Below are 91,875 nucleotides of genomic sequence, written 5' to 3'. Positions count from 1 at the left end.
TGCCGGGCTGAAGGCGGTGGGGGAGTCGGTTCAGAAGCCTCATGCCTACTACGACAACAATGTGGCTGGCACGCTGGTGCTGCTGGAGGTGATGGCGGCGCGTGGGGTCAAGCGCATGGTCTTCAGCTCATCGGCGACGGTGTATGGTGACCCGGCCAGTGTGCCGATCCGCGAGGACTTCCCGACGGGGCCGACCAATCCCTACGGGCGGACCAAATGGATGCTCGAGTTTATCCTGCAGGACGTGGCTGCCGCCGACGCCGATTGGCAAATGGCCTTGCTGCGCTACTTCAATCCGGTGGGCGCGCATCCCTCGGGGCTGATCGGCGAGGACCCCAACGGGATTCCGAATAATCTCATGCCCTATGTCAGTCAGGTCGCGGTGGGCAAACTGGCCGAACTGAGCGTGTTTGGCGATGACTACGCGACAGCTGACGGCACGGGCGTGCGCGACTATATCCATGTGGTCGATCTCGCGATCGGTCATGTCCGCGCGGTTGAGCGACTGATGGCCGGCGCCGGGGTGCTGACGCTGAACCTCGGCACGGGGCGTGGTTACAGCGTGCTCGAGGTGGTCAAAGCCTTCGAGCGCGCCTCGGGTCGCCCCGTGCCCTACCGGATTGCGCCGCGGCGCCCCGGTGACATCGCGCAATGTTACGCGGACCCCGCCCTGGCGTTGGCCGAGCTGGGCTGGCGCGCCGAGCACGATCTGGCCGACATGTGCGCTGACGCCTGGCGCTGGCAGTCCGGCAATCCGGATGGCTACGGCGCCTGAGGCGGTCCTTGGTCGTGATGCTGGACGTGGCATGACGGCCCGCCTATGATGCGGTTTGTTTTTGCACAAAAGTAAATTATGACCGGGCCTGTCTCCGATAACGCCACACACGAAGCCTTGCGCCTTTTTCGCGCGATCTACGCCGAAGTGCGCCACCATCTGCAGAATATCGAGCGGCGTTGCGGGGCCAGCGGTGCGCAAGTATGGGCGCTGGCCCTGGTGTCGCGCCAACCCGGCGTCCGGGTGACCGAACTGGCCGATGCGATGGCAATTCACCCCTCGACCGCCAGCAATCTGCTGGCCAAGGCCGAGAAGGGCGGTTTGCTGCGGCGTGAGCGCTCGCAGGCGGATCAGCGCGTGGTCAAGCTGTATCTGACCGAGTTGGGCGCTGACACCCTGGCCAAAGCGCCCGAGCCGGTCGCCGGCCTGCTACCCGATGCGCTCGCCCGATTGCCGCATGATGTGCTGCTCCGTCTCAGCGCCGACCTGCAATTGCTGGCGACCCGCATGTCCGTGCAGGAAGACGCCGCCGGTCGGCCCTTCTCTGAACTCTGAACGACCCATCGAGCGACACCAACGATGAACTGGCCGTTTCTGCCCCCGTGGCCGCCTGATATCAATGGCTTCATTCTGTTCGGTCTGCTCATGCTGGCCGGACTGCTCGGTGGCGAACTCGCGCACCGCAGTGGTTTCGTGCCGCGCATCACCGGCTTCATCGCCATTGGCTTTGTTCTCGGGCCGAGTCTGACGGGGGTGCTCACGCCGGAAATGCTCGATGGCGCACAGGTGTTTGTCGATGTGGCGCTGGGGTTGATCCTGTTCCAGTTGGGGCGACTCCTTGATCTGTCGCTCGCCCGGCGGGAGCGATCGCTGTTTGCGGCCGCCATTGCCGAGGCCGGACTCGCCTTTGCGGGCGTGTTCGCGGTGCTGACGCTGTTTGACATCGCCCCGATGCAGGCCGCGGTGGCCGCTGCGATCGGCATTTCGTCCTCCCCCGCGGTGGTGCTGCTGGTGGTCAAGGAACTCGGCGCCGAGGGCCCGCTCACCGATCGCAGCCTGATGCTGGTGGCGATGAACAACATCCTTTCCTTCCTGGCCTATACCGCGCTGCTGCCCTTTATTCACTACGCGCACAACTCGGGCTGGGAGATCGCCGTTCTTGAGCCGCTGTATGTGCTTTGCGTGTCGCTGGGGATCGCCGGGGTGTTTGCGTGGCTGCTGCTGCGGCTCGCGCGTCTGCTGCCCAAAGACGAAACCACGCAGTTCGCGCTGCTGATCGGCATGGTGGTGGGCACGGTTGGCGTGGCCCAACTGGCCAATGGCTCGATGCTGCTGAGCCTGCTCGCGCTCGGCGTCATGACGCGCAACCTCGATCGTCATTCGCATGTCTTGCCGGTCGACTTTGGCAGCGGTGGTGAAATCTTCTTTGTGATCCTGTTCGTTGTGGCCGGGGCGCGCTTGCATCTGGCAGACCTTAGCTCCGCCGGCTTCGCGGCGGTGGCCTTTGTCCTGGCGCGCTTTGTCGGCAAGAGTGCTGGCGTGATGCTGCTGACCCGCGCGGGACTGGATTTTCGCCAGTCAGCCCTGACCGGGCTGACGCTGGTGCCCATGGCAGGCATGGCGATCGGCCTGACGCAGATGACCGCCGCGCGCTATCCCGAGTTTGCGGCAACCTTGTCGGCGATTGTGCTCGGCGCCATCGTGATTCTCGAAACCATCGGGCCGGTGCTGACCGAGTATGCGCTCAAGCAAAGTGGTGAGGTGCCAGGCATCCTGGCCGGCGGCGCCCGGGCATCGTCGGTGAATGAACACCAGCCACCGAGCGACGAGCCCGACGGCTCGGCAGTCATGGAGAGCAAAGATGCGTAACGTGCTTCTAGCGGTGTCGGTGGTCTTGGCGGCGGTGTTCGCGCTGCAGAACTTTCACTCGGTGGAGCTGAGCTTTGTCATCTGGCGCTTCGAGACCACACTCTCGGTCGCGCTGCTGCTGGCCTTGGTGCTTGGCGTGTTGATCGGGGCGCTGGCGATGCTGCCCTGGACCTTGCGCACGCGCAAAGAGGTTCGCCAGGTCCGTCACCAGCTGGCCGATGCCGCAGCACACCCGGCACCGGCGCGGCCGCCGTCCGTACCCCCCAAATCGCCGATCCAGGATCAGCCTCGATAAGCGCGCACCAGGCTACCAGTTGCGACGAATCCGGTTGCGGTGTTGCACATCGCTGGGCAGATGCTTCTGCATGGCTTCGAGGCGTTGCTCCAGCAGTTTGGCGGCTTGCTCAAACGTGCTTCGATTCAGCTGCGGCAACTCGCTTTGCCGTGCGATCAGCCGCGCGAACAGTTCAATGTGATGCTTGCGTTGCTGGCTGTCGGACGACAGAAAAACGCCCAGGCCGGCCTGATCAAGCGTTTCGAGCACCTTGAGACGGCGCTCGACGCGGCGCAGATAGCGGCTTTGCGGATCCTGGGCGGTGCTGGGTGTCGGGTCCGGCATGGCGACCTCCTTGGCGGCAATGGGGTGTGCTGGCAGGGCCTGCCAGCACACCCCAAATTAGCACAAGCCTACCGTCGTCGCGGCGCTCAGGCGCTACCCGGCCGATAGCGGGCGCTGACCGGATCGCGCAGGCTCAAGCGTGATGGATCACGGTGCCCAGCAGCGCAATGAATTGCGCAATCCATTGCGGGTGCGCCGGCCAGGCGGGGGCGGAGACCAGGTTGCCGTCGGTCATGGCCGCATCCACCGCAATGCTCTCGAAGTGACCGCCGGCCGCGCGCACATCGGGGCCGCAGGCCGGGTAGGCGGTGCAGTGCTTGCCACGCAGCACGTCGGCGGCGGCCAGCACCTGCAAACCGTGGCAGACCGCGGCGATTGGCTTGTTGGCCTGATCGAAGTGCCGCACGATCTCGAGCACGCGCGGGTTGAGGCGGATGTACTCCGGTGCTCGCCCGCCGGGAATGCACAGCCCGTCGTAGTCCGCCGGGTCGATCGCGTCAAAGCTCGCGTTGAGCGTGAAGTTGTGCCCACGCTTCTCGGTGTAGGTCTGGTCGCCTTCGAAATCGTGAATGGCGGTGGCGATCTGGTCGCCGGCCTGTTTGTCCGGGCACACGGCGTGTACGGTGTAGCCGATGGCCAGCAAGGCTTGGAACGGCACCATCAGTTCATAGTCTTCGACGAAGTCGCCGGCCAGCAGCAGAATTTTTCGACTCATGATTGTCTCCTTCAGGGGGTGGGCTTCGCGCAGGAATGACATCGCTGCGAAGGCAACTACACTGTAGGGAGCCGGCCAGCGGTCGGGGTAGTAGCGAGGTGCTACAAGGAGGCGTGATGTGTAATCTGTATTCGGGTCAGGATCCGGCCAATTACGAGACGGTGAAGCGCTCGGTGCGCTTGAATGGCCATGTCACCAGCGTGGCGCTGGAGCGTCAGTTCTGGGATATTCTCGAACGCCTCGCGGCGACCGAGGGCTTCAGCCTGCCGCAGTTTCTGGCGCGTTTGTACGATGAATTGCTGCAGAAGCAGGGCGATGTCGGCAATTTCTCATCGCTGCTGCGCGTGGCCTGCACGATTTATCTGAGCCGGGGCGAGCAGCCGTCGGATGAGGCCTCGGCGGCCGCGGCCGCCTGAGCGGCGGTCAGGCCGCGCGAGCGGGGCGCGGATTGCCCGGTGCCTCGGCCGACGGTCGGCCAATGAGGTAGCCCTGCGCGTATTCGATCCCGATTTCTTCGAGCAAGGCGAGGATCTCGGTGCTCTCCACGAATTCGGCGATGACCTCGATATCCAACTCCCGCGCCAGCGCCGTGATGCTGCGTACGAAGACCTGATCGTGATCGTTGTTGAGCATGTTGGCGACGAAATCGCCCTCGATCTTGAGGAAGTCGAAGGTGAAGTTGCGCAAATAGTGGAAAGACGAAAAACCGGAGCCGAAGTCGTCGATCGCCAGCTTGAAACCTTCGGCGCGCAACTCAGCGAGGAAGCGCTGCATCAGCGCCAGGTTCTTGACGGTGTCGCGTTCGGTGATTTCGAACACGATGCGTGCCGGCGGGAAACCGGATGCGGCCACTATGTTGCGCAAGGTGGTGGTGAATTCCGACAGCACCAGCGCGCGCGGCGAGAGGTTGAAGAACAGGTAGCCGTCATAGTCGGTCTCCGTCACCTTGGCCAGCGCCGCTTCGATCACGATGGCGTCGAGCCGGTGGATGACGCCGACCTTCTCGGCGATCTCAATGAACTGGTCGGCACGAATGACCTCGCCATTGATCTCTATGCGCGAGAGCACCTCTACCGCCGAGACTTGCTTGCTGGCCACGCCCATGATCGGCTGGAAGTATGGGGTGACGCGCTTTTCCTCAACCGCTGCCAGTACCGCCACGCCCATCTCGGACAGGTCGCGGAATACCGCCATCACGTCGGCGTTGGTGGGTAGGCGTACCCGCTCTTTACCCTCGGCCTTGGCGCGATACATCATGGTGTCGGCAAACAGGAACAAGTCCTTGGCGTCCGCCGCGTGATCGGGGAAGACAGCCACGCCGATGGATGCCGAGGCGTGGGCCGTGTCGCCGCTTTTGACTTTAATCGAGACGTTGCGCGCTACTTCGAGCACACGCTGGGCCACGGTGTAGCCCTGCTCCATGTCGGCCTCCGGCAGCACCATCACGAATTCGTCACCGCCGTAGCGCGCGAAGATGTCGCCTGGTCGCAGGGCCGCGCTCACGCTGCTGGCGAACTGCTGCAAGAATTGGTCGCCGCTGGCGTGGCCGTAGTGATCGTTGATCAGCTTGAAGTTGTCGAGGTCGAGCAGCAGCAGGGTAAAAGGCACCGAATGGCGCTGGCTGCGGCCGATTTCGTAACCGAGCAGCTCCCAGAACACCCGCTGGTTGTAGAGGCTGGTGAGCGGGTCGCGGGTGGCGTAGTACTCCAGATCGCGGGTGTATTTGTGGATCGCCTTGATCGAGCCGACCACATTGAGCAGCGTCGACAGAATGCTCTCCAGCACCAGCATGTGGGTCTGGTCGGAAAGGGTTTCGGTATGCACGCCGATGCCGACGATGCCGCCAATCTTGGGTTGCGCCACAAACAAGGACTTCACCTTGAGCGCCAGCTCGGCGGTGTCGACATCGTCGGTGAGCGGCTGCGTGCTGTCGTGGTGATGGCGCAGGGTCACCTCCGCAGGGCCCGACAGGCGAGGGTGCGTCTCGACCGCGGCCGAAATTTGCGCCTCAACTTTTGCGCGCAGATGCTCGCTGGGCTGACCATGCCAGAACACTTCGACATCAAAGGCTTCATCGTCAATCTGGAACACCGAAAACAGCACATGCACTTCGATCATCGCGTTGATGTCGCGTAGCAGCTGGGTGACATATTCACGCCAGTCGCGGATCACCTCCGAGGTGATGACGAATTTCTCAAGCAAGCCGATTTCGAACAGCAGGATGTCCTTGTCCACCGCAATCGAGCGCAGGCGCAGGGCCAGGGTGCCCAGGGCGTGCTGGATGCGTTCGATTTCCTCAAAGCCTTGATGTGGACGGGGGTTGCCCAGCTGCTTGAGGTCGGCGACGGTGTTGATGGCGTTGACCTGCGCCTCGACGCTCTCAACGCTGCGGCCGATTCGACGGCCGACCCACCAGACGGCGCCGGTGGCGATGCCGATGCCCAGCAGCAAACTGGGCATCGCGCTGAAAAAGAAGGCCCACAAGGCTTCGGACACCACCTGGGTGATCGGGGTGCGCACCTCGATGGCGCCCAGCACCTCACCTTCTTGAATCTGCTCGTGACAACTCAGGCAGCGCGCTTCGGCCTTGAGCGGGAAAACCGTGCGCAGCACGCCCTTGGTGCTCTGTTCCTGGGGGTGTCCGGTGCTGAGGGTCGTTTGCACCATGGCGTCGCTCGTGCGGCCAGTATCGGGCGCCGGTGTCGCACTGTAGATGCGAATGGATTGGTCCGGATTGCTGGCGTGCAGCGCGGCTTCGAAGGCGCGTGCCTGCTCCGCGTTCCAGCCTGTGCTCATCACTTCGTAGAGTGCAGCCTGGGTCAGTCGGGCGTTTTCGGTGGCTTGCGTTCGCGCATGCCGGGTCAGCGTGTCTTCGAATCCGCTGGTCACCGCAAACCAGCTGCCGCCAACAAAGATCAAACCAACAATGGCGGATGTCAGCAGGATGAAGAGGCGGATGCTCATGGGCGTGGCCGTGACGATGCAGAGTAGCCAGACGCTACGCTGCTTACGGTCGACGTCGTTTGCTTTGAATCAATTTTTGCGAGGCAAAATCTGGCCGAAGATCACCGCCTGGTGCGGTTTCTACTCAATACGCGTAAGTATGGGTGCGAGGTATTTGCCGGTATGGCTGCCGCGCGTCACAGCGATGGTTTCGGGCGTGCCGGCGGCCAGAATGGTGCCGCCGCCGTTACCGCCCTCGGGGCCAAGGTCGATCAGCCAGTCGGCGGTTTTGATTACATCCAGGTTGTGCTCGATCACCACCACCGTGTTGCCGTGGTCGCGCAGACGGTGCAGCACCGCCAGCAGCATCTCGATGTCCTGGAAGTGCAGGCCGGTGGTCGGCTCGTCGAGGATGTACAGGGTGCGGCCGGTGTCGCGCTTGGATAGCTCCAGCGCCAGCTTGACACGTTGCGCCTCGCCGCCCGACAGCGTGGTTGCGCTCTGGCCGAGGCCGATGTAGCCGAGGCCGACGTCGTCAAGGGTTTGCAGCTTGCGCGCCACGGTGGGCACCGGCGCAAAAAACTCCAGCGCCTGCGAGACGGTCATGGACAGCACGTCGTGAATGGTTCTGCCCTTGTAGCGCACATCCAGCGTCTCGCGGTTATAGCGCTTGCCGTGGCAGACATCGCAGGGCACGTACATGTCGGGCAAAAAGTGCATCTCGACCTTGATCAGGCCGTCGCCCTGGCAGGCTTCGCAGCGCCCGCCCTTGACGTTGAAAGAGAAGCGCCCCGGCCCGTAGCCGCGGGTGCGCGCCTCGGGTACGCCGGCGAACAGCTCGCGGATCGGGGTCAGCAGGCCGGTGTAGGTGGCCGGGTTGGAGCGTGGCGTGCGGCCGATGGGCGACTGGTCGACATTGATGACCTTGTCGAAAAAGGCCAGCCCTTCCACATGCTCGTAGGGTGCCGGTTCGGCGTTCGAGCCATACAGATGGCGCGCCGCCACGGCATACAGGGTGTCGTTGATCAGCGTGGACTTGCCCGAGCCGGACACCCCGGTCACGCAGGTGAACAGCCCGACGGGCAGATGCAGATCGGCCCCTTTGAGGTTGTTGCCGGTGCAGCCGCGCAGCACCAGCTCGCGGTCTTCGCGCGGGGCCACGCGCTGGGCCGGGATGGCGATGGCGCGCCGACCCGACAGGTAGGCGCCGGTGAGCGAATCGGGGTGGTGAATGATGTCTTCGGGTAGGCCCTCGGCCACCACTTCGCCGCCGTGCACGCCAGCGCCGGGGCCCATGTCGACCACGTGGTCGGCGGCGCGGATGGCGTCTTCGTCATGCTCGACCACGATCACCGTGTTGCCCATGTCGCGCAGGCGCTTGAGCGTGCCGAGCAGGCGGTCGTTGTCGCGCTGGTGCAGACCGATGGAGGGCTCGTCGAGCACATACATCACCCCGGTCAGGCCCGAGCCGATCTGGCTGGCCAGGCGGATGCGCTGCGCTTCGCCGCCGGACAGCGTGTCGGCGGAGCGTTGCAGGGTGAGGTAGTCGAGACCGACATTGATCAGGAAGTGCAGGCGGTTGGTGACCTCGCGCACGATCTTGTCGGCAATCTGGGCGCGGTGGCCGGTGAGTTGCAGGTTCTCGAAATAATGGGCGCAGTCGGCCAGCGGCAGATGGCTCAGTTCGGGCAGGGTGCGGGTGCCGATGCGCACATGGCGGGCCTCGGCGCGCAGGCGGGCGCCGGCGCACACCGGGCAGGCCTGGGTGCCGCGTAGCTTGGCCAGTTCTTCACGCACCGCCATCGAGTCGGTCTCGCGATAGCGACGCTCCAGGTTGGGGATGATGCCTTCGAAGGGGTGCTCCTTGAGCACCGAACGACCGCTGTCCGAGAGGTAACGGAAGGCGATCGCGGTTTTGCCGCTGCCGTGCAGCACCACCTCGCGCACTTCGTCGGTCAGCTCCTCGAAGGGCGCCTCGATGTCGAATTTGTAGTGCTTGGCCAGCGAGGTGAGCATCTGATAGTAAAACTGGTTGCGCCGGTCCCAGCCGCGGATCGCGCCGCCGGCCAGCGACAGCTCGCGATGCGCCACTACACGCTGCGCATCGAAAAACTCCATCGCCCCCAGACCGTCGCACTTGGGGCAGGCGCCGGCCGGGTTGTTGAAGGAAAACAGGCGGGGCTCAAGCTCGGCCAACGCAAAGTTGCACACCGGGCAGGCGAAGCGCGAGGAAAACAGGTGCTCGGCGCCGCTGTCCATTTCGAGCGCGACGGCGCGGCCCTCGGCATGGGTGAGCGCGGTCTCGAAGGATTCGGCCAGGCGCTGGCGGGCGTCGGTACGCACCTTGAGCCGGTCGACCACCACATCAATGCTGTGGCGCTTGTTCTTGTCCAGCTTGGGCGCAGCGTCGAGGTCGACGACCTCGCCGTCGATACGCACCCGCACAAAGCCCTGTGCGCGCAGCTCGGAGAGCAGGTCGAGCTGTTCGCCCTTGCGGCTGGCCACCACCGGCGCGAGGATCATCAGCCGGGTGTCTTCGGGCAGCGCCAGCACATGGTCGACCATCTGGCTCACGCTCTGCGCTTCGAGCGGGTTGTCTGGGTGGTCGGGGCAGTAGGGCGTGCCGGCGCGGGCAAACAGCAGGCGCAGGTAATCGTGAATCTCGGTCACCGTGCCTACCGTCGAACGCGGGTTGTGGCTGGTGGCCTTCTGCTCGATGGAGATCGCCGGGCTGAGGCCCTCGATCAGGTCCACATCGGGCTTTTCCATCAACTGCAAAAACTGCCGCGCATAGGCCGACAACGACTCCACATAGCGGCGCTGCCCCTCGGCGTAGAGCGTGTCGAAAGCCAGCGACGACTTGCCCGAGCCCGACAGGCCGGTGATCACCGTCAGGCGATTGCGCGGCAGATCGAGGTCGATGTTCTTGAGATTGTGGGTGCGTGCACCGCGAATTCGAATGTTGTCCATGCCGGGCTTTTGTTACCGAGTTTGGGCCGCGCCAGGGCGGGTCCATTGAGATCTCGCCGGCCAGCCTGTCAGTCAATCGTGCACTGCAGCCCGCCGGGCGCAACCTGCTAATATACGCAATTCACTTCGCCCGGACCAAGTTTCGACCCCCATGGCCGATACCGATACCATGACATCCGCCGAAAGGCGCACCGGCGCGTCGCTGGCAGGCATCTTTGGCCTGCGCATGCTCGGCCTGTTCCTGATCCTGCCCGTGTTCGCGGTCTACGCGCGCGGCGTGCCCGGCGGCGACAATCTCACCCTGGTGGGGCTGGCGCTGGGCATTTACGGCCTCACCCAAGCCTGCTTCCAGATTCCCTTCGGCATCGCGTCCGACCGCCTCGGCCGCAAGCCGGTCATCGTTTTTGGCCTGCTGCTGTTCGCCGCCGGCTCCGCCATGGCGGCCATGGCGGAGAGCCTCAACTGGATCATCGCCGGCCGCGCCCTGCAGGGCGCCGGCGCCATTTCCGCCGCGGTCACCGCACTGGCGGCCGACCTTACCCGCGAGCAGCATCGCACCAAGGTGATGGCCATGATCGGCTCCAGCATCGGGCTGGTGTTTGCCATCTCGCTGGTCGCCGCGCCGCTGTTGTATGCCGCCATCGGCATGTCGGGCATCTTCTGGATGACCGCCGGGCTCGCGCTGCTGGCCATCGTGGTGCTGCGCCGCGTGGTGCCCAACCCGCCCAAGGTCGAAGCCAAGCCGGTGCGCTTTGCCGGCGTGCTGCGCGACACGCAACTGCTGCGCCTCAACCTCGGCATCTTTACCCTGCACACGGTGCAGATGGCCATGTTCGTGGTGGTGCCGGCGGCGCTGATTGCTCGTGGCAACCTGCCGATCGCCGAGCACTGGAAAATCTACCTGCCGGCCGTGCTGGTCAGCTTTGCGCTCATGATTCCCGCCATCATCGTGGCCGAGCGCAAAAACCTGCTCAAACCCATCTTCATGGCCGCTATCGCGCTGCTGACGCTCACCCAGATCGGCCTGCTGTTCGGCCGCGAGCAGGTGTGGCAGATGGCCGTATTGCTGGTCGCGTTTTTTGTCGCCTTCAATATTCTCGAGGCCACGCTGCCCTCGCTGGTGTCGCGTGTCGCGCCGCCGGCCTCAAAAGGCGCCGCGCTCGGCGTCTATAACACCAGCCAGGCGCTTGGCCTGTTCCTGGGGGGCATGCTGGGTGGTTGGCTGAGTCAGCATGTCGGGCCCGACAGTGTTTTTGTCGTCACCGCGCTCATGGCGCTGCTGTGGTTGGGCGTGGCCATGACCATGTTGCCGCCGCCCAAAGTCGCTGCGCGCAGCTATCCGATCGCCGCAACGGTAGACATCGAGGCCGTACGCCGGCAAATTCTCGATTTGCCCGGCGTACGCGAAGCCGTCATCGAACACGATGCGCGCATGGCGCATCTCAAAGTTAATCTGGACCGGTGGGACGAAGCCCGCCTGCGCCAACTGATAGGAGGAGAAGTCTGAATGGCATCGGTCAACAAAGTGATTCTGGTGGGTAACCTGGGCCGCGACCCGGAGATCCGCTACGCCCCGTCCGGCGACGCGATCTGCAATGTCAGCATCGCCACCACGGATACCTGGAAAGACAAGCAAACCGGCGAGAAGAAAGAATCGACCGAATGGCACCGCGTGGTGTTCTTCGGCAAACTCGCCGAAATCGTCGGTCAGTACCTCAAGAAAGGTCGCGCCATCTATGTCGAAGGCCGCCTGCAGACGCGTAAGTGGCAAGACCAGAACGGTCAGGACCGCTACACCACCGAAATCCGCGCCAGCGAAATGCAAATGCTCGGCGGTCGTGAAGGTGGCGGCGGCAGCGGCGGCGACGCCCCCATGGACGACGGCGGCTACGACCAGCGCCCGGCCAGCCGCCCCGCGCCGCAACAGCAGCGCCCGCAGCAAGGCGGCGGTGGCAGCAAGCCCGCGCCGGCCAGTGGGTCGGGCGGTGGGTTTGGGGATTTTGACGACGACATTCCCTTCTAAAACGCACTTAGTTGTGTTTTTGTTGATAGAAGGCCCGCAAGTCGAAATACTTGCGGGTCTTTTCTTTGGCGGCATGTTTTTGGATGTCGAGGGCCGGTGTGACCAAGTCACTTTGCGTTAAGCCGCTGCTCGCTTCCCCATTCCTTGAGGCTTTGCACAACAAGTCGGCGGAGCCGGTGCCGGAGTTTTGCTCGGCAAAATTCGATTCGAAGGTTTAATACAGGGAAAACCGTTAGAGCGAGAAGGAAGGGGACCGAGCCCCAGCCTAGAATTGCAATAAATGTACTTTCGTTCGTAATGGCGACATACGAACCAATACAACAGACCGCAATTATAATCAGCGTCGCTGTCGCTCCTAGCCAGTCCCATCTGCTCCCGAGCCCCATCCACTCTATCGGCGGAGATCGTTGCCAGTAAGCGTTCCCTTTTTTGACCTGCACGTATTCGCGTAGCGAAACTGCGTGAATCGAAGATAGTTCCGGTGGTAGCGGTGTTTGGTCGAGCAGGACAGGAATAATCGGTGTGCCGCAGTCGAGTGCATATCGCCATTCCTTTTCCACGAAATTGGAGTTCGCCGAATTGGCGGTCCAGAGCAATACCAAGCGATAGCATTTTGAGATCGCAGATCGGTGCTCTTCACTCCAAACGCTTCCAGGATTGGTGTGTAGGTAGTCGATCCACGCAGCCTGCTGAAAGTCTTCGTTCATTTCGATGAGGGGAAGAACTACCTTGGAGTCAAGGTGGCTGTATGAAACGAACAGCGAAGCTGGTCGAAAGTCTCCCATGATGTCTCGTTGCAAAGTCCACAAAGAACACTCGTTAGCGTAACTTAAATGCTTCCTTTACGGGTAGATCGCGCAAGTTGGGCGTCGCTACGCTCAACCTAGGCTGTCTGCATTTGGACGCGTTTGGCGAATAAGCCGAAGCCGCCACTCACCAAACGAATGCTATCAAGGCCGCGGTGATCGCCCGTTTTATTTCTCCAGCGTTAGCACGCGGCCACCGCCGCAGCCATCCGCCGTAAGCCTTCATCCAGCGTTTCCCGCGGACACCCAAAATTGAGTCGGACGAAGCCCGGCGGGGCGCCGAAGTGGCGGCCGTCGGAGAGGCCGACGCCGTGCTCTTCGAAGAAGGCGGCGGAGTCGGTGAGGCCGGCGTCGCGGCAGTCGATCCAGGCCAGATACGTGGCTTCGGGGCGGGTGGTGCGCAGGCCAGGGATGGCGGCGATGGTATCGACGACGCGCTCGCGGTTGCCGCGCAGGTAGTCGATGAGGGCGCGGCGCCAGGGGGCGCCGTCGCGGTAGGCCGCTTCCGTGGCGACCAGGCCGAGGACGTTGGGGTAGGGGATGAGGCCGTGCATGGCGCGTTGGTAGCGCTTGCGCAGCGTGGCGTCGGGAATGATGGCGAAGCCGGCGTAGAGCGGGGCAATGTTCCAGGTTTTGCTCGGCGCCATGAGGGTGATGCTGCGCCGGGCGATGGATTCGTTGAGCGCGGCGATGGGGGTGTGGGTGCCGTCGAGCACCAGGCCGCAGTGGATGTCGTCGGAGCAGATGATGAGGTCGTGCTGCTCGGCGCGTTCGGCCAGGGCGGTGAGTTCGTCGCGGGTGAATACGCGGCCGACCGGGTTGTGCGGGTTGCACAGCAGGAGCATGCGGGTGCGCGCGTCGATGGCGGCGTCGACGGCATCCCAGTCCCAAGCCCAATGGTTTTCGTCTTCAACCAGCGCGACGGTTTGCAGCGTGCGCCCGGTGTTGGCGGGGGCGTGCAGAAAGGGCGGGTAAACCGGGGTGGCGGTGAGCACGCCGTCGCCGGGTTCGCCTGCAATGGCGCAGGCGACATTGAAGCCGGTGACCACGCCGGGCAGCCAGACCAGCCAGTCGGGGTCGATGCGCCAGTCGTGGTCGCGTTCGATACTTTGAACGACGGTGTCGATCAGCGATTGCCAGGGGCCGGCGTAGCCGAACACCTTTTGGTCGATGCGCGCATGCAGGGCGTCGAGGATGGGCTGCGCCGTGGCGAAGTCCATGTCGGCCACCCACATGGGCAGGATGTCGCGACCGGCGTAGCGCGCCCATTTTTCGTCGGGGATGGCGCGGCGGTCGATGACGGTGTCGAAGTCAAACATGGGGTGTCGGGCTTGAATGTGACAAACGGGCCTGTGAGTGTATCAAGCCCGTTTGCGGTATTGCGCGTTGCGTGGCTCGATGGCTAGATGCCACCGCCGTGATGCTCAACGAAGTGTTTGAGCACCATCTTGAGCATGCTCAGCCGGTGCTTGTCGCCTTTGGCGCGCGCGGCTTCGATGTCGTCGCAGATCATGCGTTTGATGCGCTTTTCGCCGCTGGCGGTGTGGGTGAGGTAGTTGCCGAGCTCGACGGCGACCATTTCGGGCAGATGCTCATGCTCCGCGATGGCGAGGATTTCTTCTTCGGTGAGTTCGGAAAGTTCAATACAGTCCTGAATCGTTAGCATGATGGCTCCCTCCTTGTTGGACGCGCGAGGGGAGGTATCACCGGATTCAGGCTGCGCCGGCGATACCGCTCGGCGTCATGACGTTTTGCTTACAGTAAATCACTGATACACAGCCGAAAGATTGATCCGTGGCAATGGCTTGGCGGATGCCCGCTAAAATGAGCGCCATGCTGATTCAATGGAGAGTGGAATGTCGGTGCTGATCCCCTGGCCGGACGATATTTACGCGGTCGATTCTTGTTATATGCGGCCGCAGCTGGCGGCGATTCATCTGATCCGTTCGGGCGACCGGGTGGCGATTGTCGATACCGGCAACAACGCCTCGGTGCCGCATGTGATGGTGGCGCTGGCCGAGCTTGGGCTGAGTGCCGAGGCGGTCAGCCATGTGTTGCTGACGCATATCCATCTGGACCACGCCGGTGGCGCGGGCGCCTTCATGGCGGCCTGCCCGAATGCGACGTTGGTGGTGCATCCGCGCGGTGCGCGGCACATGGTCGATCCGTCGAAGCTGTGGGCGGGCACGGTGGCGGTGTATGGCGAGGCCGACGCGACGGCGCGCTACGGCGAGATTCTGCCGATTGCGGCCGAGCGCATCGTCGAGGCGACCGACAATCTGGTGATCGACCTGAACGGGCGGCCGCTCCGGGTGGCGGATACGCCGGGGCATGCGCGGCATCATGTGTGTTATTTCGATGAGCGAAGTCGCGCGTGGTTTACGGGCGATGTGTTCGGCTTGTCGTATCGCGAGCTGGACCGCGATGGCAAGGCCTTCGTGTTTCCGAGCACCACGCCGGTGCAGTTCGACCCGCCAGCGCTGCATGAATCCATCGACCGGCTGATGGCGGCCGAACCGAGTGCGATGTACCTGACGCATTTCAGCCGGGTCACCGATCTGCCACGGCTGGCGGCCGACCTGCATCGCCTGATCGACGCGCATGTGGCCATCGCCAAGGCCGGCGCGGGCGCGATCGACCATCGTCACCAGATCATTCGCTCCGGCCTGTCGGCGTTGTTGCGTGAGGAGGCCCGTCGTCAGCAGTGGACGCTGGACGAGACGGCACTGTTCGATCTGTTCGAGGTGGACCTCGAGCTGAACGCGCAGGGTCTGGAGGTGTGGCTCGATAGCGGGGCGTGATCCGGCGCTAGGGTTTTTCGCCCAGCGCCTGAAATTTGGCCTGGGCGCCGCGGTCGCCCTGCAGCGCCGCTTGCAGGTACCAGTGGCGGGCGAGGCGCGTGTCTTGCGCAACGCCATAGCCTTCTTCGTACATGTGGCCGATCAGGTATTGCGCGCCGGGGTCGCCGCCGTTGGCCGCGGCGCGATACCAGTGGGCCGCTTGGGCGTAGTCCTGCGGCACGCCCTGACCGAGAAAATACAGCGTAGCCAGCGAAATCTGCGCTTCCATGTGGCCTTGCTCGGCGGCGCGTCGATACCACTCGGCCGCGGTCGAGAATGACCGGGTGACATGGTCGCCGTGGTCGTAGAGCAGGGCAAAATTGAACTGCGCCTGCGGCAGGCCGGCTTGCGCCGCGCGGCGCAGCCATTGCCACATCGCGTTGGCGTTGTCGGTTTCAGCTTCGCCACGGTAGAGCATCATGGCAAGGTTGAACTGGGCGAGGCGGTTGCCGCGGCGCCCGGCGACTTCGAAATAGCGCGCAGCCGTGGCATGATCGCCGCCTTCGTAGGCTTCGGTGCCGCTTTGCGCCAGGCGCATGGTCTCAAGGGTTTGGGCTTGAGCTTGCGTGGTGGCCGCGCCCGTGGAAAACGACAACGCAAGCGCAAGCGCCAGGGCAAGGGGTCGAAAAGGCATGTGGGGCTCCGGCGGGTTTTTCGTTGGAGCTTCATGCGCTCTTGGAGTTCAGTGAGATGAGTAATTCGCAGTCAGTGGATCGCGCGCGGCGCTTTGGTGGCGTGGCGCGCTTGTATGGCGAGGCCGCGCTGGCGCGTTTGCAGCAGGCGTGCGTGGTGGTGGCCGGTATTGGTGGCGTGGGCTCGTGGGTAGTCGAGGCGCTGGCACGCAGTGGCGTGGGGCATCTGCGCCTGATCGATCTTGACCATGTGGCCGAGTCGAACATCAACCGCCAGATCCACGCGCTCGACGACACGCTTGGGCAGGCCAAGGTCGAGGCCATGGCGGCGCGCATCCGGCTGATCGACCCGGGCATCGTCGTTGAATGCATCGATGATTTCGTGACCGAAGACAATGTGGCCACCACGCTCGCCGGGCCGGTCGATCTGGTGGTGGACGCGATCGATGATCTGTCGGCCAAGGCCGCAATCGTGCTGCATTGCCGGCGCCACGGCATCCGGCTGATCACGCTGGGCGCGGCCGGCGGCCAGACCGACCCCACGCGGATCGTGATTGGCGATTTGTCGCGCACCGAGCAAGACCCGCTGCTGGCCCGATTGCGCAAGCGCCTGCGGCAGAAGCACGGCTTTTCGCGCAATCCGGCACGGCGTTTTGGTGTTGATGCGGTGTACTCGACCGAGCCGCTGCGCTACCCCGAGGGCAGCTGCGACGCCGTGGTCGGGCCCGCCGGGCTCAACTGTGCCGGCTTTGGCTCCAGCATCGCGGTGACCGCCAGCTTTGGCCTGGCGGCGGCCAGTCGGGCGATTGATCGGCTGCTGGTCGCCGCGTCCGCGGCTGACTCAGGGCAGGAATAAGGCCGGGTCGACCGGCGTGCCATTCAAGAACACGCTCCAGTGCAGGTGCGGCCCGGTGGCCCGGCCGGTCTGACCCACGGTGCCGACGGTCTTGCCCTGCGCGACCGGGGTGCCAGCGGCGATGGCGACGCTGTCCAGGTGGCAGAACATCGAGATCAGGCCTTGTCCGTGGTCGATGAACACCGTGTTTCCGTTGAAGAAAAAATCGCCCACATGGGTGACCACGCCGGCGGCTGGCGCCACGATGGGTGTGCCTTTGCCGGCCGCGATGTCGAGCCCGCGGTGCGGCGCGCGCGGCTGGCCATTGAAGGTGCGGCGCAGGCCAAAGGCGCTGGAGCGGCGGCCGGGCACGGGGGTGACAAAGTCGAGCTGCACCGTGTCGGTGTCGCGGAACAGGGTCTTGACTTCATTTTGCGTCGCCGCCTCGGCCTTGATGCGCCGCAGGTCGGCCGGGTCAGGCTCGACCATGCGCCGGTTCTTGAGGCGCAGGTGCTGCACGGGATAGGCTTTGTCCTTGAGCGTCAGGCTCAGTGCCGAGGTCTTGCCCTGGCGGTTCACTGCGACGCTGTGCTTGCCGGGGGCGAGATCCAGCGGCAGCCCGATCCAGGCCGTCCACTGCGCGCCGTCGCGCAGCACCAGCACCGGGGCGTCGCCAAAACGCACCGTTGGCCGCGCTTCGCTGGCTGGCGCGATGCTGAGTCGGGCGATGCCGCCGGGCACCAGTGCGGGCGTCGGGGCGCCGAGCGCCCAGGGGCTGACAAGGCAGAGCGCGGCGGCCAGCAGGGCGCGACGCCATGGGGGCAGGGATGTCATCATGGGCGCATGATAACGACTTGTGCCGACAACCGGCAGCGCGGCGATGCGTCCCGCGACGGTGGCACAACCCACAAGGAGAAGCAGATGGCGGCAAAGGGTATCGTACTTTTTGGACACGGCGCGCGCGACCCGGAATGGGCCGGCCCCATGAAGCGCGTGGCTGCGCGCATCGCAGCGCGCTCGCCCGACACGCCCGTGGGTGTGGCCTTCATGGAGTTTCTGACGCCGACGCTGAACGAGGCTGTCGACGCGCTGGCGGCGGCGGGGGTTGAGCACATCACTGTGGTGCCGGTCTTTCTGGCGCAGGGCGGGCACCTGAAGCGCGACGTGCCGCTGCTGGTGGCTGAGGCGGCGGCGCGACATCCGGCGCTGACGGTCACGCAGGTGCTCGCCGCCGGGGAGTCCGACGGTGTGGTTGAAGCGCTTGCAGATTATGCCTTGGGGGTTGCATGATGGCGTCGTAAGCTCTTGCATCCAAACCCTTGCCAGACAGGTTCATGTGAATACGCCCGCCGATATCCCGTCCGAGATTGTTTCCGCCGCACCGCGCAAGGGTGGGTGGATGACTGCGCTGGTGGCTGTGGCGGTGGTCGCGCTCGCGCTGGCGAGCTGGGGTGGGATGCGGGCGCGGGTGCTCGAGAGCGCCCGGCAGCAATTTGCGCTGGATGCCGATGCGGTGGTGGCCACGGCCGAGGCGCGCCTGGTGCGGTTTGCCGAGGTGCAGCGTGGTGCGGCAGGCCTGGTTCGCGTGGCGGCCACCGTGCCTACCAGCGACTGGGAGGCCTATGTCGACGCGCTCAGGCTGACGCGGGCCTTTCCGGGCTTCTCCAGTGTGTCGCTGGGCTGGCGGATTCCCCAAGGTCGGCATGATCAGCTCGATGCCTGGGTGAGCGGCGCGGTCGGCGAGTATTTCGATATCCGGCCGGCTGGCGATCGGCCCATTTATCTACCCGTGGTGCGGGTGGCGCCGGCGCCCATGGACTTGTCACGGGTGCTGGGCTTTGATCTTTTGTCGGACCCGGCGCGTCGGGTTGCCGCCGAGCATGCCTGGCGCGCCGGCGATGTGGCCTTGTCGGCGCACACCGCCGTGCGCGGCGACACGGGCGAGGGCGCGCCGGTGTTTTCACTGGTGATGCCGGTGTATGCCACGGCCGCACCACCGCTCGACGAGGCGCAGCGAGAGGCGGCGGCCATGGGCGTGATCAGTGCCGACTTTTTCGCTGCCGAGTTTCTCGAATCGGTGCTGATCGGTCGCGGTCGGCTGCTCGCCGTTCAGCTCTATGACTCGCGCGACACCGAACTCGCCGAGCGCCTGGCGGTGCGCGGGGTCGATGAACCGTCGGCGCGCTTCGGTGCTGAGCGGCAACTCCATTTTGGTGGCCACGCGTGGTTTTTCCGCTTGAGCTCGACGCCGGCCTACGAGGCCTTGATTCCGTGGTGGCAGGCGTATGTGGTCGCCGCTGGCGTTGCCGCGCTGGGCGCGCTGGTGGTGGTGCTCGTTGGCATGCTTGGCGCCACGCGGCGCAGGGCTGACCGCCTCGCCAAGCGCATGACGGCGGCCCTGCGTGAGAAGGATCAGCGATTGCGCCTGGCGCTGGAGGGGGCGCAAGAGGGCTGGTGGGATTGGGATCCGGCGCGCGGCGGCATGCTGGCCTCGGATCGCGCCCTGAAAATTCTTGGCGTGGTCGAGCGCCACCCCGCCAGCCAGTTGCTGGCCGTGTGGCGCAGCCGGCTGCATCCGCAGGATCGCGCCGGGGTCGATGCGGCGATTGCGCAGCATCTCGATTTCGACGCCCCGCTCGACATGCGCTATCGCATCGTGCTGCCCGATGGTCTCACCCGGTGGTTGCGCACTCGCGGCAAGGCCCGGCGGGATGCCACCGGTGCGGTGCTGGGGGTGGCCGGCTTCATCGCCGACATCACCGCCGAGCAGCTGGCAGCCGAGGCGCAGACGCGGCTGGCCGCGCGCCATGCCAGCGCCTTGGCCGCGCTGCCGGACCTGCTCTTCGAATTTGATGAAGACTGCCGTTATGTGGGCTATCACGCCAGCGATGAAGGTGACCTGGCCATGGCGCCGGCGGATTTCATGGGCAAGCGCAGCGCAGACGTTCTGCCGCCGGCGGTGGCGGCCGCGCTGGATGAAGCCTGCCGCAAGGTCGCCGCGAATGGCGGCGTGGAGCACGTGGAATACACGCTCAATACCTTGAGCGGCGAGGCGCAAAGTTTCGAGGGGCGGGTGGTGCGGGTGGAGACCGGCGGCTTTCTGTGTATCGTGCGCAATCTGAGTGAATTCAGGCGTGTCGAGCAGGAACTGACGCGCCATCGCGACAACCTCGCCGATCTGGTGGCGGAGCAGACCATAGATCTGTTGTTGGCCAAGGATGCGGCCGATCGGGCCAGCCGCGGCAAGAGCGAGTTTCTGGCCACGCTCTCGCACGAGTTGCGCACCCCGCTGCATGCAATTCTCGGCTTTGCCGAAATGGGGCTGAACCGGGACCTGAGCGAAGCGCGACGCACCCACTGTTTGCAGCGAATCGAGCTCAGCGGGCAGCGCTTGCTCGGCATGGTGTCTGATCTGCTTGACGTGGCGCGCACCGAATCGGCGCACGGAAAGCTTGCGCTCGCGCCCGTGGACTGGGCCATGGTGTGCCGCGACGTGGTGGATGAGTGCGAGGCGCTCGCGCAGGCCAAGGGCATGCGGCTGCACCTCGAACTGGCCGAGCATCGGTGTCCGGTGCGGGCAGATGGCTTGCGGTTGCAGCAGGTGGTGATGAATCTGGTGACCAACGCGATCAAGTTTTCACCGGTCGGCACACCGGTTGTGTTGCGCCTGGGGGTGCGCGAAGGCGTCTCGTTGCCGGCTGATCCGATGCATGGTGAAGTCATGGAGCTGGAAGTGATTGATCAGGGCATCGGTCTGCCCGAGGACGCGGCCGAGCGGCTCTTCGAGGCCTTTGTTCGTGGTCACCCGGAGCTGCCCGACTCGCCGCCGGGCAGCGGGCTCGGACTGTCGATCTGCCGGCAGTTTGTTGAAGCCTTTGGCGGGCGCATTGCCGCGGCGAATCGCGACGGTGGCGGCGCGGTGTTCCGGGTGCAGCTGCCGTGCGCCCAGGTTGGCGTGGTGACGGGGGTCAAGGCGTGAGTGCGGCGGCGCGCCCGCAGATCTTGCTGGTTGATGACGAGGGTTTCAACCTCGAACTCATGGCCCATGCCCTGTCCAGCCAGGCGTATGACGTGAGTACGGCCGATAGTGGGCGCAGCGCGCTGGCACAGATGGCGGCCAGCACCTCGGGTTTCGATCTGGTGGTGCTCGATCAGCGCATGGCGCCGCCCGACGGGCTGGACGTGTTGCGACAGATGCGGAGCCTGCCGCAACAGGCGCTGACGCCGGTGATCATCCAGACCGCCGTGGCCGATCCGGATACCGTGGCCGAGGGCATTGCCGCCGGCGCTTACTACTACCTTACCAAGCCGTATCGTGCGAATTCGCTGCTGACCCTGGTGCGCGCGGCACTGGCGAATCATGTCGAGCGTACCCAGCTGTCGCTGGAGGTGCGTGAGCTGCGGCGCACGGTGGGCTTGCTGGACGCGGCGCAGTTTCGTCTGCGCAGTGTGGACGAGGCCAGCGCACTCGCCCATGGGCTGGCGGTTTTGTGTGCCACGCCGGATCTGGCCGCCATCGGTTTGTCCGAGTTGCTGCGCAATGCGGTCGAGCACGGCAACCTGGCGATCGGTTACGAGACCAAGGCCGAGCTGGTGCAAAGTGGTCGCTGGCGTGACGAGATCGATCGCCGGATGCGCTTGCCGGCCTACCGGGATCGCCGGGTGTGGGTCGAGGTGCGGCGCGCCGTCGAGTCGGTCAGCATCACCATTCGCGACGAGGGCGAGGGCTTCGACTGGCGGCCGTTCATGGCGCTGTCGGCAGAGCGGGCGACCCAGGTCAATGGCCGCGGGATCTCGCTGGCCTGCCGGCTTGGTTTCTTGTCGGTCGCGTATCGCGATGGCGGGCGCGAGGTGATGGTGAGCTGCGCGCCGGCGGTTGGCCGACCGAACTGAGCGTCGGGTGTCGCACCTGAAGGCGCGGATGTCTTGACACTCAGGAATATCAGCATAAACTAATATGCGTGAAATCCCCGACCTACTCCCTCTCCGTTGTCGCGCTGTGTGCGTTCGCTCTGTCGGCCGCGCCCGCCGTTTTTGCCACCGAGCTTGAAACGGCGCTGGTCGAGCGCGCCGCCACCGGTGTGCGCCATGTGGCCGAAGCCGTCGTCGAGGCGGTCAATAGCGCCACGATTGCCGCCCAGGTGCAAGGACGCATCACCGAGGTGGCGGCAGACGCCGGCGACCGCGTTAGTGCCGGGCAGGTGCTGATGCGCATCGATGCCAGCGAGGCCAATCAGGCTGTCGCTGGCGCCGCGGCATCGGTCGCCCAGGCGCAAGCCACCTATGTGAACGCGCAGGCTGAATGGCGGCGCAATGTGTCGCTGAAGGAAAAGGGCTTTGTCAGCCAGGCGGTGGTCGATCAGGCCGTGGCGGCAATGAATGTGGCCGCAGCGGGACTGACGGCGGCCAAAGCCGGGCGTGGGCAGGCCGCGACGGTGCGCGATTTCACCCGTATTTCGGCGCCGATCAGTGGCGTGGTTGCCGAGCGTCATGCCGAGGTTGGCGAAATGGCTCAGCCCGGCCGGCCGCTGCTAACACTTTACGACCCGCGCCAGTTGCGTGTCGTGGCGCAGTTGCCGCAGTCGGTAGCGCAAGGCGTCTCGGGCATGCCCTTGGCGGCCGACATCGTGCTGACCGGGCAGGCTGGCCCGGTGGCCGCGACGGCCGTGATGCTGGTGCCGTCGGCCGATCCGAAAACCCACACCGTGGAAGTGCGCGCGGTGCTGCCGGCGACAGTGGCCGGCGTTGTGCCGGGCCAGTTTGCGCGTTTGATGCTGCAGGTCGGCACCGCGCCGCGCCTGACCATGCCGGCCGCTGCCGTGCTTCGCCGTGGCGAAGTGACGGCGGTGTATGTCCAGACCGACGCCGGTTTCCGCCTGCGTCAGATACGTCCCGGCGAAGTCTTGCCGGATGGCCGGATCGAGATTCTGGCCGGCCTGAATGAGGGAGACAGGGTCGCCCTGGATCCCATTAAAGCGAGCCTGTTGCGCCAACAAAACGCTTCACAACAATAGCGCGGACTCGCACAACGTGTCTGGACGGGACTTCGGCTGCGCCGGCGCCCGGACCGGATACACCAGTGCTCATGGCTTGGAGGAGAGACGATGGCGCACATAGTGATTGTTGGAGCGGGGCTCGGCGGACTGCCGATGGCCTACGAAATGAAGGCGCTGGCGCGCGCGGAAGACCGGATCACGGTGGTGGCCAACAATGGCCGCTTCCACTTCACGCCATCGAATCCCTGGGTGGCGGTGAACTGGCGCAAGCGCGACGATATCGAACTCGAGATCGCGCCGCTGCTGGCGAAGAAGAAGATCGATTTCGTTCAGCAGGCGGTGACTCAGGTGCATGCCGCGGACAACAGTCTGACGCTGGCCGACGGCAGCACCCTGGACTACGACATTCTGGTGCTGGCCACCGGCCCGCAGCTGGCTTTTGACGAGATCCCCGGGCTGGGGCCCGAGGGCTTCACCCAGTCGATCTGTCATGTGGATCACGCGGTGGGCGCCGAGTCGAACTGGCAGGCCTTTGTCGATGACCCGGGGCCGATCGTGGTCGGCGCCGTGCAGGGCGCCTCGTGCTTCGGGCCGGCCTACGAGTTTGCCCGCATCATGGAAACCGACCTGCGCAAGCGCAAGCTGCGCGACCGGGTGCCGATGACCTTCGTCACCTCCGAGCCTTACATCGGCCATCTCGGTCTGGGCGGCGTGGGCGACTCGAAGGGCATGATCGAGTCGATGTTCCGCGACCGCCACATCAAGTGGATCTGCAACGCCAAGGTGGACAAGGTCGAGGCCGGCACCATGTTCGTCACCGAGCATGACGACGAAGGCCAGCCGAAGCGTCAGCACGAGCTGCCGTTCAAGTACTCGATGATGCTGCCGGCTTTCCGCGGCATCGATGCGGTGCGCGGCGTCGAGGGGCTGGTCAATCCGCGGGGCTTCGTGCTGATCGACGAATTCCAGCGCAACCCGCGCTACCCGAACATCTACGGCATCGGCGTGTGCGTGGCGATCCCGCCGGTGGAGGCCACACCGGTGCCGACCGGCGTGCCCAAGACCGGCTACATGATCGAGTCGATGGTGACCGCCACCGCCAAGAACATCCGCGCCGCGCTCGACGGCAAGGACCCGTCCGAGCGCGCCACCTGGAACGCCATCTGCCTGGCTGATTTCGGTGATACCGGCGCGGCCTTCGTGGCCCTGCCGCAGATCCCGCCGCGCAATGTGAACTGGTATTCCGAAGGCCGCTGGGTGCATCTGGCCAAGGTCGGCTTCGAGAAGTACTTCCTGCGCAAGATGAAGAAGGGCACCACCGAGCCGATCTACGAAAAGATCGTGCTCGACGCGCTGGGCATCATGAAACTCAAAAAGGCTGAACGCTCCACGTGACTGACGCAACACCGCCCCTCGGCCTGTCCGGCAAGATCGCCAGCGGCTTTCAGCGCAATGCGCTGACGCCGCTGCTGGCACTGGTGCTCTTCCTGATGGGGGTGTTCGCCACGCTGATCACCCCCAAGGAGGAAGAGCCCCAGATCGACGTCACCATGGCCAACGTCTTCGTGCCTTTCCCGGGGGCGTCGGCGCAGGAGGTGGAGTCCTTGGTGTCGCGCCCGGCCGAGCAGGTGCTCTCGCGCATGGCCGGGGTGGAGCATGTGTATTCGGTGTCGCAGCCGGACATGTCGGTGCTCACCGTGCAGTTTGAGGTCGGCGTGCCCAATCAGGACGCGCTGGTGCGGCTCTACGACACGCTGGAGTCGCACCGCGACTGGCTGCGCCCCGAACTGGGCGTGCTCGAACCGATCGTCAAGCCGAAGGGCATCGACGACGTGCCGATTGTCGGTCTCACGCTGTGGACCGAAGACCCCGCGCGCGCCGGCTTCGACATGCAGCAGGTGGCCCGCGCAATCGAAATCGACCTCAAGCGCATCCCCGGCACGCGCGATGTGGTGACCATCGGCGGCCCCGGCCATGTGCTGCGCGTGTTGATGGACCCGGCGCGGATGAACGCGCACGGCGTGACGGCGGCGGACCTGAAAGCCGCGCTGCAGGTGGCCAACGCCTCGCAGTCGGCGGGGCGCTTGGTGGCCGACAACCAGGAAGTGCTGGTGCAGACCGGCACCTACATCAGCTCGGCGCAGGATGTGCGCGCGCTGGTGGTGGGCGTGGCCGACGGCAAGCCGGTGTATCTGTCGGACGTGGCCGAGGTGGCCAACGGCCCGGACCAGCCATCGCGCTACGTGTGGTTCGGCGCGGGGGCGGCGGCGGCCGAGCGCGGCATCGACACCGCCGGGGTGTCACCCGCGGTAACCTTGTCGGTGTCGAAAAAGCCCGGTGCCAACGCCTCCGACGTGGCCAACGCGCTGCTCGCCCGCGTCGAGACCTTGCGGGGCACGGTGATCCCCGAGGGCGTCAACGTCACCGTCACCCGCAACTACGGCGAAACCGCGAATGACAAGGCCAACAAGCTGATCGGCAAGCTGGTGTTCGCCACCAGCGCGGTGGTGTTGCTGGTGTTGCTCACACTGGGCTGGCGCGAGGCGATCATCGTTGGCCTGGCCGTCACGCTGACCCTGGCGGCGACGCTGTTTGCCTCTTGGGCCTGGGGTTTCACGCTCAATCGCGTCAGTCTGTTCGCGCTTATCTTTTCGATCGGCATTCTGGTGGACGACGCCATCGTGGTGGTTGAGAACATCCACCGCTGGCATCTGCTCGAACCCGACAAGCCGCTGTGGCAGCTCATCCCCAAGGCGGTGGACGAGGTCGGCGGGCCGACCATTCTGGCCACCTTCACGGTGATCGCCGCGCTGCTGCCGATGGCCTTCGTGTCGGGCCTGATGGGGCCCTACATGAGCCCGATCCCGATCAACGCCTCGATGGGTATGTTCATCTCGCTGCTGGTGGCCTTCATCGTTACGCCCTGGCTGGCGCAGAAGATGCTCAAGTCGACCGACGGCCACGCCCATGCCGGCGAAGACCGCATGACCCGGCGGCTCACCGCCTTCTTCCGTGCGGTGATCGGCCCGCTGATCGACGCGCGGCGCGGTCGGCGTAATCGCAGCCTGCTGTGGCTGCTGGTGATCGCGCTGATTGCCGGCTCGGTGGCACTGGCGGCGGTCAAGCTGGTGGTGCTCAAGATGCTGCCGCTGGACAACAAGTCGGAATTCCAGGTGGTGCTCGACATGCCGGTGGGCACGCCGCTGGAGCGCACCGCGCAGGTGCTGCTGGAGATTGGCGAAGCCGTGGGCAAAACGCCCGAAGTGACCGACTGGCAGGCCTATGCCGGCACCGCCAGCCCGATCAACTTCAACGGCCTGGTGCGCCAGTACTACCTGCGCAGCGCGCCGGAGCAGGGCGATTTGCAGATCAATCTGGTCGACAAGGCACACCGTGAGCGTAGCAGCCACGAGGTGGCCGGCGCGGTGCGCGCGGTGGTGACCGCCGTCGCACGCGCGCACGGCGGCAACGCCAAGGTGGTGGAGGTGCCGCCCGGCCCGCCGGTGCTCTCGCCCATCGTGGCCGAAGTCTATGGCCCGGATTACACCGGTCAGCTGGCGGTGGCGCAGCAGGTGCGCGAGGTGTTCGACACCACGGCCGACATCGTCGGCGCCGACGACACCATCGACGAGACCGCGCCCAAGCTGGTGCTGCGGGTCAATCAGGCCAAGGCGGCGCTGATGGGGGTGGCGCAGGCACAGATCGTCGAGGTGATGCGCCTCGGCCTGGCCGGCGAGAGCGTGACGCCGCTGCATGGCGGCGACAACAAGTACGAGATTCCGGTGCGCATCCAGTTGCCGCCCTCGCAGCAGTCGACGGTGGCGCATCTGCTGCAGCTCAAGCTGCGCGCGCAGGACGGCACGCTGGTGCCGGTGTCTGAACTGGTCAGCGTGCATCCGACCGAGCGCGATCAGGTCATCTATCACAAGGATTTGCTGCCGGTGGTGTATGTGACCGCCGACATGGCCGGCGCGCTGGACTCGCCGCTCTACGGCATGTTCGACATCCGCAGCCAGATCAAGGACATGCCGCTGGTCGGCGAGCGCCTGGCTGGCGTGCTGGATGAATGGTTCATCCAGCAGCCGCATGACCCCTACGCCGGCTACAGCGTGAAATGGGACGGCGAGTGGCAGGTGACGTACGAGACCTTTCGCGACATGGGCGCGGCCTACGCGGTCGGACTGATCCTCATCTACCTGCTGGTGGTGGCGCAGTTCCGCCGCTATCTGGTGCCGCTGATCATCATGGCGCCGATCCCGCTGACCATCATCGGCGTGATGCCCGGCCATGCGCTGCTTGGCGCGCAATTCACTGCCACCTCGATGATCGGCATGATCGCGCTGGCCGGCATCATCGTGCGCAACTCGATCCTGCTGGTGGACTTCATCAACCATCAGGTGCGCGCCGGCGTGCCCTTTGCCGAGGCGGTGATCACCTCGGCCGCGGTGCGCGCCAAGCCGATCGGCCTGACCGCGCTGGCGGCCATGATCGGTGCGGCTTTCATTCTCGACGACCCCATCTTCAATGGCCTGGCGATCAGCCTCATCTTCGGCATCCTGGTGTCCACGGTGCTGACGCTGGTGGTGATTCCGGTGCTGTATTTCGCGGCCATGCGCCATCGCGTGGCCGAACTGCAATCAGAAGGACATCCGTCATGACGCTGACCGTCAATCAATTCGTTCGCATCTTCGCCGGTGCCTTTGTGCTCATCTCGCTGGCGCTGGGGGTGGAAGCCTCGCCGCTGTTCGTGAACGCTAACTTTCTGTGGTTTACCGCCTTTGTCGGCGCCAATCTTTTCCAGAGCGGCTTCACCGGGCTGTGCCCGCTGGAGACCGTCCTGCGCAAGCTCGGCGTCAAGGACAGCATCGGCTGCAGCTGAGCCTCAATCAGGGGCGTTCTGCCCTCAAGTCAGCGCGGGTTTGGGCCGATAAGCAGGAATGTCGTCCCCCGACTCCGCTTCGCTGACTTTGCCTGAGACATCTTCCGGCGCTGAGGCTCACGCCGCCCGCGCCGCGTCCTTGCGCCGGGCGTTTCCCCTCGCGCTGATGGTGTTGCTGCTTGGCGTGGTACTGACCTGGGCCGGCGCACACTATGTCGACCGTCTGGAGTCCGCACGGACGCAGCAAGATACCGAGCACGCCGTCAATCGGGTGACCGCCGCCCTGCAGGAGCGGCTGAACTACTACATTGGCCATATGCGCGCCGCGGCCGGGCTGTTTGTCGCCTCGGAACGAGTGAGTCTGTTTGAGTGGGAGCGTTACATCGCCACCACTGAGTTGCGCCCCCTCAACGAGATGGGCGCGGCCGGGCTGGTGTACGCCCCGCGGGTCGCCGCTGACCGGCGGGCCGACTGGGAAGACTTCATGTTCTACGCCTACGACCGGGTCATCGCGATTCGCGGCTCGGCCGAAGGCGCGGCGTTTCCTGCCCAGTTCGCGGCGCCGCGGGTCAGCACGCTGGAGGTGATTCTGGGTTTCGATCTGGCCTCCAATCCTGTCCGTCGTGCGGCGATCGAAGCGTCGATCACGCGCGGTGACATCGTGCTCAGTGCGGCCATTACGCTCAAGGACGCGGGAGATGCTTCACCCGCCGGCATCCTCGCCTTGCCGGTGTTCCATCCGGCCAAAGAGCTGCGGCGCGACGTGCCCGACCGTGATCTGGTGCGCGGCGTCGTAGTGCTCGGCGTCCGCTATGGCGACTGGATCGCCTCGGTGTCGAATGACTGGATCGACAAGGTTCAGGTTGAACTGCTGGATGAAACCGATGCGCTTGCCGTTCCTCTCGTGTCGCTGGGCATGTCGCCGGCCAGGCCTGGCGTGTCGCGGCGGCTGGTGGTTGGCGGGCGTCAGTTACGCCTGGTTTTTTATCCGGTCGCGCAACTGGGTGACAATGTTGCCGGGCTCACGGTGCGGGCGGCGGGTGCCTTGCTGACCCTGGCCTTTGCTTTGCTGACCTTCTATCTGGCCTCGGGCCGACATCGCGCCCTGGCGTCGGCCGAGCGTATCGGTGGTGCGCTGGCGGAGTCGGAGCGACGTTTTTCCCTGGCCGCGACGGCCACCAGCGACGGCATCTGGGAGTGGGCCTCCGACCGGCCCGAGATGTATTTGTCGGCGCGGGCCCAGTACATGCTGTTTGGCGCTCCGAGGTCGGGCCCCATTGGCTGGCGTGATGTTCTGCATTGTCTGGCCCCTGACGAGCGGCGGGTGTTGTTGCTCGCCTTGCGCGGGCATTTGCGCCATCGACAGCCGTTGGAAGTTGCCATTCGTGTCCCGGGCGGCGATGGCGAGGACCGCCAGTTGTTGGTTCGTGGGCGGGCGGCATGGGACGCCGTTGGCCGGGCGGCACGCGTGGCCGGCGCCATTTCCGATGTCTCGTTGCTGCATGAGCGCGAAGTGGCGCTGGAGCGGGCGCGAGAGTTTTACGCGCGGGTGCTCGATTTCCTCCCGCATCCGGTGTTGGTCAAGTCGGCCGATCATCGTTATGTGCTCGCCAATCAGGCCGCCGGGGTGTTTCTCGGACGCGAATCCGAAAGCATTGTGGGGCTGCGGACCGAGGATGTGTTGCCGGGCCAGTCGGCCAAGCATCTGGCCGAAGATGCGCGGGCGCTTGCCGGCGCGGTCAGCACGCAGGAGTTTCATCTGACACTCGATAGCGGCAGCGAGCACGACGCGATCATCAGCAAGGCGGGCGTTGCCGGCCTCGATGGCGAGCCGGTGGTGCTGGTGACGATCACCGATGTCAGTGCGTTGCGCCGCGTGGAGCAAGCGCTCAAATCGTCCCTGTCCGAGCTCGACGCATTGTTCCGTAACTCCCCCTTGGGCATGGCGATGGTGCGGGTCGACGGCAGCATCGTGCGGGTCAATGAGGCGTTTTCTCAGATTGTCGGCGTGGCGGCGGATGCCCTGCCCGGGATGCGCTACGCCGAACTGACGCCGCCGCGCCTGCATGCGCTGGATCGAGAGAAGACGATTGATGCCTTGCATGAGGGCGTGGTGACGCCATATGAGCGCGCCTTCGTTCGCCCCGACGGCACCGAAGTGCCGGTGTTGCTGAGCGGCGCGGTGATGCGTGAAGAGGAGGGCGGTACCGCGATCTGGACGGTGGTCGAAGACATCTCCGAACGCAAGGCGGCCGAGGCGGAACTGGCGGCAGCGCACGCCACCAATGCGTCCATCATTGAGGCGATGCCCGACATTCTGGTGCAGTTCGACGCCGATCTGCGCCTGGTTGCGCTGCGTACGCGGCAAGGTGCGCCGCTGACCGTGGGGATGGACGGTGCGCTTGGGCGGCCGCTGGAAGAAATCATTTCTCAGAAGCGGTTTGCACAAGTGATGCCGACCCTGCGCCGGGCGCACATGACCGGCCAGTTGCAGTGTGTGGAATATCAGGCGCCGGACCCCGATGGCATGATTCAGGACTATGAAGCCCGGGTCGCCCCGGTGGGCACCGGCGGATTGCTGGTGGTGCTGCGCAATGTGTCGGAACTCAAGGCCCGGGAGCGCGCGTTGCGCGAGAGCGAGGCTCGTTTCCGTCTGCTGGCGGACGCTGCGCCCGTGGTGATCTGGCTGGCTGACCCGACGCTCAATATCACCTATGTCAATCGAAGCTGGCGAACGCTGACCGGTATGACCAGGGTGGATGTTCAGGGCACGGACTGGTTGCGTTATGTGCATCCGGATGATCTGGCCGCGGTAAAAGAGGTCGGCCGGGAGGCGCGTCAAACCCAAAAGGCCTATCAGCTTGAGTTCCGGGTGCGCCGGCCCGGCGGGCGCTATGCCTGGCTGATGGCCAAGGGCGAGCCGCGGGTCGACGATCAGGGCCGCCTCGTGGGCTTTATCGGTGTCGGTGTGGATATTTCGAATGAAAAGAAGGCGAACGAGGCCTTGCGCCAGCATCGCGATCACCTGGCCGAACTGGTGTCAGAGAAGACGGCCGGGCTGATCGAGGCGAAGGAGGTGGCCGAGCGGGCCAACGAAGCCAAGTCGCGCTTTCTGGCCAACATGTCGCACGAGCTGCGCTCGCCGATGCATGCGGTGCTCAGTTATGCCCGCCTGGGCGAGAACAAGGCGCTCAGTGCGCCGGCAGACAAACTGCAGGACTATTTTCAACGCATCCGCAGTAGTGGCGACCGTCTGTTGAAACTGGTCGACAACCTGCTCGATCTGTCCAAGCTCGAAGCCGGGCGCATGGTGCTCGACATTCAGCCCCTGGCGCTCAGTGCGGTGCTCGATGAGGTGCTCGATGAGGTCGAAGGGCTTCGGGTGGCCCGAGGGATTCAACTGGCGACACAGATTCAAGACGTGCCCGCCGTTGCGGGAGATGCTCCGCGCATTGGTCAGGTGGTACGCAATCTGTTGTCCAATGCGATCAAATTCTCGCCCGCGGGCGGGGAGATTCTTGTACAAGTGGGGCATGACACATTGCCTTGCGGTCGGCGCACCGACGATGCCGGCGACCGCGACGCCGTCGCCTTGCGCGTGATTGATCAAGGCATCGGCATACCCGATGCGGAACTCGAAGCGGTATTCGACAAATTCGTGCAAAGTAGTGTGACCCGAACCGGTGCAGGCGGCACGGGTCTGGGTCTGGCAATTTGCCGCGAAATCCTGCTCGCGCATGGCGGCCGGATTCACGCCCGAAACATGGCAGGCGGGGGGGCCTGCTTCGAAATCATACTGCCGGCGTTCTCGTCGGCCGACGGACGCTTGGCGGAGGAGCAGCTGGAACCATGAGTCAGATCCGTATTCTTGTTGTTGATGATGAGCCCTTCAATCTGGACATCATCAGCGAATATCTCGAGGGCGCCGGCTATTTGCTGCAGATGGCCGAGAGTGGTGAGGAGGCCTGGACCTACCTGCGTCGCGGCGATTCGCGCTTCGACCTGGTGGTGCTCGACCGCATGATGCCCGGCATCGATGGGCTGGAACTGCTGCGCTGGCTCAAGGCGGACCGCCGTCTGGCCGACATTCCCGTCATCATGCAGACCGCCGCGGCCAGCCCCGAGCAGGTGCGCGAAGGGCTGGCCGCGGGGGCGTATTACTACCTCACCAAGCCCTTCGAGCCCGAGAGCCTGCAGAGCATCGTGCGGGCAGCGCTCGACGACCTGCATCAGCGTCGCGCTCTGGCCGAACGGCTGGCCGCGCAGCGTCACGCATTGCAGACCTTGCAGCACGGCGTCTTTGCGTTTCGCACCATGGAAGAGGCGCACGGCCTGGCCGCCCTCGCCGCCTCGATCTGCGATGAGCCCGACGTGGTTGTGCTGGGTTTGTCCGAATTGTTGGTCAATGGCGTCGAACACGGCAATCTCGCGATCTGCTTCGACGAAAAATCGCGTTTGCGCGAGGCCGGCGAGTGGGAAGCTGAAGTCAAGCGCCGCCTGGCGCTGCCCGAGAATCAGAGCAAGTATGTGCGGCTCACGGTGGCCTCCGACCCCCTGGCCTGGGTGTTTTCGATCGAAGACGAAGGCGGCGGCTTTGTGTGGCAGGACTTTCTCGAACTGGCGCCGGAGCGCGCCTTTGCTCCCAATGGACGCGGCATCGCGCTGGCCCGCCAACTGGCCTTCGATGAGCTCGAATACCAGGGCAACGGGAATTGCGTGCGGGCAACGGTGCGCAAGCGGCGGCATTAACGCGGTCAATGCATCGCCGCCGCGGTGTGGTATTTGTGGCCTCGCCCGGCGCAGAATTCGGGCACACTAGGCAAAAAGACATAGTCGGTGACGCGGCCGTGGCGGAGAAATCCGCGGCATGACGCGCGTCGGCAGAATAACGAGCGATACGATGTCGAGTGCAGCGCTGAGCGTTCTCGTGGTGGATGACACCTCCGCCAACCGAAACCTGATGGCGGCCTTTCTTGCCAAACTGGGGCATGAGGCCGTGTTCGCCGTTGACGGCGTCGAAGCGCTTGAGCGCTTTGGTCAGCGTCGCCCCGACATGATCCTGATGGATCTGATGATGCCACGCATGGACGGCTTTGAGGCCACCCGGCTGGTGCGCGAGCGGCAAGGCGCCATCTGGACGCCTATCGTCATCATGTCGGCGCTCAACTCCGACGCCGATATCGTCGCTGGCCTGGACGCCGGCGCGGACGACTACCTGGTCAAGCCTGTGTCTTTCGCGGTATTCGCGGCCAAGATGCGCACCATCCAGCGCCTGCTCGAGATGGAGCGCCGGCAGCGCGAGTTGCTGGACCGGATGCACGCCATATCGAATGCCGTCATTGACGGCATCATCACCATCGACGAGGCCGGTGTGATCCAGTCCGCCAACCCGGCCGCGTGCAAGATGTTCGGCTACGAGAACGACGCGCTGGCCGGCAAGAGCGTCAGCGTGCTGGCCGCGCCGCCGGATGGCCGGCAGCGCGACCGTCAGCTGGCGAACTACCTGGCCGGGGGGACGGCGGGCATGATTGGCACCGTCCGCGAACTCGACGGCGAGCGCGCTGATGGCGAGGTGTTTCCGCTAGAGGTCGGCGTGACCGAGCTGCAGATCGATGATCACCGCCTGTATATCGGCGTGATGCGCGATATCAGCGAGCGCCTCATTCAGCATGCCGCCCTGGCCGAAAACGCAGCCCGCCTGCAGCGCTACCACGACGAACAGCAACGCGAGCAGGAACTGGCCCGCCAGATCATGGCCAGTCAGGTCGACTCCGACGGGCTGCGCGATGCGCGGGTGCACTTTACGGTGATGCCGGCGCGCCGGTTTTCGGGCGACCTCGTGGTCGCTGCCAGTTCGCCCGGCGGCCGGCTCTACGCCATGCTGGCCGATGCGACCGGGCACGGCCTGTCGGCGGCAATCAGCGTTCAACCGGTGTTGCCGGTGTTTTATGCGCTGGTGGCGCGCGACGTGCCCCTGGCACAGCTGGTGGGCGAACTGAATGCGGTCTTGCACCGCTCCTTGCCGATCGGCCGTTTCGTCGGCGCCGCACTGGCCTGTCTGAATCGTCAGGGTGACGATGTCGAGATCTGGGTGGGCGGGGTGCCGGAGATGGTGCTGGTCGGCGCCGATGGGCGAGTGCGCCAGCGCTTCGAATCCAATCACCTGCCGCTTGGCGTGGTCGAAACGGGCACGGAAGGCTGTGAAGTTGCGCATGCCCCGACGCTACCGGGCGATCAATTGGTGATGTATTCCGACGGCGTCATTGAGGCGACCAATGACAAGGCCGAGGGCTTCGGGCTCTTGCGTCTGGAGGAGGTGTTGCGCTCGCATGCGAAGGACATGCGCATCGACGCGCTGCGCATTGCGCTGGCCGAGCATCTGGCGGGCGCGTCGGCTCACGACGACATGTCGGCGCTCATGCTCGACTGCGCACCGCATCCGCACTGAGGGCTTGCGAGCGACAGGACGCGCCAGGGCCAGGGTCGTCCGGCGCAAAAAAGCCTACGGTTTGCCGGCCGTGCGCCGTTATCTCTCAGGATTGGGCGGCGTCTGTTCAGATGTCCGCTCGTGCTCCGATGTGGTGCTTGCGCACCGCGACCTTTTTGACCTCTCGGTACCAGCGATCAGCCATGAATCCATATGACGACCGACGCGCTTCCCGGCGAATTCCCCTGGGCTGCAATGCCATGATCAAGCCCGCCGGCCAGGCGCCTGCCGTGCCGGCGCACTGCATTGAGCTGAGCCCCGGTGGCATGACGCTGGAGAGCGACTATGTGCCGAGTCTGTCGGAAATGCTCGATGTGCTGGTGCGCCAGCCCGAAGGCGGGCTGGAGCGCCCACCCTTGCATGTGCGGGTGGAGGTCAAGCGTTGCCAAAAGGCCGAGTCGGGCAAATACGTGCTCGGCGTGCAGATCGTTCAAGTGCTCAAATAGCACGTGCGCTGCGGTGTAATTGTCGCCGGGCGGGTTTCAAGCCGCCTCTGCGCGGTAGGGCGACTTCGCAAGATCGACACTAGCGGCACACCAGCGTCGGCGCCGGACTGTCCTTGGCGTTGTTGGCGGCCACCGCGGTCACCACGCATTTCATGGCGCCACATTCACAATTGAAGACCAGCGCCTGCGTCATCACCAGGCGCTGACCGCCCGAGCACGCGCAGGGCTCGACGTATTTGCTGCCTGGTGCGGCCGTGTCGGCGGGGGTCGTGCTGGCACTTGGCGGCTTGGGCGAGGCGGCTAGTGCGCCCTGGCAGAGCAGACCGAGGGCGAGTGCCGCAAGCAGGCGGGGCATTCGGGGCATGATGATTCTCCAGACAAGGCCAGCCGAGCGGCCAGCCACTGCTCCCAGTATGGGCAATGGATGCGCGTGCCGAAAGGGAGAGTCAGCGCGCCAGTTGCCAGAGATTGAGTAGAAAAAGAATCACGCAGAGCACCTGCCACACGGCGATCGGGTTTTTCTGGATCAGCGGCTGGCGGCGGATGTTCTCGACCAGCGCGGGATTGGGTACCGTGAAGTCCTGCAGAAACTCCGAGAAGGCATGGTAGCGGTCGGCCGGGTTGGGTTGCAGCGCTTTTTTCAGGCAGCCTTCGATCCATAGCGGCAGGTCGTGGCGGCGGTAGCGGGCGGGGATGTAGTCGAGCTCGGTGTAGGACTTGAGGCTCACCCGTTTGACCGCCGGCTCGTCGAAGGGCAGCGTGCCGGTGATCATTTCATAGGCGATCACAGCCAGTGAAAACAGGTCGGAGCGGAAGCTGCCGCGCTCGCCCATCAGGTATTCCGGCGCGACATAATTGACGCTGCCTTGCGGCACCGACTTGTCGAGCGGCGAGGCAATCTCGTCGGTACCGGCGATCATCACCGTGCCGAAGTCGAGAATCTTCACCCGGCCATCGCGGTTGATCATGATGTTCTCGGGCTTCAGATCCTGATGCACCATGTCGGCGCGCTGAAAGGCGCGCAGGCCGAAAATGGTCTGGCGAACAATGTCGCGCACCGCGTCGAGCGGCGGGGCGGGGTTGTCCTGCATCCACTCGCGCAGGTTCATCCCCTCGATGTGTTCACCCAGGTAGGTCATGAACTGTTTGTCGGGCCGCCCCGGGTAGGTCTTCATCACATTGGGGTGATCGATGCGCTGGCCGACCCATTCTTCTCGGATGAAGCCATCCAGATAGAGCGCGTCTTCAGCAAAGTTCTGCGAGGGCGCCTTGAGCACATAGCGCTGGCCGGTGTCGATGTCCTTGACCAGATACATGTGGCTGCGCGTGCCGGAGAAGATCACGTCCAGCACCTCGTAACCGTCGATCTTGTTGCCGGGGGCAAGCACCGGCGGGATCGGCCGCTGGGTGAGGCGGCGGTGGGTTTCTTCGAGCGTTTCGAGCGGCAGGGTGTCGACTGCCACTAGCAGGGCCGACAGGTTGTCGTCCGAGCCGGCGGCAAGCGCTTCATCGACCAGTTGGCGGGCGAGGGCTTCGAGATCGCTGTCGGCCGCCGTGACGATGTCGCGGATGCGGGCTGTCGGCAGCACGCCGTGCACACCATCGGTGGTGAGCAGCACGCGGTCGCCTTCGAGCAGCTCGCGGGTCAGGTAGTCGACCTCCAGCCGGGTGTCGGCGCCGAGCGCGCGGGCGAGGAATTCGCGCCCGCCCTCGGTCATCACATGGTCGCGGGTGAGCTGCTCCAGCGCCTTGCCGCGCACATGCCACACTCGACTGTCGCCAGCATGGAACACATGCAGGGTATTGGACTTGATGACCGCCGCGGAGAAGGTGGTGAGCAGGCTGTCGCGCGTGCCGTGGCGCGCGGCGTTCTGGCGATACACCCATTGGTTCAGGCCGTTGAGCACCTGGCTGGCGGCCTTGCGCACACTCCAGGTCGGTGGGGTACTGAAATAGTCGTTGATGAAGCCGGTGACCGCCATCTGGCTGGCAATCTCGGAGTCCGCCGCGCTGCTGACCCCGTCACACATGACCGCCGCCGCGCCTTTCAGGTCGCGCTCGGAGCCGTCCGGCAGGTGCGCCGCGAAGGCGTCCTGATTGACGGGTTTGACCCCTTCGATCGAGTGGCCGCCGAAGCGCACTTCAAGGCGCGTGCTCATGGGCTGTCAGCTCCTGTGGGAAAGGCCGGCGGGGGCCGGCCTTTCGTACGATGTGGTTCGGGCGTAACTTGGGTTGAGCAACGCGAAGCCCAACGCGCAAGGCCGTGCCAGCCTCCAGTGTTGTTTGTTGGGCTTCGCTGCGCTCAACCCAACCTACATGTCGTTGGCTCCGATTCTACCTAGCCTTAGCTCACGCTGATCAGTTCCACCGAGCCATCTTCGCGCACTTCGGCCATGTGGCCCTTGGGTTCTTCCATGAACAGCAGGGTCACGAAACCAAGCACGGCGGTGAGCGCGATTACGCTGAAGAAGATCTCATAGCTGACCAGTGACAGCACGGTAAGGTACACCACCGCACCGACGTTGCCGTAGGCGCCGGTCATGCCGGCGATCTGGCCGGTCAGGCGGCGCTTGATGAGCGGCACCACAGCAAACACCGCGCCTTCGCCGGCCTGCACAAAGAACGAGCAGGCCATCGCCACACCCACGGCAAGCCACAGCGGCCAGCTGCTGTTGGTCATCGCCATCAGCGCGTAGCCCCCGGCCAGACCGGCGGTGAGGATGAGCAACGTCTTCTTGCGGCCGAAGCGGTCGGAAATCCAGCCGCCGCCGGGGCGCGACATGAGGTTCATGAAGGCGTAGGCCGAGGCCACCAGGCCGGCATAGACCGGGTCGAGGTTGAAGGTTTCGGCAAAGAACAGCGGCAGCATCGAGACCACGGCCAGCTCGGAGCCGAAGGTGGCGAAGTAAAGGATGTTGAGGACTGCGACCTGCTTGAACTTGTAGCGATGCATCTCCGGCACCGGCGTGGTGAAGATTTCGCGATTCACCGCGTAGGCGCTGTAGCAGTCATACACGTAGATCGCGGCCAGACCGACATAGACGGCGGTCGCGGCGAACTCGGAGATCATCTTCACGCCGGCGGGCGAGAGCTTCCAGGTCAGCAGCGCGAGTGCGGCATACATCGGGATCTTCATCAGCAGCAGGAAGTAGAAGTCGCCGGTGCTGGTCACTTCCAGGCCGCCGCTTTTCTTCGGCTTGAAGTAGGTCGAGCCCTTGGGGGTGTCGCTGACGTTGAAATACCAGATGAAGGAGAAGATCAGGCTCAGCGCGCCGGTGACGCCGATGGCGTAGCGCCAGCCGTCGTCACCGCCGAAGATCAGGGCCAGCGTCGGCAGCAGCATGGCTGCGGCTGCGGAGCCGAAGTTGCCCCACCCGCCGTAGATGCCCTCGGCTGTGCCCAGTTCATTGGCCGGGAACCACTCGCTGACCATGCGGATGCCGACCACGAAGCCCGCGCCGATGAAACCGAGCAGGAAGCGCGCAATGGCCGCCTGGGTGAAGGTGTCGGCCAGCGCGAACATGAAGCAGGGTACGCTGGAGATGAACAGCAGAGCGGCGTAGGTGATGCGCGGGCCGTACTTGTCGGTGAGCATGCCGATCAGGATGCGCGCCGGGATGGTGAGCGCAACGTTGAGAATCAACAGAGTCTTGACCTGCCCGGGCTCCAGTCCCAGTGACTTGGCAATGGCGCCCAGCAGCGGTGCGTGGTTGAACCACACGAAGAAGGTGATGAAGAACACCATCCACGACAAGTGGAGGATCTTTATTTTCCCCGTGAAAGAGAGCAGGTTGAAGCCTTTCTCGTTAGACATGTGTCACCTCGTGATGCTGTAAAAAATCAGTGCTCTCGCCGGCCTTGGGGCCGAGCGGGGCCGGCGTGGGCAGCAATATGCCTGCGCTCGTGTGATGGATGTGCGGACCGGCCTGGCGCCGGCGGCGTGCTTAGAGTTGGAGGAAGACCATGCCGTCCTCGACCTTGACGGCGAAGGGCTTGGTGCAGCCCTTGTCGGGCGCGACCGCCTCGCCGTTTTCGAGCTGGATTTTCCAGTTGTGCAGCGGGCAGGTCACCGATCGGCCATGCACGATGCCCTGCGACAGCGGACCGCCCTTGTGCGGGCACTTGTCATGCACGGCAAAGACTTCGTCCTCGCGGTTGCGGAACACCGCGATGTCGCCGTGGGCGGTGCTGCCGACCACGCGCGAGCCGAGCACCGGAATCTCGTCGAGTTTGAAAACCGGCCGCCAGGTCAGATCGGTGGTGGTGTCGAGTGATTGTGTCGTCATGGTGTGTCTCAATTCGAGGAAATGTGCTTAGAGCGGCGTGCCTTCATCGTCGGTTTCGACGGGCCACCAGTGATCCCATTCATTCATGTCAGCTGCCTCACGCAGTCACGTCTTCAAAGTTGCGGCGCAGCTCAGGCAGCTGGGCGCGCTCTTGCCACGGATCGACGTAGCCCTGCAGCGCGAACAGCAGCCGCTCGTACAGCGCCTTGCGGTTGGCGGTGTCGTCGAGCACCCGCTTCTTCACATAGTCGAGGCCGACGCGTTCGATGTAATGGACGGTGCGCTCAAGGTAGAAGCCCTCTTCCCGGTAGAGCTGCAAGAAGGCGGCGGAGACTTCCTTCACCTCCTCGTCGGTCTGCACCTTGCAGAAGAACTGCGCGACTTCGGTCTTGATGCCGCCGTTGCCGGCGACGTAGATTTCGTAGCCCGAATCGACACCGATCACGCCCACGTCTTTGATGCCGGCCTCGGCGCAGTTGCGCGGGCAGCCGGACACCGCCAGCTTGACCTTGTGCGGGCTGTACATGCCGAACAGCATCTTCTCCAGCTTGACGCCCATCTCCATCGAGCGCTGGGTGCCGAAACGACAATGCTCCGAGCCGACGCAGGTTTTGACGGTGCGGATCGACTTGCCGTAGGCGTGGCCCGAGACCATGCCCGCTTGGTTGAGGTCGTGCCAGATCAACGGCAGGTCGCCTTTCTTGACGCCGAGCAGGTCGATGCGCTGACCGCCGGTGACCTTCACCGTCGGTACCTTGTACTTGTCGGCCGCGTCGGCGATGGCGCGCAGTTCGGCCGGCGTGGTTAGCCCGCCGAGCATGCGCGGTACCACCGAGTAGGTGCCGTCCTTCTGGATGTTGGCGTGAGCGCGTTCATTGATGAAGCGGCTCTGCGCGTCATCCTTGGCTTCGTGCGGCCAGGTCGAGATGCAGTAGTAGTTGAGCGCGGGCCGGCAGGAGGCGCAGCCGTTGGGCGTGCTCCATTCCATGAAGTCCATCACCGCCTGCGGCGAGAGCAGCTTGTGCTCGCGCACGGCTTTACGTACTTCGCCGTGCGAGTGGTCGGTACAGCCGCACACCGCCTTGTTGTTGGAGTCGGCTGGCTGATAGGCGCCGCCGATGGTCGAGGCCAGGATCTGCTCGACCAGGCCGGTGCAGGAGCCACAGGAGCTCGACGCCTTGGTGTGCTTGCGCACTTCGTCCAGCGTGAACAGGCCGTTTTCCTTGATCGACTTGACGATGTCGCCCTTGCACACCCCGTTGCAGCCGCAGACCTCAGCGGTGTCGGGCATGGCGGCGGCCGAGTTCACGCCCTTGTGGCCCGCGTCGCCCAGGTGGCTGTTGCCGAACAACAGGTGGTCGCGGATCTCTCCGATGTTCTGGCCGTCCTTGAGCATCTGGAAGTACCAGGCGCCGTCCTTGGTGTCGCCATACATCACGGCGCCGACCAGCTTGTCGTCCTTGAGCACCACGCGCTTGTAAACACCTGCGCCCGGATCGTTGAGCACGATGTCTTCAGTGCCGTCGCCGCCCATGAAATCGCCGGCCGAGAACACGTCGATACCGGTGACTTTCAGCTTGGTCGAGGTGACCGAACCCTTGTACAGGCCGATGCCGAACATCGCCAGGTGGTTGGCACACACCTTGGCCTGCTCAAACAGCGGCGCCACCAGACCGTAGGCAATGCCGCGGTGGTTGGCGCATTCGCCCACCGCGTACACGCGCGGATCGTAGGTCTGCATGGTGTCATTGACCACGATGCCGCGCTCGCAGTGGATGCCGGCCGATTCGGCCAGCGCGGTGTTGGGGCGGATGCCGGCGGCCATCACCACCAGATCGGCGGGCACCGTTTCGCCATCCTTGAACACCACCTTCGACACCCGACCCGACTCGCCAGCCTGCAGCTCGGCGGTGAATTTGGGCAGCAGAAACTTCATGCCCTTGGCTTCGAGCGACTTGCGCAACATGTTGGCCGCGGTCTGGTCGAGCTGGCGCTCCATGATCCAGTCGCTGATGTGCACCACGCTTACATCCATGCCGCGCAGCGCCAGGCCGTTGGCCGCCTCGAGGCCGAGCAGGCCGGCACCGATGACCACGGCGTGTTTGTGGCGGGCGGCCGCTTCGATCATGGCGTCGGTGTCGGCGATGTCGCGATAGGCGATGACGCCCGGCAGGTCGGCACCCGGAATCGGCAGCATGAAGGGGTTGGAACCGGTGGCCAGCAGCAGACGGTCATACTCGACTTCGCAGCCGTCCTCGCCAAACACCTTGCGCGCCTTGCGGTCGATCTTGACGACCTTGTTGTTCAGGCGCAGGTCGATGCCGTTGTCGGCATACCACTGCTTGTCGTTAAGGATGATGTCCTGAATCGTCATCTCGCCGGCGAGCACCGGAGAGAGCAGGATGCGGTTGTAGTTGGGGTGCGGCTCGGCGCCGAACACGGTGATTTCGTACATCTCCGGCGCGATCTTGATCAGCTCCTCCAGCGTTCGCACGCCAGCCATGCCGTTGCCGACCATCACCAGTTTCAGTTTGCGCATGTCTTGCCCCTCGCTTGCGGTCCGGCCCGTGGGGCCGTCGTCCGGTTATCAGTTCAGCGCAGCCTTGGCGCCGTATCAGGGACGAATTAGCAAGGGGTGTGCCAGCCGTGTGCTGGCGCGGGATGGAATGCTGCAATGCGCAAAAAGAGGCCAGTGAAGGCCAGTTTCTGCACCACGGCAGTGCATCGCGCACCGCCGAGAGGCGTGAGGCGGTGGCGGCGCCTCTAGCGCGCGACGCGCCTGAAAATCACGTGCAGGCCAAAGGCCAGCACGCCCAGGAAGGACACCAGCGACCAGTTGGCGATGGACAGGCCGAGGAAGGTCCAGTCGATGGCGGTGCAATCGCCCGCGCCACGGAAGATCATCGGCAGCAACTCGGTGAGCGGAAAGCTCTCCATCAGGTATTCGATGCCGGGGCCGCATTCGGCAATACTGGGCGGAAAGCGCTGCATCCAGCTCTGCCAGGCAGCCACGCCGCCGCCGGCCAGCGCAAACAGGGCGATCAGCACGCCATAGACTTTGCGCCCACCGCCGGTGCTGCCATGCAGGCCGCCGATCAGGCCGAACAGCGTGGCGACGGCAAAGGCGTAGCGCTGCATGATGCACATGGGGCAGGGCTCAAGCCCGACCACGTGTTGCAAGTACAGGCCAAATCCCAACAGGCTGGCGCCGACGGCAAACAGCGCAAAGAAGGGCAGGCGGGGGCGGTCGAGCAGGCTGAACATGGCGGTCGCAAGAAAAAATGATGGGCGGATTCTAGCAGCCCCGGCGGGGAGGCTGCCCTTCTGACGGGGGCGAGCCGGTTCAGTTCCCTCAAATTGCTCGCGGGCGGCGAAACGCGCGCACCGCGAGCGCCACCCCGGCCACCAGGAGCGCGATGCCGCCCATCTCCGCCAGGCTCGGCCAGCGTTCGTACCAGATGAAGCCGTAGACCAGCGCGGCCATGGTTTCGAAAACGATCAGCTGCCCCGCCAGCCCCGCCGGCAGCAGATGGCTGGCGCGGTTCCACAGCAGGGTGCCCAGCCACGAGGCGAGCAGGCCGGTGAGCAGCATCAAGCCGATGAATACGCCCGGGCGCGGGCCGGCGATATCGATGCCGCCCTCGGTGGCCCACTGCCACAGCGCGATGCCGGCCAGCGCGATCAGCGCCAGCGGCAGCGTCATCAGCCCCTGCGCCGTCGCCCAGGCGCGGGCGAGGCCGGTCGGCTGGCGCCGCAGCCAGTAGCTGTTGTTGAGTGGATACCAGGTCCAGCAGGCGACGGCCACGCCGGCCAGTGCCAGCCCGCTCCAGTAGCGTGCGTCGTGGGCAATGTCGCCCGCGTCATCGGTCTGGCCATGCACCAGCATGAGCCCGGAACCAATCACGGTGAGCGGCAGCAGCAAGCGACTCCACGGCAGTCCGTGGTCGGCCGTGTCCTGGCTGGTGAGCTTGGCGGTGATGGCGATGGTCACCGGCAGCGTACCGATGATCATGGTCGGCACGGTGGCCCCGGCAAGCTGGATCGCACTGGCCAGTGCGGCGAAATAGAGCACATTGCCGATCAGGGCAAGCTTGGCCGCGTCGATCCAGTCCGCCCGGCTCAGGCGTTTGAGCGCGGCGCGGTCGGCGCGGGCGAGAAAGAGCGCGAGCAGGCCGAAGGCGATGTAGCGCCCGGCCGCCAGCATCACACCCGAATAGTCCGGCAGCATCAGCGGCACGATGAACACCAGCCCCCACAACAGGCCGGCGCCGAGGGCGGCGCTCAGGCCGGCGAGCATGCGAGCGTCGGTGCGATAACAAGAGGAGACATGATCGGCCTGAAGGCAGTGAGTGAGCCTGCAGACTACGGCTCAGCGGCGGCCGGGTCTTGTACCGATTTGCGCTTGATACTCTGCCGGGGTCACGCCGTAGGCCTGCCGGAACCAGCGGGTGAGGTGGCTCTGGTCGGTAAAGCCGGCGTCCAGCGCCACGTCCAGCGGCCGCTGTGCGCCGGCCAGCAACTGCTTGGCGCGCAGCACCCGGCGCGCCTGCACATAGCGGTGCGGGCTCAGATGAAAGTGTCTGGCGAAGGCGCGAGCGAAGTGGTGCATCGAGAGCCCGGTGATGCGCGCGAGCTGCTCAAGATCGAGCGCCTGGTCGAGATGCGCCTCGATGTAATCCACCACCCGGTCAAAGCGCAGCGCCGCCGGGTCGGCGACGCGGCGCGCATGCCGGCCGTGGCGCTCGGCGATGCCGAGGATGGCGTCGGTCAGCGCGGTCTGCGCCGCCAGCGGCTCGTCGGCCTGCCACATGCGGATGAAAGCGGTCGACAGCGCCTGCGCCAGCGCGGCGTCCTTGATCGTGGCCTGCGGAAAGTAGACCTGCGGCCCGGCAATCGCACTCATCGCCGCCGGTTGCAAATAGACCATGTGGTAGCGCCAGCCGCCCTCCGTGGCCGCCTCGCCGGTGTGTGGCTCGTCCGGATTGAGCAGCACCAGCGTGGCCGGGTCGGCGATATGGCCGCTGCCGCGGTACTTGAAGCGCTCGACCCCGCTGGCGATCACGCCGATCGAGAAGCCCTCGTGCACATGCGCCGAAAAGGCGTGCTCGATCAGTCGCGCGGTGTACAGCTCCACGCCCGGTAGAAAGGGCGCCGGGCGGAAGGTGACGAATTCGCCGGGGTGTTCGAACATGGGCGGGGGGCGTTGGACAGAAGCCCCGATTCTACGCCCCGAGCCGGATCAGTCGTGCCCGGTGCTTGGGATCGAAGTGCCCAGCCAGCGGCCCAGCGTCGGAGCGTCGATCAGTCCGCTGCGGGCCTGGCGGGGCTGGCCGGCCGGGTAATGGTAGCTGCGCGGCAGCTCGCCAAACCAGGCGGGGTCGACGCGCTGGCGCAGGCGTTCGGGCTCGGTGGCGTCGAAGGCCCAGTGCTCCAGGTCGGTCAGCTTGAAGCGGGCCAGCAGGGCATCGGCCTCGGCGTGGCGTTCGGGATCATCGGTGACGATCAGCACCAGGCGCTGGCGGGCGCGGGCGTCGGTGAGCGTGCCGAACAGGGCCAGCTCCTTGAGGCAGGGCGGGCAATCCACCGACCACAGCACCAGCACGAAATCGCTGCCGGCGCGGCGGGTCTCGATCTGCGCGAGGCTGTCGGTGCCGAAGGGGTTGAACTCGGCGAACGCGGGACGCGCGAGCAGGAGCAAGCCGACGAAGAGCGCGGCGAGGCGCTTCATGGCGCCGGTACCGGGATCAGCCGATAACCGTCGGCCTGGGTTTGCCAGGAGAGGAAGAGCTCGCCCTGACGGACGATCATCAGCGGGTGGTCGGAGCCGCCGGCGGTGCTGGCCAGCGTGCGCTCGGGCGACCAGTGCTGGCCGCCATCTTTTGACTCGCTGATCAACAGAACCGTGCCGTTCGGCTGCAAGGCTTTCCAGGCGACGACAACCCGACCGTTGCCCAGCGCCCGCACTTGCGGCCGGCTGGCACCGGGTTGATGGGATAGCCGGCGAGTCGGGCTGCGTGTGCCAGTGGTCGGGTCGATGCGGCCGTAGTGCAGGCCGGGCGCTGGCCCGCCGCCGACGAACCAGGCCATGTGGGCCTGGCCATCGGCGTCGACGCTCAGGTCGGGGCCGTGATGCGGGCAGCCTTCAATCACCCAGCCGTCGTCGGTGGCGCGCATGGGCTCGGCCACGGGCGTGGCGGTCGGGTCGAGGCGGGCGAGGGCGTGGTCGCGCACATTGACCGGAAACACATGACGCCACAGCGCCAGCGGCGCTCGCTCGCCGTCGGTGGCGAGCGCGATGCGGCAGCATTCGCAGCTGTGGTCGGCGAGCTTGCGGTTGGGGGCGAAGCTGGCGCCGTCGTCGGTCGAGGTGGCGGTGTAGATGGCGGCGCCGGGGTAGTCGGTGCCGCTTTGCTTGGCGACGGCGAGGTCGCGCTTGTCGATCCAGGCCAGGGTGATGCTGCCTTTGGCGTCGACGATGAGCGAGTCGAAACGATGGCTGATCGGCGCGCGATCATCGTTGACGATCCGCGGCGCGTCGAAGCGCTGGCCGCCGTTCGTCGAGCGGGCGAAGCGGATATCGCCGGCGTAGGCACCGGTGATCTTCTGCGTCCAACTCACCACCAGCGTACCGGTCGGGGTGAAGGCGATCTTGGGGCGGTTTTCTCCGTCGCTGTAGATCGATTCAGCCTGCGGGTTGACGGCGACGGCCGGGGCGAAGGTGTTTTCGCCATCGGCGCCATGGGTGACATAGACGTGCCCGCCCTGCACGAAGGCCAGCCACAGCCGGCCTTGCGCGTCGAAGGCCGGGCTGGGCGTGCGGCCGCAGTGGGGCGAAGGCAGGGCGGCCGCGTCCTGGCATTGCGCCAGGGTCGGGCCGCTTGCGGTGCCATCGTGGCCGCCGTGCGAGGCCGCCAGGCTGACGCTGACCAGCATCGGGGCGAGCAGGAGCGGGGTGAGGCGCATGGCGGTGCGCATCAGAAGCTCAGCTTGGCTTCGACGTACAGCGTGCGTTGCGGCCACGGGTGGGCAACGAAGGCGTCGTCATTGAAGAGGTTGTCGATGCCCACGGCAAGGTGGCCGGTTTGGGTGACACGGTAAGTGGCTTTGAGATCGACGAAGAGGTAGTCGTCCTGCGCGCCATAGACATTGCTTTCCTTGTCCGAGTTGTCGAGGTTGCCATAGCTGTTGCTGGCGTAGCGCAGGCCGAGCGAGGTGTCGAGTTTGTCGCCGGCATGCCAGGTGGCGAGCAGGTTGGCGCGCCAGCGCGGCATGCGCGGGAAGATCTTGCCTTCGGTGCTGGGGTCGGCGCTGTTCTTGACGATCTTGCTGTCGGTCCAGGTGATATTGGCGTTGAGGTCGACCGGCAGGGCGAAGACGCGGTTCTGCTGCAGCACCAGCTCGAGGCCGGTGGTGCGCACCTTGTCGACCGGCAGGAAGGTGCTCACACTGTTGATGACGTCGGTCTGGCTCCAGATGGCGTCCTTGACGTTTTCATGGAACAGATTGGCGCGCACGAAGCCGTTGGCCAGCAGGCGCTCAACCATGAAGTTGTGATGAATGCCGACCTCGGGGCGCAGTTTGGCGTTGGCGATGGTGCTGCTGTTGATCTTCTCTTCGTTGCTGAACAACTCTTCGACGATCGGGAAGCGGTAGGCGCGGCCGATCGAGTAGCGCAATTGCCAGGCCTCGGCCGGCCGGAAGCCGAGCGAGAACTTGGGCGAAAAGCCGGTGGCGTCGCGGTCTTCGAAGTCGAGCAGGGCGGCGGTCTTGTGCTTGTAGTAGAAGCCGTCATAGGTCTGCCATTGCTCGTAGCGCGCGCCGACGGCAACATCCCACTGCGGCGCAAAATCCCAGCCCCATTGCGCGAAGGCGGCGTGGGTGCGGGTTTTGCCACCGGTGGTCTGGTTGTGCACCGACTTGGTGCCGACGGTGTAGTTGGTGGAATCGTAGCTGTCGATGGCCAGGCTGTTGCGGTCGAAGTGGTAGCCGGTGACGAAGTTCATGTCGTCGCGGCCGGCGAAGCGCTCGGTGCGGGCCTTCACGTCCAGCGACAGCCAGCCGGTGTCTTCGTAGTCCGACACCGAACCGGCCGTGGTGTAGGTCGGGTCGTCCGGGTTCTTGTTGGAACTGCGGGTGTGGTCCTTGAGCACATCGAAGTGGCTCAGGTTCGTTTCCAGCGTCCAGCCGCTGGCGCCGAGCGGGCCTTCCAGGCCGACGCCGAGTTGCAGGGTCTGGCGGATCTGGTCGCTGACCGCGAAGTGGCTGGAGCTGACGCTGAAGCCCGCACCGTTGTAGACCGCGTTGCCGCTCCACACCGCGTTGCCGGCGGCGTCGCGCAGGTAATTGGTGGGACGGGTGCGCCAGTCGCGGTCTTCATAGGCGACGGTGGCGGTGGCCTGCCATTCGCCCAGGATGTAGCCGAGCTTGAATTTGGTGAGATCGGTGATCGTGGCCGCCGGGCCGGAGTCGCCCACCCAGATCACGTCGTTGCTCTGGCTGTCGCGGCCACGGACGGCGCCGTCGGTGATGACCGTAGCCCCACCGGCGGGCGTGCCCACGCTGCGACTGCGGAAGGTCATCGGTTGGCCCTTGTTTTCGAGGTGGTTGTGAAACACGAACAGGCGCAGGTCGCCGAAGGCGTCGCCAAAGGCGAGGTATTCGCGGTGGCCCGAGTAGATCTCGTCTGCGCCCAGGTGGTCGAATTGCTGGTGGAAGCTCGCGGCTTCGGCGTGCAGCTCGCGCTGGGTGGGCAGTTTGGTCTTCATGTTCACCACGCCGCCCATGGCGTTGCCGCTGTACTCGGCCGAGAAGGGGCCATAGATGACTTCGGCCGATTCGAGCTCGTCGGCCGCCACCAGGCCCCAGCGCGGCGCGCCCGACCAGCGGGTTTCAAGCAGCGAGTGCAGCGGCATGCCGTCGGCGAAGACCATGGTGCGCGCGGTCTGGAACATGTTGGCGCCACGCATGCCGACCGTGCCGTTTGAATCGCCGATGTACCGCTTGCGGATGATCAGACTCGGCTCGTACTTGAACACATCCTCGACCGTGGTGGCGTTGAGCTGATCTGCCTGTTCGGCGGGAATGAGCACCGACGGGCTGGTGAAGTGTGTGGGTGAGTCGGCCGCGCCGGTGACCACCACGTTGCCCAGTTGCGTGACGCCGTCGGCCCAGGCGGTCGGGGTCAGGCTGATCATGAGCAAGGCCGCGGCAAGGGTGTGGCGCGGAAAGGGGGCTGGTAGGGCGGAAGTGCGGATCAGCATCTTCGAGAGTCCTTGACGGTGGGCCGGGGAAGGTGGTTTTTAAGATACATTAAGAATGCATCAAATAAAAATAAAGATACTTATTGTATGAATCTATTCCCCGAAAACCCGCTGTCGCGACGATCTGTCGCAGCGCCGTGCGTGCGCCAACAGGACATCGGTCAGCCCGATATGGATGTTGGAAGCTCCGCGCAGCGCGGCGGAGCGCTTTCGGGATGTCGGTTGCTCCTGGTGGAGCGGACGGGGCCAACGCTCTGCTCGACGCAGCGGTGTCTTCATGCGAAAAAGCGTCGTGCGCCGAGGAAGATGAGCACGCCCCCGGCGGCCAGCCGCAGCCAGAAGGTGAGCCAGTCACGCTCATCGGTGAGGCGTTGGCCGAGGCTGCCGAACAGCGGCACGACAAGCAGCAGCGGTGTGACGGCGGCACCCAGACCGAACGCCAAGCCCTGGCTCAGCCCGGCCGTGGCGCTGCCCGTCATGGCGCTGACGCCGAGTAGCCAGCCGAGTGGGGCGCAGGGGGTGAGGCTGAGGGCTGCGCCGAGCAAGAGGGGCGGCAATGCGGCCCCGCTGCGTGCGGTACCGCAGCCGCGCTGTGGTGCTGTGCCTTTGCGGTGGAACACCACTGGCCGGGATGCCGCGGCAGGTGTTTTCGCCTTCAGCATTGGGGCGAGCAGCCACAGGCCGGCAAACGTACTGGCCAGGCCGATGGCCTTGTTGCCCAGGTCGCTCTTGAGGATCTCGACCAGCACGCTACCGAGCTGGCCGGCGAGCGCGCCCAGTGCGGCGTAGGCGAGCATGCGGCCGATCAGAAAGGCGCCGGTGTGGCGCAGCGCCTCACCGCGCCCACCTGCGCGCCCCAGCACCCAGCTGCCCATGAAGGGCAGGCAGGTGATGGTGCAGGCGGTCAGCCCCATCGACAGTCCAAGCAGCAAGGCGCCGAGCAGGCCGACCTGGCCGTCCGGGGCGAAGAGCGCGGCCAGCTCCGGCGGGTTCATGCCGAGGCGTCCGGGGCGGGCTTGCGGACAAGCTTGATCGGCTTGACGTCGCCTTCGGGCGATTCGCCCTTGACCCGCGTTTTGTAATACTCGCGTGACGACCGGAACAGCGGGATGGGGCCAAGCTTGAGCGCGATGATATCGTCGTCCGGGCAGAACTCGACGCAGCGGCCGCACAGGGTGCAGTCGTCGTGATAGGCCTTGCGACCGTGCTCGGTGTGGATCTCGTGGATGTCCATCGGGCAGGCTTTGGCGCAGATACCGCATTTGTCGCACTTGTCGTGGGCACGCTTGGTCAGGCGCGCGAGCGACACGAAACGGAAGGCCGCGTTCATGGCCAGCATGGGGCAGATGCGGCAGAAGGGCTGACGTATGGCCAGTGCGCCGATGAGTACGAAACCGAACAGCGTGTTGGCGAAGGCGCCGATGGCAAAGTGCCAGCCGCTTTCGGCGTTGAGCGCGAACTGTTCGGTGCCGCCGGTCAGCAAGGTTGTGGCGATCCGCGAGGGGCAAATGTCGCAGTAAGGATTGCCAAAGGCGTGCGGTGTGATGCCCATGCCGGTCAGCAGCGGCAAGGTGAACACCAGACCGATCAAAATCAGCCACTTGACCGGACGGACCTTGCCTACCGATTGGGGCCCCAGTGTGTGCTGTGCCACGCCAAAGCGCCGTCCGACACGCTGCACGATTTCTTGCAAAGTACCCAGTGGGCAGACCCAGCCGCAGAAGGCCTTGCCCAGCACGAAGAAAAAGGCGAGGAAGGTCAGCATCGTCATGACCAGCGGCAGCAGGATCTTGAGGCCGACTTCTTGCGCCTTGACCAGGGCCTCGCCGACACGGTGGTGCATCTGGTGCTGCAAGGGGATCAGCACGCAGTAGCCACCGTTGTCCATGTCGTAGGCACAGGACAGCGCGGGGAGGGCGTCGGAGATCTTCTCGGCTGAGTAGTGGCCGACGATGCTGGCGCCCCAGACGGTGACGAAAAGCATGATCAGTTGCACCGTTAGCCGGACACGCGAGAGCGTCGGAAACAACGAGTTGAGTGCCTTAGCCATGAGTGGCCTCCTTGCGACGCAGTAGCGGGAAGGCGATGAGCGCGCCGAGGGTGCTGAACGCCGCGCCCCAAGCGAGGCTCCGGCTACGCTCGGGTTCGGGTGAGTAGGTGTGATTGAAAGCGGTCATGAACTGGCGGTTGGCCGCGTGATGCGTCGTGCTCAGCACGAAGCCGGCTTTGGGACGATCGTGGGCGGCCTGCGCTTTTTCAGGATCGAAATCACGTGGAAAAATGATGGTCGCGACGCCGTGTGCATTGGTGAAGAGCGTTGACCGGCTCCCGAACTCCGTTTCCATCGTGACGGGGTGGTCGGCGAGCGGCTTGCCTTGCCAGCGCACGAGAAAGCGCCAGCGCTCGCTCTCGCGATAGTGGCCGTGTTCGCGCGGCAATGGTGTGGGGACGATCTCCAGTTCGCTCTTGGGCTGCGTGAGCAGTTGGGTGGGCGCGTCGCCGGGATTGTTGAAGTACCACACGGTGGAGGCCACGCGCACCGTGGTGTCGCGTTCCTCGCGCGCCTGGACCCAGTGGTAGTTGCCCATGGTGGCGCCGGAGGGCTGGATAGCGGTACGCCCCGCGGCGGCGGGGTAGTCAAGCTTGAGGCGCGCGGGATCTCCCCCGGGGGCGAAGACCGTGACAGCCTGGCTGCTGATGTTCTGGACGACAATGCTTGCCGCCCCCCGGCCGCCGCCGCGAGCGGCGAGCAGCAGGGGGGCGCGACTCCAGGGGGTGGGCGCGGCCTCGGGGGCCAGAGGGGCGGCGTGCGTGTGTTGCGCCTGTGCGGTGCCAAGGCTGGCACACCCCAGGAGCAGCGCGCAGAGCGAGCGTTTCATGGGGCGTCTCCTTACTTGAACGCGTAGCGGTAGGTCAGCATGACCTGACGCGGGGCGGCCGCCGTATAGGTGATCACGCCGCTGGTGTCTTTCTTGACCTCTGCCGCGTAGCGGCGATCGGTCAGGTTGTCGAGGTTGAGCATGAGGGCGTGCTGGCCCTTTTCGTAGCCCACCGACAGGTTCATGACCCAGTTCCAGCCGCTGTATTTTTCCGAATTTGCGTTGTCGAGGTAATACTCGCCCCAGCTGTTGGCGGCCAGGCGGGCGCGCCAACCGGTGGGCGACTTCCAGCCGATGAAGGTGCCGTACTGCTGCTTCGGAACAAAGGGCAGCTGGTTGCCGGCTCGGTCCTGGTTGGTGGTCGTCATTCCGACCCGCACAGGCTCGCTGAAGCTGTCGTAGGTGTAGTCCGAGTAGGCGTAGTGGCCGCCAAACTCGAAGCCATGGCCGAGCTGCACGCTAGCGGACAACTCTGCACCCTTCTTGTCGGTCTTGCCGGCGTTGGCATATTCCGTGGTGCCACCGGTGTTGATCTGAACGATCTCGTCTTTCACTTTGGTGAAGTAGACGCTGGCATCAAACTGCCAGTCCTGGCTACGCCCCTTCAGGCCGAACTCGATGTTGCGCGACACCGGTGCCTGGAGATCCGGGTTGCTGGATATCTCACCTGTTGAGGGTATCTGTCCCGCTTGGGCAATCACGCCGAAGGCGGTCAGCTGCGGCGTGAGTTTGTAGCTGATGGCGAGCTTAGGCGCGGGCAGCCGGAAGGTCTTGTCGGTCTTCTGGATACCGCTGCCGGTGACGTATTTTCCGGTGCTGTAGTTATAGCTCCGGAGCTCGTTGGCAGTCTCTTCGATATGAATCACGTCATAGCGTAAGCCGACGTCGACAATCCAGTCTTTGGCCGGTCGCCAGGATTCCTGGGCATACAGGGCGGTCAGCAGACTGCTGCCTTTGTCGATTTCGGCCAGATCGCCCTTTGCGTCCGATAGTGTCGCGAGGATGCGCCCGGTGCCGGAGGTGCGTACATCGCGATACTCGTATTTGCGGGAATCGGGGATGTTTTCCTTGCGCACGGTCAGGCCGCCGACCAGCGTGCCGCCGGTGTGGCGCCAGTTCATTTCCAGGTCGGTACCGATGTTGGAGACCCATTCGGCGGTCTCGTTGATGATGCCGGTGACGGGGTGGTTGTGATACCAGGTGTTGTAGTAGAAGCGCGGCTTGAACGTGACATCACCGCGCTCGATCTCCAGGCGGCTGTTGAAGAACCAGACTTTCGAATACCGTCCCGAGTGCTCCCAGGCGCTGGAGGTGCCGGTTTGGCGGCCAGTATCGCGGAAGCTTTTGAATTGGGTGGCGTCCATGCCGCCGGGGAGCTGCATGTTGGCCTCTGCGTAGGACAGCTCGCTCTCCAGCACATCCTGATCATTGAGCATCCAGCCATGCTTGAGCGACACCTGGGTGGTGTCGAACTCGTTCCAGGCGCGCCAGTCGTTTTCCATCGTGCGGTGCGTGGCGGTGACGGCGAAGGCATGTTTCTCGCCCACCACACCATGCCGCAGGTGGTAGTTCTGGGTGCCCATGTTGCCCAGGCCGATGCGCGCCGAGTTGCCCCCGGTGTCGAAGACGGACTTGGAGATGATCTGGATTGCACCGCCAGCGCTCCCCGCAGCGAACAGGTTGCCCGGCCCCTTGGCGATCTCGATGCGCTCGATGTCCTGCGTGTCGATGAAGTCCAGACGGGTAAAGCTGTCGGGGTCGGTCATCGGCACACCGTCACGCAGCACCATGATTTCGCGGATGCCGTAGGGGGCCTTGAGGCCCGCACCACGGATGATCAACCGCGCATCAAAGCCCCCGTTTTTGCTGTCGATCAACACGCCTGGGACTTCCTGCAGTGCCTCTTTGATGTTGAACATCTTCTTTTGTTCGAGCGTGGCTTTGCCGACCACGGCGATCGATTGAGGGACGTCTGCGGTCGGGCGCTCCTCACGGGTTGCGGTGACGCTGACCTCGTCCATCATGGGCGCGTTTGACGTGTTGTCGGCCCAGACCCCGGGAGACATCAGGGCTATGGCGGCTGCCAGCGTGTTAAGGCGGAAGGGATGATGCATGGAAAACCTCGTCTTTTCAGATGTGAAATGGCGTGCGTATCCGCATGGCGTGTTGCTGACCATGGGGCGGCGAAATGTGGCTGTGGTGCGGGTTTAGGCGGTGCGGGAAGCCGTTGGGGCGAGTCTGTATTACCAGTTCGCGGTGTGTTTCGCGTACCGGGCCCGGGCTGTCAGCACCGAAAAATCAGGATATGACCGGCGGAGCGCGCACTGGATGGCGCGCCTGGTAGGACGATGTGTCGCGATGCGTTTGGCGCGGAAGCGCTTGGCTCATCACCTGTGTGTCTATGGCCGCCAGCCAGGGGAGAGGTCCCGGCGCAATGTCCGACTGTGTCGAGTGCAGGCAGAAGGGGCAGGAGGTGTGCGGTGTCGGCGCTTCGCTGGGGGCGTCGGCCGGGGTGTCCGCGGCGACCTGGACGATGCCGCGGTCGGTACAGATTTCGATGAACATGGCTGCTGACGTGCCCATGCCTGAGTGGGGCATCAGGCTGCTTATCAAGCCATTGCTCAATACCGCCAGGCAGAGCACCCAGCGGATCCAGCAAGCGCAGCGGATAGCGAAGTTCATGGCCGCGAAATCTACCACTTGCGGCTTAGGTGAAGCGCAAAACCTGCTTGCAAAATAGGCGATTGCGACGACGTGTCGCAGCGCTGTGGTAATGCAGCGACCTGTGGTGAACGCACATCGGGCAGCGCAGTGCGCTGCCCGATGTGCTTGATGCGAAAGCCCCGGTGGTGGGGCTGGCCTCAGTCGTCGTTCATGAAGCCCAGCAGGTGCAACAGGCTGGTGAAGAGGTTGAAGATCGACACGAACAGCGTGACGGTGGCCATGATGTAGTTGGTTTCACCGCCGTGAATGATGTTGGAGGTCTCATACAGGATGAGGCCGGACATCAGCAGCACGAAGGCGGCCGAGACGGTCAGCGACAGGGCCGGGATGCTGAAGAAGATCGCGCCCAGGCCGGCCAGGAAGGCCACGAGGATGCCCACCATCAAGAAGCCGCCCATGAAGGAAAAGTCCTTGCGGGTGGTCAGTGCGTAGCCCGACAGACCAAGGAAGATGGCGCCGGTGGCGGCCATGGCGGTCATGACGGTTTGTGTGCCGTTGGGCATGTTCAGGTAGTGGCTGATGATCGGACCCAGGGTGTAGCCCATGAAGCCGGTCAGCGCGAACACGGCGACGATGCCGCCGGCGCTGTTGCGCAGTTTGGTGGTCAGGAACAGCAGGCCGAAGTAGCCGACCAGGGTGATGATCATGCCCGGGTGCGGCAGGGCCAGCGCCATCGACACGCCGGCAGTCAGGGCCGAGAACAGCAGCGTGACCGACAGCAGCATGTAGGTGTTGCGGATGACCTTGTTGGTCGCCAGAACCGAGCTTTGCTGGCCGCGACCGACGTCGGTGGGGAAGGGGGAAGTGCGGTTCATGGTGCGCTCCGTATGGTTTCTGATGTTTGTTGCCGGCTGGCGGGTCGCCCGAAGCGAATCCTCGCTCAAAAGCCGTTTCTACGCGTTGCAGTGTAGTCGTAGTGTTTGGTACGAACAAATCGAATAAAGTTCATGCGTTGTTAGAAAAATCCGAGGTGTTGGTGACATGGCTACACTCAACTACAAGCATTTGCGCTACTTCTGGATGGTCGCCAAGGCCGGCAGCATTGCCCGCGCCAGTGAGCAGCTGCATCTGACGCCGCAGTCGATCAGCGGTCAGATCACGGCGTTTGAAGAGCGGCTGGGGGTGGCGTTGTTTCAACGTACCGGGCGACGCCTGGTGGTGACCGAGGCGGGCCAGCGCATCCTGCGTTACGCGGAGGAGATCTTCGCGCTCGGCGATGAGTTGCTCGATGTGTTGCACGATGCCCATGCTGCGCAGGCGCCGCCGTTTCGGGTCGGTATTGCCGACTCCGTGCCCAAGCAGATGGCCTACCGGCTGGTGGCGCCGACCCTGACGCTGGATGCGCCGGTGCGGCTGGTGTGTCGCGAGGGGCGATTGGCGCCGCTGTTGGCGGAGCTGTCGGTGCATCACCTCGACATGGTGATTGCTGACCGACCCATGCCGGCGCGTTACAACGTGCGCGCCTACAGCCACTTGCTGGGTGAGAGTCGGTTGACGGTGATGGCGACGTCGGCGCTGCTCGCCAAATTTGCCGGCGACTTCCCGCGCTGTCTGGACGAGGCGCCGTTCTTGCTGCCTGGCGAAGACGTGGCGGTGCGCGTGCCGCTGATGCAGTGGTTCGAGGCTGAGCGCTTGCGTCCGCAAATTGTGGGCGAGTTTGACGATAGCGCGCTGCTCAAGGCCTTTGGCGGTGCGGGAGCAGGATTCTTTTGTGCGCCGAGCGCGGTGGTGCCCGATGTGCAGGCGCAGTACGGCGTGGCGGCGGTGGGCGAGATTCCGGGGCTGACCGAACAAACCTACGGTATCACCACCGAGCGCAAGCTGACCCATCCGGCGATTGTGGCCATCAGTGCCGCCACCCAGCCGGCGGGGGCCATCGCCCCCGTGCGTAAAAAGCGTCGGGGTGGCTGAGCGCGGGTTTCGTGCGGCCGGCGCCGCGGTTATGCTGGCGGCGATCGCCTGTGTCGCCGGACCGTCGCCATGCCAAAGTTTGCCGCCAACCTGACCCTGCTGTTCAACGAGCATGCCTTTCTCGATCGCTTTGCCGCCGCGGCGGATGCGGGCTTTGAAGGCGTCGAGTACCTGTTTCCCTACGCCTGGCCTGCCGCACAGCTGGCCGAGGCGCTGCAGGCCAACACGCTGGTGCAGGCGCTGCACAATCTGCCGCCGGGCGACTGGGACGCCGGCGAGCGGGGCATTGCCTGTCATCCGGAGCGCGTGGGGGAGTTTCAGGACGGCGTGGGGCGCGGCGTCGAGTACGCGCGGGCGCTGGGCTGCCCACAGCTCAACTGCCTGGCGGGGATTTCGCCCGAGGGTGTGGACCCCGAGCGCGCGCTGACGACCTTTGTCGACAACCTGCGCTTCGCTGCCAGCGCCTTGAAAGCGGCGGGGCTGAGGCTGTTGATCGAGCCGATCAATAGCTTTGACATCCCCGGTTTTTTTCTCAATCGCACCGAGCAGGCCGCGCAGATCGTCGCGGCGGTTGGCGCCGACAATCTGTTCATCCAGTACGACATCTACCATGCGCAGCGCATGGAGGGCGAGCTGGCCAACACAATGTCGCGCTATCTGCCCATGATCGGTCACATGCAACTGGCCGATACGCCGGGGCGGCATGAGCCGGGCACAGGCGAGATCAACTTTCCCTTTTTGTTCCGGCACATCGATGCGCTCGGCTACACGGGCTGGATCGGTTGCGAGTACAAGCCGATCGCCGACACGCTGAGCGGATTGGGCTGGCGGCCAGCGGAGTGATTGTGCCTGCATCTGTCATGCGGGCGCGCTAAACTCTGCGCTTTCAGTGACGGGACGCGCCGGCCTCATTCGCCGGCCGCATGCCACATGACTTCATTGCGCTTTCTCGCTCTGTGCGCCCTGCTGCCTCTGGCTGCACAGGCCGCCGAACTGACCACTCGGCCGCTGTCCGAACTGGCGGTGTATCCAGTCTATCGCGTCAATGCCACGGCCAATGCGCTGGATGAGGCCCAGCTGGGCATGGCGGTGTCGGGGCGCATCAAGACGCTGCCCGTGCGCGTCGGCGAAACCGTCAAGCGCGGATCGACCTTGCTGGCGCTGGATGACCGCGAACACCGCATCGAGCGCGATCGCGCCAAGGCGCAGGTGGCCCTGGTGGCCAGTCAGCTGCGCTTGGCCGAATCCCAGCTGGCGCAGAACCGGGCGCTGGCCAAACGCGAGTTCCTGAGCGCGGACGCCTTGCGGGTGAAGGAAACCGAGCTGGCGGTGCGCAAAAACGAACTCGCCGCCACCCGGCAACAGCTCGCCGCGGCCGAACTGGCGCTGTCGCGCACAAGCTTGACCGCGCCTTTTGATGGCGTGGTCAAGTCCCGGCTGGCCAGCGTGGGCGATTACGTCTCGCCCGGCGCGCCGGTACTGGTGCTGGCCGCGACGGCCACGCCTGAGGTGCGGGCGAGTGTGCCGGTGTCGCAGATTGCCAGCGTACGCGCGGCCAAGGCCTGGGTGCTCGATGCCGCCGGGCTCGAGGTGCCGCTGGCGCTCCAGCGGGTATCGCCGCTGGTCGACCGCGTGGCCCAGGCGCAGGACGTGATCTTTGCGCCGTCCGGCCCGATGCCGATTGGTCTGGCGGGCGAAGTGCGCTGGCAGGGCGAACGGCCGATGCTGCCGCCGGCCTATGTGCAAAAGCGCGACGGCGTCTTCGGCGTGTATGTCATGACCGGCGATGCGCCGGTCTTCCGCGCCTTGCCCGAGGCCCAGCAGGGGAGGCCGGTGTTGGTGCCGACCGACTGGCCGGCGACGCTGCCGGTGGTCGATGAAGGCCGCTTCCAGATCGGTCTCAAGCCGGTCGGGGCGATGCAGTGATGGGCTTTTACCGCCGCCTGATCGACAACCACCCGCTGGCCAACATCGCCTTTGCGCTGGTGCTGGTCGGTGGCGCGCTGACCTATGTGTTGATGCCGCGGGCGCAAGACCCGGAGATCAATTTCAACTGGGTAAACATCACCACGGTCTTGCCGGGGGCGTCGGCCGAAGACGTGGAGCAGGAGCTCACCTCGCCGCTCGAAGACGCCATCGCGCAGGTGAAGGACATCAAGTATGTGTCTTCATCCAGCCGCGAGAACCTGTCGTCGATCCTGGTGCGTTTCAACGAATTGTCGGAGCGCGAGTTCGACAAGCGTATCGCCGACCTGCGCCGCGAAATCCAGAACAAGGCCTCGGACGAGTTGCCCGAGGAGGCGACCGACCCGCAAGTGGTGGAGATCACCACCTCCAATGGCTTTCCGACCGCGATTCTGGCGGTGTATGGTCCAGCGCTGGATGAGCGCCTGCGCCGCGCGGCCTTCGACCTCAAGAAAGACCTCGAACGCCTGCCCGGCGTAGACAAGGTGATCGCCGCCGGTCTGGACGATCCGGAATTGCATGTCGATTTCGACCCGGCGGCGCTGGCCGCGCGTGGGCTGTCGCCGGTGCAGGTGTCCGATTCGGTGCTTGGCTGGTTCCGCAATACGCTGGGCGGCCGGGTGCGCGTGCAGGACCGCGAATGGCTGGTGCGCCTCGAAGGCAAGACCGATGACCCCGACACCCTCGCCGCCACAGCGCTGATCACGCCGCAGGGCCGCGTCGCGCTGGGTGAGGTGGCTGAGGTCAGTCGCGGGCACGAGCGCACCACGCAGCGGGTCAGCGTGCACGGTCAGCCGGCGGTGATGTTGTCGGTAACCAAGCAGAGCCGCGTCAATACCCTGTCGCTGGTCGAAGAGCTGCGCGCCTTCGCCACGGCGCGCAACCCGTTGCTCGAGAGCCAGGGCGTGCAACTGGTGATGCTTGACGACCAGACCGACATGACCCGCAACGCAATCGGCATCATGGAATCCAATGCGTTGCTCGGGCTGATTGCGGTGCTGGTGATGTGCTGGGCGTTTCTCGGTCCACGCATGGCACTACTGGTCGGGGTCGGCGTGCCGTTTTCGCTGGCAGGCACATTTTTGGTGGTCAATGGCATCGGATCGACGCTCAACCTCACCGTGCTGCTCGGCGTGGTGATTGCGCTGGGCATGCTGGTGGACGACGCCGTGGTGGTGGTTGAAGCCATCTACTACCGCATGCAGCGTGGCGAGCCGGCGCGCGAGGCGGTGATCAACGGCGTGCTCGAAGTGGCGGCGCCGGTGACCAGCGCAGTGCTCACCACCATGGCCGCCTTTTTGCCGCTGATGTTGCTGCCGGGCATTCTTGGCAAGTTCATGTTTGTGGTGCCCTTTGTCGTCACTGTGGCACTTGGTGTCAGTCTGTTTGAAGCCTTCTGGATCTTGCCCACCCACGTGTTGAGCATCCGCCCCAAAGCCGGCGGGGGCCAGAGTGCTGGCCAGGCGCGGCGGGTACGCTTCACCCATTGGGTGCGGCTGCGCTACTCGCGCGCGCTGATCCGCGTCATGCGCTGGCCCAAGCTGGCGTTGCTGGTGGTCTTGCTGACCGTGGTCGGCGCGGGTGCGATGGTGGGCAGCGGGGTGGTCAAGCAGCAGTTCTTTGCTTTTGACTCGATGCGGCTCTTCTATGTGAACGTCGACATGCCCGCCGGCATGGCGCTGGAGCGCACGCTCAGTCAGGCCGACAAGGTGGCAGATACCATCCGCGAGCAGCTCGATCCGGCCGAGATGCGCACTGTGACCGCCTACGCCGGCCTCAAATTTACCGAAACCGAACCGCTTTACGGCGACCAGTACGGTCAGGTGCTGGTGTCGCTGGCGCCGCGCCAGACTGATGGCGCCTTCACCGGCGAGATTATCGAGCGCCTGCGCGACGCGGTGATGGCGCACACGGGCGAGGCCAAGCTGTCGTTTCTTGAGATGAAGGGCGGGCCGCCGTCGGGCAAGCCGATCAGCGTCAAGGTGAAGGCAGACGACTATGCCACACTGCGCGCCGCGTCGGATGCGCTCAAGGCCGAGGTGGCGAAAATCGCCGGCGTGAAGGACCTGACCGACGACGACGTGCCCGGCCGCACCGAAATGCGCCTCACGCTCGACCGCGAAAAACTCGCCCGCGCCGGCGTGCAGCCGGCCACCGTGGCGCGCTTGCTGCGCCTGTATGGCGAGGGCGAAACGCTGGCCAGCGTTCGGGTCGATGGCGAAAAGGTCGATCTCATCGTGCGCGCCCAGCCGCAGACGCTGAGCGACATCGATGCGCTGCTCCAGCGCACCGTGCCGCTCGACGACGGCCGGCAAGTGCAACTGGGCGAGCTGGTCGACGCACAGATGCGCATCTCCAAGGGCTACATCCGCCACTACCAGCTGCGCCGGGCGATCACCGTCGAGGCCGATCTGGCGCCCGACACCACCGACACGGTGACCGCCAACAACCGGCTCAAGGCCGCCTGGGCCGAACTGCAACCGCGCTTCCCGACCGTGGCGCTGGATTTCTCCGGCGAGCTCGACGACATCCAGGAGAGTCTGGATTCGATGGTCAAGCTGTTCACCTTCGGCCTCGGCCTGATCTACCTGATCCTCGCCACCCAGTTCAAGAGCTACTGGCAGCCGATCCTGATCCTGGTGACCGTACCGCTGGCCTTCACCGGCGTGGTGCTCGGCCTGTTCGTGTCGGGCAACCCGATGTCGCTCTATACCCTGTATGGCGTGATTGCGCTGACCGGCATCGCGGTCAACAGCGCCATCGTGCTCATCGACGCGGCCAATGAACGGCTGCGCAAGGGCATGAGCGTGCTGCACGCCGCGGTGTATGCCGCGCGGCGGCGCGTGGTGCCGATTCTCATCACCACCACCACCACCATCGGCGGCCTGTTCTCGCTGGCCGTCGGCCTGGGCGGCAAGTCGCTGATGTGGGGGCCGGTGGCGGCCAGCATCGTGTGGGGCCTGGGCTTTTCGACCGTGCTCACCTTGTTTGCCGTGCCGTTGCTGTACCGCTTGGTGATGCGCGCGCCGAAGCCGTCGGTCGATCTGGATCAAGGCCCGGCGGCGCTGATGGCGTAGCATGCAGCGCATGTGGCGCCGACTCGTCATCCTGTTGCTTATCCTGGCTCTCCCGCTGCCGTCCCTGGCGGGCTGGGGCGGTGTCTGCACGGACGCCGCGCCTACCGCGCACGTCATGGCGGATATGGGCGATGCGGCCGACGCGCCGTGTTGCCCTGATGCTGGCGCGTTCAGCGAGTGCGCTCAGGGCGATTGCGCCACCGCGGGCATGCACTTTGCCTTGCCTGTCGCGCGAGCCGACCTGAGTGCTCGCGCGCATGTGCTGAGCGCCACGCCGATGCCGGGCTTCGCCTCGGTGACGGTGCCCCGCCACGACCGCCCCCCCATCCTCACCACCTGAATCCGATCCGGTTGGCGCGTAAATCGCGCTGTAGTGTTTGTCGAGATTTAGGAAGTTCCCGCATGAAAACAATTGGACTGGCCGTGCTGGCCAGCGCAGCGCTCATCGCCTGTGGCGATCCGCCGGTGTCAGCCCCCATGTCTGCATCGCTGACACAGGGCGCGACACTCTACGCCGCCCAGTGCGCCAGCTGTCATGGCGCAAAAGGCGAGGGCCAGCCGGACTGGCGCGAGCGCAAACCCGATGGCCGTCTGCCGGCCCCGCCGCACGACGCCAGCGGCCACACCTGGCATCACCCGATGGAGATGCTCGTGCAGATGACCCGCGACGGCTTGGTGCCGCCGCTGGCGCCGGAGGGCTACCAGAGCGACATGCCGGCCTTTGGCCACATCCTGTCGGACGACGAGATCCGCGCCGTGCTCGCCTACATCGAGAGTCAGTGGCCCGATGAGGTGAAACGAATGCGCGCCGAACGATTCAAACCCCAGACGAGCGGGCGCTGAGCGCGCCTGCCGAACAAGGAACCGAACATGAACACCATTCAGATGTTTCGCCAACTGGCGCTGGTCGCCGCGGTCTCGATGAGTGCTGGCACGGCCTGGGCCGAGCTGCCCGAAGCGACCATGTACAAGGACCCCAACTGCGGCTGCTGCAGCAAGTGGGCCGAACACATGCGCGCCGCCGGCTTCTCGGTCAAGGAAGTCCCCAGCCAGGCGATGGGGCGCATCAAGTCGCAGCTGGGCGTCCCCGAGGCGCTTGGCTCCTGCCACACCGCACGGATCGGCAACTATGTCATCGAAGGCCATGTGCCGGCCGCCGACGTCAAGCGGCTGCTGGCCGAACAACCCGCCGGCGCTCGCGGCCTGTCCGCCCCCGGCATGCCGATGGGTTCGCCGGGCATGGAAGGTGGCACCCCTGACCGCTATGATGTGGTGCAGTTCAACGCCGATGGCGGCGAGACCGTGTTCGCGCGTCATTGAGCGAGCATTCGAGGAGGCATGGCCATGAAATCGTTCTGCCGGACGCTGGTACTGGCCGCGGCGCTCGCCGCGGCCCCGGTGCACGCCCAGGAGGCCGGCTCGGTCACTGGCGACAAGGCCACCGACATGGCGGTCGATCTCGTGGTGGTGCGTCCGCTCGGCTTTGTCGGCGCTGTGATCGGCACGGTCGGCTTCGTGCTGGCCTTGCCGTTTACCGTACCCAGCGGCTCGGTGGGTGAAACCGCCGAGGCGTGGATCGGCGAGCCGCTGGAATACACCTTCAACCGGCCGCTGGGCAATTTCGACCAGTGCGGGGCGGATCGGCATCCCTGCGGGAATTCGCCGTAACGGCGTGGAGGCTGAGCTACGCCTTGACCGAGTTCGTTCAGGTTGTGTGTTGCCGTTCTTGGGGCGGTGTTGCCTTCGGCGAGGGGGCGTTGGCCGGGTCTCGCCCCGGCGGGCGACCTCCTTTCTTGCACGCGCAAGAAAGGAGGCAAAGAAGGCGCCCCGCTGTGCCGCCGGCTTCGCCGGTGCTCTCTCTACGCCCGACGCCGGCGGGTCGTGTCGCAAACTCGCCCTGCGGGCTCAAACAGCGACACGACAATTCCCGCCGTCGCCGCGCTCCGTTCGGCGGCACAGAAGGGGAAGGCATTGCGGGCTCGGCTTCGCCATCGCCCGCGGGGTGCCGTAGGGTGGGGGCCTTCCCGCCCACCATCGTGCCTCACCACAAGCGCTACTTGGTGGGCAGCGGAGCTGACCACCCTACGAAGATGCCTCGGTCGTAAAGTCAGGCACCATCGCCCCGCCCTCTGCCGCGCCAACCGGAGGATGGGGCGGGCGGAAAAGGGGCTTCGCATGTTTGAGCCCGCAGGGCGAGTTTGCGAAGCACCCCGCCCGACGCGTCCGCAGGGCGGGAACCCCCGCAGGGGGCGCAGAAGCGGGCTGTGCTTCTTTGCCTAGCTTTCTTGCACAAGCAAGAAAGTAGGTCGCCCGCCGGGGCGAGACCCGGCCAACGCTCGCTACTCGAAGCCTCGCCCCGCGGAATCGGGCAAAGCGCACCCCAGCGCCGCCCGGATGCCGCAAGCCGCGTCGCGTCTACAGCAGGCCGATCGCCACCAGCCCGGCAAAGGCAAAGAAAAGTGCCAGATGGCTGACCCCTTCGATGGCGTTGGTTTCGCCATTGTGCAGGTTGTTCATGACGGCGAGCATGGTCAGCAGCAGCATGCCGCCCTGCATCGGGGTCAGCGCCATGACGATGCGGTCGTCGGTGAGCAGGGCGATGCCCTCGATCACCGGCAAGGTCAGCAGCACCGTGGCGAGCGAGGCGCCGAGGGCGATGTTGACCGTGGTCTGCATGCGGTTGGCCGCGGCGGCGCGGGCGGCGGTGAGGATCTCCGGGCTGGCCGAGAGCAGGGCCACCAGCACGGCGGGCAGGCTCTTGGGCAGGTCGCTGCCGGCCAGGCCGGCGTCGAGCAGTACGGAGAGCACTTCGGACAGCAGGCCGACCAGGACGATGGCGCCAACCATGATCGCCACATGCAGCCACGAGGGGCTGTGCGCGGTGTCGTGGGCCTCTTCATCCACCGCGGCGACATGTTCGAAGAAGGTGCGGTGCTCGACGGTCTGCAGGCGCAGGAAGGCGGCGTACATCAGCACCATGGTGCCGACGCTGAACAGCGAATAGGCTTTCCAGTGCTCGTCGGGCACGAAGTCGGGGATGAACATGCCGATGCCGATGGCGACAATCAGCATGGCCATGAAGGAGTTGGCCGAGTCGAGGTTGTAGCGCGTGGTGCCGTGCTTGAGGCCGCCGATGATGGCGGCAATGCCCAGGATGCCGTTGATGTCGAGCATCAGCGCGGCGAACACGGTGTCGCGCGCCAGCGTGGGGTTGGGGGCGCCTTGCAGCAGCACGACGAGGATGACCACCTCGACCGACACCGCGGCGATGGTCAGAATCAGCGTGCCGTAGGGCTCGCCCCAGCGCACTGCCAGCACCTCGGCGTGGTGGCTGATGCGGAAGGCGACGCCGATGATGGCGGCGAGGATGAGTCCGAGCAGTCCCCACAGCATGAAGCCACCGTGCTCGATGGCACCATGTTCGAGGGCGATGCCGATGGCGAGTACGGCGCCGGCAACAAAGATGGGGGTTTCGGCCTTGAGGGCGAGTCGCATGGCAATGGGATGTCGGGCAGAAAGGAGTTCGATTGTGCCTTGCCACCGCGCATGAAACCACCCGCAACATGTGACGATTCGCGAATTCTCGGCCGGTGCGTGTTTTGTGCGCGGGCTGCGGTGGAGGGCATGTCGCTTAAAAAATCAAGACCCAATGCGAGGCCGAAGGCGACATCGGCGTCGCGGGGCAAAGCGCTGGTGGGTGGTTAAAATGCTGCGATGATGCCGGTTCGTGTCGGCGAGACGAGGAGAGTGGTTTGTGATTACGCGAGTGGTGTGTCGGGGAGACAAGATCGAGGCCGTGGGGCCGACGATCGAGATCGTGCTCAAGGAGCTGGCGCGGCGCATTTGCGAGCGCGACAGCGCGCTGGATGGCGTGCTTGAGCAGATCGTGGTGGCCGATGACCTTCCCGCGGCACTGGTGTCGCTGGGCGAAGCGCCCGCGCCGGCGGGGGCGATCGTGCCGACCGTCGCCCGCACGCTTTACCTCGATGCCGGCCCGGTGCTGGTGCTCGAAGGCGCGCAGGTGGTGGCGGCGCTGGGCAGTGAGGTGGATGCCATGGCGCGCTTTGTTCATTTGCTGCACGGCGAACTGTGGCGCGTGCGGCTGCATCTGGACGCACTGGCGGCAGGCCAGGCGGGCTTGGGCGCCTGGCGCGATTCTGTGTTCGACAGCCAGCTGCGGCCGGTGGTGGAGGCCATGCGCGGCGAGTACGCGGTGAGTCGGCGCACGGTCTGGTCCTTGCCCAACGATGCCGATCTGATGCTCAAGCATTTGCTGGACGTGATCGATGCGCTGCCCGCGGCAACGGCCGACGATGTGGCGACCGGCGCCGCCGATCTGGATGGTCTGTTTCTGCGCAGTCTCGGGCGCATTGCCCATCTGGTGCAGACCGCCGCCCATGTTCAGGGCTATCTGGCTGGGCTGGAGCGGGGCGTGGACGCGATCAGTACCGAGATGGGCGAGGCGATCCGGGGCAGCTTTTTTGGCCCGCATTGGGCGGCGCTGGAGGGGCAGCTCAACGCCCTGTTTTGTGCCAGCGAACCGGCCGCCGTTGAAGCGGCACGCAGCGAGATTCAGCACACGCTGCAGGCGGTGTTCGGCAGCCTTGGTCTGCAACTGCGCCGCGCCGAGGATGGCGGCGTGTGGCTGGCGCCGGGCGTGGCGGGCTAAGGCGTGAATCGCCGCTTTCTGGCCGGCGCCCGGTCCGGGTTCCGCATCTTTCTGCCGCTGTCGATCGGCCTGATTCCGTGGGCGCTGGTCACCGGCGTGGCGCTGACCTCGGCCGGGCTGAGCGTGGTTGAGGCCATGGGCATGAACCTGATGGTCTATGCCGGTGTGGCCCAGATTGCCACCTTGCCGCTGATTGTGGCCGGGGCGCCGCTGTGGCTGATCGGGCTGACAGCGCTGGCGCTCAACCTGCGCTTTCTGATTTTCAGCGCCGCCATTGCCAAGGGTTTCCACGACGTGCCGCTCAAGCTCCGCATTCCGTCGGGCTATCTGCTGATCGACGGGGTGTTTGCGGTGTGTACCGAACGCATGCTGTCGGTGCGCGACCGGCATTGGCGCTTCGGATATTTTCTGGGGCCGTCGCTGTGGGGCTGGGGCCTGTGGCAGTGCTTTGTGCTGACCGGTGTGCTCGGTGCGGGGGCTTTGCCACAGGACTGGTCGCTGGAGTTCATGGCGACCATCGCGCTGATGGTGATTCTGGTGCCCTTGTCAAAGAACCGGGCCATGTTGGTGGCCGCGCTGGTGGGGGGCGCGTCTTCGGTACTGTTGCGCGGCATGCCGCTCAAGCTGGGCGTGATCGTGGCGATCGTGATCGGCATTATTGCCGGTTTTGTGGCCGGCCGAGTGCTGCCTGAGCGCAAGGAGGCATGATGGATGGTATCTGGTTGTGGATCAGTTTTGCCCTGGTGTCGATGGCGACCCATCTCCCGCGCGGCAGTTTCATCGTGCTCGGGCAGCGGGCGAGCCTGCCGCCGGCGGTGCAGGGCGCGCTGCGCTATGCGCCGGCTGCGGCGCTGGCGGCAATCGTGGCACCCAGTGTTTTTGTGGTGGACGGCGCGGTGCAGCCCTTCAACCCCAAGTTCGCCGCGGCGGTGGTGGTATTGATGATCGCGCTGCGCTGGAAGAACCCGTGGTTGCCGTTCATCATCGGCATGGGCGTGCTGCTTGGCTTGCGCAAGGGGTTGGGGTTCTGAGGCGCCCAGAGCTGCGACACCTTGTCCGGGCCTCCGCTTACGGCTCGTGAGCAGTGCCAATCGGCGCAACAGTCGGGGCGAGTTACCCTAACGTCAAGCGTCTAGGCTGGCGCATGTTCGCTGTCCAGAGGGGAGTCCGGCCATGCAGTCCGCTACTCTGCCTGCCAACGAGGCTCATCGGCGCTGGGCGCTACGCCAATACGATGTGCTCGATTTGGCGCGAGAGGCGCTGTTCGACGAGGTGACCTCCTTGGCTGCGTGTGTGCGAGGCGCCGATTGCGCTGATCTCTTTGGTCGATACTCGCGTAAGTGGTTCAAGGCCTGTGTGGGGCTGGAGGCCTTGGAGACGGCGCGCAGCGTTTCGTTTTGCGCGCACGCCATTCTCCAGCCGTGTGTTTTCATTGTTCCCGACACGCTGGCCGCCCCGCGTTTTGCTGACAACCCGCTGGTCACCGGGCCGCCGAATATCCGCTTCTATGCGGGGACGCCCTTGTTCACCGCCGAGGGCCATGGCCTCGGGACCTTGTGCGTGATCGACACCAAGCCGCGCGAGCTCAGCGAGATGCAGAAAGATGCGCTGTAGTTGATGCGCAACCCTGCGCTCAGATTGTTTGACGTCCGCCTCAAGACGCGTGAGCTGGTGGAGCTCAAGCAGGCGCTCGATGCCTACAGTTATGCCGTGTCGCACGACCTGCGGGCGCCGGTGCGCGCGGTGGCGGGTTTCAGCCATTTGCTGCGCGCCGAGCACGGCGACAAGCTCGACGAAGACGGTCTCGAGCTGATCTCCGACGTGGAAGATGCGGCCAAGCGTATGGCGCGGCTGATTGATGATTTGCTGTATCTGTCGCGCGCCGTGCGCGCGCCGATCTCCAAGGCGTCAGTCAATTTGTCCGCGCTGGTGGATGAGTCCGTCGCGCGTTGCCGGCGCGACAATCCGGACTCGGCACTGACCGTGAGCACTCAGCCCGACATGCGCGTCCGGGGCGATCCGCGTCTGATCCGGCTGGCGCTCGACAAGCTGATCGGCAACGCCTGGAAGTTCAGCGCCAACGCGGATACGCCGCACGTCGATATCGGCGGCGAAACCACCGGCGATGGCACGCGCTTTTTCGTCCGGGACAACGGCGTGGGATTTGACATGCTTTACGCGGGCAAGCTGTTTGAGCCCGAGGTCCAGCGCGGCGCCTGCTTCTACGTCACCTTGCAGGTGGATTCGCCGCAAGAAGGCGGCGAACATGCGGATTAGTCCGTCGCTGGCGTGCGCTCGGCATCCGGCTGCTGGATGGGCAAGGTGACGTGAAAGGTCGTCCCTTCGCCGGGCGTGGAGTCGATGTCGATGCGGCCGTGGTGATTCTGAACGATACCGTAAGACAGTGACAATCCCAGCCCGGTGCCTTTGCCGACCCCCTTGGTGGTGAAAAAAGGCTCGAAGATGCGCGCCTTGACGGCCTCCGGGATGCCGCAGCCAGTGTCGGCAATGCTGATCCGCACATGCTCGGCATCGGGCTGCGAGGTGGTGATCGTGATGGTGCCCGGCGCTTCGATGGCATGGGCAGCATTGACCAGCAGGTTCATGAACACCTGGTTGAGCTGCGAGGGCATGCACTGAATGGCCGGGATCTCGGCGTAGTGGCGCGCCACGCTGGCCTTGTATTTGACCTCGTTGTTCACCACGTTCAGGGTGCTTTCGATACCCTTGACGATATTGGCCCACACCCATTCCTGGGTTTGATCGGCATGCGAGAAGTCTTTCAGGTCGGCGACGATCTTGCGTACGCGTGAGGCGCCTTCCTCGCTCTCGCGCAGCAGCGCCGGCAGGTCTTCCTTGAGGAAGTCGAAGTCGACTTCCTGCTTGAGCTTTTGCACGGCGAGCAGCGCGGGGTCGTCGGGTGCGCGACCCGCTTCGAGCGCCTCGAAACTGTCGAACAGGCGGAGCAGATCATCGAGATAGCCGCCCAGGCTGGTGATGTTGGAGAGCACATAGCCGATCGGATTGTTGATTTCGTGCGCCACGCCGGCGGCGAGCTGACCGATGGAGGCCAGCTTTTCGGACTGCACGAGCTGTTCCTGCGCATCGTGAAGCTGGCAGTTGAGCTCGGTGAGTTCGATATAGCGCTTGAGTAGCTCCTGTTCGGCGGTCTCGCGCTGGTCGATGTCTTCGGCGAGCCGGGCATTGGCCTCGGCGAGCTCACGGGTGCGGTCCGCGACGATCAGTTCGAGGCGTTCGTTGGTCAGGGCCAACGCGTTTTCGGCGGCCTTGCGCTCGGTAATGTCTTGCAGGGTTTCGATGGCGCCGATGATGCTGCCGTCAGCGCCACGCAGGGGCGCGGCCAGGAAGTAGATCCAGCGGCCGGATTCGCCGAGGCTGGGATAGAAGCCCTCGGCCTCGATAGCGTCGGGCGTGTGGGTTGAGCGCTGCCAGCAGCCCGGGTAGAAGCGTTCGAGCGTGTCGGCGTCGGCATGGTCGAGGATCATGTCAGCCATGACCGGGCGGGGGGCATCGAAGAAGGCGCGCCAGGGGTCGCGGGTGCCAATCAGGCGCTGGGCCGTCATGCCGGAAATGCGTTCGCAGGCCAGATTCCAGTGAGTGACGCGATGCTCGGTGTCGAGGATGAAGGCGGCAATGGGCAGCTCGCGGATGATCTGATCGAGCACGGCGCGTGTCGATGGGTCGTGTGTCGGCGCGGCGTTGGTACGCTCGATGAAGACATGCAGCACCTGCGGTCCGGCCGCGTCTTCGAGCCGGCGCGCGCGAACTTCAAAGTGGCGTACAGCACACGGGGGCTGGCCGGTGGTGATGTCAACCGGTGCCGCGTCGCGACCCGCCAGGCAGGCTTCGCCTTGCTGGCGCAGTCGCTCGGCGCTGTTGGCATCGTCGAGCGCATGAAAGGGACGGTCATACAAGGCGGAGAGCGTGCAGCCCAATTGCTCGGCCAGTGTGGCGTCGGCCCATACGGGGTGCTCGCCCCGGTGCAGCAAGGTGCCATGGCCGGCCAGCGCGAGGGCGTCGCACCAGAGCTCGGTCGGCGGCGATGGGCGGAGGGCGGCGACCCCGTCAGGCATCGGCTTCAAGCACGTTCGCCAAGGCGTCGGCCTCGGCGATCACCGCCGCCAGCGCGGCGGTGTCGGGTAGAGGCGTGTCGCCCATTGCGCAGGCAATCCACGGCGCCAGGGTGGCCGGAGGGAAGTCTTCCGTGCCGTCGAGCGGGATGTCTGCCAGCTGGTCGGCCAGGCCAATCAAAGCGCACAGGGGCGGCAAGGTGTCAGGCGGCTGGTGGTGACGGCCGGCCGCTTCGCACAGGGCCTCGGGAAACTTCCAGTGACGCAACAGGATCTGCCCGGCCTCTGCGTGGTCGGTGCCAAAGGCGGCGCGCTCGGCGATGGTGTCGCTATGCAGAATCCAGTCGCTTGTCGTGCCGTGTTCTGGCGTTTGGACGGGCTCGGTCTGGGCCAGCAAGATTTTTCCGACGTCGTGGAGAATGCCGGCCGTGAAGGCTTCTTCGCCTGCCGATCCGGTTTTTTCGGCCAGCAGCCGGGCGAGCATGGCGCAGCGGGTGCTGTGCCGTAACAAATGCCCCATCGATGCGCGCAGCGCGGGCGGCAGGTGCATCAGCTGGGCTGAACCGACCGCCAGCGCCAGCATGCGCAGCGCCCGGAAGCCGAGGATGGCGATCGCATCGTGGACCGTGGAAATACGCTTGCTGAGGCCGTAGAACGGCGAATTGGCGACTTTGAGCGTACGCAAGCTGAGTGTCAGGTCGGACGCGATGGTGTCGGCAATGCTGCGGGCGTCGACATCGGTGCGGGAAAACAGCGCCAGCAGGTCGGTCATGACCTTGGGTGGCGGCGGGAGCTGCTCGGCGTTGCGGACGATTTGTTCAGCGCTCAGGGACATGGCTTACGTCCCCTCGTTGGCGGCGCGAAAAGTGCTTGCGTCGAGCAGGGCCAGCAGATAGCCGCGGCTGGTTGAGCGCTGACCGAGCCGGGTTCGAGACACCAGGAGGCGTTTGTCGCCGAGTTGGAGGCTGCCCGCCTCGTTCAGCAGTTCGGCCGGCAGGTTCTCGCGGGCGGCCATTCCCAGACCGACGGGATAGCCCTCGAGTTGAGCGACCGCGGTGCTGTTGCAAAAGGCGATGACGCCTTCGTCGTCGACGCCGATCACACCGACGGGCAATGCCTCTAGCGCTTCATGGAATACACCGAGGGCCTCCGAGCGGATCTGAACCTGATCCGAGCGTTCGGCCAGCAGTTCCTGAAGTTGGGTGTTCTTGACTTCAAGTTCCTGTGTCAGTCGACGGTTTTCATCGGCCATGCGGCGGCGCGCGAAGGCTTCAGCGATATTCGCCTTGAGATGGGCGTCGTCCCACGGTTTGCATAGAAATTTGTAGATGGCCCCGTCGTTGATGGCCGAGGTGACGGCCTGCAACTCGGTGTAGCCGGACAGCACGATGCGAACGCATTCGGGCTGCATGTCTTTGGCGATGCGCAGCAAGTCCACCCCGGCCATGCCCGGCATGCGCTGGTCGGACATCACGACGTCGACAGTTTCTGCCTTGAGCAGCTCAATCGCCTCAGCGCCGCTGTTGGCGGTGAGGATGCGATACCCCTCCGTGCGCAACAGCCGGCGCAGCGCGGACAGGATGTTCTGCTCGTCGTCGACCAGCAGGAGCGTGGGTTGATGCGTGTCGACATCAGTCATGTGGATGCTCCCCGCGGGCTGTCCTCGACCTGCACGGTGATGTTGCGGCTGCTGGAAGTCTCCAGACGCCGCAACTGAATGATCGAATCTTCGTCGCAAACATGCCCTTTGGGCAATAGCAGATAGCCATCGGGATGCAGGAGATCCTGCACCAGGCGCATGCCCTGCTTGAGCATGCCGGGGCGCAGGCTGATACCGTCCGCGCGTCGGCCGCTGGCCTTAGACATCATGCGGACGAAGGTATTGGCCAGTTCGGGGTTGTAGCGTTTGCCGGCGTTTTGCGAGATGTAGACCAGGGCTTCGCGTGCGGGCAGCGGGCGGGCAGTCAGCTGGCCTTGCATGAGGCCGTCGTAGTCATTGGCGATGGCCAGGATCTGCGCGCCGAGCGGAATGGCCAGGCCGGTGAGCTTGTCCGGAAAGCCCGTGCCGTCCCACATTTCATGATGGTGGCGCACCAGCTTGGAGACCGCCTTGAGCTGGCTGACGGCGGTCAACGCGGCTTCGCCGCGCTCGGCATGGCGGATGTAGAGGCTGCGCTCTTCCGGCTTGAACGTGTTGTAGGGCTTGCCGAGCAGATCGTCGGGCAGGCCGATCTTGCCAATGTCGTGAAGTAGGCCGGCGAGCATGATGTTCTGCGTCGCGGTGTCATCCAGGCCAGACGCTTTTGCCAGTTGGCGCGCATGCTGCGCGACCCGGCGGCTGTGTCCGGCCATGTGCCCGCTGCGCATCTCGACCAGATCGCTGAACACCCGCACCGTGGTGAGGAAGTTCTGTTTGAGCGATTCGTTGGCTTCCTTGATCTTGCCAATCGCAGTTTGCAGGTCGCGAGTGCGCGCCAGCACACGGGCTTCCAGTTCGGCATTCATGTTCTTGAGCTTGGCGTTCTGGTCGGCGGTGAGCGCATGCAGGCGGGTCACTTCGGCCTGCAAGCGGCCGCGATTGACCGCGTCTTTGACCGTGGTCAGGATCTCGTGGTCTTTCCAGGGTTTGTTCAGATAGCGTGAAATGCCGCCATCATTGACCGCCGAGACGGTCGATTCCATGTCGGCGAAGCCGGTCAGCAAGATGCGTTCAATCTGCGGGTGGCGCTCGCGGACCGCTTTCAAAAAAGCCGCGCCGTCCATCTGCGGCATGCGCATGTCCGAGACGACGACATCCACGGTTTCGGTGTCGAGCAGATTCAGCCCGTCCTGGCCGTTGGGGGCCGTCAGCACGCGAAAGCCGGTGGGGCGGAAGAGGCGTTTGAGCGAGCTCAGGATATTGGGCTCGTCGTCTACAAAGAGCACCGTGCCTGGGTTGGCGGATGTTTCGGCTTGTGTCATCGACGGTCGTCCGGGAAAGACGTATGTATCTCCCTTACGGACGATGCTGATGAAACTTGAGGCGATGTCGCGCCGACGATCACCAGTGGTGGCGGGCGGCCTGGCCTCGCCGGGGCATGATGGGCTTGCCGGCGCACCGGCGCGTCGCTAGCGGGCCGGGCGCGGCGCGGTGGCGGCGTCCGAGACCGCATCGTCCGGCGACGGATTTTCCGGCAGCGCGTCTCCGAGTTCCTGTTCGAGGATCAGGCTGAGTTCTTCGGTGGCCTCACGAGCGCTTTGAATCAGCTGGTGTTCGTCATGGTAAAGCGCCTGTTCGCGCTTGAGCAGCTCGCCGTCGTGCTCGGCGAAGCGGTCGACAATCTGCTGCGATTTTTCGGGTGTTTTGCCGAGCACCTCGAAGATCATGCGCGTCATGTCGAGGCTGGAGCGGAAGGTCTCGCGCATCAGCAACTCGACCCCCAGGTCCATCAGCCGGTAGGCATGAAAGCGGTTGCGGGCGCGGGCGACGATGGTGACCTGTGGGAAATGCTTGCGCACCATCTCGGCGCAGCGTAGCGAGGTCTCGATGTCGTCGATGGCCAGCACAAAGACTTTGGCGTCGTCGATGCGGGCCGCATGCAAGACCTCCAGATGCGCGGCGTTGCCGTAATAGGCCTGGATGCCGAAGCGCTTCATGGTCTTGACCTCTTCGTGGTCGATATCCAGCGCTGTGAAAGGCACGTTGCGGGCCAGCAATACGCGTCCGACGATCTGGCCGACGCGGCCGAAACCGGCCATGACGACCGGGTTGGGCAGGTCGGGCATGTCCTCGGTTTCGGGTTCGATGGTCGCGGTGGCGGCCGCTTCGCGCGCATTGAGGCGGTCGGCCAGAATGAACAGTAGTGGCGCGGTGGCCATCGACAGCGCCACCGACAGATTCAGCTGGGCGACGACTTCCGGCTCAAGCAGCTGGCTGGCTTGCGCGACGCCAAACAACACGAAGGCGAATTCACCACACTGCGCCAGCGCCAGCGCCTGCATGCGCGAGACCTTTTTGCTGCCGCGGGCCAGCCGGCGCAGCCCATACATGCCGCCGCCCTTGACCAGAATCAGCGCGACGGTCAGGCCGAGCACGTTGAGCGGATGCTCGACGATCATGCCGAGATTGATGGTCATGCCGACGGCGATGAAGAAGAAGCCCATCAGCAGTCCCTGGAAAGGTGCAATGGAGGCTTCGAGCTCATGCCGGAAGTCCGAGTCCGACAGCAGCACGCCGGCCACAAAGGCGCCCAGCGACATCGACAGGCCACCGAGCTGCAGCAGCAGCGCCAAGCCCAGCGCGGTGGCCAGGGCGGCGGCGGTAAACATCTCGCGGCTGTTGATGCGGGTGACGTGGCGGAAGATGGCGTCGAGCACCGGCCGGCCGATCAGCACCACCACGGCGAGAAAGCCGAGGCCCACCAGGGGCGAGACATCGCCGTCCGAGCGCGCGGCGCCCAGCAGCGGCAGCAGCGCCAGCAGCGGGATCACCATCAGATCCTGAAACAGCAGGATGGCGAAGGTTTCGCGCCCGTAGCGGCTGTGCAGTTCGTGACGCTCGCCCAGTGTGGGCAGCACGAAGGCGGTGGAGGACAGCGCCAGGGTGAGGCCAATCATGATGGCGATGGGCCAGTCAAAGCCGAGCAGCCAGGCGCCGGCGATCAGGAAGCTTCCCACGCCAAAAAACTGCAGGCCGCCCAGGCCGAACACCGGTTTGCGTAGCGCCCACAGACGCGAGGGCTGAAGCTCCAGGCCGATGATGAACAGCAGCAGCACCACGCCCAGCTCGGCGGTGTGCAGCAGATTCTCGCCGTCGGTCACTACACCGAAACCCGAGGGCCCGATGAGGACGCCGGCGGCGAGGTAGCCGAGCACGGTGCCCAGGCCAGCACGCTTGAACAGGGGGACCAAGAGCACGGCCACGGCCAGCAGGGCCGCGAAGGTGGCAACGGATTGCATTGGGGGGTCTCCATGCGTGCCGCCCTTCGCTGCAGTGGCGCGGGCGATCTTGTGTCCCCCGCAATGTCGGTGCAGGGCCGGCCGACGGCGGGGCCTTCGATGCCCTGCCGTGGCCTAGTTATATCATTTCCGCCCTCACGACCGTGCGGCGAGTCGCTTCAGTTCGGGCAGACAGGAGCCGCAGTTGGTGCCGCATTGAGTGCGTGTCTGCAGTTGTTCGAGGCTCTCGCCAGCATGGAAAGCGGTGACGATGGCCTCCTCCGACACATCAAAGCAGTTGCACACCACTTTGCCGCGCGTGGGCTGGCCGGCTGGCGGCTGGGTGAGCGGGGCGAGCAGCCAGGGGCGCACCGGGGCGGCGGGCTCGCCGCGCACCATCAACTCGGTCAGCCACGCGGCGGCGCGGGTCTCGCCCGACAGCCGTACCGCGTTGAGAATGTCGTCGTCGACGCGGGCGCGCTTGGCCACATCGCGGTGCGCGTCGGCATACACCAGGGTGTGCGCCGGGTCGTCCAGACCCATGGCGGCGTCGACCGCGTCGAGCAGCGCGGTGTTGGCCTCGTCGGCCCGCGCCTTGAGCACCACCACCGGCACCTCGCGCCCGGCAAGCGTCAGGCTGGCATAGGGGAGATCCTTCATCTGCGCGCGCAGCGCTTCGAGGACGGAGAAGGCGTTGGTGTCGGTGATCCGGCGCATGGCCATCAGCGCGTGACCGGCAGGCAGCTTTTCGACCTGAATGGCGGCGTGCTTGAGTTCGGGTTGTTTCGAGGTCGGATCGGTGGCGGACGGGGTCAGTGCGTTGATGCCCAGCGTGCCGGCCATGGTGTTGCCGCCCCAGTGCATGGGCAAAAAGCTCTGGCCCTGGCGGACGGTGTCGCTGGCGATGACCTTGAGCACCACGGTGCCCTGGCGGGAGCGTACGCGCACGATGTCGCCGTCGGCCAGATCGCGCCGCGCCAGATCCTCGGCGTGCATATGCAACTGCGGCTCGGGTTCGTGGTTATACAGACGCGGCACGAGACCGGTGCGGGTCATGCTGTGCCACTGGTCGCGCAGGCGGCCGGTGATCAGGTGCAGCGGGTAGCGGGCGCTGGGGCTTTCGGCGGTGACCACGTAGTCGGTGGCGACGAAGCGGGCCTTGCCCGAGGGCGTGGGAAACACACCGTCTTCATATAGGCGGGCGCGGCCGGTGGAGGCGCCGTCGGGGAAGGGCCACTGCTGCGGGCCGTCGGCGTCGAGCTTGGCGTAGCTCAGGCCGGTGATGTCCAGATCGCGTCCGCGGGTGCTTTCGCGGTGCTCCCGCCAGACGGCTTCGACCGAGTCGAAACCGAATAGCTGATAGGCCAGGTCGCCTTTGCCAATGCGCGGGCCGAGGCGACGGGCGAAGTCGCAGGCGATCTCCCAGTCGTGCCTGGCCTCACCAAGGGGCGGCACGGCGGCGTGGGTGCGGCTGATGCGGCGCTCGGAGTTGGTGACCGTGCCTTCCTTTTCGCCCCAGCCACTGGCGGGCAGTAGCACGTCGGCGTAGGCGGCGGTTTCGGTGTGCCGGTAGGTGTCTTGCACCACGACCAGTTCGGCCGCTTCGAGCGCGGCGTGCACCATGGCCTGGTCGGGCAGGGACTGGGCCGGGTTGGTGGCGGCAATCCATACCGCCTTGATCTCACCGTTCTTCAGCGCTTCAAACAGTTCAACCGCCGGCTTGCCCGGCGTGGCGGGCACCTCGGGCACACCCCACAGGCGCGCCACTTCAGCGCGGTGGGCGGGGTCGCTCATGTCGCGGTGGCCGGACATCAGATTGGCCAGCGCGCCGACTTCGCGCCCGCCCATGGCGTTGGGCTGGCCGGTGAGCGAGAAGGGGCCGGCGCCGGGGCGGCCGATCTGGCCGGTGGCCAGGTGCAGATTGATCAGCGCGGCGTTCTTGTGCGTGCCCGAGGCGTACTGATTGAGACCCTGGCAGTACATCGACAGCGTGGCCGGGCGGGTGGCAAACCACTCCGCCGCCTGCTCGATGTCACGCTTGGGCACGCCGCACACGGCCGCGGCCATGGCCGGGGTGTATTCGCGTACCAGGCGCTTGAGTGCGTCGAAGCCTTCGGTGTGGGCGGCGATGTAGTCGCGGTTGAGCCAGCCCTCCCACAGCATGACGTGGAGCATGGCGTTGAACAGCGCGATGTCGGTGCCCGGCAGCAGCGGCAGGTGCAGGTCGGCGGCTTCGGCGGTGTCGGTGCGCCGCGGGTCGACTACCACCAGTTTCATGTCGGGATTGGCTTCGCGCGCGGCCTCGATGCGGCGGAACACGATGGGGTGGGCAAAGGCGGTGTTCGAGCCGGCGATGAACAGGCAGTCGGTGGCGTCGATGTCGGTGTAGCTGCACGGCGGGGCATCCGCACCGAGGCTCAGCTTGTAGCCGGCCACCGCGCTGGACATGCACAGGCGTGAGTTGGTGTCGAGGTTGTTGGTGCCGATCAGGCCTTTGGCGAGCTTGTTGAAGACATAGTAGTCCTCGGTCAGCCATTGGCCGGAGCCATAGAAGGCCACGGCGTCCGGGCCGTGCGCCTTGATGATGGCGGCGAAGCGGTCGGCGACGTGGTCAAGCGCGGTGGCCCAGTCGGTGGGCTGGCGTGCGGCGGTACGGTCGGTGCGCAGCTCGGGCGTGTGCGCGCGTTGCGAGCGGGTGTCGGGGGCAACCGTCAGGTGGAGTGTGGCGCCTTTGGTGCACAGCCGGCCAAAGTTGGCCGGGTGGTCGGGGTCGCCGCGCACGCCGGTGATCTGGCCGGCATCGTGTTCAACGATAAGGCCGCAGCCGACGCCGCAGTAACAGCAGGTGGATTTCGTCTCGGACATTGAATCTCCTTTGTCCGGACAGTAGCAACCGCCATGCCATGCCCCGAATAAGGGCTTGACCTAAATTTGCTCTGAATCAAGATTGCAAATGGTGCGGCGCGCAAATCGTCCGCACCAAAATGGGGCATCAGTCGCCGCGGGCGAGCCGGATGAGGGCGTCCACCTGGGTGCGGATCGGCGCGGGCACCGGCGTGGTGCCGTCGAGCATGGCGCGGATCAGTTGCGCATTGCCAGCGACATCGGGCAGGTCGGGCACTTGCGGGTTGGGCGGCGCGCCGCCGCCTTCGCCTTCCATCGTTTCGGCGACGCCGGTGCCCTTGTAGAGCGCCATCGTCGGGCGGCGTCGCGGATTGGCATAGCCCTCGCCTTCGGTGCCGCGCATCAGCATCGCGCAACCGCCGTCGACTTGCAGGAATTCGTCCATACGCAGCAGATACTCGGGGTGCGTCACCGCCACCACGCGCACGCTGCGCCCGGGCATCGGGTCAAGCAGCTTGGCCAGGGTGTGGCCGCTGTTGCGCACGCCCAGGCGCGGGCGCAGGGCGAGCAAGCGGTCCAGACCAGGCAACAGCGCGTCGAGCGAGAGTGCGGCAATCTTGTGCGTGGCCAGCGCGGCGCTGGCGTCGGCGGCATCGGCGCGCAGCGGGACGTCGAGCGCAGCGAGCAGGTCGAAAGGGCTGACCCGGCTGTCGAAGTCATGCCGGCCCTGAATCAGCGCCGGCACCCCCTCGCGCGCCAGCAGCAGCGCGACCAGCGGCATCAGGTTGGGCTGTCGGCGGGCGCCGTTATAGCTGGGCAGCAGCACGCAGCGCGGGCCGTCGGGCAGCGTGAGCGTTGCGTTGCGCGCATCCATGGCGCGCTTGAAGCCAACCAGCTCGTCGAGCGATTCGCTCTTGATGCGCAGCGACAAAATGATCGCGCCCAGTTCCAGGTCGGGCACGCGGCCGTCGAGCATGTCGCCAAACAGGCTGGCGGCCTGGTCGACGGTGAGGGGCTTGGCGCCTTTGGCGCCGCGGCCGATTTCCTTGATAAATGGGGCGTAGGTCATGGCGCGGATTATGGCAGGCTTCGGGGTGGCCGGCGACGGCCACGCATCGTGCTTATGACCAGGATCAAACCATGACTGACACTGACCGCCGGATTCCGGTGACCGTGCTGACCGGCTTTCTCGGCGCCGGCAAAACCACCGTACTCAACCATCTGCTGCGCCACCCCGGCGCCGAGCGGGTGGCGGTGCTGATCAACGAGCTGGGCGATGTGGGCGTCGATCACCATCTGGTCGAACAGGTCGATGAAACCCTGATCGTGCTCGACGGCGGTTGCGTGTGCTGCAGCGTGCAGGGCGATCTGGTCGCGGCCCTCAAGCGCTTGTTCATGCAGGCCTTCCGCAAGGAGATTCCGCCCATCGACCGCGTGCTGTTGGAGACCACCGGCCTGGCCGATCCCGCGCCGGTCATCCACACGCTGATGGAAGAGCCCTTCATTGCCGATCGCTACCGTTGTGACGGCGTGGTGACCGCGGTCGACGTGACCCACGCCGCCGGTCAGCTCAAGGCACACCGCGAAGCCATGCGTCAGGTGGCAATGGCCGACCGCCTGCTGCTCACCAAGTGCGATCTCGCCGCGCCGGACGATATCGTCGAACTGCAGGCGACGCTCGCTATGCTCAACCCCGGCGCGCGGCAGATTCCGGTGTCGCAAGGCGTGGTCTCGGTCGACGCCTTGTTTGGCTGCGGCTTGTACACCGCCACCGGCAAGCTGCCTGAAGTGGCCGACTGGCTGGGTGAGGCGCAGGTCCGTGCGGCGGCAGCCGCGATGCCGGCCTGGCGCAAGCCCGGCAAGGCGGCGCCGGCCGGCCCGGTGACGCACCACGCCGACGGGGTCGAAAGCTATGTGCTGCGCTTCGACGCGCCGCTGTCGTGGTGGGAGTTTTCCGACGGGCTCAACCTGATTCTGCAGGCCTACAGCAACCGCATTCTGCGCATCAAGGGCGTGCTCAATGTGCGCGGTGATCCGCTGCCGCGGGTCATCCAGTGCGTGCAGCACAGCATCTACCCGGCGGTCAGTCTGCCCGCCTGGCCCGACACTCCGCCCTTTGATGATCGCTGCAGCCGACTGGTGTTCATCGTGCGCGGCTTGCCGAGCGCGACCGTGGTGCAGACCTTGAGCGAGTTTACCGGGGTGGGCGTCAGTGTGCTGTAACGTCCCCTGACCAATCGACGGGCGTGGCGCGCGTAGAATCGACGGACAGTCTTTGTTCGGAGTGCGCGCATGAAGCTCGGTTTTATCGGTCTGGGCCTGATGGGACGGCCCATGGTGCTCAATCTGCGCAAGGCCGGTTTCCCGGTCAGCGTGTGGGCGCGGCGCGAGGCCTCGCTGGCGCCGGTGACGGCGGCAGGCGCGGTGGCGCGGGCGAGTATCGCCGAGGTGGCTGCGGCGTCGGACGTGGTGTTTTCCTGTGTGCCGGATGCGCCGCAGGTGGCTGAGGTGGCACAGGCGGTCGCCGAGGGCGCGCACGACGGCCTGGTGTTTGCCGACATGAGCACCATCGCCCCGACCGCGGCGCGCGAGATTGCCGTGCAACTCAACGCGCGCGGCGTGCGCATGCTCGACGCGCCGGTCTCGGGCGGCGAAGTCGGTGCCATTGCCGGCACGCTGACCATCATGGTCGGCGGTGAGCAAGCCGCCTTCGACACCGTCTTGCCGGCCTTTCAGGCCATGGGCAAAAGCGTCACGCGGGTGGGCGAGTCGGGCGCCGGTCAGGTGGCCAAGGCCTGCAATCAGATCGTCACCGGCGTGGGTGTGGCCGCCGTGGCCGAAGCCTTCAACTTTGCGCAGATGAGTGGGGTCGATCTGGCCCGTGTGCGCGAGGCGCTGCTCGGCGGTTTCGCCAACAGCCGCATCCTCGACAATCATGGTCAGCGCATGGTTGACCGCAAGTTCACCCCCGGCTTCAAGGCCTGGATGCACCAGAAAGACCTGCGCATCGTGATGGAAGAAGCGCACGCGCACGGCCTCGCCCTGCCGGCGGCCGCGGCCACGACGCAGCTGTTCAACGCGCTGGTCGGTCGTGGCATGGGCGAAGACGACTCGGTCGCCATGCTCAAGTTGTTTGAAGCGATGAGCGGAGGCGCGGCATGAAGATCGGCTTTATTGGTTTGGGCGATATGGGCCAGTCGATGGCTCGCCATCTCATTGGTGCGGGGCATGACTTGGCGGTCTGGGCGCGGCGTGAAGCGTCGGCGGCTGCGCTGGTGACAGAGGGCGCTGCGTGGTGCGCGTCACCCGCCGAGCTGGCCGCGCGTAGCGAACTGGTGATCACCATGGTTGGCGGCAGTGCCGATGTGGAAGATCTGGTCTTGCGCAGCGATGGTCTGCTGGCCGGTTTTGCAGCCGGCGCGGTGCATGTCGATATGAGCACCATCGCGCCGGCAACCGCCCGGCAACTCGCTGCCGGCTACGCCGAGCGCGGCATCGGCTGGCTGGATGCGCCGGTCTCCGGTGGGCCCAAAGGCGCGCTGGAGGCGACACTGGCGATCATGGTCGGCGGCGAGGCGACCACGCTGGCGCGGCTGCAGCCGGTATTCGAGGTGCTGGGCAGTCGCATCGTGCACATCGGCGAGTCCGGTGCCGGTCAGGTCGCCAAGGCCTGCAACCAGATGATCATGGTCGCCGCTATCGAGGCCAGCGCCGAAGCCCTGCACCTGGCGGCTGCCAACGGTGTCGATGTGGCCAAGGTGCGCACCGCCCTGATGGGCGGCTCGGCGGGCTCGCGGGTGCTTGAAGTGATGGGCGAGCGGATGGTCTCCGGCGATTTCGACAAAGGCGTTGACGCCCGCCTGCATCACAAGGATTTCGCCCTCATCATGGCCGAAGCCCATGCCCTCGGCGCACCGCTGCCCATTGCCGCGGCTGTCGGACAACAACTCAATGCCCTGATGGCCCGCGGCGGCGCCCGGCAAGACACCGCCGCGCTGATTACCGTACTCGACGCCATGGCACCGCAGGACAGGAGGACGACCGAATGAATCACATCACTCGCCGTACCGCACTCGTCGCGTTAGCCACCCTCGGCCTGGCCGCCTGCGCCAGCCTGCCGCTCAACATGCAGCCGCCCGAGGTGTCGGTGTCCGACCTGCGCCTGCTCAACGTTGGTCTGCTCGAACAACGCTTCGGCCTCAGCCTGCGGGTGCTCAACCCCAACGATGCCGAGATCCCGGTCGACGGCCTGAGCTTCACCGTCGAGCTCAACGGCAAGCCCTTCGCCAAAGGGGTGAGCAACAAGGCCGTCACCGTGCCGCGACTCAGCGAAGCCATGCTGGAGGTGGAGGCCGTCAGTTCGCTCTCTGGCCTGCTGCGCCAGTTCGGCGCCATGGCCAAGGGGCAGGAGCGAATCGACTACCGGATTTACGGCACGCTCTACACTGGGGGGCTGTTCGGCGGCGTGCCTTTCGACCAGAAGGGCGAGGTGGATTTTGCGGATCTGGGGGTGCCGGCGGGGACGAGTCGGTTCTAGTGCAGCCGGTGCACGAACTTGAGCACCGATTGCCGGTAGGCGTCGTGGTGGCCATGGTCTTTGGCGGTGTGATAGGCGTTGTTCTTTTGGCTTTGTACTTACTAAGAGAGGCTCCGAGTGAGGCAGCCTCGTGTGTTGCGCGGTGCTCAACTGAGAATCGTGCTGGCCGGTTGGTCAATGTATATCCACCCAATCAGACGGCTGGCATGCGAGGGCATGGGGCGTTGCGATGTGAGTGCTATTGAGAGGATGGTTTTGTGGGCTTCGGGTGGCGTACGTTGGCCGGGTCTCGCCCCGGCGGGCGACCTACTTTCTTGCTTGTGCAAGAAAGATAGGCAAAGAAGCACACCCCACTGTCGTGGCCCTTCGGGCTCCCCTCCCTCCGCAAGCACGGGGCGGGCGACTTCGCAAACTCGCCCTGCGGGCTCAGACAGCGAAGCCGCTTTTTCCGCCCCGCACTTGCTGCGCTCGGCACGACAGAGGGGGATGGGGTGCCCGCCGGCAACAGCGGAAACGACAGGGGGGGGCGTCGGGCGGGTTTCAACCCGCCAATGGCCTGCGAACGAATACCGATGGCGGGTTTGAAACCCGCCCTACAAAGCGCCTCCCCGGGGCGGGCGAGGGCAAAGCCGAGCCCGCGTGCTTCTCCCTTTCTGTGCCGCCGAACGGAGAACGGCGACGGCGGGAATTGTCGTGTCGCCTGTCTGAGCCCGCCGGGCGAGTTCGCGACACGACCCGCCGGCGCCGGGCGTAGAGAGGGCACCGGCGAAGCCGGCGGCACAGTCGGGGGCGTTTTCTTGATGACTTCTTTGTCGCGACAAAGAAGTCATTCGCCCGCCGGGGCGAGACCCGGCCAACGAATGGACGAAGTCAGTTCAACGGTTGATGGACGACGAACAAAACAGGCCGCGACCGGCCCGGCAGCCATTTCTCACGTATGCCCCACATCCGGCAAACCGCACAAGCGCGCTGCCCGCAATCCCTTCAGCAATGCGTTCATGTCATCCGCGGGCAGCGGTCGGCTGCACAGGTAGCCCTGGTAGGCGTCGCAGGCCCAGCCGCGGAGCATGCGTAGCTGGCCGACGGTTTCGACGCCTTCGGCGAGTACTTGAATGCGCAGGGTGTGGGCCATGGCGATGATGGTTTCGGCGATGGCGGCGTCGTCGGGTTCGGTTTCGATGTCGGCGATGAAGGAGCGGTCGATCTTGAGCCGGTCGATGGGGAAGCGTTTGAGGTAGGCGAGGCTGGAGTAGCCGGTGCCGAAGTCGTCAACACCGATCATGACGCCCAGCCGCTTGGCGCCGTCGAGGACGTCGGCGGTGAGTTCGGGGTTGCGCATGATCAGCGATTCGGTCAGCTCGAGTTCGAGGCGATCGGCGGGCAGGCCGGTGTCTTCGAGGACGTCGGCTACGATGTCGAGCAAGCTGGCTTCGTCGAACTGGCGGGCCGAGAGGTTGACAGCCATGGGGACGTCGATGAGGTGTTTGCTGCGCCAGGCTTCAGCCTGGGCGCAGGCGGTACGCAATACCCACGCGCCGATGGGAACGATCAGGCCGCTGTCTTCGGCGACCGGGATGAAGACGTCGGGTTCGACCGGGCCTTCGTCGGGGTCGTTCCAGCGCAGCATGGCTTCGAGGCCGATGAAGTCGCCGGAGGCGATGTCGACCTGGGGCTGGTAGTAGAGCTCGAACTCTTGCCGCTCGAGTGCCCGGCGCAGGCGGTTTTCGAGGGTGAGTCGGGTGGACACCAGCGTGGACAGGCGCGATTCGTAGAACTGGTAGTTGTTCCGGCCGGCGTCTTTGGCGTGGTACATGGCGGCGTCGGCGTGCTGGATGAGCGTGTCGGCCGTGCTGCCGTCGTCGGGGTAGATGGCGATGCCGATGCTGGGGGTGACGGTGAGGCGGTGACCTTTGATGTCGAAGGGCGCGCTCAGGGCTTCGACGATGCGCTCGGCCACTTCGGCGGCGTGCTGGCGGCTTTCGAGCTCGGGCAGCACCACGATGAACTCGTCGCCACCCATGCGGGCCACGGTGTCCTGCTCGCGCACGCAGTGCTGGAAGCGTCCCGAGACGGCTTTGAGCAGGGCGTCGCCGGCCTGGTGGCCGAGGGAGTCGTTGACGTTCTTGAAGCGGTCGAGGTCGAGGAAGAGGACGCCGAGCGATTGTTCGAAGCGACCGGCGGCTTCGAGGGCGGACTCGAGTCGCACGCCGAGCAGGCTGCGGTTGGGCAACTCGGTGAGTGGGTCGAAATGGGCCAGATGCAGGATACGGGTCTCTGCGGCTTTGCGGTGGGTGATGTCGGAGGCGATGGCCAGATAGCCGGTAATGCGACCGTCCTGGGCGTCGAGCAGCGGGGAGATCGACACGGCGGCCGGGACGTTGCGCCCGTCGGCGCCGGTCAGTTCCAGCTCGACGGGTTCGCTCGTGGCGAGCCCCCGCGCGGTCTCGAGCACGGCGGCAAAGCCGCGTTTGCCGGTGGCGCGTTCCATGCGTGCCATGGCGGCCGTGTTGATGAAATCGATGGGGGTGCGCTTGTCGACCACCAGGTCGGCGGCGCAGCCGAGCATGCTCTCGGCGGCGGGGTTGAAGACGCGGACGATGCCGTCGGTGTCGGTGAGGACGATGGCGTAGTCGGCGCTGTGCAAGATGGCTTGCTGCAGCGTGGTGCTGGTGCGCAGGGCGGCTTCGGAGGCGGTGCGCTGGGCGACCTCGGCCTGCAGTGTGGCATTGGTGTCGGCCAGGATGCGGTTGGTTTCGGCCAGTTCAGCGGTGCTGCTGCGCACCCGGTCGCGGATGACGGCGTTGCGGGTTTGCAGGAAGGCCACCAGTAGCGCGGCGAGGAGGGTGATGGCCCAGCCGGTGGCGCGCTGGCGCTCAATGGATGCGGCGGGCGCCAGTTCGAAGTGCTTGGGCGTGGGGGTGGCGATGATCAGCCAGCGCCGGGCGGCGAATTCGATGACCTCAACGTAGGCGGTCTCGAAGTTGTCACCGATGGTGTCGCGGTACACCTCGGGCGCGCTGCGCGGGTCGGTGGTGGTGTCCAGAATGGTGAAGGCCATGTTGCGGGCGTCGGGGTCCATGCCGGCCCAGAGCGTGCTTTGCGCCAGCTCGCTCAGGTGCATGTAGATCCCGAGTACATGTTGGCCCGCTCGTGAGAACAGGCGGATGCCTTCACCGTTTTCGGCCTCAGGGCTGAGCAGCGGGGTGGCGATGATGGCGCCGGTGCGCAGCGCGGCCTGGACGGCTTCCTGCGCTTGCAGGCCTTCCATGGCCAGATCGGTGCCGGGCCTGGGCCAGGCGGCGCGGGTGGCGACATGGCGGGCGGGGAAGCGCAGCGGGGGGGTGACGCTGTTGTCGACGTCAGCCAGCGCGATGGCCTTGATGAAGGTGTGCACCCGCATCAGCGAGCCGCTGATCTGTTCGAAGTCTTTTGCGCTGCCGGCGCCGGCCACGTCGACATGGTCGCCCAGCAGGTGCTGCAGATCGAGTACGGCTTCGACGCGTTTGCGCAGGGTGCCGATGTGCTGGCCCGCGGCGAGCTGAAATTCGGCGTAGACGCGGTCGCGCTGCGCATCGAGCGCATTCTTGTAGACCGCCTCGGTGGCCGCAGCGAGGACGCCCGCCAATAGCATGGCGAGGCCGAAGTGCTTCAGGAGGCGGCGAAGGGGCCGGATCACGCGCATCGTGCGCGTCGCGAATTCATACGATGCAGCTTCCAGTGTGTGCCGCCGGGCCTTGTGGGCATACGGCGGTCATGGGTGTTTGCTGCCGTGGCGGGTCACGACGGCAGTCATCATCAGCAGCAGAAAAACGCCGATGGCCGCGGCGTTGCCCAGCGCGCCATCGGCACGCAGCCCGTGGTGTTCGAACAGGTCGCCTGCCACGCGCAGGACTAGGCTCAGGTGCAGCAGGGCCAAGGGTACATAAAAACCGCGGTGATATGGCAACCGAACGCGCAGCACCGCCGGCAGGATGATAGGTGCGTGGCCGAACACCATGGCAAATACGAAGCCGACCATCAGGCTGTGCAGGGCGCTGTCCCAGCCGATGCTGCCGGCGCCGGGGGCCAGCACGGCGAGCACCGCGCCGCCAAGCGCCAGCCACAGATAGCCCGACAGCAGGCACACGGCGATGTAGCGGGTGAGGCCGGTGGTCTTGACCGTGCGGCGGGCGACATCCTGCTTGAGCAGCCAGATCGCCAGGCCGGTCGCGCCGAGGCCGAACAGGCGCGGGCCGATCGGCAGTGCGGCGAGTGAGGCGCCGGCAATCAGCAGGGCGATGAGCGCAATAAAAACCTGCTGCATGCGCGGGCTGACCCGCATCAGGCGCGACAGCTCCAGCCGCTCGCCGGCGATGGTGATGATCAGAAAGGCGGCCCACCACCACAGGGCCAGGTCGACCGTGCCGGTGAGCGCCCACACCAGCACACCCATCAGCCAGGCCGCCGCGCCAAGGGTGAGCACGCGGGCGTGCAGGGCGGGTGCTTTACGCTGGGCATGCAGCGAGGCGAGCACCAGCACGATGCCGCCGGCGATGAAGCACACGGTGGCCATGGCGGGCGCGATGCCACTGATCAGCAGCGCGCTGCCGAGGCCGCCGCCCAGCGGGCCGAGATAGGCCCAGCGCTGACCGACGGCGACCGCGCGCTCGAGCGCAATGAGCGTGCCGAAGAAGGCGCACATCATCAGTGCGCCATGCGGCGCACCGGCGACGAAGTCGGGCGTGGGCCAGGCGAGGCGCCACAGGCCGGCGAGCACGCCGGTGATCAGCCCCGCAAAGCCGAGGACCAGCAGCGGCGCGCGCTGCCAGGGCGGCAGATCAGACATCGTCGGCCTGCCAGCCGAAGTGGGCCTTGGCGGTGTCGCTCATCATGGCGGGCGTCCACTCGGGTTGCCAGACCAGCTCGACGGCGGGGGTGTGGTCGGGGGCGAGGCGGTGCAGCGCGGCGTCGACTTCATCCATGATCATCTGGCCCATCGGGCAGGCCGGGCTGGTCATGGTCATCTCAACGGTGATCTGCGTGTCGGTGAGTGCGACGGTGTAGATCAGGCCGAGGTCGACGATGTTCATGCCGACTTCGGGGTCGATGACTTGCTTGAGGGCGTCGCGTACGGCGGCTTCGTCGAGGGGTGTTGTCATTGCGGGGCGTCCGGGTCGGCATCGAGGGGGCGCGGGCGACCATACCAGCGGAACTGCACCAGTGCTTCGCGCATCTGGGCGTCGTCGAGGCAGGGCGGTTCGCCGAGGCAGCGCGCGCGCCAGTAGTGTTCGCACAGCATTTCGAGTTCGATGGCGCGGTCGAGCAGGGTGCTCAGGTCGGGCGCCAGCACGATCATGCCGTGGTTGGCCATGAGCGCGGCGCAGCGGTTTTCGAGGGCCTTGACGGTGGCGTCGGACAGCGCCTGGGTGCCGAAGGTGGCGTAGCTGCCGCAGCGCACGCTGTCGCCACCGAAGCGCGCCACCATGTAGTGAAAGGCCGGCACGTCGAGGCGGTGGCAGGCCAGTGCAGTGGCGAAGGGGGCGTGGGCGTGGAGGATGGCACCGACGTCGGGCCGCGCGGCGTAGATGTCGCGGTGCAGCCGCCATTCGCTGGAGGGCGCGCGACGACCGTGGGCGCTGCCGTCGGCGCGCACGCGGGTCATGTCGGCGGCCTCGCAGCGCTCGGGCATCATGCCGGAGGGCGTGACCCAGAAACCGTTGGCCGCGTCCGTGTCGTCACGCATGCTGACGTTGCCGGCAGTGCCCACCGAGAGGCGGGCGGCGGTCATGCCGCGGGCAACCGCCAGGAGGTCGTTGGCGAGCATGCTCATGGGGCGAGCGTGGCCAGTGCGTGGGGCACCATGACCCCGTGTTCGGTGATGATGCCGGTGATGCGCGCGGCCGGCGTGACGTCGAAGGCCGGGTTGCCGGTGGCGGTGTCTGCCGGGGCGATGCGTAGCTGCGCCGTGGCGCCGATGGCGTCGCGGCCGTGGAGTACACGCACTTCGTCGCCATCGCGGTCTTCGATCGGAATCGCCGCGCCGTTGGGGCAGGCGAAGTCGATGGTCGATACCGGCGCGGCAATATAGAAGGGCACGCCGTTGTCGGCCGCTGCCAGCGCCTTGAGATAGGTGCCAATCTTGTTGGCGGTGTCGCCATTGGCGGCGACGCGGTCGGCGCCGGTGATGACCAGGTCGACCTCGCCGCGCATCATCAGCAGGCCGGCGGCGTTATCGGCGATCAGACGGTGGGCGACGCCGGATTCGCGCAGCTCCCAGGCGGTGAGCAGACCCTGGTTGCGCGGGCGGGTTTCGCTCACCCACACCTCAATGTCGATACCCGCCGCCTGCGCGGCATACACCGGCGACAGCGCCGTGCCATGGCCGAGCGTGGCCAGCCAGCCGGCGTTGCAGTGGGTCATGACGCGCACCGGGCCGGGCCGGTTTTGGGCGATGGCGGCGATCAGCGCCAGACCGTGCTGGCCGATGGCCGCGTTGGTGGCAATGTCTTCGGTGATGATGGCGTCGGCTTCGCGTTCGGCGGCGGCCAGGCGTTCGGTCGGTGGCAGGGGACGCAGCACGCGAGCCATGCGCGCGAGCGCCCAGTGCAGATTCACCGCCGTCGGGCGGGTGGCGCCGAGCTCGGTGAGTGCGTGTTCCAGCGTGGCGTCGTCGGCGGCCGTCTGCAGTGCCAGCGCGACACCGCAGGCGGCGGTGGCGCCGATCAGCGGGGCGCCGCGCACTTGCATGGACCGGATCGCGTGGGCGACGGCATCGAGGCTGTCGAGCGCGAGCGTGACGCGGTGATGCGGCAGGGCGGTCTGATCGAGGATGCGCACACGGGCGCCGTCGCGGCTCAGGGTGGGGGCGGGGATGGGAACACTCATGGCCGCCATTGTATCGCTGACGCGGCTTTGCTTGGCGTGCCGGAGGCGCTCTGCGAGAATCGGCTTTTGCCTTTGCTGCCTGGACTGTCATGCCCGATTGCGCCGTTGCTGTTTCGTCCCGCCTGCCAAACGTGGGCACCACCATTTTTACCGTGATGTCGCGCATGGCCGCCGAGGCCGGTGCGATCAACCTGTCGCAAGGCTTTCCGGACTTCAACGCTGAGCCGGTGCTGTTCGAGCGGGTGTCGCACTGGATGCGTGAAGGCTACAACCAGTATCCGCCGATGGCCGGGGTGACGGTGCTGCGCGAGGCGATCGCGGCCAAGGTGGCCAATCTGTACGGCACGGCCTACGACCCCGAGACCGAGGTGACGGTCGTCGCCGGCGCGACGCAGGGCTTGTTCACCGCCGTCACGGCGCTGGTGCACCCGGGCGACGAGGTGATCGTCTTTGAGCCGGTGTACGACGCCTACGCGCCGGCTATCGAGTTGCAGGGCGCCCGCGTGGTGCGCCTGGCCTTGCACTCGCCCGACTACCGGCCCGACTGGGCGGCGGTGGCGGCCGCCATTACCCCGCGCACCCGCATGATCATGATCAACAGCCCGCACAACCCGACTGGCAGTGTGTGGTCGGCCGAGGATATGAGCCGCCTGGCCGAGCTGGTACGTGGCACCGACATCGTGATCGTGTCGGACGAGGTGTATGAGCACATCGTCTTCGACGGCCGCCAGCACGAGAGCTGCGCCCGCCACCCGGCGCTGGCCGAGCGTAGCGTGATTGTGTCCGGCTTTGGCAAGACCTATCACATCACCGGCTGGAAGATCGGCTATGTGGTGGCGCCGGCGGCGCTGATGGCCGAGTTCCGCAAGGTGCACCAGTTCAATGTGTTTACCGTGAACACGCCGATGCAGTACGCGCTGGCCGACTATATGGCCGATGCTTCGCGCCACCTCGGCCTGGCCGCCTTCTACCAGGCCAAGCGCGACCGTTTCCGCGCCGCGCTGGCCGACTCGCGCTTCGAGTTGCTGCCGTGCTCGGGCACCTACTTTCAGCTGGCGCGCTACCGCGCGATTCGCGACGAGTCGGACACGGCCTTCGTCGAATGGCTGACTCGCGACAAGAAAGTGGCGGCGATTCCGGTGTCGGCCTTTTCCGCCGCCGCCGAGGATGAGGGCGTGGTGCGCTTCTGCTTCGCCAAGCATGACGACACGCTGGACGCGGCCTGCGAGCGCCTGGTCGCGCTTTGATCCAAGCGCGGGGCGCGCGTCGCCTCGCGTGCTAAACTTTTTCGCTTCCTTCGCGGCGCACCGAGATCGTGTCGAAACTCCTCGTTTTTCTCCTCGTCCTGTTTGCCATTTACTGGGTTCGCCGCATGTTGAGCAAACCCAAGCATCCGCCGGGTGCCGGCCCGCGGTCGGGTGCCTCGCGCAATCGCGCGGGCCAGACGCAGGCCTCGACCCGGATGCTCTCCTGCCAGCGCTGCGGTGTGCATGTGCCCGAGAGCGAAGGCGTGCGCGTCGGCGGTGAGTTCTTTTGCTGCGAAGCGCACGCGCGCGGCCGCGACGAAAGCTGAGACATGGCCACCACGGAGAGCTTTGAGGATATCTCCGCCGATCTGGCGCGCCGGCGCTCCCTGCGCTACCTGAATCTGTTCCGCCTGACCATGGCGGCGATCTTCCTGTTCTTCGGCAAGAGCATTGGCCTGGGCGAAGAAGCGCCCGGACTGTTCCTGGCCTTCGCCGCTTTCTACCTGTTTGGTGTGCTGGCGCTGGGCTTCCCCGACGCGGTGCAGCGGCTCGGCTTCAATCGGGTGGTGACCCTGCAGATGCTGCTGGATATCGCCGCCTTGACGATGATGATGGCGGTCAGCGGCGGCACGCGCGGCGGCCTGCCGATGTTGCTCACGGTGTTGCTGGCCGGTGGCGGCCTGGTCGGCTACGGGCGTTGGGTGTTGTTTTACGCGGCGTCGGCGACGGTGGCCGTGCTGGCCGAGAACAGCGTGCGCTTCCTCAATCGCGGCGAGGCCAACGACTTTTTTGTGGTCGGCATGGTGTGCATCGGCTTCTTCGGCGTGGCGCTGACGGCACGCCTGCTGGCAACGCGTGCGCTGACCAATGAGCTGCTGGCGCGCACGCGCGGCGCGGATCTGGCCCGTCAGCAGGCCATCAACGAGCGCATCATCGAGGACATGCACGACGGCGCCATCGTGCTCGACGCCAATCTGCGCATCCGTCAGGCCAATCCGCAGGCCGCCGCCTTGCTCGGCACGCCCTTGCCGATCGGCGAGGTAATGAGCGATCTCTTTCCGGCGCTGACCGGCGCGCTGGCGGACCCGGCTGCGACCAGCGAGGGGCATCAATGCATTCCCGAGGGCGGCAAGCCGCTGCGCTGCCGCATCGTGCGCGCCGAGGGCGACGCCGGCCACACCGTCATCTATTTACAGGATCTCGATGAAATCCAGGCCCAGGCGCAGCAGATCAAGCTCGCCGCGCTGGGGCGGCTGACCGCCAGCATTGCGCACGAAATTCGAAATCCGCTCACCGCCGTCACGCAAGCGGCCGAGTTGCTGGGCGAGGAGAAGCGCGCCGAAAGTCAGGCGAAGCTGATCCGCATCATCAACAACAACGCGCTGCGCATTGAGCAACTGGTGCGCGACGTGCTCTCGCTGGGGCGTCGTGATCGTGCCTTGCAGGAGGCCTTGCCTTTGCATGCCTTCGTCGGCGAACTGCTCGATGAGTTCACCCTGCACGGCGAGGCCGACAAGGCGCAAGTGGTGGTCGATATCCCTGAATCGCTGACGCTCGCCTTTGATCGGGCGCACCTGCACCAGATCCTGTGGAACCTGCTGGTCAACGCCCGACGCTACGCGCCGCCAACGCCCGGGGCGATCCGTGTGTCTGCCGACAGCGACGGGGGCCGCACACGTTTGAATATTGAAGACGACGGGCCTGGCATCAGCGCCGAACATCGGGTGCACCTGTTTGAGCCTTTCTTTACCACGCATGCCAAGGGAACC

The 91,875-nt window shown here is 65.5% G+C and carries 79 protein-coding genes (1 of these 79 cut by a window edge); 40 read left to right on the top strand and 39 right to left on the bottom strand.

The window, feature by feature from the left end:
* From galE to FHP91_RS19090, 4 genes are all read left to right on the top strand, one after another.
* Positions 1 to 775: UDP-glucose 4-epimerase GalE (gene galE / locus FHP91_RS19105; RefSeq protein WP_144311089.1), on the top strand; the 775-nt coding region annotated here is incomplete at its 5' end.
* 78 nt (positions 776 to 853) lie between these two features.
* A complete protein-coding gene (locus FHP91_RS19100) occupies positions 854 to 1,330 on the top strand; it encodes a MarR family winged helix-turn-helix transcriptional regulator (RefSeq protein WP_144311088.1) in 477 nt (158 codons plus the stop codon).
* A gap of 24 nt (positions 1,331 to 1,354) precedes the next feature.
* Positions 1,355 to 2,644, top strand: a complete 1,290-nt coding sequence (locus FHP91_RS19095; protein ID WP_144311087.1) for a cation:proton antiporter — start codon at positions 1,355 to 1,357, stop codon at positions 2,642 to 2,644.
* The gene (locus FHP91_RS19090) at positions 2,637 to 2,939 is read left to right on the top strand and encodes a lipopolysaccharide assembly protein LapA domain-containing protein (protein WP_186301638.1); all 303 of its coding nucleotides are present in this window, start codon (positions 2,637 to 2,639) and stop codon (positions 2,937 to 2,939) included. Before FHP91_RS19095 ends, FHP91_RS19090 begins: the two co-directional genes overlap by 8 nt.
* A 12-nt stretch (positions 2,940 to 2,951) precedes the next feature.
* Here the strand turns inward: FHP91_RS19090 and FHP91_RS19085 are convergent, their stop codons facing one another.
* Together FHP91_RS19085 and FHP91_RS19080 are read right to left on the bottom strand one after the other, a co-directional pair.
* Entirely contained in the window at positions 2,952 to 3,263 is a 312-nt protein-coding gene (locus FHP91_RS19085) for a hypothetical protein (RefSeq protein WP_144179148.1), read from the bottom strand.
* 133 nt (positions 3,264 to 3,396) lie between these two features.
* Positions 3,397 to 3,978: a DJ-1/PfpI family protein gene (locus tag FHP91_RS19080; protein WP_186301637.1), complete on the bottom strand. Its 582-nt coding sequence runs from the start codon at positions 3,976 to 3,978 to the stop codon at positions 3,397 to 3,399.
* A 116-nt stretch (positions 3,979 to 4,094) separates the two neighbouring features.
* Between FHP91_RS19080 and FHP91_RS19075 the strand changes: the two genes are divergently transcribed.
* A complete protein-coding gene (locus FHP91_RS19075; RefSeq protein ID WP_144311085.1) occupies positions 4,095 to 4,394 on the top strand; it encodes a ribbon-helix-helix domain-containing protein in 300 nt (99 codons plus the stop codon).
* A gap of 7 nt (positions 4,395 to 4,401) precedes the next feature.
* On the opposite strand, the gene FHP91_RS19070 is transcribed toward FHP91_RS19075, so the two are convergent.
* Both FHP91_RS19070 and uvrA read right to left on the bottom strand, forming a co-directional pair.
* Positions 4,402 to 6,942 (bottom strand): putative bifunctional diguanylate cyclase/phosphodiesterase, encoded by a 2,541-nt coding sequence (locus FHP91_RS19070; protein ID WP_144311084.1) that lies wholly within the window; start codon positions 6,940 to 6,942, stop codon positions 4,402 to 4,404.
* A gap of 120 nt (positions 6,943 to 7,062) precedes the next feature.
* On the bottom strand, positions 7,063 to 9,891 hold the full coding sequence (uvrA, locus tag FHP91_RS19065) for an excinuclease ABC subunit UvrA (protein ID WP_144311083.1): 2,829 nt from the start codon (positions 9,889 to 9,891) through the stop codon (positions 7,063 to 7,065).
* A 169-nt stretch (positions 9,892 to 10,060) separates the two neighbouring features.
* Between uvrA and FHP91_RS19060 the strand changes: the two genes are divergently transcribed.
* Together FHP91_RS19060 and ssb are read left to right on the top strand one after the other, a co-directional pair.
* Positions 10,061 to 11,398 carry an MFS transporter gene (locus tag FHP91_RS19060; RefSeq protein WP_144311082.1) on the top strand — a complete coding sequence of 446 codons (1,338 nt, stop codon included), beginning with the start codon at positions 10,061 to 10,063 and terminating at the stop codon, positions 11,396 to 11,398.
* Positions 11,399 to 11,914, top strand: a complete 516-nt coding sequence (ssb, locus tag FHP91_RS19055; RefSeq protein ID WP_144311081.1) for a single-stranded DNA-binding protein — start codon at positions 11,399 to 11,401, stop codon at positions 11,912 to 11,914. It begins immediately after the preceding gene.
* Positions 11,915 to 12,021: 107 nt separating this feature from the next.
* Here ssb and FHP91_RS19050 read toward each other — a convergent pair whose 3' ends face one another.
* From FHP91_RS19050 to FHP91_RS19040, 3 genes are all read right to left on the bottom strand, one after another.
* Entirely contained in the window at positions 12,022 to 12,699 is a 678-nt protein-coding gene (locus tag FHP91_RS19050) for a toll/interleukin-1 receptor domain-containing protein (RefSeq protein WP_144311080.1), read from the bottom strand.
* 203 nt (positions 12,700 to 12,902) lie between these two features.
* A complete protein-coding gene (locus FHP91_RS19045) occupies positions 12,903 to 14,039 on the bottom strand; it encodes a MalY/PatB family protein (RefSeq protein ID WP_144311079.1) in 1,137 nt (378 codons plus the stop codon).
* A gap of 83 nt (positions 14,040 to 14,122) precedes the next feature.
* A complete protein-coding gene (locus FHP91_RS19040) occupies positions 14,123 to 14,386 on the bottom strand; it encodes a hypothetical protein (protein ID WP_144311078.1) in 264 nt (87 codons plus the stop codon).
* Between the two features lie 190 nt (positions 14,387 to 14,576).
* Here FHP91_RS19040 and FHP91_RS19035 point away from each other — a divergent pair, with 190 nt between their 5' ends.
* Positions 14,577 to 15,521 (top strand): MBL fold metallo-hydrolase, encoded by a 945-nt coding sequence (locus FHP91_RS19035; protein WP_144311077.1) that lies wholly within the window; start codon positions 14,577 to 14,579, stop codon positions 15,519 to 15,521.
* A 7-nt stretch (positions 15,522 to 15,528) separates the two neighbouring features.
* Here FHP91_RS19035 and FHP91_RS19030 read toward each other — a convergent pair whose 3' ends face one another.
* Positions 15,529 to 16,194, bottom strand: a complete 666-nt coding sequence (locus tag FHP91_RS19030; RefSeq protein WP_144311076.1) for a tetratricopeptide repeat protein — start codon at positions 16,192 to 16,194, stop codon at positions 15,529 to 15,531.
* A gap of 56 nt (positions 16,195 to 16,250) precedes the next feature.
* Between FHP91_RS19030 and FHP91_RS19025 the strand changes: the two genes are divergently transcribed.
* On the top strand, positions 16,251 to 17,048 hold the full coding sequence (locus FHP91_RS19025; RefSeq protein ID WP_144311075.1) for a tRNA threonylcarbamoyladenosine dehydratase: 798 nt from the start codon (positions 16,251 to 16,253) through the stop codon (positions 17,046 to 17,048).
* Here FHP91_RS19025 and FHP91_RS19020 read toward each other — a convergent pair.
* Complete coding sequence (locus FHP91_RS19020; protein WP_186301636.1) at positions 17,034 to 17,861, bottom strand: M23 family metallopeptidase; 828 nt, start codon at positions 17,859 to 17,861, stop codon at positions 17,034 to 17,036. The genes FHP91_RS19025 and FHP91_RS19020 overlap by 15 nt on opposite strands.
* 87 nt (positions 17,862 to 17,948) lie before the next feature.
* On the opposite strand from FHP91_RS19020, the gene FHP91_RS19015 reads away from it, so the two are divergent.
* From FHP91_RS19015 to FHP91_RS18965, 11 genes are all read left to right on the top strand, one after another.
* Positions 17,949 to 18,317 (top strand): sirohydrochlorin chelatase, encoded by a 369-nt coding sequence (locus FHP91_RS19015; RefSeq protein WP_144179161.1) that lies wholly within the window; start codon positions 17,949 to 17,951, stop codon positions 18,315 to 18,317.
* A 46-nt stretch (positions 18,318 to 18,363) separates the two neighbouring features.
* Entirely contained in the window at positions 18,364 to 21,006 is a 2,643-nt protein-coding gene (locus tag FHP91_RS19010) for a CHASE domain-containing protein (protein ID WP_186301635.1), read from the top strand.
* Positions 21,003 to 21,920: an ATP-binding response regulator gene (locus FHP91_RS19005; RefSeq protein ID WP_144179163.1), complete on the top strand. Its 918-nt coding sequence runs from the start codon at positions 21,003 to 21,005 to the stop codon at positions 21,918 to 21,920. The genes FHP91_RS19010 and FHP91_RS19005 overlap by 4 nt, the downstream gene beginning before the upstream one ends.
* Positions 21,921 to 21,988: 68 nt before the next feature.
* Positions 21,989 to 23,041, top strand: a complete 1,053-nt coding sequence (locus FHP91_RS19000; RefSeq protein ID WP_144311072.1) for an efflux RND transporter periplasmic adaptor subunit — start codon at positions 21,989 to 21,991, stop codon at positions 23,039 to 23,041.
* 90 nt (positions 23,042 to 23,131) lie between these two features.
* Entirely contained in the window at positions 23,132 to 24,418 is a 1,287-nt protein-coding gene (locus FHP91_RS18995; RefSeq protein WP_144311071.1) for an NAD(P)/FAD-dependent oxidoreductase, read from the top strand.
* Positions 24,415 to 27,681, top strand: coding sequence for an efflux RND transporter permease subunit (locus FHP91_RS18990; RefSeq protein WP_144311070.1), 3,267 nt, complete (start codon positions 24,415 to 24,417; stop codon positions 27,679 to 27,681). Before FHP91_RS18995 ends, FHP91_RS18990 begins: the two co-directional genes overlap by 4 nt.
* Positions 27,678 to 27,902: a YgaP family membrane protein gene (locus FHP91_RS18985; protein ID WP_186300365.1), complete on the top strand. Its 225-nt coding sequence runs from the start codon at positions 27,678 to 27,680 to the stop codon at positions 27,900 to 27,902. Before FHP91_RS18990 ends, FHP91_RS18985 begins: the two co-directional genes overlap by 4 nt.
* Before the next feature lie 58 nt (positions 27,903 to 27,960).
* Positions 27,961 to 31,755, top strand: a complete 3,795-nt coding sequence (locus FHP91_RS18980; RefSeq protein WP_144311069.1) for a PAS domain S-box protein — start codon at positions 27,961 to 27,963, stop codon at positions 31,753 to 31,755.
* Entirely contained in the window at positions 31,752 to 32,651 is a 900-nt protein-coding gene (locus FHP91_RS18975; protein ID WP_144179167.1) for an ATP-binding response regulator, read from the top strand. Before FHP91_RS18980 ends, FHP91_RS18975 begins: the two co-directional genes overlap by 4 nt.
* Before the next feature lie 151 nt (positions 32,652 to 32,802).
* Positions 32,803 to 34,350 carry a SpoIIE family protein phosphatase gene (locus FHP91_RS18970; protein WP_186301634.1) on the top strand — a complete coding sequence of 516 codons (1,548 nt, stop codon included), beginning with the start codon at positions 32,803 to 32,805 and terminating at the stop codon, positions 34,348 to 34,350.
* A 182-nt stretch (positions 34,351 to 34,532) separates the two neighbouring features.
* Positions 34,533 to 34,835 (top strand): PilZ domain-containing protein, encoded by a 303-nt coding sequence (locus FHP91_RS18965; RefSeq protein WP_144311067.1) that lies wholly within the window; start codon positions 34,533 to 34,535, stop codon positions 34,833 to 34,835.
* A gap of 79 nt (positions 34,836 to 34,914) precedes the next feature.
* Here FHP91_RS18965 and FHP91_RS18960 read toward each other — a convergent pair whose 3' ends face one another.
* The 17 genes from FHP91_RS18960 to FHP91_RS18880 all read right to left on the bottom strand — a co-directional run bounded on the left by FHP91_RS18960 (position 34,915) and on the right by FHP91_RS18880 (position 54,799).
* Positions 34,915 to 35,199: a hypothetical protein gene (locus tag FHP91_RS18960; protein ID WP_144311066.1), complete on the bottom strand. Its 285-nt coding sequence runs from the start codon at positions 35,197 to 35,199 to the stop codon at positions 34,915 to 34,917.
* Between the two features lie 82 nt (positions 35,200 to 35,281).
* Positions 35,282 to 36,994, bottom strand: coding sequence for a bifunctional protein-serine/threonine kinase/phosphatase (locus tag FHP91_RS18955; RefSeq protein WP_144311065.1), 1,713 nt, complete (start codon positions 36,992 to 36,994; stop codon positions 35,282 to 35,284).
* A 185-nt stretch (positions 36,995 to 37,179) separates the two neighbouring features.
* A complete protein-coding gene (locus FHP91_RS18950; protein ID WP_144311064.1) occupies positions 37,180 to 38,649 on the bottom strand; it encodes a NarK family nitrate/nitrite MFS transporter in 1,470 nt (489 codons plus the stop codon).
* Positions 38,650 to 38,779: 130 nt separating this feature from the next.
* Complete coding sequence (nirD, locus tag FHP91_RS18945; protein ID WP_144311063.1) at positions 38,780 to 39,121, bottom strand: nitrite reductase small subunit NirD; 342 nt, start codon at positions 39,119 to 39,121, stop codon at positions 38,780 to 38,782.
* A gap of 97 nt (positions 39,122 to 39,218) precedes the next feature.
* Positions 39,219 to 41,660, bottom strand: a complete 2,442-nt coding sequence (gene nirB, locus FHP91_RS18940; protein WP_144311062.1) for a nitrite reductase large subunit NirB — start codon at positions 41,658 to 41,660, stop codon at positions 39,219 to 39,221.
* A gap of 224 nt (positions 41,661 to 41,884) precedes the next feature.
* The gene (locus FHP91_RS18935; protein WP_144311061.1) at positions 41,885 to 42,385 is read right to left on the bottom strand and encodes a disulfide bond formation protein B; all 501 of its coding nucleotides are present in this window, start codon (positions 42,383 to 42,385) and stop codon (positions 41,885 to 41,887) included.
* 88 nt (positions 42,386 to 42,473) lie between these two features.
* Positions 42,474 to 43,418, bottom strand: coding sequence for a DMT family transporter (locus FHP91_RS18930; protein WP_144311060.1), 945 nt, complete (start codon positions 43,416 to 43,418; stop codon positions 42,474 to 42,476).
* Positions 43,419 to 43,490: 72 nt separating this feature from the next.
* A complete protein-coding gene (locus tag FHP91_RS18925) occupies positions 43,491 to 44,312 on the bottom strand; it encodes an AraC family transcriptional regulator (RefSeq protein ID WP_144311059.1) in 822 nt (273 codons plus the stop codon).
* A 48-nt stretch (positions 44,313 to 44,360) separates the two neighbouring features.
* A complete protein-coding gene (locus FHP91_RS18920) occupies positions 44,361 to 44,849 on the bottom strand; it encodes a TlpA family protein disulfide reductase (protein WP_144311058.1) in 489 nt (162 codons plus the stop codon).
* Complete coding sequence (locus tag FHP91_RS18915; RefSeq protein WP_144311057.1) at positions 44,846 to 46,096, bottom strand: exo-alpha-sialidase; 1,251 nt, start codon at positions 46,094 to 46,096, stop codon at positions 44,846 to 44,848. The genes FHP91_RS18920 and FHP91_RS18915 overlap by 4 nt, the downstream gene beginning before the upstream one ends.
* Positions 46,096 to 48,381: a TonB-dependent receptor gene (locus FHP91_RS18910; RefSeq protein ID WP_144311056.1), complete on the bottom strand. Its 2,286-nt coding sequence runs from the start codon at positions 48,379 to 48,381 to the stop codon at positions 46,096 to 46,098. The genes FHP91_RS18915 and FHP91_RS18910 overlap by 1 nt, the downstream gene beginning before the upstream one ends.
* A gap of 275 nt (positions 48,382 to 48,656) precedes the next feature.
* Positions 48,657 to 49,376 carry an urease accessory protein UreH domain-containing protein gene (locus tag FHP91_RS18905; protein WP_144311055.1) on the bottom strand — a complete coding sequence of 240 codons (720 nt, stop codon included), beginning with the start codon at positions 49,374 to 49,376 and terminating at the stop codon, positions 48,657 to 48,659.
* A complete protein-coding gene (locus FHP91_RS18900; RefSeq protein WP_144311054.1) occupies positions 49,373 to 50,431 on the bottom strand; it encodes a 4Fe-4S binding protein in 1,059 nt (352 codons plus the stop codon). Before FHP91_RS18900 ends, FHP91_RS18905 begins: the two co-directional genes overlap by 4 nt.
* Positions 50,424 to 51,260, bottom strand: coding sequence for a hypothetical protein (locus FHP91_RS18895; protein WP_144311053.1), 837 nt, complete (start codon positions 51,258 to 51,260; stop codon positions 50,424 to 50,426). Before FHP91_RS18895 ends, FHP91_RS18900 begins: the two co-directional genes overlap by 8 nt.
* An 11-nt stretch (positions 51,261 to 51,271) precedes the next feature.
* Positions 51,272 to 53,374 (bottom strand): TonB-dependent receptor, encoded by a 2,103-nt coding sequence (locus FHP91_RS18890; protein ID WP_144311052.1) that lies wholly within the window; start codon positions 53,372 to 53,374, stop codon positions 51,272 to 51,274.
* A gap of 184 nt (positions 53,375 to 53,558) precedes the next feature.
* Positions 53,559 to 53,942, bottom strand: a complete 384-nt coding sequence (locus tag FHP91_RS18885; protein ID WP_144311051.1) for a DUF2946 family protein — start codon at positions 53,940 to 53,942, stop codon at positions 53,559 to 53,561.
* Positions 53,943 to 54,121: 179 nt separating this feature from the next.
* Positions 54,122 to 54,799: a Bax inhibitor-1/YccA family protein gene (locus FHP91_RS18880; RefSeq protein WP_144311050.1), complete on the bottom strand. Its 678-nt coding sequence runs from the start codon at positions 54,797 to 54,799 to the stop codon at positions 54,122 to 54,124.
* A gap of 166 nt (positions 54,800 to 54,965) precedes the next feature.
* Between FHP91_RS18880 and nhaR the strand changes: the two genes are divergently transcribed.
* The 8 genes from nhaR to FHP91_RS18840 all read left to right on the top strand — a co-directional run bounded on the left by nhaR (position 54,966) and on the right by FHP91_RS18840 (position 62,605).
* Positions 54,966 to 55,895: a transcriptional activator NhaR gene (nhaR, locus tag FHP91_RS18875; RefSeq protein WP_144311049.1), complete on the top strand. Its 930-nt coding sequence runs from the start codon at positions 54,966 to 54,968 to the stop codon at positions 55,893 to 55,895.
* 69 nt (positions 55,896 to 55,964) lie between these two features.
* Complete coding sequence (hyi, locus tag FHP91_RS18870) at positions 55,965 to 56,738, top strand: hydroxypyruvate isomerase (protein ID WP_144311048.1); 774 nt, start codon at positions 55,965 to 55,967, stop codon at positions 56,736 to 56,738.
* A gap of 87 nt (positions 56,739 to 56,825) precedes the next feature.
* On the top strand, positions 56,826 to 57,821 hold the full coding sequence (locus FHP91_RS18865) for an efflux RND transporter periplasmic adaptor subunit (RefSeq protein ID WP_144311047.1): 996 nt from the start codon (positions 56,826 to 56,828) through the stop codon (positions 57,819 to 57,821).
* Positions 57,821 to 60,937, top strand: a complete 3,117-nt coding sequence (locus FHP91_RS18860) for an efflux RND transporter permease subunit (protein WP_144311046.1) — start codon at positions 57,821 to 57,823, stop codon at positions 60,935 to 60,937. The genes FHP91_RS18865 and FHP91_RS18860 overlap by 1 nt, the downstream gene beginning before the upstream one ends.
* Positions 60,938 to 60,947: 10 nt before the next feature.
* Entirely contained in the window at positions 60,948 to 61,277 is a 330-nt protein-coding gene (locus FHP91_RS18855) for a hypothetical protein (protein ID WP_144311045.1), read from the top strand.
* 62 nt (positions 61,278 to 61,339) lie between these two features.
* Positions 61,340 to 61,780, top strand: coding sequence for a c-type cytochrome (locus FHP91_RS18850; protein WP_144311044.1), 441 nt, complete (start codon positions 61,340 to 61,342; stop codon positions 61,778 to 61,780).
* A 27-nt stretch (positions 61,781 to 61,807) separates the two neighbouring features.
* Positions 61,808 to 62,257 (top strand): DUF411 domain-containing protein, encoded by a 450-nt coding sequence (locus FHP91_RS18845; protein WP_144311043.1) that lies wholly within the window; start codon positions 61,808 to 61,810, stop codon positions 62,255 to 62,257.
* Positions 62,258 to 62,281: 24 nt separating this feature from the next.
* The gene (locus FHP91_RS18840; RefSeq protein WP_144311042.1) at positions 62,282 to 62,605 is read left to right on the top strand and encodes a hypothetical protein; all 324 of its coding nucleotides are present in this window, start codon (positions 62,282 to 62,284) and stop codon (positions 62,603 to 62,605) included.
* 747 nt (positions 62,606 to 63,352) lie between these two features.
* Here the strand turns inward: FHP91_RS18840 and FHP91_RS18835 are convergent.
* Complete coding sequence (locus FHP91_RS18835) at positions 63,353 to 64,432, bottom strand: calcium:proton antiporter (RefSeq protein ID WP_144311041.1); 1,080 nt, start codon at positions 64,430 to 64,432, stop codon at positions 63,353 to 63,355.
* Positions 64,433 to 64,691: 259 nt separating this feature from the next.
* Between FHP91_RS18835 and FHP91_RS18830 the strand changes: the two genes are divergently transcribed.
* The 5 genes from FHP91_RS18830 to FHP91_RS18810 all read left to right on the top strand — a co-directional run bounded on the left by FHP91_RS18830 (position 64,692) and on the right by FHP91_RS18810 (position 67,883).
* Complete coding sequence (locus tag FHP91_RS18830) at positions 64,692 to 65,606, top strand: hypothetical protein (protein ID WP_144311040.1); 915 nt, start codon at positions 64,692 to 64,694, stop codon at positions 65,604 to 65,606.
* Between the two features lie 3 nt (positions 65,607 to 65,609).
* Complete coding sequence (locus tag FHP91_RS18825; RefSeq protein ID WP_144311039.1) at positions 65,610 to 66,314, top strand: AzlC family ABC transporter permease; 705 nt, start codon at positions 65,610 to 65,612, stop codon at positions 66,312 to 66,314.
* The gene (locus FHP91_RS18820; RefSeq protein ID WP_313791163.1) at positions 66,314 to 66,637 is read left to right on the top strand and encodes an AzlD domain-containing protein; all 324 of its coding nucleotides are present in this window, start codon (positions 66,314 to 66,316) and stop codon (positions 66,635 to 66,637) included. The genes FHP91_RS18825 and FHP91_RS18820 overlap by 1 nt, the downstream gene beginning before the upstream one ends.
* A gap of 142 nt (positions 66,638 to 66,779) precedes the next feature.
* On the top strand, positions 66,780 to 67,220 hold the full coding sequence (locus tag FHP91_RS18815) for a GAF domain-containing protein (protein ID WP_144311038.1): 441 nt from the start codon (positions 66,780 to 66,782) through the stop codon (positions 67,218 to 67,220).
* A 3-nt stretch (positions 67,221 to 67,223) separates the two neighbouring features.
* Positions 67,224 to 67,883 (top strand): sensor histidine kinase, encoded by a 660-nt coding sequence (locus FHP91_RS18810; protein ID WP_144311037.1) that lies wholly within the window; start codon positions 67,224 to 67,226, stop codon positions 67,881 to 67,883.
* On the opposite strand, the gene FHP91_RS18805 is transcribed toward FHP91_RS18810, so the two are convergent.
* From FHP91_RS18805 to ybiB, 7 genes are all read right to left on the bottom strand, one after another.
* The gene (locus tag FHP91_RS18805; protein WP_144311100.1) at positions 67,880 to 69,700 is read right to left on the bottom strand and encodes an ATP-binding protein; all 1,821 of its coding nucleotides are present in this window, start codon (positions 69,698 to 69,700) and stop codon (positions 67,880 to 67,882) included. The genes FHP91_RS18810 and FHP91_RS18805 overlap by 4 nt on opposite strands.
* Positions 69,693 to 70,532: an HDOD domain-containing protein gene (locus tag FHP91_RS18800; protein WP_144179197.1), complete on the bottom strand. Its 840-nt coding sequence runs from the start codon at positions 70,530 to 70,532 to the stop codon at positions 69,693 to 69,695. Before FHP91_RS18800 ends, FHP91_RS18805 begins: the two co-directional genes overlap by 8 nt.
* 3 nt (positions 70,533 to 70,535) lie before the next feature.
* Entirely contained in the window at positions 70,536 to 71,336 is an 801-nt protein-coding gene (locus FHP91_RS18795; RefSeq protein WP_144311036.1) for a response regulator, read from the bottom strand.
* Entirely contained in the window at positions 71,333 to 72,658 is a 1,326-nt protein-coding gene (locus tag FHP91_RS18790) for an HD domain-containing phosphohydrolase (RefSeq protein ID WP_144311035.1), read from the bottom strand. The genes FHP91_RS18795 and FHP91_RS18790 overlap by 4 nt, the downstream gene beginning before the upstream one ends.
* 147 nt (positions 72,659 to 72,805) lie before the next feature.
* Complete coding sequence (locus tag FHP91_RS18785) at positions 72,806 to 74,635, bottom strand: monovalent cation:proton antiporter-2 (CPA2) family protein (protein WP_144311034.1); 1,830 nt, start codon at positions 74,633 to 74,635, stop codon at positions 72,806 to 72,808.
* Between the two features lie 135 nt (positions 74,636 to 74,770).
* Positions 74,771 to 77,479, bottom strand: a complete 2,709-nt coding sequence (locus tag FHP91_RS18780; RefSeq protein ID WP_144311033.1) for a nitrate reductase — start codon at positions 77,477 to 77,479, stop codon at positions 74,771 to 74,773.
* A gap of 127 nt (positions 77,480 to 77,606) precedes the next feature.
* On the bottom strand, positions 77,607 to 78,527 hold the full coding sequence (gene ybiB / locus FHP91_RS18775; RefSeq protein WP_144311032.1) for a DNA-binding protein YbiB: 921 nt from the start codon (positions 78,525 to 78,527) through the stop codon (positions 77,607 to 77,609).
* 71 nt (positions 78,528 to 78,598) lie between these two features.
* On the opposite strand from ybiB, the gene FHP91_RS18770 reads away from it, so the two are divergent.
* The 4 genes from FHP91_RS18770 (at position 78,599) to FHP91_RS18755 (ending at position 81,995) form a co-directional block, all read left to right on the top strand.
* Positions 78,599 to 79,681 carry a CobW family GTP-binding protein gene (locus FHP91_RS18770; RefSeq protein ID WP_144311031.1) on the top strand — a complete coding sequence of 361 codons (1,083 nt, stop codon included), beginning with the start codon at positions 78,599 to 78,601 and terminating at the stop codon, positions 79,679 to 79,681.
* 69 nt (positions 79,682 to 79,750) lie between these two features.
* Entirely contained in the window at positions 79,751 to 80,620 is an 870-nt protein-coding gene (locus tag FHP91_RS18765; protein ID WP_144311030.1) for an NAD(P)-dependent oxidoreductase, read from the top strand.
* Entirely contained in the window at positions 80,617 to 81,507 is an 891-nt protein-coding gene (locus tag FHP91_RS18760) for an NAD(P)-dependent oxidoreductase (protein ID WP_144311029.1), read from the top strand. Before FHP91_RS18765 ends, FHP91_RS18760 begins: the two co-directional genes overlap by 4 nt.
* On the top strand, positions 81,504 to 81,995 hold the full coding sequence (locus tag FHP91_RS18755; RefSeq protein WP_144311028.1) for an LEA type 2 family protein: 492 nt from the start codon (positions 81,504 to 81,506) through the stop codon (positions 81,993 to 81,995). Before FHP91_RS18760 ends, FHP91_RS18755 begins: the two co-directional genes overlap by 4 nt.
* 931 nt (positions 81,996 to 82,926) lie before the next feature.
* Here the strand turns inward: FHP91_RS18755 and FHP91_RS18750 are convergent.
* The 5 genes from FHP91_RS18750 to mtnA form a co-directional block, all read right to left on the bottom strand.
* The gene (locus tag FHP91_RS18750) at positions 82,927 to 85,671 is read right to left on the bottom strand and encodes a putative bifunctional diguanylate cyclase/phosphodiesterase (protein ID WP_144311027.1); all 2,745 of its coding nucleotides are present in this window, start codon (positions 85,669 to 85,671) and stop codon (positions 82,927 to 82,929) included.
* Between the two features lie 75 nt (positions 85,672 to 85,746).
* The gene (locus FHP91_RS18745) at positions 85,747 to 86,820 is read right to left on the bottom strand and encodes a hypothetical protein (protein WP_144311026.1); all 1,074 of its coding nucleotides are present in this window, start codon (positions 86,818 to 86,820) and stop codon (positions 85,747 to 85,749) included.
* Positions 86,813 to 87,133 carry a metal-sulfur cluster assembly factor gene (locus FHP91_RS18740; protein WP_144311025.1) on the bottom strand — a complete coding sequence of 107 codons (321 nt, stop codon included), beginning with the start codon at positions 87,131 to 87,133 and terminating at the stop codon, positions 86,813 to 86,815. Before FHP91_RS18740 ends, FHP91_RS18745 begins: the two co-directional genes overlap by 8 nt.
* The gene (locus tag FHP91_RS18735) at positions 87,130 to 87,804 is read right to left on the bottom strand and encodes a class II aldolase/adducin family protein (RefSeq protein WP_144311024.1); all 675 of its coding nucleotides are present in this window, start codon (positions 87,802 to 87,804) and stop codon (positions 87,130 to 87,132) included. The genes FHP91_RS18740 and FHP91_RS18735 overlap by 4 nt, the downstream gene beginning before the upstream one ends.
* Complete coding sequence (mtnA, locus tag FHP91_RS18730) at positions 87,801 to 88,859, bottom strand: S-methyl-5-thioribose-1-phosphate isomerase (RefSeq protein ID WP_144311023.1); 1,059 nt, start codon at positions 88,857 to 88,859, stop codon at positions 87,801 to 87,803. Before mtnA ends, FHP91_RS18735 begins: the two co-directional genes overlap by 4 nt.
* A gap of 89 nt (positions 88,860 to 88,948) precedes the next feature.
* On the opposite strand from mtnA, the gene FHP91_RS18725 reads away from it, so the two are divergent.
* From FHP91_RS18725 to FHP91_RS18715, 3 genes are all read left to right on the top strand, one after another.
* Positions 88,949 to 90,106 (top strand): pyridoxal phosphate-dependent aminotransferase, encoded by a 1,158-nt coding sequence (locus FHP91_RS18725; protein WP_144311022.1) that lies wholly within the window; start codon positions 88,949 to 88,951, stop codon positions 90,104 to 90,106.
* A 68-nt stretch (positions 90,107 to 90,174) separates the two neighbouring features.
* The gene (locus FHP91_RS18720) at positions 90,175 to 90,432 is read left to right on the top strand and encodes a PP0621 family protein (RefSeq protein WP_144311021.1); all 258 of its coding nucleotides are present in this window, start codon (positions 90,175 to 90,177) and stop codon (positions 90,430 to 90,432) included.
* A gap of 3 nt (positions 90,433 to 90,435) precedes the next feature.
* A protein-coding gene (locus FHP91_RS18715; RefSeq protein WP_144311020.1) for a two-component system sensor histidine kinase NtrB crosses the window boundary here: on the top strand, positions 90,436 to 91,875 show its 5' portion. The gene runs 114 nt beyond the window's last position; the window shows 1,440 of its 1,554 coding nt (coding positions 1-1,440); its start codon is at positions 90,436 to 90,438; the stop codon falls past the right edge of the window.

The organism is Denitromonas halophila, from assembly GCF_007625155.1.
Lineage (GTDB): Bacteria > Pseudomonadota > Gammaproteobacteria > Burkholderiales > Rhodocyclaceae > Nitrogeniibacter > Nitrogeniibacter halophilus.
The sequence above is the reverse complement of the archived record's forward strand: the minus strand, read 5'-3'. Positions and strand labels throughout refer to the sequence as shown.

Excerpts from the sequence above, each read along its gene's own strand:
- FHP91_RS18795 (WP_144311036.1), bottom strand. The coding sequence starts at position 71,336 with ATGACTGATGTCGACACGCATCAACCCACGCTCCTGCTGGTCGACGAC.
- FHP91_RS18985 (WP_186300365.1), top strand. The coding sequence starts at position 27,678 with ATGACGCTGACCGTCAATCAATTCGTTCGCATCTTCGCCGGTGCCTTT.
- FHP91_RS18970 (WP_186301634.1), top strand. The coding sequence starts at position 32,803 with ATGTCGAGTGCAGCGCTGAGCGTTCTCGTGGTGGATGACACCTCCGCC.
- FHP91_RS18820 (WP_313791163.1), top strand. The coding sequence starts at position 66,314 with ATGGATGGTATCTGGTTGTGGATCAGTTTTGCCCTGGTGTCGATGGCG.
- FHP91_RS19070 (WP_144311084.1), bottom strand. The coding sequence starts at position 6,942 with ATGAGCATCCGCCTCTTCATCCTGCTGACATCCGCCATTGTTGGTTTG.
- ssb (WP_144311081.1), top strand. The coding sequence starts at position 11,399 with ATGGCATCGGTCAACAAAGTGATTCTGGTGGGTAACCTGGGCCGCGAC.
- nhaR (WP_144311049.1), top strand. The coding sequence starts at position 54,966 with ATGGCTACACTCAACTACAAGCATTTGCGCTACTTCTGGATGGTCGCC.
- FHP91_RS19045 (WP_144311079.1), bottom strand. The coding sequence starts at position 14,039 with ATGTTTGACTTCGACACCGTCATCGACCGCCGCGCCATCCCCGACGAA.
- FHP91_RS18765 (WP_144311030.1), top strand. The coding sequence starts at position 79,751 with ATGAAGCTCGGTTTTATCGGTCTGGGCCTGATGGGACGGCCCATGGTG.
- FHP91_RS18815 (WP_144311038.1), top strand. The coding sequence starts at position 66,780 with ATGCAGTCCGCTACTCTGCCTGCCAACGAGGCTCATCGGCGCTGGGCG.
- FHP91_RS19090 (WP_186301638.1), top strand. The coding sequence starts at position 2,637 with ATGCGTAACGTGCTTCTAGCGGTGTCGGTGGTCTTGGCGGCGGTGTTC.
- FHP91_RS18760 (WP_144311029.1), top strand. The coding sequence starts at position 80,617 with ATGAAGATCGGCTTTATTGGTTTGGGCGATATGGGCCAGTCGATGGCT.
- FHP91_RS18840 (WP_144311042.1), top strand. The coding sequence starts at position 62,282 with ATGAAATCGTTCTGCCGGACGCTGGTACTGGCCGCGGCGCTCGCCGCG.
- FHP91_RS18935 (WP_144311061.1), bottom strand. The coding sequence starts at position 42,385 with ATGTTCAGCCTGCTCGACCGCCCCCGCCTGCCCTTCTTTGCGCTGTTT.
- FHP91_RS19040 (WP_144311078.1), bottom strand. The coding sequence starts at position 14,386 with ATGCTAACGATTCAGGACTGTATTGAACTTTCCGAACTCACCGAAGAA.
- FHP91_RS18900 (WP_144311054.1), bottom strand. The coding sequence starts at position 50,431 with ATGGCTAAGGCACTCAACTCGTTGTTTCCGACGCTCTCGCGTGTCCGG.
- FHP91_RS18915 (WP_144311057.1), bottom strand. The coding sequence starts at position 46,096 with ATGCGCACCGCCATGCGCCTCACCCCGCTCCTGCTCGCCCCGATGCTG.
- FHP91_RS18740 (WP_144311025.1), bottom strand. The coding sequence starts at position 87,133 with ATGACAACACCCCTCGACGAAGCCGCCGTACGCGACGCCCTCAAGCAA.
- FHP91_RS19075 (WP_144311085.1), top strand. The coding sequence starts at position 4,095 with ATGTGTAATCTGTATTCGGGTCAGGATCCGGCCAATTACGAGACGGTG.
- FHP91_RS18755 (WP_144311028.1), top strand. The coding sequence starts at position 81,504 with ATGAATCACATCACTCGCCGTACCGCACTCGTCGCGTTAGCCACCCTC.
- FHP91_RS18725 (WP_144311022.1), top strand. The coding sequence starts at position 88,949 with ATGCCCGATTGCGCCGTTGCTGTTTCGTCCCGCCTGCCAAACGTGGGC.
- FHP91_RS18920 (WP_144311058.1), bottom strand. The coding sequence starts at position 44,849 with ATGAAGCGCCTCGCCGCGCTCTTCGTCGGCTTGCTCCTGCTCGCGCGT.
- FHP91_RS18980 (WP_144311069.1), top strand. The coding sequence starts at position 27,961 with ATGTCGTCCCCCGACTCCGCTTCGCTGACTTTGCCTGAGACATCTTCC.
- hyi (WP_144311048.1), top strand. The coding sequence starts at position 55,965 with ATGCCAAAGTTTGCCGCCAACCTGACCCTGCTGTTCAACGAGCATGCC.
- FHP91_RS18975 (WP_144179167.1), top strand. The coding sequence starts at position 31,752 with ATGAGTCAGATCCGTATTCTTGTTGTTGATGATGAGCCCTTCAATCTG.
- FHP91_RS18770 (WP_144311031.1), top strand. The coding sequence starts at position 78,599 with ATGACTGACACTGACCGCCGGATTCCGGTGACCGTGCTGACCGGCTTT.
- FHP91_RS18890 (WP_144311052.1), bottom strand. The coding sequence starts at position 53,374 with ATGCATCATCCCTTCCGCCTTAACACGCTGGCAGCCGCCATAGCCCTG.
- FHP91_RS18805 (WP_144311100.1), bottom strand. The coding sequence starts at position 69,700 with ATGCCTGACGGGGTCGCCGCCCTCCGCCCATCGCCGCCGACCGAGCTC.
- FHP91_RS18895 (WP_144311053.1), bottom strand. The coding sequence starts at position 51,260 with ATGAAACGCTCGCTCTGCGCGCTGCTCCTGGGGTGTGCCAGCCTTGGC.
- FHP91_RS18885 (WP_144311051.1), bottom strand. The coding sequence starts at position 53,942 with ATGAACTTCGCTATCCGCTGCGCTTGCTGGATCCGCTGGGTGCTCTGC.
- FHP91_RS19020 (WP_186301636.1), bottom strand. The coding sequence starts at position 17,861 with ATGACATCCCTGCCCCCATGGCGTCGCGCCCTGCTGGCCGCCGCGCTC.
- FHP91_RS18800 (WP_144179197.1), bottom strand. The coding sequence starts at position 70,532 with ATGTCCCTGAGCGCTGAACAAATCGTCCGCAACGCCGAGCAGCTCCCG.
- FHP91_RS19030 (WP_144311076.1), bottom strand. The coding sequence starts at position 16,194 with ATGCCTTTTCGACCCCTTGCCCTGGCGCTTGCGCTTGCGTTGTCGTTT.
- FHP91_RS18960 (WP_144311066.1), bottom strand. The coding sequence starts at position 35,199 with ATGCCCCGAATGCCCCGCCTGCTTGCGGCACTCGCCCTCGGTCTGCTC.
- FHP91_RS18865 (WP_144311047.1), top strand. The coding sequence starts at position 56,826 with ATGACTTCATTGCGCTTTCTCGCTCTGTGCGCCCTGCTGCCTCTGGCT.
- FHP91_RS18880 (WP_144311050.1), bottom strand. The coding sequence starts at position 54,799 with ATGAACCGCACTTCCCCCTTCCCCACCGACGTCGGTCGCGGCCAGCAA.
- FHP91_RS18950 (WP_144311064.1), bottom strand. The coding sequence starts at position 38,649 with ATGTCTAACGAGAAAGGCTTCAACCTGCTCTCTTTCACGGGGAAAATA.
- FHP91_RS19095 (WP_144311087.1), top strand. The coding sequence starts at position 1,355 with ATGAACTGGCCGTTTCTGCCCCCGTGGCCGCCTGATATCAATGGCTTC.
- FHP91_RS18735 (WP_144311024.1), bottom strand. The coding sequence starts at position 87,804 with ATGAGCATGCTCGCCAACGACCTCCTGGCGGTTGCCCGCGGCATGACC.
- FHP91_RS19060 (WP_144311082.1), top strand. The coding sequence starts at position 10,061 with ATGACATCCGCCGAAAGGCGCACCGGCGCGTCGCTGGCAGGCATCTTT.
- FHP91_RS19085 (WP_144179148.1), bottom strand. The coding sequence starts at position 3,263 with ATGCCGGACCCGACACCCAGCACCGCCCAGGATCCGCAAAGCCGCTAT.
- FHP91_RS19050 (WP_144311080.1), bottom strand. The coding sequence starts at position 12,699 with ATGGGAGACTTTCGACCAGCTTCGCTGTTCGTTTCATACAGCCACCTT.
- FHP91_RS18835 (WP_144311041.1), bottom strand. The coding sequence starts at position 64,432 with ATGCGACTCGCCCTCAAGGCCGAAACCCCCATCTTTGTTGCCGGCGCC.
- FHP91_RS18925 (WP_144311059.1), bottom strand. The coding sequence starts at position 44,312 with ATGTTCGAACACCCCGGCGAATTCGTCACCTTCCGCCCGGCGCCCTTT.
- nirB (WP_144311062.1), bottom strand. The coding sequence starts at position 41,660 with ATGCGCAAACTGAAACTGGTGATGGTCGGCAACGGCATGGCTGGCGTG.
- FHP91_RS18995 (WP_144311071.1), top strand. The coding sequence starts at position 23,132 with ATGGCGCACATAGTGATTGTTGGAGCGGGGCTCGGCGGACTGCCGATG.
- FHP91_RS18965 (WP_144311067.1), top strand. The coding sequence starts at position 34,533 with ATGAATCCATATGACGACCGACGCGCTTCCCGGCGAATTCCCCTGGGC.
- FHP91_RS18930 (WP_144311060.1), bottom strand. The coding sequence starts at position 43,418 with ATGCTCGCCGGCCTGAGCGCCGCCCTCGGCGCCGGCCTGTTGTGGGGG.
- mtnA (WP_144311023.1), bottom strand. The coding sequence starts at position 88,859 with ATGAGTGTTCCCATCCCCGCCCCCACCCTGAGCCGCGACGGCGCCCGT.
- FHP91_RS18855 (WP_144311045.1), top strand. The coding sequence starts at position 60,948 with ATGTGGCGCCGACTCGTCATCCTGTTGCTTATCCTGGCTCTCCCGCTG.
- FHP91_RS18790 (WP_144311035.1), bottom strand. The coding sequence starts at position 72,658 with ATGACACAAGCCGAAACATCCGCCAACCCAGGCACGGTGCTCTTTGTA.
- nirD (WP_144311063.1), bottom strand. The coding sequence starts at position 39,121 with ATGACGACACAATCACTCGACACCACCACCGATCTGACCTGGCGGCCG.
- FHP91_RS18780 (WP_144311033.1), bottom strand. The coding sequence starts at position 77,479 with ATGTCCGAGACGAAATCCACCTGCTGTTACTGCGGCGTCGGCTGCGGC.
- FHP91_RS18955 (WP_144311065.1), bottom strand. The coding sequence starts at position 36,994 with ATGAGCACGCGCCTTGAAGTGCGCTTCGGCGGCCACTCGATCGAAGGG.
- FHP91_RS18745 (WP_144311026.1), bottom strand. The coding sequence starts at position 86,820 with ATGTCTGATCTGCCGCCCTGGCAGCGCGCGCCGCTGCTGGTCCTCGGC.
- uvrA (WP_144311083.1), bottom strand. The coding sequence starts at position 9,891 with ATGGACAACATTCGAATTCGCGGTGCACGCACCCACAATCTCAAGAAC.
- FHP91_RS18845 (WP_144311043.1), top strand. The coding sequence starts at position 61,808 with ATGAACACCATTCAGATGTTTCGCCAACTGGCGCTGGTCGCCGCGGTC.
- FHP91_RS19015 (WP_144179161.1), top strand. The coding sequence starts at position 17,949 with ATGGCGGCAAAGGGTATCGTACTTTTTGGACACGGCGCGCGCGACCCG.
- FHP91_RS19025 (WP_144311075.1), top strand. The coding sequence starts at position 16,251 with ATGAGTAATTCGCAGTCAGTGGATCGCGCGCGGCGCTTTGGTGGCGTG.
- FHP91_RS19080 (WP_186301637.1), bottom strand. The coding sequence starts at position 3,978 with ATGAGTCGAAAAATTCTGCTGCTGGCCGGCGACTTCGTCGAAGACTAT.
- FHP91_RS18910 (WP_144311056.1), bottom strand. The coding sequence starts at position 48,381 with ATGCTGATCCGCACTTCCGCCCTACCAGCCCCCTTTCCGCGCCACACC.
- FHP91_RS18905 (WP_144311055.1), bottom strand. The coding sequence starts at position 49,376 with ATGAACCCGCCGGAGCTGGCCGCGCTCTTCGCCCCGGACGGCCAGGTC.
- FHP91_RS19100 (WP_144311088.1), top strand. The coding sequence starts at position 854 with ATGACCGGGCCTGTCTCCGATAACGCCACACACGAAGCCTTGCGCCTT.
- FHP91_RS19035 (WP_144311077.1), top strand. The coding sequence starts at position 14,577 with ATGTCGGTGCTGATCCCCTGGCCGGACGATATTTACGCGGTCGATTCT.
- ybiB (WP_144311032.1), bottom strand. The coding sequence starts at position 78,527 with ATGACCTACGCCCCATTTATCAAGGAAATCGGCCGCGGCGCCAAAGGC.
- FHP91_RS18860 (WP_144311046.1), top strand. The coding sequence starts at position 57,821 with ATGGGCTTTTACCGCCGCCTGATCGACAACCACCCGCTGGCCAACATC.
- FHP91_RS18810 (WP_144311037.1), top strand. The coding sequence starts at position 67,224 with ATGCGCAACCCTGCGCTCAGATTGTTTGACGTCCGCCTCAAGACGCGT.
- FHP91_RS18785 (WP_144311034.1), bottom strand. The coding sequence starts at position 74,635 with ATGCAATCCGTTGCCACCTTCGCGGCCCTGCTGGCCGTGGCCGTGCTC.
- FHP91_RS18850 (WP_144311044.1), top strand. The coding sequence starts at position 61,340 with ATGAAAACAATTGGACTGGCCGTGCTGGCCAGCGCAGCGCTCATCGCC.